The sequence below is a fragment of the Ligilactobacillus sp. LYQ135 genome (genome assembly GCF_053711055.1).
Genome location: NZ_JBSJYT010000001.1, coordinates 1 through 115343 on the forward strand (window position 1 = coordinate 1; position 115343 = coordinate 115343).

Here is a 115343-nt window from a genome sequence, read left to right on the forward strand (position 1 = left end):
TTTAAAAAGTTTTGTGACTCATTTACTAGCGAATTGACTTCGCAAATATGTTTGCATTTCATTTTCATGAATTGCCCTGCACATTTGTTTATCGAAACGTTATTCAGTTTTCAAAGATCTATCAATTATTTACATCCGCATCAGCGGAACATTTATTATAATATCAAAGTGATCAATGTTTGTCAACAATTTTTATTAATTATTTTTTTAATTATTAAAACTGCTTTCCTTTGACGACTTTTCTAGTTTATCATCTTCCACTAAAAATCGTCAAGTCTTTTTTTATTTAAGAACAAAAAAATAGAAGTTGTCATCACAACTTCTATTTCTACTTTATTTTTCAGGTCTTCTTGTTGGGAATAACAAAACATCACGAATTGAAGGAGCATCTGTTAATAACATTACTAAACGGTCAATTCCAACTCCTAAACCACCTGTTGGAGGCATACCATATTCCATTGCTTCTAAATAATCTTCATCAATACTTTCAGCTTCATCATTACCGTTTTCACGTTCTGCAACTTGTTCTTCAAAACGAGCACGTTGATCAATTGGATCATTTAATTCAGTAAAGGCATTTGCATATTCGCCACCTAAAATAAATAATTCAAAACGATCAGTAAAGCGAGGATCTGCTGCATTCTTTTTAGCTAATGGTGATACTTCAACTGGATGACCATAAACAAATGTTGGGTCAACTAATTTATCTTCACAAAATGTTTCAAAGAATTCATTAATAATGTGACCTACTTTCCAATATGGTTCATAGTGAACATTATGTTCATCTGCAAGTTGCCGAGCTTCTTCAATACTCATTTCTTTCCAGAAATCAACACCCGTAACTTCTTTGATTAAATCAACCATGTGGATTCGCTTAAATGGTTTGTCCAAGTTAACTTCTTGACCTTGATAGGTAATAATACCATTATCAGAGACAACTTTTACAGCGGCCTTAAAAATTCCTTCTGTTTCGTTCATTACATCTTTAAAATCCCAGTATGCTGCATAGGTTTCAAGTGTTGTAAATTCTGGATTATGCCGTGTATCAATTCCTTCATTTCTAAATACACGTCCTAATTCATAAACTTTTTCCATACCACCAACCATTAACCGTTTCAATGGTAATTCCAAAGCGATTCGTAAGTACAAATCAATATCTAATGCATTATGGTGAGTTATAAATGGACGTGCGGCTGCTCCACCAGCCATATTACTTAACACTGGTGTTTCAACTTCTAAGAAACCTTCATTATCTAAGTATGAGCGCACAGCCTTAATAATTTTAGTCCGGTTTACAAAGCGTTCATAACTTGTCCGATTAGTAATCAAGTCTAAATATCTTTGCCGATAAATTTGTTCAATATTCTTCAAGCCATGATATTTATCAGGTAATGGACGCAAAGCTTTTGATAAGAAAGTTAACTTAGTAACTTTAATTGTTAATTCACCCATATCAGTTTTGATTACTTCACCAGTAATCCCTAAAAAGTCACCTAAATCAGACTTTTTAAAAATATGGTATTGTTCTTCGCCAACCACATCTTTACGAATGTAAAGTTGCATTTTTCCAGTACGATCTTGTAAATCAGCAAAGCCAACTTTTCCTTTGCCACGTTTTGCAACCATTCGTCCGGCAATTGTTGCTGTAATTCCAGAATCATTCAATTCTTCTTTAGTCATATCACCGTATTTTTCATGCAAGTCTGCATTCATTGCATCTCTTTCGAATCGGTGACCGAATGGATCGATTCCTTCATCACGAAGTTCTTGCATTTTTTGTCTGCGAACTCGTAATTGATCATTCATTGACTGCTCGTTTGCCATTTAAAATCCTCTTTTCTAAAATTTATTCTTCAAATAATTATAGCATACAACGGCTTTTCTTTAACTAATTTCTGCGACGATTTTGCCGCATCTTTGTATCTGCTAAAAATTGATCGAAAATTTCAATCATTTCAGCTTCTGTATCTGCCTCATTCAAAGCTGCTTTTGTTCTTGCTGCACGGGGAATTCCTTTAATGTAGTAAGCTGCTTGCGAACGAAATTCACGTGGTCCAATCTTTTCACCTTTAGCTTCTACTAATCGATGTAAATGTTCCTTAGCAACTTGAATTTTATCATCAGGAGTAGGTTCTCCTAATAACTCACCCGTTTCTAAATAGTGAGTTGTTTGCCGGACAATCCACGGATTACCTAATGCGGCTCTTCCAATCATTACTGCATCTGCACCAACTTCATCCAACATTTTCTTAGCAAGTTGAGGACTAGTTACATCCCCATTACCTACAAAAGGAATTTGAGTTACATGATCAGCGACTTCTTTTAAAAGTTCCCAATCAGCGTGGCCTGAATAAAGTTGTTTTCGGGTTCTCCCATGCATGGCTAACATTGAAGCACCACCTTCTTGAGCAGCCAATGCATTTTCTACAGCTAAAATATGGTCTTCATCCCAGCCTGTACGCATTTTTACAGTTACTGGTTTATCAACTGCTGAAGTTACCGCACTCACCATTTCATAAATTTTATCTGGATCTAGTAACCAATGAGCACCTGCATCTGTTTTAGTAACTTTAGGAACTGGGCATCCCATATTAATGTCAATAATATCAGTATTAGTATTTTCAGCTACAAATTGAGCGGCTTCAACTAGAGAATCTTTGGAACCGCCAAAAATTTGCACACTTACAGGATGTTCAGCCTCATCAACAAAAAGCATACTTAAAGTTTTTTTATTTCGAAAATGAATTCCTTTATCTGAAATCATTTCACAAACTACTAATCCCGCACCAAATTCTTTACAAATCATTCGAAATGCAACGTTGGTTACTCCCGCCATTGGAGCTACTACAACTTGATTGGGAATTACGATATCACCAATTTTCCATTCCATTAAATTATTCCTCTTTCTTATTTGAGTTCTTTTTTTTAATCATTTGCTTTAATTCAGTTTCACTGAAGTGATATTTTTTGCCACAAAAATGACAAACTGCTTCTGCTCCATGATCTTCATTTGCCATTTCTTCTAGTTGATCAACTGGTAAACTTGCAAGTACATCTAAGAAACGTTCTCGTGAACAATCGCATTGATAACGCACCGGCATTTCATCCAGAATTTTAACATTTTCTTTACCTAAAATTTCATAAAGCATGTCTTCAGGTGTTTTACCTGCCTTCATCATTTCAAAAACCATTGGAATTTTAGCAAGTTTTTCTTCAATTTGAGTTAAAACTTCATCAGTGGCTCCTGGCATTACTTGAATTAAAAAGCCACCTGCAGTTTCAATAGTATTATCACTATTTACAAATACAGATAAGCCCACTGAAGAAGGAATTTGCTCTGATTTTGCTAAATAGTAAGTGAAATCTTCACCTAACTCACCTGAAATTAACGGTACTTGACCTGTAAAAGGTTCTTTTAGCCCTAAATCCTTTGTAACTGCCAAAAAACCATCAGTGCCAACTGCTCCCTTTACATCAATTTTATGCTTATCATTTAATGGTAAATGAATGTGGGGATGTTGTACATATCCTTTTACTGTTCCATTGGCATTTCCATCAACAACAATTCCACCAACTGGTCCATTTCCATTAATTTTTACTGTCATTTTTTCATCACCTTGAAGTGAAGCTGATGCCAATAATAAAGTCCCAATTAAGCTTCTTCCAAGCGCTGCTGAAGCTGCACTCCAAGTATCATGTAGTTTTTGTGCTTTTGAAACAGTTTCCGTTGCATCAACTGCATATGCACGAATTTGTCCATCAAAAGCTAAACTCTTTACTAAATAATCACCCATAAAAAATCCCTTCTTTTCTCTTTTTAAATTTTACTATTTATTCAATAAAGTACAACTATCTTGTTTTTGAAATTAAAAAGAGGTTGCAACCTACGTTACAGCCTCCCATATATTATTCAAATAACTTCACTAATCGTTATTGTCATCTTGATGCTTTTCTTGATCCTTTTTTGGAGGATAGAATGTTTGCGTTGGTAAAGCTTCATCATCACGTTTATCGGCTTTTTCTTCTTCCGCAACTTCTTTTTCGTCAATTTTTTGACGTTCAGCATCTTTACGTTCCAAAGCTTGTTTAGCTTCTTCAAATGAACCAGATTTTTCACTTGGAAATTCGTTTTCGTTTTCAGCAGGCATTTTACCTGTCTTGTATAAACTTAAGATTTGTTTTTCATCAAGTGTTTCATACTTCAACAATGCTTCGGCAATAATCTTATGTTGTTCCCGGTGATCTTCAATAATCTTTTTAGCCGTAGCCATTCCTTCATTTGACAACCGCATAACTTCTTCATCAATTAAGTTTGCGATTTGACCAGAATAACTATGTTGACCATTAAATTCACCTGGTTGCATATTTGCTTGTCCTTCATATTGGACTGGACCAAGTTTTTCACTCATTCCATATTCAGTTACCATTGCACGCGCAAGTTGAGTAGCTTGTTGGAAGTCATTTGCAGCTCCGGATGATTGTTGTCCAAAAATAATTTCTTCAGCAGCACGACCACCCATTAAACCTGCAATTTGTTCCTTCAAATCTTTCTTTGAATTTAACATTTGATCTTCTCGTGGAAGCATAATTGCATATCCACCGGCACGACCACGTGGAACAATTGTAACTTTATGAACTACACGTGCATCATTTAAAACTAAACCAACAATGGTATGACCTGCTTCGTGGAATGCCACCGTTCTTCTTTCATGTTCACTAATGACACGATCACGTTTAGCTGGTCCAGCAATGACACGATCTTCTGCTTCATCAATATCTGAGGCATCGATTTCATTTTTGTTTCTACGCGCAGCTAATAAAGCAGCTTCATTTAGCAAGTTAGCTAAATCAGCACCAACAAAGCCAGGAGTTTGCTTAGCAACCATCTTCAAGTCAACATCACTTGCCAATGGTTTACCTTTAGCATGAACCTTCAAAATTGCTTCCCGTCCCTTAACATCAGGACGACCAACTAAAATCTTACGGTCAAAACGGCCTGGACGAAGTAAAGCAGGATCCAATACATCAGAACGGTTCGTCGCAGCCATTACGATTACGTTTTCGTCGCCTTCAAAACCATCCATTTCAACTAACAATTGGTTCAAAGTTTGTTCACGTTCATCATGGCCACCGCCCATTCCGTTTCCACGGCGCCGTCCAACGGCATCAATTTCATCGATAAAAATGATTGATGGCGCATTTTTCTTCGCATTTTCAAACAAATCACGTACACGACTCGCACCAACACCAACAAACATTTCAACGAAATCAGAACCTGAAATTGAGAAGAATGGAACACCTGCTTCACCAGCAACTGCTTTAGCTAATAAAGTTTTACCTGTTCCGGGAGGTCCTTCAAGTAAAACCCCTGATGGAATTCGTGCACCCAATTTTTGAAATTTCTTGGGATCGCGTAAAAATTCAACGACTTCGACTAATTCTTGCTTTTCCTCTTCAGCCCCTGCAACGTCTGAGAAACGAACTTTATTTTCGTTTTTGTTGATTGGCTTGGCTTTAGACTTGCCAAAGTTCATCATGCGACCACTGCCACCTTGGCCACCAGCATTTCCCATCATGAAGTAGAAGAAGAAAATCATAATCACAATTGGAAGCAATGTTAATAACAGTTGCATCCAAATATTGCTTGACTGCTCTTCTTTAGCGCCATTAGTTACATGATTTTTTTGCGCATACTTCATTACTTGGTTAATTGTACCTTCATTAGTAACGATATCAGTGGTAAAGCTTGTTGCTTTTGTACTGTTTGCGCTCATTCCAGCCAAATTATTCTTTTTAGTATTAACCTTGACTGGCTTACGATATTCACCAGTAACTTTATAGACACTGCCCGAAGGTTCTAAAGTGAACTTTTTAACATTGTCTTTCTTCAACTCAGCCATGAATGTGCTGGACTGAATTTGTTGAGTTTGGGAATTACTATTTCCACCACTAAAGTAAAAAACAGCTCCCATAATTCCAAGGAAAATCACAATATAGAAAAGACTATTCCGAAATAGCCCATTTCTTTTGTTGTTATTATTCATTTATTTCCTCCTTAGACCCTATAAATAACTGTTTAAAGTTATCAAAATAATCATATCATACTTGACTAAATTTGACTATTCTTCATTATCAGTATAAACTTCTGGTTTTAATACGCCAACAAAAGGTAAATTCCGATAGTGTCCCCTATAATCTAAGCCATAGCCAACTACAAATTCATTTGGAACTTTAAATCCAACATAATCAGGCACTATGCCTTCAATTCGCCGATCTGGTTTATCTAATAAAGTACAGATTTTAACTGAACTAGCATTTCGATGTTTAAATAAATCAACAATGCATTGTAAAGTTCGTCCAGTATCAATAATATCTTCAACGATCAAAACGTTGCGCCCTTCAACTGAACGATCTAAGTCTTTAATAATTTTGACATTTCCAGAAGAAACGGTTTCGTTTCCATAACTTGAAACATCCATAAAATCTAATTCACAGTAAGTATCAATTTCCCGTACTAAATCTGAGTAAAATACAATTGCTCCTTTGAGAATACATACTACTAAAGGATCTTTACCATCTAAATCCTTAGTAATTTCCTTTCCCAGTTTTTTAGTAACATCTTGAATTTGTTCTCGACTATAAAGAACGTTCAAAATATCATTGTTCATTTCTTTACCTCTTTCTGTGCTTTATGATTATCATGTAACGAACTGTCGCATTTTCATTTGAGTGTACCAAACAATATGAACCTGAAGGCTTTAAGATTGCTAAAATTTGATGTTTTGCAGCAACTAACCATGATTGATCGCGAATTGATTGCGGAATTTTATGATTGATAAAATATCGACGCAGTTTTTGCCGACCATTTTTTTGAACGATAAAATCACCTGCAAGTCGATGCCGAATGGTTAATTTTGATGGTAAATCTTCAAGTTCAAGAATTAACTCACCAGATGAGGGTTGAACTTGATCTTTTTTAAACAACCCGATTTGATAGTGATCAACTTCAATCCACCCGTTCATTTTTAGAAAATACAAGGTTGGGTCAATGACTTTACTTTTTATCTTATCTACCATTTTAAAAGTTTGATATTCTTTTCGCAATTGTTTTTCGTGATTTATTTGATAAATCCCTTGTGGTTTTTTAAAATTATGCAAAAAACGACTAATTTCACCAATTTTTTGAGTATTAATAGGCAAATTTTCGCGTTTAAAAATTTCTTTGAGGGTGAGTTGCTGCATTGTTAAACTTAATTTCTGCCATTTTTTTAAATCATAACCATCATCTGTTGCTAACTTTTTTAAAATTTCACTAGTAACTTGAGTTTGCACTTCAAGTGCATCTTTTAGTTGGCTTTGATAATATGCTACATGTTTTAAAAATTGAGGATTTTCATTTTTTAATTGTGGAATCACCTGATTACGTAATCGATTACGTAAAACTTCATTTTGAGCATTAGTTTCATCTTCATAAAATTGGAGATGGCGCTTTTGCGCATAGCTTCTCAACTCTTCTTTTGAAAAGGGTAATAGTGGACGCGCAATGTATGTGTGTTCACTAAATTTTCTAAGTGGTTCAATTCCCACTAATTGAGTTAATTCACCCCCACGTAATAATTTCATCAAAAACGTTTCAGCCTGATCATCTGCATGGTGAGCAGTTAAAAGATACTTAATCTTGAATTTTTGCATTACCTCATCAAAGAAATGATATCTAAAGGTACGGGCAGCCTCCTCAATTCCTTTTTGAGGGTGTGCTTGCTTATTCCAAATTCCAATTTCTAATCGCAAATGATATTTTTGGCAATATTGCTTAATAAACTTTGTTTCCGTTTGACTTTGAGCACGTAATTGATGATCAACATATGCAACTGTAATTTGAGGTCTTATTTTTAAGGGTAAATGTTGAAGCATATCTAGCAAACACATAGAGTCAACTCCTGTTGAAACTGCTACACAAACTTTTTGTGCTCCAACTCCTAATTTTTGCCATTCTGCATTAAAATTCATATTTTCACCTAATATTAATGATAATAACAAAGAGGCTGTGAATTTATTGCAGCCTCTTTAAAAATCACGCACTTCATTCATGCATGTTTAATATCAAACTTTAACTTCTACGGCCACCACGACCACCACGTTTACCGTCAGTATTACGCTTTAATGACGTTAAGCGTTCATCACTTTCCTTTAAAAATCCAGCTAACAAAGCATCAAAATCTTTTTTCGGATGATTTTGTTTATTTCCGTGGAAACGTTGCTGCTTTCCTTGGTGATTATTGTTTCGCTGATTATTTTGTTCTGAATTTTTAGGTTTAGGCATTGCTTGCTTAATTGACAATGAAATTTTACCATCATCACCAATTTTTAAAACTTTAACTTGAACTTCATCGCCTACTTGTAAAACATCATGAATATCTTTAACATATGTGTTTGAAACTTCACTAATGTGAACTAATCCTGTTTGTTTATCTCCTAAGTCAACAAAAGCTCCAAAGTTTGTAATTCCTGAAACTTTACCTGCAACCTTCGTTCCCACTTCAACTGTCATAAAAAAATTAAATCCTCCCAGAAAATCTATGTTTCTTTAAGTATACCACTGTTTAATCAATTAAATAAATCCTAAATTATTCTTTTTTAATTATCAGTTACCGTTTTAGATTTATCACTTGGCAAACTGTAAATTGTTTCTCCATCTTTTGAGAAATAATATTTTTGTCGAATAATCTTTGCCACATAATCTGAGTCTTTTAACTGCTCTACTTTTAATTTTAAATCTTTATTTTTTTGCTTTACTTTTTTTAGTTCAATTTTTGCTTGGTCAGTTTTTTTATTCAATACGCTTGCACGAATATTATTTTGAATAATATTAAATCCTAATGTCAAAGTAATTATTAACATTACTCCACACAAAATTAGCATTTTAAAGCGATGCCGCCGTGTTAATGCTAAGTGCTCTCGTTGATTTTCATCTTGAATTGCGCGTTTGTTGTAATAGTCCTGATTAAGTACTTTTACTTTTTTTGTTTGCTTCACTTTTTTTGCCATGTCCTGCTCCTTAAATTAAACCCCGACTATTTCCTATCAAAAATTATAACAAACCTCGCTTCAAAAAAGTACTACATTCGATAATCTTCCTTGTATTCCTCTGAAACTACTGTATATAAATTTTGAGCATCATCTTTTTTAGTGGTATCTTTGATTTCGTCAACTTTTACAGTTAAAGTTTTATTTCCAAATTCAATTACAAGTTGATCACCCACTGCCACTTTAGATGATGATTTAGCGGGATTTTGGTTAATTGTAATCCTGCCTTGATCCGCAATTTCTTTTGCTACTGAACGACGTTTAATAATCCGTGAAACTTTTAAAAATTTATCTAGTCTCATTAATCTTTTTCCACCTTTCTGTGATTAATTTTAGAAACGATTGCAACTACTTTTTTTCCACCAGGAATAAGTAGCCATTCACGTGTTGAAAACATTTTTTGTCCAATTACCATAATCATAAATACTGCTACTCCAACAATAATGCCACTAAATGTTATTATTATGGTTGCTTTACGAGTAACAGGTAAAATTGTGGATAAAAATAAACTTGATAACTTAACACCTATTCCCATTGCTAAAAGTGCTAGTAATAATTTTTTGACAAACCCATCTTTGCTAAAAAAAAGTCCTTTTACATTCGATGGAAGTGCCCATAAAACAACGCCTAATGCCACAATTAAACTCAATACGGTTGAAATACTTGCACCAATAATTCCTAATTTCATAATTAAAAATGAATTAGTCAATGCTTTTACAATTACTGCAAGAATTAATCCCACCGCTGTAATCTTAAACTGATTTAAACTTTGTAAAATTGAGTTATAAGTACTAATTAACGTAATCAAAAATACACTTACAACGTATACACTGATTGTATTTGAAAGTTCAGGGGTACCAAAAAGCATTGTATTAATAAATGGCATTAAAATAATCATTCCAACTGTAGCCGCTGCTGCAATGGTAGCACTAAGTCGCATCAACGTTTTAGCAATTCTTCTGAAATTAGCAAACTGTCTTTTTTGCAATGCATCCGTTAATGCTGGCAATAAACTTGACGAAAAGCTAACAGCAATAACCATGCCTAATTGAACAAGTGGTTGAGCACGATCATAAGTCCCTTTAATTACTTTTGCCATATCAGGCATTACCCCAGAAGCAACTAGACTATTATTCACAGTAAAGGAGTCGACTAATTGAAGCAACACCATCATGGCCGCAAATAAACAGATGATTAATCCATCTGAAAATAATCTTTTAGCTAAATAAAAATAGCTTTGCTTACTTGTATGGGGATATTCCCAAAATTGATGACTATAAAATGCTATAAAACTACAACTTGCTCCAATCGCTCCAAAAGTAGATGTTAACATTGCCCAACTTCCCATATGATAAACATTCCAATGACGCTGAACCGCAATAATTGCAACTAAAATAATCATTGCTACCCGAATAAACTGTTCAGTAACTTGTGAAATTGCAGTGGGAGTCATATTAAAAATTCCTTGGTAATATCCACGCCCCACTGCTAAAATGGGCATAAATAAAAACATCCATGCGACGCTGCGAATTAATCCGGCCAATTCAACATCACCCATTAGAAAGGCAATGTTAGATGCAAAGATTCTTAAAAATCCAAAGCAACCAACTCCAAAAAATGTTAAAATTACAAAAATTTGTCTGGAAATTTGAATTTTATTTTCAAATTCTTCTTGTTCTGCAATTAATTTTGAAATAAAAACTGGAAATCCAGTTAATGCAAACGTCATCCCAATTCCATAAATGGGATAAATTTGCTGGTAAACATAAAAGCCTGTATTCCCAACTAAATTTTCAAATGGAATACGGTAGCAGGCACTTAAAACTTTAGCAACTAAAGATGCTAAAGATAAAATCAATGCGCCATGCATTACAGTTTTCATTTGATTATTTTTCATGATGGTTCTCCTGTTTTTCAAGTTTTGAAGCAATTGTTTTAAGTAAATCTTGCATTTGCAATAAAATCTGTGCCATTGACTGTTGGGCTTTTTTTCTTATTATAATCTTCATTTGCGAATTTTCAACATTCATTTGAGTGCTTAATTTAGTTTGAGCAGCTGCTTCAAGAAAATCTTTACCAGTTAATTTTTGAGTTCCTTTGTGTGAAAAAATAATCATAATTGAATCATCTTTTTGATAAATTTTTTCTACTAATGCTAGGTCTGCATACATTTTAAGCAAACTAATTTCTAATAAATTAGACACTTCATCCGGATAATCACCAAAGCGATCAATTAAATCATCTTGAACTTCTTGATACTGTTCAAATGAATTTAGTTGACGTATTCGCTTATAAAGTTCAATTTTTTGTTGTTCATCAGTAATATAGCTATCAGGAATGTATGCTTCAACATCTAAAGTTAATTCTGCATCTGTTTTTTCAACTTGTTTAATTCCGCGTTTACGTGCAACAGCTTCATTTAACATTTGAGTATATAAATCATAACCAACTGAATCAATAAACCCATGTTGTTGCTTTCCAAGTAAATTACCTGCACCCCGAATTGCTAAATCGCGCATTGCAATTTTAAATCCAGAACCTAGTTCAGTAAAATCTTTAATCGCTTCAAGCCTTTTTTCACTGACTTCACTTAAAACCTTATTAGGTTGATACATAAAATATGCATACGCAACTCGACTAGAACGACCTACTCTCCCCCGCAATTGATATAACTGAGCTAAGCCCATTTTATCAGCATTTTCTACAAATAAAGTATTTGCATTAGGAATATCTACTCCTGTTTCAATAATTGTTGTAGTTACTAAAACATCATATTCACCATGAATAAAATCAAGTAAGATTTTTTCCATTTGGGTTTCTGTCATTTGGCCATGAATAAATGTAATTCGCGCTTCTGGAACTAAGTGCTGAAGTTCAACAGTTCTTTCATCAATGTCTTTTACCCGGTTATGCAAATAAAAAACTTGACCCCCACGCTCAATTTCACGTCTAATTCCATTGGCAATAACTTGGTAATCACGTTCCATTACATATGTTTGAATTGGATAACGATTAACTGGAGCCGTTTCAATTACCGATAAGTCACGAACTCCAAGCATTGACATATTCAAAGTTCGCGGAATAGGCGTTGCTGTTAGTGTCAAAACATCAACAGTTGCCTTTAATTGTTTTAATCTTTCTTTATGTTTAACTCCAAAGCGCTGTTCTTCGTCAATAATTAATAGTCCTAAATCTTTAAAGTGAACATCTTTTGATAACAAACGATGAGTCCCAACTACAATATCACATTTACCATTTGCTAAATTTTCTAAGACTTGTTTTGTTTCTTTAGGTGTATTAAACCGTGATAAAATTCCAATTTCAACTGGAAATCCTTCAAAACGTTGTTCCATGGTCTCATAATGTTGTTGTGCTAATACAGTGGTTGGCACTAAAAAAGCAACTTGTTTACCAGCTTCAATTGCTTTAAAAGCAGCTCTTAGTGCTACTTCTGTTTTTCCATAACCAACATCCCCGATTAGTAAGCGATCCATTGGGTGAGGACTTTCCATGTCTTTTTTGATTTCTGTAGTACTTCTTAATTGATCGGGCGTTTCTGAATATGGAAAAGCATCCTCAAATTCTTTTTGATAACTATCATCTTTTGGAAATGCAAATCCTTTTTCAGCCTCACGTTTAGCATATAATTCAACTAATTCATCAGCAATATCTTCAATCTTACTAGCGACTCTTGCCTTAGTTTTATGCCACTCAGTTCCTCCTAATTTATTTAGCCGAGGAACTTTAGCATCAGAAGAAACGTATTTTTGCACCCGATCCAGTTGATTTACTGGAACGTATAATTTGGCTTCTTTTTGATATTCTAAAGTCAAATAATCTTGATGCTTTCCATCAACTTCCATGGTTTTAATCCCTAAGTAACGTCCTACACCATGATTAACATGAACTACATAATCTCCTTCCTTAAGATCGGTATAACTCTTAAGGCGTTCTGCATTATCCATTGTTAATCGTTTAGGTCGCTTTTTAGTGGCTTTAGCAAATAATTCTGTTTCCGTTAAAACTACTAGTTTACAACTAGGAATTTCAAATCCACTTTGTAAACTACCTTGAACTACTTGAAATACTCCCGTTTGAATGGCATTCAACTGCGTTAAAATATTAGGAATTTCAAAATCATCCAAAGTTTGTGAAATTTTTGTGAGACGTTCTTCATCTTGAATTAATACCACAACAGTATCGTTTTGCTTATTCCAGCGACTTGCTTCAGTTTTTAATAGTGGCATTTGACTAAAGAATTGCTGTACTGCTCGAACTTTTAATTCATCAATTGACACAAACTTTAATCGTCCCATTCCTTTTTTAAAAAGAGCAGTAAACAAAGAACGATGCGCAGTATCCCGAATCAATGAGCGCACAGGATTCCCCAAATTAATTTCATCTAGTAGTGGTTTTAAGTCTTCTTTTTCAGATAACCATTGTTGTTCACTTTGAGCAATTTGATCAGCCTTATCTAAAATTTTAGTATATTCATCTAAAACTAATAATCCATCTTCATCAAAATAGTCCAATAATGTTGGATTTTGCGGATACAATAACTGGGTAAAAATCCGCTGTTCCTTTGTAAAAATACCATCTTTCCAATTTTGAATAATTGTATCAATTGCATTACAAAAGGCTGCTTGCTTGTCTTGAGAAACCTTGTTGACAATTGAAGCTTTCATTTTTTCAAGTTTTTGTGCTCCTTGTTGGAGTCTTTTTTTAGAAACTACTAAATCAGTTGCTGGTAAAACTTCAACTTTTTCAATTTCTTTTATACTTCGTTGTGTTCCAATATCAAATAAGCGAATTGAGTCAATTTCAGTATCAAATAAATCAATTCGAATTGGAAGTTCATGATTTAGCGCATAAATATCTAAAATTGATCCCCGAATTGCAAAATCTCCAGGGCGATCAACTAGTTTTTGCCGCATATAGCCCATCTCAACTAGTTTACTTGCAATTTGTTCTAAACTAATTTCATCGCCAATTTTAAATTTTAAAACTAAGTTTTGCCATTCATCAACTGAAGCTAATCGCCGGCGAATACCCGAAGCACTTGTAACAACAATTCCGGGCTTTTGAGTACTTAACGCTGCTAAAGCCTGAACCCGTTGACTTTGAAAATCAGGAGAACTCGTTGCAATTTCGGTTGCAACTAATTCTTCAACTGGAAATAAATTTAACTGCTCTTCTGGAATCACATTTTGTAAATCACTCATTAATTTTTGTGCATCACTTAATGTATCTGTTACTACTAAAAGTGGATGATCTTCTTTTTGTAAAAGATTTTTCAAAATTAAAGTTTGACTTGATCCTAAAATTCCAGTTAACAAATGCCGCCCAGGTTGTTTTAAATTTAATTGGAATTTTTGATATTCAACCGACTGATCAACTAAATCACATAAATCCATTAACTCATCACTTTCTAATTAAATTTATTCATTGCTTCCATGAAATTATCTTCTTTAAGCCAGTATTCAATTGCATTCACAGCTTTTTGACACCCTTCATCAAATTGGCTTTTTTCCGTAGCAGTAAATTTACCTAAAACCCAATCTACTACCGTCATAATTTGAGGGCGTCCAATTCCTACTTTTACTCGCTTAAAATTTTGAGTTCCCACATGTTGAATGATACTTTTGATTCCATTATGTCCTCCAGCAGAACCTTTTTGCCGTAAACGCACTTTTCCTACATCCATGTCTAAATCATCTTGAATAACCAATAAATCATCTGGAGATATTTTATAAAAATCCATTAATGGCTTGATTGCTCGCCCAGATTCATTCATAAATGTACTTGGTTTTACTAATAAAACTTTTTCTCCATCAACAATTCCTTGACCAGTTAAAGAATGAAACTTTTCTTTATCAATTTCAATATTGTTTTGAGCAGCTAACTCATCTATTACCATAAAGCCAGTATTATGTCTGGTTTCATCGTACTTTTTGCCAATATTTCCTAATCCAACAATTATTTTCATCATAACTACTTCCATTCTAAATTTAATTTAACTACGCAAAAAACGAGCCTGTATTTTGACAAGCTCTTTTACTTTTTTATTCGCAACTAGTATACCATATTTTACCTTTGATTCTTTTTCATAAGAATTCCACATTAAATATTACTTAGAAATAACTTAATATGTTATGATAGTAGATGAAACTTTGAAATGGAATTTCTAGGAGATTTGTAATGATTTTAAAAGAAATTGTTAAACCGAAAAGTGAACTTACCACAATTAGTGAAACAGCTACTTTAGAAGAAGCCCTTGATATTTTAGAATCATCTGGATTTCGGTGCGTTCCGATTTTAGATAAGACTGGAAAACTTTTTCGTGGAAATATTTACAAAATGCATATTTATCGGCACAAATCTCGTGGCGGTGATATGCAATTGCCAGTTACCCAATTGTTAAAAAATGCAAGTAAATTTATTTCAATTGATTCTGCTTTTTTCAATATTTTCTTTACAATTAAAGATTTACCTTACATTGCTGTTTTAGATGAAAATAATAATTTTTATGGAATTTTAACCCACAGTAGTTTGCTTAATACCCTTTCTCAATCATGGAATGTTAATAATGGAAGTTATGTATTAACTGTTTTATCTAGTGGTGATCGGGGAGATTTAGCCAAAATTTCTAAAATCATCACACGCTACAGTTCAATTGCAAGTTGCATTTCATTAGATTTACATGAAAGCAATAATATTCAAAGAATTTTATTTACATTACCTTCAAATGTAGATGAACATCGTTTAAAACGAATTGTTGCTAGTTTAAAGCGCAATAAATTCGAAGTAACTGAAATTGAAAATTTACATGCTTAAAAAGGCCTGCACTTATCTAAAGTGCAAGCCTTTTTAATTGATTTAGTATTTAAAAATAATTATAAATAATTGCTAGTTAATATTTGCTAAACCAACACTGATCATTAAAGCGTGGTCCACTTGTTTCATAATTGTGTTATCTAAATGAGTTACTTTTCGTTTGAGACGTTTTTTATCAATTGTACGAATCTGTTCTAGTAAGACCACTGAATCTTTCTCCAATCCATCTTTTTTCTTCACCGCAACATGGGTTTGCATCCGTGGTTTGGAAATTTTAGATGTAATTGCAGCAATAATTACAGTCGGACTAAAACGATTACCAATATTATTTTGAATAATTAATACTGGTCGTAACCCCCCTTGTTCTGACCCTACTACTGGCGATAGATCCGCATAAAAAATGTCACCTCGTTTAATTTTGTCACTCATTTATCTGCCTCAATTCTCTAACTAATTCGTCGAATTAAATTTTGACATTCTTGTTCACAATGTTGAAATTCATTACTAATATCTGCGTTAAGTGAACTCATTTCATTGTATCCTGAAATCATTTGTTCTAAAGATTTTTGATGTTCTAAAATATACACTGCAATTTCTGGTTCATTTTTAATTTGATCAACTGAAATTGAATAATAATCGCAATATGTTTGTAAATTTTCACAATTTAAAATCTTTTCCACAGCAACGTTGGAATTCATTTTAAACAACCTCCATCAACCTTTATTATCAACATAGAAACGCGGAACCCGCTGTGCAATCGAACACACAATTTCATAATGGATTGTTTTTGCATAATCAGCAGCATCTTGTGCTGTCTTTATTTTACCATGATTTTCACCGATCAAAGTAACTTTTTTACCCTTTTCCATTTCATATGGTAAACGAACCATAAATTGATCCATACATATGCGTCCAACAATTTCACACTCTTGTCCATCAATTAAAACCGTTGATCCTTGCATTCTTCTTAACCATCCATCTGCATACCCCATTGGAACTGTTCCAATCCACTCATCATTTTTAGCAGTATATGTTGTTCCATAACTAATTGAATCGCCTGCATGCACTTGTTTTACTGCTACTAATTCACTTGATAAACTAAATGCCGGTTTTAATTGAACATCTGATGGAAGTTTAACTGCTTTGCCCGAAGGATTCAAGCCATACATTCCAATTCCTAAGCGTACAAGGTTACCACCACATTTGCGATGCCAAATTGAAGTTGCTGAATTAGCTACATGCACATATTGCGGTCTTTTTTCAACTACTGTCATCAAATCGTTAAACTTGGATAATTGTTGATTAAAATATTTGTGATCAGCAGAATCAGCAGTAGCAAAGTGAGTAAAGATTCCTTCGAACTCAAATTCATTTGGATATGTTTCAAGTAATGCCAAAGCCTTTTTTAAATCTGCTTTATTGGTAAAACCAATTCTTCCCATTCCAGTATCCAAAGCAAGATGTACCTTAAGTTTCATCTGATTTTTAGCTAGGAGTTTTTGTGCATCTTGTAGAAATTTTAAGTCGCCAACTGCAGTTGATAAATCATACTTAGCCATATAGCATGCTTGGTTGGCAGGAGTCACTCCTAAAATTAAAATTGGCTTAACGATTCCGACTTCCCGTAAAGCTACTCCCTCATCAATTAATGCCACACAAAAACCATCTACACCCGCTTCTTGTGCCGCAACTGAAACTGGAATTAATCCATGACTGTATGCATCTGCCTTAACAACTGCAAATAAAGACTGATCCTTATTTAAATTATTTTTTTCAATTTCAATATTATGTTTAATTGCACCTAAATCAACAGTAGCATAGGTATTGCGATGTTTACCAACAATCATCTTTTTGACCCCTTCTATTTCTCCTCTAAAATTACTTCCGTCATTACAAGATGATCAGTATGAGAAATCGATCCATGCACATTAAACCGATCATCATATGGATGGCTAGTAAATTTAGGTTTTCCATTTTTATCATTCAAAATCTCTAAGTCCATAAAAGCAACTACTTTACCAATTCCTGTTCCTAAAGCTTTACTATATGCTTCTTTAATTGAAAATCTCCCCGCTAAAAACTCTGCTTGCCGTTTAGTAGTTAGCTTTTGATAATAATTAAGTTCAACCTTAGTCAAAACTTTCTTAGCAAAAGATCGATTTTTTTGTTGAATTTTTTGAATTCGTGAAATTTCTGTAATATCTACTCCTAACCCATATATCATCATAATCATCCTTTAGTTTTTTGGCGAATTTTAAATCTTACTTTTTTACTTTTAGAAGTATGTTTGTTTTTATAATTATGGGAACGATATTTTTTGTTTTTAGTTGAATAGCGGTTATTTTTCTTACTGTGTTTATTCCGATTTCGTCGTGGCAAAGGACGTTCAGGAGTTATTTTAACTGGAATTGTACTTGAATCTTCCTTTGAAACATCATTTAATAAGGCTGCAGCAATATCTAATGCACTAAATTCTTCTAACAATTTATTAGCACTTGCAACATATTTATCGATATCAGTATCTTCAACTAACTTACTGATTTCTTTAGTCGCACTTAACATTTGTCCTGCAAAAGCTTCTTCTTCAGTTGGTGGTCTCATTGGAAGCATTCGTTTCTTAGTTAATTTTTCAATTACCCGTAAATAGTCTATCTCATAAGGAACTACAAACGTTACTGAAATTCCATGTTTCCCTGCTCTTCCCGTTCTACCAATCCGGTGAACATAACTTTCTGGATCTTGTGGAATGTCATAATTATATACGTGACTAACTCCTGAGATATCTAGTCCTCGAGCCGCAACATCAGTTGCCACTAAAATATCTAACTGTCCGCTTTTAAATTTTTTTAATACATTACTTCGTTGTTGCTGTGATAAATCTCCATGGATTCCAGCAGCATTATAGCCTCTACTTTCTAATCCATGTGCTAATTCATCAACTCGTCTTTTAGTTCTTCCAAAAACAATTGTTAATTCTGGATCTTGGACATCTAAAATGCGTGTCATTACATCAAATTTTTCATTATCACGAACTTTAACAAAATATTGATCAACTAAATCCGTAGTAAGTTCCTTTGCTTTGATTTTAACTGTTTGCGGGTAAACCATAAATCGCTTTCCAATATTTAAAATGGCTTGAGGCATTGTTGCTGAAAAAAGCAATGTTTGTCGTTTTTTAGGTGTATGGGCAATAATCTTTTCAATATCATCTAAAAAGCCCATATCAAGCATTTCATCTGCTTCATCTAAAATCAACATTTTGACATGAGATAAATCCAGCGTTTTTCGTTGTAAGTGATCTAATAATCTTCCAGGTGTGCCCACTAAAATATGGGGCGAATAATTTTTTAATTGTTTAATTTGCCGAGCTATATTTGCTCCGCCATAAACAGCTTGAACCTTAGCTTTCTTTTCCTTTCCCAGTTTATATATTTCTTCTTGCGTTTGAATTGCTAATTCCCGGGTTGGAGAAATTACAAGCGCTTGAATTTCTCTTTTAGAATAATCCATTTTTTGAAGTAATGGCAAACCAAATGCAGCAGTCTTCCCTGTTCCTGTTTGTGCTTGTCCAATTACATCAATTCCTGCTAAAACTAATGGAATTGTTTTTTCTTGAATCGGAGTTGCTTCTTCAAAGCCTACTCGTTGGGTTGCATTAAGCAAGTCTTGATCCAATCCTAAATCACTAAAGTTCAAAAAAATCTCCTCAATTCTCTTCTATTTTAACGCTTGCAAAACGTTTTCTAAATGCATTCCATGACTCCCCTTGAGTAAAATTACATCTTGAGCTGTCACTTGATTTTTTAAATTATCAGTTAACTGTTCTTGTGTTCCAAGCGAATAATAGTGAATTCTACTTGGATCCATTTTAGTTACCAACTTATCGGCTAAAATTCTAATTTCATTTCCATACAAGTAAACTTCATCAATTTTATCTGAATGGATTGCATTAGCTAATGATGCGTGCAATTCGGCAGATTTTTCACCTAATTCAAGCATGTCACCTAAAACAATAATTCTTTTACCTGTTGTTGGCACATTTTCAAATGATTTTAAAACAGCCTTCACAGCAGTGGGATTAGAATTATAAACGTCACTTAAAATTCTTTCGCCTAAAGCGCCTTTGACCCACTCAGTGCGATTCTTAGTAAGAGCAAAATCTTTAAGTGCAAGTTTCATATTATCAATTGAAATATGCATTAACTTTCCAACTTCAATCGCTGCTAATGCATTTTTGACATTATAATCACCAATCATTGGAATTTCAAAAGAAGCATGTAATTCTGGAACATCAAATGTAGTTTGATTTTCAGTACTATTAATACTTTCAGCCATTAAATCATCATTTGAATTCAATCCAAAAGTTCTGGTTTCTTGAATTAAATCAGTAGTTCTTTCACGTAACAATGGCTCATCACCATTATATACAAGAACACCGTCTTCTTTTAACCCATTGACAATTTCCATTTTGGCATCTGCAATCCGACTACGTGTCCCAAAAAATTCAATATGAGCTTCACCAATCATTGTAATTACTGCAACATCAGGTTCTACTAAGCGACTTAATTGATCTAATTGTCCAAACCGATCCATTCCCATTTCGACAACTAAAACTTCAGTATTCGGCTCCATTGACAAACATGTAATTGGAACTCCAATTTCATTATTAAAATTAGCATATGTCTTTGTGACGTTATATTGTGTTTTTAAAACCGCTGCAATCATATCTTTAGTAGTAGTTTTACCATTGCTACCAGTAACTGCAACTACACGTGGATTAATTTTAGATAAATAGTATTTTCCTAATTTCTGTAAAGCCTCTAAGGTGTTATCTACAATTAACGCTGGGATTGCGGTTGGTACAGCACGATGATCTTTTTGCCATAATGTTGCTGATGCATGTGCATCAATTGCATTTTGAACATATTGATGGCCATCGTGTTCTCCTTTCAAAGGTACAAATAAAGCGCCTGCTTCCATTTTTCGACTATCGAAACTTACGCTTGTGATTGTCACGTCTTGCCACTTCTCAGGAATATCTTCAATTCCTAATACCCGCGCAATTTCAGATAATTGCATCTTCATAAAGTTGCTCTTCCTTTCATAATACACTGCTTATTACGTTAAAAAATTGCGTATAATTCTCTGTAATTGTACCACATTATAATGCTAGCTTCATTTGATAATAGCAATTTTAATGAAAATAAAACACAAGGTTCAACAAAAGTATCCAAAATAAGCGAATATAAAAAAAGCTGCAACTTACGTCACAACTTCCCAAATATTTAATTTATTTCTTACACTTTTTCTAATCGTTCAATTCTTTTTTCAATTGGCGGATGAGTATCAAATAAATGTGTCCATGAATCTTTTTTAAATGGATCTGCAATATATAGTGATGCACTACTTGTATTTGCATTTTTCATTGGTTCACTTTGAGAAATTTCTCTTAATGCATTAATTAACCCTTGAGGATTACGCGTTAGTTCAACTGCAGATGCATCTGCTAAATACTCGCGATTACGCGATAAAGCCATTTGAGCCATCATCGCTGCAAATGGTCCTAAAACTAAAGTTAAAATTGACAAAATCATCATCAAAATAGTAAATCCTTGATTTTCATCACGATCATCGCGAATTCGTCCCCAAAATAAAGAATTAACTCCAAAATTAGCTAAATAAGAAACCGCTGAAGACAAGGCAAGAGCTGTTGATTGTAGCCGAATGTCATAATTGCGAATATGGCTAATTTCATGTGCCATTACACCTTCAAGTTCTTGGCGATCCAACTTGTTAAGTAATCCAGTAGTCGCTGCCACTGCTGCATGCTGCGGATCTGGGCCAGTTGCAAAGGCATTTGGGCTTGGATCATCAATAATATATACTTCTGGCATGGGCACTTTCCCAACCATTGCCATGTCTTGAACTACATGATAAAGTACTGGAGCTTGTTGCTCTGTAACCTTGTGTGCATTATTCATGTTCATTACAATTTGAGTTGACTGGCCTAATGTAATAATCATATAAAATATCCCCACAGCAATTGCAATTACAATTCCCGTTGAAACCTTACCAAAACAAAAGTATCCTAAAGCAGCTCCTATTAAGCCTACTAACAAAATAAAACCAAATATCACTACTAACGTTTTGCGTTTATTTTGAGCAATTTGTTGAAAAAGCATCTAATCGCTCTCCTTAACTAAAATGAAACTTTAGGTACTTCTTTAACAGCCGTTGGAGCTTCAAGATAATTTACTTTAGTCATATGGTGAATTTTAGCAATCAAATTTGATGGAAAAGTCACCAATTTTTGATTATATAAAGCTGCTGAACTGTTAAATAACTGCCGTGAATATGCAATTTTATTTTCAGTATTGGTTAACTCTTCTTGTAATTGTGAAAACTGTTGACTAGCTTTTAAGTCAGGGTAATTTTCAGCTAACGCAAAAATCGACTTTAATGCATCCGTTAATTGATTTGAAAGTTCCATTTTTTCTTCATGTGCATCTATTGGTAATGAAACAATTTTATTTCTTAATGCGACCACTTCTTCAAATGTTTCTTTTTCATGTTTAGCATAACCTTTAACCGTATTAACTAAATTAGGAATCAAATCATTTCTTCTTTGCAATTGAACGTCAATTTGACTCCATGCTTCTTCAGTATTAACTTTTGTAGTTTGAAGACCATTATATAGCACTACATAAGTAATTATGAGCACAACTACAATTACTAGTCCAATTAATAATCCCATTAGCTTTCTCCTTTAACTTATAAATAAAAAGATGGAGGTTGCGCCATTTGTCACAACCTCCATTTGCGGTATCCTAATTGAGAACAATTTGCTTTCATCCACATTAAAAACAAATCACACGCTGCAATCCGGCAGTTAATGTGTGCCGCTTTCGAAAATTGGTCAATGTACCGCAGTACGAACAATAAATTGCCTGACCATCTCTCGACTCATCGCATAGCGATATCATATCATTTTTTATTAAAATTTACAACTCTTTTGCCATTATATGATGCGGAATAGTTGCTTCAGTAAAACCTTCTCCTTCAGCAATATATCCGATTTTTTCATAAAATCCCGCTGCATTATCCTGTGCATGTAAAACAAGTCGTTCAACTTGTTGCTTACGTGCATCCCGTTCAATCTCATTCATAAGTGCTGAACCATAATGTTTGTTTCGTTGAGTTGCTAAAACAGCAACTCGCTGAATGAGCCACTGCTGTTCTCCTTTTACTACTCGTGCAGTCGCTACTGGATCAGTATTTACGTAACCGACATAGTAACAAGGGCCATTTTCACCCGTCATTTCCAATTCAATTGGAACTTTTTGTTCATTAACAAAGACTTGTTCCCTGATCGTAACCGCATCTTTGTACAAATCTTTATCAAGATTAGTCGTTTTTTCTATTTTTAACATAAATACACCTCATGACTCAATTATACATAAAAGTCACAAAAATGAAAGTAAATATTAAAATTTTGTAATTTTTCTGTTACATTTCTTGCTTATCTTAAATCAATTTTCACTTCAATTATTTAACATTTAAAATCCACATAAAAGCAATAAACACAAAGAATAAGATATACATCAGTGGAGGAACTTCTTTAGTTTTTCTTGCTGCTACCATTGTAATTGGATATGCAATAAATCCTAATGCAAGTCCATCTGAAATACTATATGTTAATGGCATTCCAATCAAAATTAAAAATGCTGGTATTGCAACTTCTAATTTTTCCCAATGAATTTTTGACATATTTTGTGCCATCAATACACCTACGATGATCAAAGCGGGAGCAGTTACTTGTGAAGTCGCAACTTCTAAAAATGGTGAGAAAAACATTCCAACAATAAATAAAAGTCCTGTAACCACTGCAGTTAATCCTGAACGGCCACCGACTGCAATTCCAGCAGAAGATTCAACATATGCACCTACTGGCGATGTTCCTAAAATTGATCCTACCATCATTCCAGTTGAATCTGACATTAATGCACGTCCAGCACGAGGCATTTTGTTATCTTTCATAAAGCCGGCTTGTTGTGATAATCCAATTAATGTTCCGGTTGCATCAAAAAATGTTACTAATAAAAATGTGAAAACAACCACCCACATTTGTACCGTATTAATTTCTCCAAGATGGTGCAATGCCACCCCAAATGTTGGCTTTAAACTTGGAACAGCTGATATAAAATGACTTGGCATTGGAATATAACCCGTTAAAATCCCAAAAATAGCTCCCCCAAGCATTCCAATAAAAATTGATCCAGGAACATTCATGATCATTAAAATTGCACAAATCAATAATCCAAATAAAGTCACCCAAACGGTTCCTTTAAAATCTCCCAAAGATACAAGGGTAGATTTATCTGCAACAATAATGCCACCTGATTTTAATCCAACAAATGCAATAAATAAACCAATTCCAGCAGAAATTGCATATTTTAAATCAGTTGGAATTGAATTAATAATCGTTTCACGTAGCTTAAATACAGTTAACAATAAGAAAATTATTGATGCCACAAATACTCCTGCTAATGCTGTTTGCCATGGAATCTTCATTTCAATACAAACTGTATATGTAAAGAATGCATTCACTCCTAAACTAGGAGCTGAAGCAAATGGATATTTTGCATAAATTCCCATTAATAAACACGCAAATGCAGAAGAAAGCGCAGTTGCCGTAAAAACAGCTCCTTTATTCATTCCTGCTGCACCTAAAACACTCGGGTTAACAAAAAGAATATATGCCATAGAAACGAACGTTGTAAATCCCGCTAGCATTTCTCGTTTAACATTAGTATGAAGTTGATCTAATTCAAAATAATTTATGATGCTTTTCACAACAATTAACATCCTTCCATAAAACACGAATATTATCACAATAACATCCATTTAATTTACATTGACTAATATACATTTTTGCAAGTTAATTGTAAATAATAATCACTAAAAAAATCATTTTAAATCATTTTTTTAACAATTAAAAAGCAAAAAGCGAACTTACTATTAAATAAGTTCGCCTTTTACTAAAACTTTTTACTAATCTGCTAAACTTTCTAAATATTGAAAGACTCCTTGACCAGCAATTCCACCATCGCCTACAGCGGTAGTAATTTGTCGCAATTTTTTATCACGAACATCACCAATTGCAAAAATTCCTGGAATTTTTGTTTTCATCTCATCATCAGTGATAATCCATCCTTGATCATTAGTAATTCCTAAATCTTTAAATGGCTCTGTCATTGGAACGTTTCCAATATAAATAAATACACCATCTGTAGAAATTAATTTATCTTCATTTGTTTTCTTATTATGAGTCATTACGCCTGTAACTTTCTTTCCGTCACCAACGATTTCAGTTACCGTCGTATCCCATGTAAAATCAATTTTTTCATTCTTAAACGCACGGTCCTGTAAAATTTTCTGTGCTCGTAATTGATCACGCCGATGAACAATATTTACATTCGCAACTAATTTTGCTAAATATTCGCTTTCTTCAACAGCGGAATCCCCGCCACCAACAACCGTTACTTTTTTATTTCGGTAAAACGCACCATCACAGACTGCACAATAAGAAACACCTTTTCCACTATATTCATCTTCGCCAGGTACTCCTAACTTACGGTATTGTGAGCCAGTTGCAATCACTACTGCAGGTGCTTCAAATTCGCCATCATCCGTTTGAATGTGCTTCATTCCTTGATCATCAACTGTTAGTTTTTCAACACTTCCATAAATGAAATCAGCACCAAATTGAATTGCACTTTGATACATTTCTTCAGCTAAATCTGGACCTAAAATTGATTTAAATCCAGTATAGTTTTCAACTTCTGCGGTATTATTCATTTGGCCACCATATACTCCGCGGTCAAGTAAAGCAACTTTTAAATTTGCTCTTGACGCATATAAAGCTGCAGTCATTCCACCGGGGCCAGCACCAATTACAATTACATCATATTTTTTTGTCATAGTATCCCTCAATTAAATATATTGATTAATAATTTGTTCTAATTGTGCCTTATCGTGATATCCAACAACTGTATCAACAATTTGACCATCTTTTTTGATAATCATTGTTGGAATTGACATAATTCCTAATTCTTGTGGTACTTCAGGATTTTGATCAATATCCATTTTAGAAAATGCCACTTTTCCTTCATATTCATTTGCCAATTGATCAACAACTGGTGCTTGCATGCGACAAGGACCACACCAAGTTGCCCAAAAATCAGTAAATGTAACTCCCTTTGCAGTTTCACTTTCAAAATTTGCATCTGTTAATTCTTTAATTGACATCTTCGATCTTCCTTTCTTTTAAAACATACTTACTTTTTATAAGTATAAAATATCAAATCAATGATTAAATAGCAACATCTTAGCTTAAAATTTTATAACTCTATGCTTACTTTTATTTTATAACAAAAAAGACTGCAGTAAAAATCTGCAGTCTGTAAAAAATTAGTCTGTAAAACCGTATTTTTTGTTGAAACGATCTACAACACCATCTGCTTGAGTAAACTTTTGCTTACCTGTGTAGAATGGATGTGAGTCACTTGAAATTTCAACACGGATCAATGGATATGTGTTACCATCTTCCCATTCAACTGTTTCATCTGATGTTGCTGTTGAACCAGATAAAAACTTGTAACCAGTTGATGAATCCATAAATACAACTTTATGATAATCTGGATGAATTCCTTGTTTCATTTTATATGTCGCTCCTTTGCCCTGGTTCATTTGCTGAGCCAGAGTTATTTTGTTAATCATACAACAGATATCATCTTAACATGAAAATTACACTGTTGCAATATCCTTATTTGGTTATTTAATTGATTTAATTTTACTGATTTGCTCAATAAATTCTTCATTATTTTTAGTTTTACGAAGCATTTCTAGTACTTCCGTAGTATCTTGTGTTAAATCATTTGTCATTAACTTGCGGCGCAGTTTCCAAATAGCATTGCGAATTTCTGCTGGTAAAAGTAAGTCTTCACGACGAGTGACTGATTTATCAAGGTCAATTGCCGGATAAATTCTGCGTTCTGCAAGCATCCGACTTAATTGTAATTCTTGATTACCAGTTCCCTTAAATTCTTCATAAATCACATCATCCATGCGGCTTCCAGTATCAACTAATGCAGTTGCTAAAATTGTTAAACTGCCACCTTCCTCAACATTTCGTGCAGCTCCAAAGAATTTTTTAGGCTTATACAATGCTGCTGGATCAACCCCACCTGACAAAGTCCGTCCACTCGGAGTTTCAACTAAGTTATATGCACGCGCCAATCGCGTTAATGAATCTAATAAAATCACTACATCTTGTTTATCTTCAACCAAACGCATAGCACGTTCTAAAACCAGTTCAGCAACTCGAATATGATTTTCAGGACGTTGATCAAAAGTAGAATAAATTACTTCACCATTAACTGTACGTTCTAAATCAGTAACTTCTTCAGGACGCTCATCAATTAAAAGTAACATTAATTTCGCCTCAGGATAGTTAGCAGACACACCTCCTGCAATCGCCTTTAATAAACTTGTTTTACCGGCATTAGGAGGAGCTACAATTAATCCTCTTTGTCCAAAGCCAATTGGCGCAAACATATCAATTACACGGGTTGATAAATTTTTAGGCTGAGTTTCTAATTTAATTTGTTGATCTGGATAAACTGGCGTTAATGCAGGAAAATGCGGACGATTCTTAGCTTCTTTTGGATCTTTACCATTAACGGAATCAATTCTCATCATTCCATAATTTTGTTCACCATGACGTGGCGGTCTTGCCAAACCTGCAACTTGATCACCATTCCGTAATCCAAATAATGAAATTTGAGAGGCAGAAACATAAATATCTTCTTGAGATGGTCCATAATTAATTGGTCGTAAAAAGCCATAAGAATCACGCCCACCTACAATTTCTAAGACTCCTTTCATATAAAAGAAACCTTGTTTTTCTGCTTGAGCTCGCACAACTGCCATTGCCAATTCTTTTTTATTCATTTGGCTATAATATGGAATCTTATATTTGCGAGCATACTCATACATCTCTTTTAATGTAAGTTTTTCAAGATCTTTAAGCGTAATCTCGTTATTTTTTTCACTTTCTTGATCTGGCACTGATTGTTTTTTATTATTGTTTTCTGATTTTTTATCCATTCATAACACCTTTATTCTGCAAGATCATCTGCTACAGTTAACAAATCAATATCTACAGCCAAATCATGCATTTTTTCAACAATTCGATCATAGCCTCGTAAAATGTTATCTGCATCATTAATAACCGTGGTTCCTTGAGCCATTAATCCTAATCCTAATAATGAAACTCCGGCACGAATCTCACCAGCTTCAACTGTAGCACCTTTAAGTTTTTTAGCTTGTTCAATTGTAAAGACACCATCTTTTGCAGTGATTTTTGCGCCCATTTTTTGCATTTCTGCAATATGTTTAATGCGCCTAGGATAAATAGTTTCAATAATTGTAGAAATCCCTTGTGCACGCATTAATAATGGCGTAATCGGTTGTTGTAAATCAGTTGCAAATCCCGGAAAAGGTGATGTTTTAACTGTAATTGGTTGTAATTTATCATTTCCCGGAACATAAATACTATCTTCATTAATTTCTAAAGTAACGCCCATTTCACGTAATTTAGCAATGAATGGATCTAAGTGTTCAGTAATAACATTTTTTACTAAAACGCCGTCTCCATTAGCAGCTGCAAATGATAAATAAGTCCCTGCTTCAATTCGATCAGGAATAATTGTATGGGTATTAGTTGATTTTAAGGTTTCAACTCCTTCAATGCGAATTTCATCAGTTCCCGCGCCTCGAATGTGAGCTCCCATATTGTTTAAAAATGTTGCTAAATCAATAATTTCTGGTTCCTTAGCCACATTTTCCATAATTGTAGTTCCCTTTGCTTTAACAGCTGCTAATAATACGTTAATAGTAGCTCCTACTGAAACCATATCAAAGAAAACTCGTGATCCATGTAATCCATCTGGACCCGTTGTAATTTTAACTGCATTTTCTTGTTCTTCTACCCGTGCACCAAGTGCTTTAAATCCTTTGATATGTTGATCAATTGGACGAGGTCCAATATTATCTCCACCTGGAAAACCAACTGTTGCTTCACCAAATTTACCTAGTAATGCCCCCATAAAGTAATATGACGCTCTTAAACTTCGAATTGCGCCTCCAGGTAAAGGTCGATTTTCAATTTGAGTTGGATCAATTTCAAGTTTTCCATGATCAAAATGAGATTTTACATTCATTGCTTCTAAAATTAGCATTAAATTATGAACGTCTAAAATTTCAGGAACAGAGTCGAAATGAACTGGTGTATCTGCAAGAATTGCTGCTGGAATCAATGCAACTGTACTATTTTTAGCTCCACCAATTGTCACTTCGCCACGTAGACGTTGTTCCCCTTTAACTATCATTTTTTTCATTGAAAAATTCCTCACTAATAAAAAATAATTTTAATCATTAAATCCCGTTTTACCGTTGAATAATTCAACGTGCCATCTTTTATGATACAAGATCCCCATTTATGTTTCAATCAATTTTAAATAATATTACTACTTAATTTCTAGTTGCATATCCCGTTGCATAATTAATTTTAATATTAGATTGTACATTAGGAACAAATACGTTAAATTGTAATGTTCCATCCGCTGATTTAGCTTCAAGATGTGCTCCTGAAGGGACTAAATTATTGCCATCATATATATTAGTTACACGATAACGCACTTGTTTATTTTGATCCAATGCTTTGCGAACCAATCCTTCATAGTAATTTTGTCCAGTAGAATCTTTACTTCTAGCTTCATTTGCCCATGCGGTTTGCGTTGCAATATTGGCCACATTTGATTCTGAAGCGTTAAATCCACGAATTCCCCCAACTAATGCATATGCTAATAAATGTCCACGATCATATGCATGTTGGTAATCTCCCGGGAGATTCGTCAACTGATGAAATCCCTTCGGTTTCCAATTCGTTCTTCCATTTCCGGTTTCATTACGATCCCGATATTCACGCGATGATTTATTTAGCCATGCATTTCCAATATGCGCTCGTCCTAATTGATCAACTTCATTAACAGCATATGGTGCACTTGCAATATTAGCATTTAAATCATTTTTATTATTATTAATAATAAATGCTCCTGCACCGTTATATTGGATTGAATCACTTCCAAGTTGTTTTTTTACATTATCCGTTAAAACACTTGCAGCTAATTTTTGACTAGGAGTGTCACTTGTTTCTTGAACATTTTCAGTAAATCCTAAATTTAAATTTGGAATTTGTCCTGAAAATTTGCCGCCTGTTACAATAATTAAAATTGCAGCTAAAATTGTAATAATCACTTGTGAAACCGTTACTTTTTGTTTCTTTTTTTTGCGCTTTGACATTAAATCTTCCTTTCCAAAAAAAAAGTTTACATCCCTCCATAATATAATACGAAGTTTTGCAAACTCTTTTAAGTTAAATTTAATTATTAATTATTCAGCATTGTCATTGGTGACTGGGTTTTCATCCGCCAACAGTTCCTGTAATTCTTGATATTCTTCTGGAGTTAATTTAGTTTGACCAGTTTTAATAGCATGAATTTTCTCTACAGAAAAATGGCTTGTTAAGGCCAACTCGGAATCAGTTAAGTGATACTTTTCTTGATATTTAACAACTGCTTCGGCAAGTCGCCCTAATTTTTGTTCTTTCATTAATAATTCGCCTCCATCTTATTATTCTTGCTATTTTTAGAATATCACATTTGGCCATAATAGTATGTTAATACGCCTTAGCGATTTTTATATGCTGCTTTTACAAAGGCTGCAAATAATCCTTCAGGACGTTGTGGCCGTGACAAGAATTCTGGATGATATTGGGCTGCAACGAAAAATTTATTTTCTGGAATTTCAACAATTTCAACCAAGCGATTATCGGGAGAGGTTCCTGAAATTACCATTCCTTTATCTGCAAATGCTTCACGATATTCATTATTAAATTCATAACGATGGCGATGACGTTCTTGAATAACATCTTGATTATCATAGGCGGCAGCAGCAACTGTACCGGGACGTAATTTACATGGATATGCTCCTAGACGTTGTGAATTTCCCATTTCTTCAACATCTTCTTGTGTTTCCATTAAATCAATAATTTTATGTGGTGCATCTGGATTTACTTCACCAGTAGTTGCATCTTCAATTCCTAAAACATCACGGGCGAATTCAATACTTGCCATTTGCATTCCTAAACATACACCTAAAAATGGCACATTATTTTCACGGGCATAGCGAATTGCTTGAATCATTCCTTCTAACCCACGTGAACCATATCCGCCAGGAACAATAATACCATCACAGTCTTTCAATTCATCCGCAACGTTGTCTTTATTAAGAGTTTCTGCATCAAAGTAGCTAATTTCAACTTTAGAATTAACTTGATATCCTGCATGACGTAAAGCTTCATTTACAGAAATATATGCATCTGGTAATTGAGTATATTTTCCAACTAAAGCAATCTTGATTGAATCCTTTAAATTACGCACGCGTTCAACCAATTTCTTCCAGTCTGTCATATTTGCTTCTGGAGTTTCCAAGTGAAGTTTTTGGCATACAATATCATCCATATGTTGTGCTTGTAAATTCAATGGAATTTGATAAAGTGTATCTACATCACGTGATTCAATCACTGATTCTGGATCAACATCACAGAAATTTGCAATTTTATTGCGAATTTCTTGAGAAACTGGCTTTTCTGTTCGTACAACTAATAAGTTTGGTTGAATTCCAACGCTTCTTAATTCCTTAACACTATGTTGAGTTGGCTTTGTTTTCATTTCACCAGCAGCTTTTAAGTATGGTAACAATGTTGTGTGAATATATAATACGTTATCATAACCAACTTCTGCTTTCATTTGACGCAATGCTTCTAAAAATGGCAATGATTCAATATCACCAACAGTACCACCAATTTCAGTAATTACAATATCTGAATCAGTAACTGTTCCTGCTCGCATGATTTTTTCTTTAATCATATTCGTAATGTGAGGAATTACTTGAACTGTTTTTCCTAAATAATCTCCACGCCGTTCCTTTTTCAATACTTCTGAATAAACTTTACCAGTTGTAACGTTTGAATACTTATTAAGATTAATATCAATGAACCGTTCATAATGGCCAAGATCAAGGTCCGTTTCTGTACCATCATCTGTTACAAAAACTTCACCATGTTGATATGGGCTCATTGTTCCAGGATCAACATTAATATAAGGATCAAACTTTTGAATTGTAACTTTTAATCCACGATTTTTGAGCAAGCGTCCAAGTGAAGCTGCTACAATTCCTTTTCCAAGTGAGGAAACTACCCCACCAGTAACAAAAATATACTTGGTCATTATAAAAACTCCTTTAGTTAAATTTGAATTATTTAATTAATGGGGATGAAAAAACAACAAGCTCCCTATTCAAGTGAATAGGGAGCTTTTCCGTACAAGTGGCTCTTTACGAGCGCCCAAATAAGATTTTACTCAATCACTTTCCAAACGTCAAGCTTTTATTCATCATCGTCGTCTGAAAATTCATTTAATTGACCTTCAATCCCATCTGGCAATTCGTCTTCAGGATCATCGCCATCATCCATATTATCTAAATCACTTTGATAATCTTTTAATTCATGACTTTGTTCTTCATTTTCATCAAAATCATCATCTTCGGGATCATCATTGTCATAATCGATTACATCATCGTCATTACTTGAATCCAAGAATGCATTGACCTTTTTACGTTTCTTACGTGGTTGGTCTCCTTCTTCATCAGAATGGACAAGTGCTTCATCGATTGATTCAAATGGATACCATGAACGCAATGCCCACATATTATCTCCAAGTGAGATAAAACTGCCATCAATGTTCAAATCTGTATAAAATTGCGGTAACCGTTCACGAATTTCTTCATCGCTTTTTCCAAGGAAGTTTTGAACAGCATTAGTTAAATCTGCAAACCCCATTGGTTCACCTTTTTCATGCAAAATTTCTCGTGAAACTTCGATCATCGACAATTCGTTTTTATTCATACCTTCGAATTTTTCAAGCCCCAATTGGTACACGTCCTTTCAGCAGTTTACTCTTCATCATACAATATTAAGAGTTAAATTGCAATCTAATTTTATAATCTCCTAATAAATCATGCCCATTGTAAAGTTGATAATTGATTGCTAATTTTCCTGCCTGTTTTTCTTGATCAAATTGAATTTTGAGTAAATTTGTTTCAATTTCAATTGGAATATTTCCATATGGAGTATGATACTGGGTTACTACTTTTTTTTGCAAATCAAAAGTTAAGTGTAACTTATGGCCTTCCATTTTACGAGTTAATTGAACTTCTTTATTAGGAACCACCTTAAACGTTACTAATGCATCTTCAGTTTGTTTTTCTGTATATCGCAAATAAAATACATTCTCCATTTGGATACACTTTCCATTTACTTTTTCAGCGTATTCTTCAGTTTCATTTGCTTGTTGGTGAAATGTTTCAATTTCAATTGTAACTGGAATTTCATTTTTGATCATTTACTCACCTCATCTTTAAATTTTCTCCTAAGTCCATTATATATCATTACTATAGTGAATGCGTTATAATAAAGATATTTAAGTAAACTTATAAAGGAGATGATCATCATTAATTCATATAAAGCTGAACTGTTACCAATGGAAAAAGTTTTGCGTGATCCTATTCACAACTATATTTATATTCAACATCGAGTTATTTTAGATTTAATTAATACCCGTGAATTCCAACGCTTACGTCGAATCAAACAATTGGGAACTACTTGTTTCACTTTTCATGGAGCAGAACATTCACGTTTTTCACACTCTGTTGGTGTGTATGAAATTACACGCAAAATTTGTGACTTATTTCAACGAAATTACCCTTCAAAAAAAGCTAGTGATGGATTATGGGATGATCATGAGCGTCTCGTTGCTTTGTGTGCAGCTTTACTTCATGATGTAGGGCATGGCGCTTACTCACACACTTTCGAGCATATTTTTAAAACTGATCATGAAAAAATGACCCAAGCAATTATTACTTCACCTACTACTGAAGTCAATCAAGTTTTACGGCGAGTGAGTCCTGACTTTCCTGAACAAGTTGCCAGTGTTATCGCTAAAACTTATCCTAATCCTCAAGTTGTGCAAATGATTTCTAGTCAAATTGATGCTGATAGAATGGACTATTTACTGCGTGATTCATACTTTACTGGAACTAATTATGGGAGTTTTGATTTAACTCGGATTCTGCGAGTTATGCGCCCCTATAAAGATGGCATTGCATTTAATTTTAATGGAATGCATGCTGTTGAAGACTACATTGTTAGTCGCTTCCAAATGTATCAACAAGTTTACTTTCACCCTGTTTCACGTTCAATGGAAGTAATTTTAGGCTCCCTTTTTGTGCGGGCAAAAGATTTATATATTGAAGACAAACTGCCACATAATTTTGCATATGAAACTTTTAAACCTTTTTTTGATAATCAATTTAATTTAACTCAATATTTAAAATTAGATGATGGCGTTTTAAATACATGTTTTAGTATTTGGAGTGAGTGCGATGATCCCACTTTAAAAGATTTAAGTTTACGCTTTTTGAACCGTAAACCATTAAAATCTGCTAAAGTCAGTTCAGCAACGCGATTACTTATTCCAAAACTAAGAGAATTAATTACTGAGGCTGGTTTTGATACTAAATATTATTCAGCTACAAATGATAGTTTTGATCTTCCTTATGATTCCTATGATCCAACTTCAAACAAACCGCAAACTCAAATTGAGTTAATGCAAATTGATGGTTCTTTAGTAGAACTATCATCTGTAAGTCCGCTAGTTAAAGCAATTAGCGGCAAAATCTTAGGTGATGAACGTTTCTTTTTCCCAAAAGAAATGCTTGCTAAAGGCAACCAACTTGAAATTTTTAATCCAGTTTATCAAAAATTTGATCAATATATTCGTAACGATCGTTTAGTAAATCCATAATAAAGAGGCTGTAAAAACAGCCTCTTTATTATTTTTTCAATTTTCGTGCAGTTAAGTATGTTGTAATTACAATTACTCCAATAACTGCAATAGCCGAATATAATACTAACATACACTCTGAAACAAAAATCTTCGAATTTAAGTAATAACCAAAACTTTCATGCAATTTAGCCAACAAAATAAATAATGCTAAATCACTGCCAAACATTCCAAAAAATAGAGTATTAAAAGTCATTCCCATAATCTGGGATCCAATATTGCCGCCACTTTTATATAGTTCTTTTTTAGTAATTCCTGGGTTTTGCTCAATAATTTCTTCTAGTCCGCTTGCAACTGCAATTGCCGCTTCAGAAATTGCACCTAATGTACTTAAAATTGCGGTAGAAATTGCCAATTGTTCAAAACTGACTCCAATTAATAAATTAAACGCTTCAATTTCTTCAGATTGTTCCATCGAAAAACCTTTAATTTGAGCAAAATGATCTAACGGAATGATCAATAGTAACATTACTGCTAACACAATTAACGTTGCTACAAATGCAGTGTTAGTAGAATGCTCATCATGATTTCCCATATAAATAGTAATCGCCAAAATACAAATTCCTGCAAAAAGAGACACTGCAAGCGGGGGAAAACCACTTGCAATTAAAATTACTGTCAAAAACAAAATTCCAAAATTCAATATAATACTACAAAAAGCAGAAATCCCCTGTTTGCCACCAACAATTACCATTAATACTCCTAATACAATTCCAAGTGTTACGATTGATGGCATTATTTAGCCTCCTTTCTTCCTAAAAAGCGTGAACAAAGGAAACTCGCTGATGGAATCACCAATGTAATTCCAATCCCACTAATAAGTGCTTGGGTAATTCCTAATGCCATTGACCATTCAAAAGTATAACCATATGTATTTCCAGATCTTAAATATAAAACTGCAATTGCAAAAGTTTCCGCAAAAAAGATCATCAATAATACGTTGATTAATGGTCCCATAATAGCTCTTCCGACATCTTGTCCAGATTTAAATAGTTGCTTAGCTGAGATATTTGGCTGTTTTCGTTTCAACTCAAATAAGGTTGAAACAATGTCCGTTGAAGCATCCATTACTGCTCCTAAAAGTCCGATAACTGTTGCTGATAAAAAAAGCTGTTGTGGCTCTTGAGTAGCAAAATCAAGTGCTTCATAGTGAATTCCTGAATTTCCCGTTAAATTTAAAATTCCAATTCCTAATCCCAGTGCAATGGTAGTTCCAAAAACAATTGATAAAAAAGATACCCAACATTGTTTATTCCACCCAATTACTAGCACAAGCGATAATCCGGTGAAAAGAAGTGCACTAACCGCAAAAATCCAAAAGAAGTTAGTAAAATCATAAGTGACATCCATTTGAACAAAGAATAGAAAAATTACAAAATTCAACGCAACACTTAAAAGTGCTCGCAGACCACTTAAATGCATCGTTAAGTATAATAAAACAACTACTAACCATATAAGCATAATCAAATATGTATCTCGCTTATAATGTGAAATTTGAGCCGTAATTGCCTTCTTTTTACTATGATGCAAATTTAAAAAGATTTGCTGTCCTGCAAAATACTGTTGATCATACGCTCCTGATTTTGAAAATTGATTTTTTACTATAACTTTTTTTCCCTTATATTTACCATTAAGAATTTTAAGCGTTAAAATTTGTTCCGTTGTTTCATCTTTATTTTGAAAAGAATCCTCTGTAGAAATTGCTTTGTCATTTTTTATTTTAATTACCTGTCCAATTTCTTGATGATATAACCAAGCATCGTTAGAAGTAAAAAAGTACAAAAAATAACCGCTTAAAATAATGATGATTGCTCCAAATATCGCTTTTTTATTATGCATATTTATCACCTCAACAATCACTCATAACAATACCATTCATCTAAAAAAATTTAAAGTAATAATACCATCAAGTTGGAACAAAAGTAGTTAAACTGGCAAATAAGAATAAAAAAAAGACTACAATTTATATCGCAGTCTTTAAGTTAATAATCTTTTATTTTAATAAGGAAGCTGCTGCTCCATCAATAATAACCGTTACATTAGCATGATTTTGCAATACACTTGCAGGAACCTCTGGAGTTACAGGACCTTTAATCATAGCTTTAATAGCTTCTGCTTTTTTACTTCCATATGCCTCTAATAAAATATGCTTGGCTTTCATAATTGAGCCAATTCCCATTGAATATGCTTCTTTAGGCACATCATCTTGATGATCAAAAAAACGTGCATTAGCATCAATTGTTGATTGGGTAAGTTTGATTTTACTTGTCAATGAATCAAATGGTGTTCCAGGTTCATTAAAACCAATATGACCATTACGTCCTAATCCTAGTAATTGTAAATCAATTGGATGTTCATCAATAATTTGATTATAACGAGTTGTCTCAGCTTGGGCATCAAGATTAGTTCCATCTGGAATATAAGAATGTTTAAATGGCTTATATTTAAACAAATGTTCATTCATAAAATAATGATAACTTTGAGGATCTGTTGGTTTTAATCCAACATATTCATCTAAATTAATTGAAATACAGTTTGAAAATTCTAAATCACTTGCAACAATTTCTTTATAAGTTGTAATGGGAGTACTTCCAGTTGCTAATCCAAAAACTTTTGCACCATTTTTAATTTCATTTTGATAAACTTTTAAAGCTTCTTTTCCGCCGGCAACTTGGTCTTTAACAGTAATGATTTTCATTTTAAACATCCTTTCGTTCCGCTTTGGTATAGTCCAATTATACAATGGACTATACCATTTTTCAACCTTTAATTATATAAAAATCCCCAAGTTAATAATTTTGTGATCGTTTTCACATATGTTATCATATACATATACTAATCATCATTTTGTCACTAAAGGAGAGATTAAGATGAGTATGAATGAAGATGTATTTTTCAACCCTGGTCAATCAATCGCCAGTGACTATGATTACAACAAAGCTTACATTGCAGCTCAAGTTTATCATCAAAAAGTTGAAAAACCTGTTTTATTAGTTAAAAGAAAAGGTGATCAATCATATTTGGTTTTTGATGAAGAAGCCGCAGTTGCTGAAGAAAAACGTGAAACTAAAAATGTTAAATCTTATAAGGTTGTAAAAAGAATTAAATAAAAAAAAGATTGTGACTAAATTTAGTCACAATCTTTTTTATGAATTAGTCCTTTGGGGTTGCATTCGAACGAAAACGGTTCTTAAACAATGGACTAACTGGTTTATTTTCATGAATACGACGAATTGCATCGCCAATAAGTGGACCTACAGATACTTGAGTCAATTTATCAATTTGTTTTTCCTCTGGAATTTGAATTGAATCTGTTACGATAATTTTTTTAATTGGAGACTTATCTAACCGTTCAATTGCAGGACCTGATAATACGGGGTGAGTTGCACATGCATAAACTTCTTTAGCCCCTGCATCCATTAATGCTTGTGATGCTAAAGTAATTGTCCCCGCTGTATCAATCATATCATCAATAATAATGCACCGTTTATTGTCAACAGAACCAATGATGTTCATAATTTCAGCAACATTGGCCTTAGGACGACGTTTATCAATGATTGCAATTGGGGCCTTTAAAAATTCAGCCAATTTACGGGCACGAGTTACTCCTCCATGATCAGGTGAAACTACTACTGCATCTTTTTCTAAACCATTTTTTAAGAAATAGTCAGCTAAAAGTGGAGCTCCCATTAAATGATCAACAGGAATATCAAAAAATCCTTGAATTTGGGCAGCATGTAAATCAAGTGCAATTACTCGATCTGCTCCTGCTTTTTCAAGCATATCAGCCACTAACTTAGCAGTAATTGGTTCACGTGAACGTGCCTTACGATCTTGACGTGCATAGCCATAATATGGCATTACAACATTAATTGTTGATGCACTTGCTCTTCTTAATGCATCGATCATAATTAACAATTCCATTAAATTGTCATTGACCGGAGCAGAAGTTGATTGGATAATGAAAATTTCATCTCCACGAATACTTTCTTCGATATTGATACGGATTTCACCGTCGCTAAAACGATCGACAGATGTTTCACCGAGAGGAACGCCAACGGCATCTGCAATTTTTTTTGCTAACGGTTTGTTTGAATTCAAAGCAAAAATTTTTACCTTTGAACTATAACTTTGTTCAGCCATGATTGCCTCCAATAATGATTAGTCTACTATTATAGTATTAATTTATCGTCTCAAAAGCAAGTTAAAATCAATTATTTATTCTTTTTTTCTGCTTCTTCTGTTTTTTTTGCTGCTTGAGCAACTGGATATTTGTCATAATATCCTTCTTTATTAACTTGACGTCCACGGCCAATTCCCATTGCACGTGAAGGAACATCATTTGTGATTGTTGAACCTGCAGCAACATATGCATGATCACCAATTTCAAGTGGAGCAACTAAATTAGCACCACTTCCAATGAATGAATAATCACCTACGTTTGTATGATGCTTGTTCATTCCATCATAATTAATGAAAATTGTGCCACAACCAACGTTAATGTCCTTACCTAAAGTTGCATCGCCAACATAAGTTAGATGACCTACTTTAGTATTTTTACCAATTTGAGCTTTCTTGACTTCAACAAAGTTTCCAATATGCACATCTTCACCAATGTCTGCTTGGGGACGTAAGTGACTGTAAGGACCTATATTAGAATTTTTCCGCATAATTGATTGTTCAAGATATGAAACAGTGACTGTCACTTGATCTTCAATTGTGCAATCAATAATTTGAGAATGAGCACCAATTACACAGTCTTCACCAATCACTGTTTTTCCTTTAATTTGAACACCAGGTTCAATCACTGTATCTTTGCCAATTTTGACATCAACATCAATGTATGTGCTGCTTGGATCAACAATAGTTACCCCGTTGCGCATATGTTGTTCATTAATTCGTTTTTGCATTACTTTAGTTGCCTTAGATAAAGCAACTCGATCATTTACTCCCATTGATTCTTCAAAATCAGCCATTTCATATGCACCAATTTTCTTTCCTTCATTTTGCAAAATACCAATCACATCTGGTAAATAGTATTCGCCTTGAGCATTATCATTTTTTACTTGGTGTAATGCCTTAAATAATTCACGATTATCGAAAACATAAACACCCGTATTAATTTCATTAATTTTTGCTTCTTCACTAGTAGCATCTTTTTGTTCAACAATTTTTTCAACTTCATTTGAAGCATTCCGAATTACTCGTCCATATCCAAATGGATTAGTTGCACGTGCAGTTAAAACTGTTGCAACATCGTGGTTTTCTTCATGATATTGAAAAAGTTTATTAAATGTATCAGCCGTAAATAATGGAGTATCGCCACAAGCAATCAATGTCATTCCATCTTTGTTTCCTAGCATTTCCTCAGCTTGCAAAACGGCATGTCCAGTACCTAATTGCTCTGATTGAAGTGCATACTTTGTACGATTGCCTAAAGTTTCTTCAACTTTTTGAGCTCCATGACCGACAATTGTTACAATTTCATCAACATTATCATATTCAATTTGAGTTAATACATGATCAACCATTGCTTTTCCACAAACTGGATGTAATACTTTATATAACTTTGATTTCATACGAGTACCTTGACCCGCAGCTAAAATAATTGCAAATTTTGCTGTCATTTAAATTCCTCATTCTCTTTTAAAATTATCTTCATATAATCAAATTTTAACTTAAAAAAACTTCAACTTCAAATATTGATCATAACTATTAAACTCTTCTTAATCAAAAAGTTTATACTAAATCAACTGTAAATAAAAATGAGGTGTAACTTTACGCTACAACCTCATTTATACAACTATTTTTCAAGGCGTTTACCAAACACTTTTTCAATGTAATTGCCAGCACCTACATGAATTGTCTTGGCTGCTGTATTAACATTGTCAACTTTTAATAATGAAGTATAATCATCAACTAAGCGTTGTTCTTGATCAAGTGAAGCTTCAGCAAACACAGTAATGCCTACTAATTCCGAGTCAAATTCTTCGATCATTGACTTCATTCCATTAACTGTGCCGCCACCTTTCATGAAATCATCCACAACTAACACATGTGAACCGCGTTTTAAGCTTCGTTTTGATAATTCCATTTTTTCAATTCGTTGACTTGAACCTGATACATAATTAACTGAAACAGTGGCACCTTCAGTAATTTTTGAATCACGCCGCACAATTACAAATGGTGCATTTAAATAATATGCTACACTTTGAGCAATTGGCACTCCCTTAGTCGCAACCGTCATAATTGCATCAACTTGTCGCCCCATATATTGGCGTGCAATTAATCTTCCAACACGTCTTAAAACTTCAGGATTTCCTAGTAAATCAGATAAGTATACATATCCACCAGGCAATAAACGTGTTTCTTGTGAAAGTTCAGCTGCCATCTCCCAAATAAATTTTTCAGCATCTTCTTCAGCAATCCCAGGAATAAAACGTGCTCCACCAGCAGCTCCTGGAATTGTTTCTAAAATTCCCGTTCCACGATTTTTAAAAGTTCTTTTAATAATAGCTAAATCTTCGCTAATTGATGACTTGGCTGATTCATAACGCTTAGCAAAGTAAGTTAATGAAACCAACTTGTGCGGATTGTTTAAAAAATAACTAGTCATGTCAATTAAGCGGTCACTTCTACGTACTTTCATAGTTCATATCCTCCATAATTTTATCGGCCTAATTAATAATTATAGACGCTAACGTTCTGTTATTTTTATCGTATCCTTAAAGCCATACTCCTAATATTAATTCGAAAATAAATAATAACTTTCGTTAACATATAAATATTCGTTTTTAAACTTGAATAGAGTAAGACTATCATTAATTTTTAATTTAGTCAATATCTTTTATTCTCCTTTGATCACTTTAATTAATTAAATCAGCCTCTTTTTTAAAGATTTTATAAGATAATTATAGTAGTTATCACTTAATCGCGCAATTATCCACTTAATGGATTTCTTCGCTATTTAAAAGTTATTGAAAAAACATTATAATAATACATAATTATTAATTGTGAAATGAGGGGTTCGATGGAGATTTTACAAAAAGCTCCTGCCAAGTTAAATCTAAGCTTAGATGCTTTGTTTCGCCATCTTGATGGTGATCCAGAATGGCGAATGGTAATGACAGCAATTGACTTAGCTGATTATGTGCATTTAAAAACCTCGGTTGAATCTAACGAAATTAAAGTGATCACAAATACCGGATTTTTACCACAAGATCAACGCAATTTAGCTTATCAAGCTGCGTTAACTTTGCAACAAAAGTTTAATATCAATCAAGGCATTACCATTAGCATTGACAAACATATTCCCGTATCAGCTGGAATGGGTGGAGGTTCCTCTGATGCAGCTGCTGTATTACGCGGATTAAATCAACTATGGAATCTTAACTTATCTTTAGAAGAACTCGCCACGATTGGACTTGAAATTGATTCAGACGTTCCGTTTTGCGTTTATAGTTGTCCTGCACTCGTTGAAGGAAAAGGAGAGAAAATTACACCCTTAAATTCCTTAACTCCCTTTTGGTTTGTAGTTGCTAAACCTAAAGCTAGTGTGTCTACTCCATCAATTTTAAAACAAATTGACTTTAGTGAAATTGAGCATTTAAATGTAGATAAAGTTGTTCAAGCAATTCAAACGCAAAACTGGGATGCACTTACAACTGCTATGGGAAATAGTCTTGAACCCATTACCGTGCAAAAATATCCTGAAATTACACGCATTAAAGAAAAAATGCTTAAGTTTGGAGCTGATGCTGCTCAAATGAGTGGAACTGGTCCAACTGTTTTTGGAATTTCTCAAAAACTATCACGTGCACAACATATTTATAATAGTTTACGGGGTTTTTGCGATGAAGTTTATTTAGTCCGTCCATTTAACTTGACTAACTGTAAAAATTAATTCTAAATCAAAATAAAAGAAGCTATGAATTAAAAATTCATAGCTTCTTTTGTTATCTATTTTTATTATATAACTGATGGGCAACGTAGTCTAAAACACTAACATCTTGGTGCAATCCTGAGTGCCGAATCCCATAAAATATCTTAGTTTCACAAGTTGACCATTTTGAATCTAAGATATTATATAAAAATTCTGACTGAACATTTGGAACTGAAGTATCTGTATTATTTTTATAATCTGCCATCACATTATAAAAGTGGATTTTTCCAATTGGATCCAATTTTTCGTATTCTTTTCTTAACTTTTGATACTGTGCATCAGTTTTATCTTCTTGCTGTGCTTTTTGATATGAAATCTTATTATTAACAGCCTCATTTACAGGAGTTCCCAGTAAAATCACCTTATTAAATTTTACATTGCGCTGAAGCCATTTTGATTGGCCTAAAGCATGCAAAAATTCAGTTCCACCCCAAGAATGTCCTACAATATTTAATTGGTCGACCCCATATTTTTCATGTAAAATTTTGATTACCTTAATTGTCCATTTAGTTTGCGAATTATAGGTTTGACTTAAATTCCAATCAAAGAGCAATTGAATTAAAGCATTCTTCTTATTCTTAATTGATCCAGAAACTTTAACATCTCCATCGGGACGGACATGAATTGTCATCGTTTTTTGCGCGATATTTTCTTTTTGATAATAATTAATCATTTTATTATAAGTATAGTTACTCCCACCATATCCATTAATTAGAAGCGTGGGCATCTTCGTATACTTAATATCATGTCGCAAATGATTCATTCGCAAATCTTTTTGAGGACTTGGAATCAACAAAATAAATTGAATAATCAATGCAACGATTATTATTCCAACTAAAACTTTAAAAATATTTTTAATTGTTTTTTTCAATTTAAGGCCCTCTTAATCAATTACTTAGCCATTTATTTCCTTAATTTTCGAAGGGTTTCATGCAATCATTGCATTTGAATTTAATCGTTTTTTTAAAACTCTTCAACTTCCGTTTCTGATTCAAAATCAGTCGGTTCAATAATTCCTTCATCTACGCCGAAATCATTTTCACCCTCAAATTTTAATTTAATGTTACGTGTTAAAACATCTGTATAACTGTATGAAACACGTTCAACAGCACTTTGACCTTGGTCTAATTCAACGACAAAAATCGCAGGAAAAGTTTCGCTTAGTTTTCCCCGTCGTGTTAAAACTTTCTTTCGACCAACATGTGAAGTTACTGTCAAATTTTCCCCAATATGGATATCTAACATTGATTTAATTTGCATTAAAGTGCTTGGCATATGTTTCATCCTCCCATTTATGTTAAACAGTGTAACATATTAAAGAAAAAAACTCAATTTTACCATAAATCAGCAATTCAATGCAAGATAATCACACATATTCTAACTAAATTCTATTAATGCATTAGATAAATCTATAAATTCATCAATTGTTAGTTGCTCTGGACGTACTTTTTTATCAATTCCAACTTGGGTTAAAACTTGTTCGAGCATTTCTTTAGTATTTGTATTTTTACCATATATACCTTGTAAATTGTTCCATAGGTTTTTCCGCCGATGCGCAAATGCGCCCTTAACTAATTTCAAAAAAGCTTGCTCATTTTGAGGCTTTTTATTAATTTGATGTGAAACTAACTTAACAACTGCAGAATCAATTTTAGGTTGCGGAACAAAAACTGTTTTAGGAACAATAAATGAAATTTGTGCATCTGTATAATATTGAACTGCAATCGAAAGTGAACCATAATCTTTTGTACTTGGCTTTGCCGCCAATCTTTGAGCTACTTCTTTTTGCATCATTACTACAATTGCATCAAATTTAATTTCGCTTTCCAATAAATGCATAATAATTGGTGTAGTAATATAATATGGCAAATTCGCTACTAATTTTAACCGATGCTTACCATCAAAATTTTGCGAAATTAATTCTTTTAAATTTGCTTCTAAAATATCTTGATGTAAAACTGTCACATTTGAATATGGAGCCAAGGTTTCACCTAAAACTGGAATTAACCGCTCATCAATTTCTAATGCCATCACTTGATGAGCTTTTTTTGCTAATTGTTCTGTTAATGCACCAATTCCAGGACCTACTTCAATTACATCATCATCTCCATTAATTTCAGCTGCAGCCACAATTTTATGCAAAACATTAATGTCAGTTAAAAAATTTTGTCCTAAACTTTTTTTGAAATTTAACCCATATGTTTCCATAATTGCACGTGTTCGTGTTGGATTAGCAATTTCAATTTCACTCATCTTTTGATCCTCCTTTCAATTGTTGGTTGACTTTTTTCATTGCATCTTCAAAATCAGCTGGAGTAATTTCAAATAAACGTAATCGTTTATATAATTGCTTACCATTGGTATATCCAATGTTCAAAATCTCACCAAGCAATTCTCTTTTCTTCTTAGCATCGGTTCCATTAATTAAGCCTGCATTCATCAATGTTTCACGTGAAATTAGAGCAGGGGCGTTTGGAACTTCTGTATATAAATTCTTTAAAGCTGCTTGAATCGCTTCAATACTTGCATGTTCAACTCCTAAACTGCCTTGATGTGAAGGAGTAGCTGCTTTGCGATTTAAAAACGCATGCTTGACTCCTGGAACTGCTTCTTGAATAATTTTACGAATTTTTTCACCGGAGTAATCTGGATCAGTAAAAACAATTACTCCCCGCTTATCTTGTAAAATGGCAATTTGATCTAAAGTTTCATCACTAATTGCCGATCCGCGAGTTTCAAGTGTATCAGCATTAACTGCCAAATTAATTCTTTTAGTATCGTCTTTGCCTTCAACTACGATTACTTCTTGTATTTTCATCTTTTCATTCATTGAATTTTTAAAACCCTCTTTGCATTTTGACTTGTTTGACTTGCTAATTGATCAACATTTTCATTACGTAATTTTGCCAAAAATTCAACCGTATATCTGGTCATTCCGGGCTCATTTCTTCTATTGCGATAAGGCATTGGTGTTAAGTAAGGAGCATCAGTTTCTACTAATAAATGTTCTTTAGGAACAAATTTAGCAGCTGCTTGAACTTCTTTGGCATTGTCATAGGTAACTACACCACTAAATGAAATTTCCATTCCTAATTCTAAGAATTGTTGTGCCCATTGAACATCTCCATTAAAACTATGCATGATCCCACCATACTTAGCAGCATTAGTCTCTTCTAAAATGTCATACATATCTTCAAAGGCATCTCGGGTATGAATTACAACTGGTAACTTAAATTCATGTGCTAATTGAATTTGTCTTTTTAAAATTTCTTTTTGCAAATCATGATCCACATCACAATGATAATCCAAACCAATTTCCCCTAAAGCCTTCACTTTAGGTTCAATTAAATAAATCCGCAATTGTTCTTCAAGTTCATCATAATTTAATGCATCTTCAGGATGAACGCCAACTGCTCCATAAATATTTTCATAATTATTGATTAAATCAACCATCTTATCAGCACTTGGTTGATCATATCCCAAAACCAACATTGAATCAACATTGAGTGCTTTTGCACGTTGAATTACATCCGGAATATCTTGATTAAATTCATGTGAATTAATGTGAGTATGGGAATCAAATATTGAAAGCATTTTTCTTCCTCCTTCAAAGTAAGATTGACATAATCAAAAATAAAAGACTGTGACATATGCCGCAGCCTTTTACCCTATATTAATTTCTAGCTATGCTATGTCATTTTATTAGCATTAAATTTTATCCAATTAAAGCACCATTTGGAATATTTTTGGGAACAGTTAATAATTGAACTTGATCTCCAAATTCAGCTGACAATAACATTCCTTGACTAAGTTGCCCCCGCATTTTACGTGGTTGAAGATTAGTGACTGCGACCACTTTTTTACCAATTAACTCTTTTGGTTCTGGATACCAATCGGCAATTCCAGAAATAATTTGTCGATCGCCTTCATCACCTGCATCTAACCGGAATTTTAAAAGTTTATCAGCATTTTCCACTTTCTCTACATCTTTTACTTCACAAACTTTAAGTTCAACTTTTTCAAATTTATCAAAGCGAATCTCCTTCTTTGTTAAATTTAAAGTGGTTTTTTCTGGATCAAATTCGGCTTGAGATTTTGCCATATTTTTACGACCCTTTGCTTTTTCGTCCGCTGTCATCATTGATTTCATATATTCAATTTCTTCATCTTTGTCTAAGCGTGGGAAAATAGGAATTCCCTTTTTCACGACAGTAGCATTTTGGGGCATTTCAAAATATGATAAACCTCTGATTGCCATTTGATCAGTTGCAAAACCAAGTTGCTCAAAAATTTGTTTTGGAGCATGAGGCATTACTGGTTGAAGTAAAATTGCAATTACACGCAAACTAGCTGCCAAGTGAGCAAGGACACTATCTAATTGAACTTGAAATTCATCAGATTCATCTTTAGCTAATTTCCATGGTTCCGTTTCATCAATATATTTATTGGATCTTGAAACTAGTTTCCATAAACTTTCAAGTGCTTTTGCAAAATATGTTTTGTCTAAATCGTCGCAATATTCTTGAATTGCTTTAGCAGCAGTTTCTTCAAGTTCTTGATCAAATGCAGTTACATTTGACTTTAATGCTGGAATTTGACCATTACGATACTTATTAATCATTGCAACTGTTCTGTTTAATAAGTTTCCTAAATCATTTGCAAGATCAAAGTTCATTTTTTCAACAAAATCTTCAGGAGTAAAACGTCCATCATTACCAAATGGAACAGCCTTCATTAAGTAGTAACGTAATGCATCTAAACCATAACGATCCACAATTGTTTCTGGATAAATTACATTTCCTTTTGATTTAGACATCTTACCATCTTTCATTACTAACCAGCCATGACCAATAATATGTTTTGGTAATGGTAAATCAAGCGCCATTAAAATAATTGGCCAGTAAATTGTATGGAAACGTACGATTTCTTTCCCAACCATTTGAATGTTTGCAGGCCAAAACTTTTTAAATAATTCGTCATCTTTAGTGCCATATCCTAAAGCCGTAATATAGTTGCACAATGCATCAATCCACACATAAACGACGTGTTTTGGATCAGATGGAACGTGTACCCCCCAATCAAAACTTGTACGTGTTAATGCTAAATCTTCTAATCCAGGTTTAATAAAATTATTTAACATTTCTTGTTTACGTGATGCTGGCTCAATGAAATCAGGATGATCTTCATAATATTTAACCAAACGATCTGCATATTTACTCATCTTAAAGAAGTAACATTCTTCTTCTACAAGTTGCACCTCATGCCCTGATGGTGCTTTTCCTCCAATTATTTGACCATTTTCATCGCGGTAAACTTCAGCTAATTGTGATTCTGTGAAATATTCTTCATCAGATACCGAGTACCAACCCGTATAAGTTCCCTTATAAATATCACCTTGTTTTAGAAGTTTTTCAAAGATTTTTTGAACAGCTTCTTCATGATAGACATCGGTTGTTCGAATAAATTTGTCATTTGTAATTTCCAGCTTTTTCCATAAAGCTTTAATGTCATCAGCCATTTGATCAACATATTCTTTAGGAGTAATTCCTAATTTTTTAGCTTTTTGCTGAATTTTCAATCCATGTTCATCAGTTCCAGTTAAGAAGAAAACATCATACCCTTGCAATCTTTTATAACGCGCTAATACATCACACGCAATTGTAGTGTACGCATTCCCGATATGCAATCTTCCAGATGGATAATAAATCGGCGTTGTTACATAAAATGTTGGTTTGTTTGCCATTTTTTTTAATCCTTCCCGTTTCAACAAAGTATTAATTTTAGTATATCATAATTAAACTTGAACTTTAGCAAATTCTTTAACTGCATCATTAGTAATCATAATTCCATCAGGTGGAATGTTAATTGGAACATTATTAACCGCAACCAATTTAGCAGTTGCTTGTCGATACTGTAATAATCCAGCAAACGGATAAACAATAAAGGATGTTCCTACAATTACAATTAAGTCAGCATTTTGAATTGCTTCAATTGAATGCTCAAGATTTTGCGGATCAATTTGTTCACCATATAAAACGACTCGACTTCTTAATATTCCGTCACAATTTTGATGATAAATATCATTAATAAATTCATGCCAGTCAACCTTTTGACCGCACTTTTGACAGTATACATCATAAATATTGCCATGAAATTCAATTAATCTGTGAGGATCAATTCCAGCTTTACGATATAAGCCATCGACATTTTGTGTAATTATTTGTGCTCCTTGCTGGTTAGCTAAAGCAGCCATTTTTTGATGAATAATATTCGGCTTAGCATTAGGAAAATACAAATTTTTAACCACAAAATCATGAAAAACTTTCGGTTCATTTACTAAACAATCATGACTTAACAGATACTCCGGACTTTTCCCATTTGCATAAATTCCATGTTTTGAACGATAATCCGGAATTCCTGAAGCAGTTGAGACTCCTGCTCCCGTCAAAAAAACTACTTTATTTGCATTTTGAATTAAAGCATTTAGTTGACTCATTACTTCGCCTTCTTTATGTTTTCATCTTGTAAGATATGAAACTCCGATTGAGTCTAAATATTGTCCAACCGGCGTTTCATAAATTTGTTTAAATGTTTGTGCTTGTTGTTCTTCATTTCCTTTAGGTTGAGGAATTACAAAGGCATTTTGCTGATCTTTTTTCATGCGACCAACATAAGCTGTTTTAAATTGTAAGTTTTCCTTTAAATCTGTGTGAAAAATTTCAAATAACTGTCGCATCTCTAATCTTAATTGCCGTTTACTTAAAACTGGTGTTAGTGAAACAAATGTGTTTAAATTCATTCCATATAAATGATACTTATCAAGCACATTATCAAATTCTTGATAAAGTTTTACAACTGCACGATGAACATTAGCAACAGAATCAAGCGATTTTTGGGTAATTTTTTCAAACAAATATTGGGCTTGTTCGGTAGCCTTAGGATACAATTCTTGAAGTTTTGGCAAAATTTCTTCTTGACTAGCCTTAAAAAACACAAGCGCATCTAAAATATTCACTGTCCTTAAAACCATCCATTCATCTTGATGATCACTTGGTTCAGGCTTTAAAACTGCTAAAATTCCATTCCAGTAAAGTTCTTCAACTTCATTTGTGATCAATCCTAGTTCGCGTTGTTGATCATAAACAAAAAAGTGCATCAAAATGTCATATAATTCCATTCCAGTAGCAATGTATTTTGTATCTAAATTTTTCTTACCACTTTCTAAATTAAAAGAAATTTGCGGTAATTTTTGAAACATCAACATAAAATGTAAAAGTTCATGTGAAACTACATAATTCACATTGGTTTGATCAAGTACATTAATCACTAATTTTCCATTTCGTAAATAGTGTTGAGCTTGATCATGACGCACAAAACCAGCTTGATTTTCTTTATATTGAATTTCAATTCCATTTGGTTGAATTTTTTCTGCTTCTTTAATTAGTTGTTTAACTGCATCGTTTAAAATGGGTTCTGTCATTTTTCTTCCTCACGTAGTTTTTTCAATAATTTCTTTGCACTTTGAGAATCACGAACATGATTCTTTTCAAGCATTTTAACTAATTTACCAATTTCTTTGCCTGTTGCTCCTACAGATGCACTCAAACTTTTTAATTGAAGTTTCATGTGCCCACGCTGAATTCCATCAGTTACAAGAGCATAAAGAGCCGCTAAATTTTGTCCTAAACCCACACTGGCAATCACTTCAGCTAATTCACGCGCATTTTCAACTTTCATTAACTTATGATTAATTTTAACTAAAGGAACAATCTTAATTGAGCCTCCTACAAAGCCAACTGGCATTGGTAAGGTTAATTTTCCTTCTAAAAAGTCACCATTAATTTTCCATATACTTAATCCTTTATATTGACCACTTCTGGCTGCATATGCATGTGCCCCTGCTTCAATTGCGCGCCAATCATTTCCACTTGCAATTGTCACTGCATCAATCCCATTCATAATCCCTTTGTTATTAGTAGTAGCTCGATAGCAATCTAGTTGCGCTAAGCGCGAAGCTTGTTGAATTTTTTGAGCAACTTCTCTGCCACTAAAGTCTTTTTTGGATAATGCTTTAATTGGCACTTTTGTTTTTACAGTTACTAAACTTTCAGTAGCATAGTTAGATAAAATACTCATTAAGATATCTTGTTGATATAACTCCTCAATTTCATCAGCAACAGCTTCTAACATCGTATTTAACATGTTTGCACCCATTGCTTCTTGCACATCTACAGCTAAATCAACTGATAATAAATCATCTGCTAAAATCCGACATCTAATCCAACGTGCTCCTCCTCCCCGGCGAACAATTGAAGGATGCGCTTGATTAGCAACTTCAATTAAATGTGCTTGACATTTTTCAATTTTAGTAACTAAATCATCCATTGTTTTAACATTTTCAATCACAATTTGTCCAAGCATTAAGCGACTTGGAAGAGTGGCATAAAATCCACCCGCCTTCTTTGTCAAGCGTGCTCCATTACTGGCTGCTGCAATTACAGAAGGTTCTTCTGTTACCATAGGCACTAGATAATCTTTATCATTAACTCTGAAATTTAAAGCTAGTCCTTCTGGTATCCGATAATCAGTAATAAAATTTTCAATCATTGTATCGCCAATTTCTGGATTTAGCCTTGCTTCATCTAACGTTGCAATTTCATCATCGTTTAATAAATAAGAATCTCGTAAAATTGCTAACCGCTCATTTCTTGTTTTTCGATAATATTTTTCAAAACCTCGCATATTTTTTCTCCACTAGTTAAATTATTCTTAGATATATTATATAATAAATTTAACAATATTCGCAGAGGTGACGCTGGCTTTGAAAAAATATTTGAAATATCTCTTAGTTGCAACTACATTTTTTATTGCAATTGGATTAATTCCATCTGTTCAAGCCGATACTTTGAAAGTTGGTATCATCAAAAAAGCACCTAATTATATAAAAAAAGATGATCATTTAAGCGGATTTGATGTCGAACTTGCACATAAAATCGGAAAACAATTAAATAAATCCATCAAAATCAAAACATATTCTTCGCAACAGCAACTAATCAATGCAACTAAGCAACATAAAGTTGACCTTGGTTTAAGTATTCCTAAGTCAGCCACGCACTCTCTACATCAAAGTGAACCCGAACTGTACATAAAAAATGTTTTGTTTGGTCAAAAAAACTATTCAGTCAAAACATTAAAAAATCGGCCCGTTGGTATCCTTAAAAATCATTTTCAAGCTTCATTAATTAATTCACTTGGAATGAAAGCCATCACCTTTTCTTCAACTGATTCATTGATTACCGCTTTAAAAAAAGGAAAAATCAAAGCAGCATTATTAAATCAATACCAGTTAAATAATTATTTAACTCATCATGTTAACTATGACCAATTGCAAAACGGAAATAATCATGCTGAATTCAAAAAAATCGCTAACGTAAATATTACCGCAGAGCAGATTGTCGCTATCTCCACCAATGCTAAGACAACTAGTCAAGTTTCAAAAGCGCTTCATGATTTGCGAATTAATGGCGAGTTAACCGCGCTATCAGCTAAATACTATAAACACAACTATGCTTACCAATAAATTCAATAAGCCTAAAAGAAATTAAATTCTTTTAGGCTTATTTTTACTACTTAATATTTTTTGCTTTAAATTTAATCAAAGTAATTTACCCCAATTGCTTGCCGTACTTCTGCAAGTGTTTGATTAGCCACTTCATTAGCTTTTTGACTGCCTTTTTTCAACATTTCGTAAACTGCAGGAATGTCTTGAGCAAACTCTTCACGACGTTTCCGAATTGGTCCTAACTCATTTTCTAAAACTTCATTTAAATAACGTTTAATTTTAACATCACCTAAACCACCATGTTGATATTGAGCTTTTAACTCAGCCACTTTTTCTTTATCAGGATCAAAAATGTCTAGGTACGTAAAGACCATGTTACCTTCAACTTTTCCCGGATCTTCAACGTGAATATGATTTGGATCAGTATACATTGACATTACCTTTTTGCGTAATGTATCTGCATCATCAGCTAAATAAATTGCATTTCCAAGTGATTTACTCATCTTTGCATTACCATCTAATCCAGGAATTCTACCAGATCCTTTTGGTGGAAAAACACCTTTAGGTTCAACTAAAACTTCTCCATAAATTGAATTAAAACTTCGCACGATTTCCCGCGTTTGTTCCAACATTGGCTCTTGATCATCACCAACAGGAACTAAACTAGCCTTAAATGCCGTAATATCTGCAGCTTGACTTACTGGATAAGTAAAGAAACCTGCTGGAATTGAACGTTCAAAATTCTTTTGTTGAATTTCAGCCTTCACTGTTGGATTCCGTTCAAGCCGCGAAACCGTTACTAAATTTAAATAGTATAAATTCAATTCTGCCAATGCTGGAATTTGAGATTGAACAAAAATTGTTGATTTTTCAGGATCAATTCCAACCGCTAGATAATCAAGCGCTACTTCTATGAGGGACTTGCAAATTTTTTCTGGATCGCGAGCATTATCAGTCAATGCTTGTTGATCAGCAATCATAATAAAAGGAGTATACTTTCCTGAGTTTTGCATTTCTACACGATTTTTTAAAGAGCCTACATAATGACCAATGTGTAACTTACCAGTCGGACGATCTCCTGTTAAAATTATTGGTTTATCTGTCATACCAAATCATTCCTTTCTAAACAAAAAAGTCGTCCTAAATAGGACGACTTTCACCGTGGTACCACCTAAATTGCAGTTTTTACTGCCACTTAAAAACAAAATTAATTCAACTAAATACTCTCCCAGACCCACTTCGAAATTTATGATCCTTTGCAGCTTTCCAGACCTCTCTGTAATGTAAAATTTCTACTAAATTCTGTTCATTGAGTAATTAACTTTATTTTAACGAACTTTTTATCTTTAGTCTAGTCTAAATCATTAACCCTAAAGTATAGTGGATAATCATTGTAATAATTCCGACAATTAAATTTCTTCGAATGGCTACTTTAACCATTCCATTTCCTAATTTTGCACTTAAATATCCAGTTAGTGAAACTGAAATACATACCGCTAAAATCGTTACTGGCCACATAATTTTAACTGGACTTAGTGACATCGCTACTAGTGGGAAAATTCCACCTAATGCAGCTGAAAATAATGATGAAAATGCTGCATTCCAGGGATTCATATATTCATTTAAAATCAATCCATGCTTAACATCAACAACCGTTTCAAGCGGTTTTTTATTCAATAAATCCTCTGCAATTTTCTTTGCAGTTTGTTCTGATACGCCTTTTTCCATGTAATATTTTTGAACTGCTTTTAATTCGTCTTCTGGATTAGTTTTTAGTAACCTTTTTTCCTCTTCTACCGTTACTTTTTCTGTATCTCGTTGTGTACTAACTGAAGCATACTCACCCGAAGCCATTGAAAATGCACATGCTAATAAGTCTGATAAACCTGCAATAAAAATTGTAAACCGATTAGGAGTTGCAACCGCCACGCTAAAAAGAACTCCAACAACTGTTAAAATCCCATCATTTGATCCCAATACACCTGCACGTAAAACGTTTAATCGTTCACCCATTGCTGAACGTTGTTGGTCTTTTACTTTTTTCTTTGCCATTTAGCGTCCTTCCTTTCTAGTGTCCAAATAATCTTCCAATGCCATAAGTTACAAGCATTGTAATAATACCTGAAACCACATTTCGAATCGTTCCATGAATTTTATTGGCATGACTTAATTCAGCTGCAATAAATCCAGTTATTGCCAAAGCAAAGATAACCGCAATAAAAGTTCCAATTACTTTAATTGAGGATGGTAAAAATGAAATTGAACATAATGGCAAAATTGAACCTAGTGGAAATGAAATCATTGATGCAATTGCAGCTGCATATGGACTGGTAAACTCACCTAAGTTAAATCCATAGCGTTCTCGAACCATCGTGCGCAATGCATTTTCAGTCATCATTTCATTAACCGCCTTTTCAACTAAGGTTGGTTTGATTCCTTTTTTCAAATACTTTTGCCTAACAAAATCAAATTCATGATCATAATCTTCTTTAAGTGCTTGTTTTTCATTTTCAATTGCCTGTTTTTGGGAATCTTTTTCAGCATTTACCGAAACATATTCCCCCATTGCCATGGAAACTGTTCCCGCAAGCATTCCAGCAATTCCAGAAATAAAAATCGCAAAATTACCAGCACTAGCTCCTGCAACCCCAATAACAATTCCAGCAACTGATAAAATTCCATCATTTGCACCCATTACAATTGCTCGTAACACATTAACTTTTTGAGCAAGGGTTAACTTTTTTCTTTTCATTCAAATTCCTTCTCCACAATTATTTTCAATATTTTATATTGTACTCAACACAAATTTGAGTTGTCAATTCAAATTTACTTTTTAATTATAGAGAAAAAAACCACTAGAATGAATTAATTAAACCAAAATTCATTTAATTAAAAAAAGATTTATCAGGTGCAGTGAATCAAACTACAACTTGATAAATCTCACTAAATTATTTTGTTCCTGGACGTCTTTTCTTTTCGACTTTTCTACCCATTGTCATATTATCATTATATCCCCAGAACCATGTTATCAGGAATGAAACGATAATTGCTACAACGCTTGAAAGCAAGAATGCATAGAAACTTGTCAATTGAGTTGGATTTGCTGGATTGAAGAATGATGAAAAACCAATTAATGATCCGGTAAAACCATACATTGTTCCGTGCATCAACCCAGTAATTAAACCACCTGCTGCTGATCCAATTAAACCTGAAATAAATACTTTTTTATAACGTAAATTAATTCCGTAAATTGCAGGTTCAGTTACACCACAGAAAGCTGAAATTGCAGCTGCAAAACCTAATTCTTTCATGTTATCTTTTTTAGATTTAATTGCAACTGCTAATACAGCAGCCCCTTGTGCAACCATTGTGACTGAAATAATTGCATTTAATGCACTTTGATGAGTTTGTGCAATTTGTTGTGCAACTAAGGGAACAACACCCCAGTGCAAACCAAAAATAACTAATAACTGATAAAGGCCACCAATTACTAAACCACCTAACCAACCAGATGCTTGAACTAACCAGTTGATGAAATCTGCAATTCCATTTGCAGCGCCTTGAATAATTGGACCAGTTACTACTAATGTGATTGTAGAAACAATCAAGATTGTAAATAATGGATTAAAAATCATTTGTAAGTAACTTGGGAGATGATCTTTAAACCAATCACCTATTTTTTTAGCAATCCATGCAGCCACAATCATTGGAAAAATTGAATATGTGTAGTTCAAGAATTCAAATTTGAAGCCACCAACTTCAAACATTGTCTTAAATGATTTTCCCCATTCAATAATTTGTGGGTAAGTTAGTACTCCACCAATTACAGCCGCTACAATTGGATCTGATCCCAATTTTTTAGCTGCGGAATAACCAACTAAAATTGGAAGAAAGAAGAATGCTGAATCAGCCATTGCACTGACTGTTAAGTAAAGCATTCCCTTAGGATCTAACAATGATCCTAATTGAGGTAAGGTAAGTAATGCTAAAATTCCTTTAATAATCCCTGAAGCTGCAATTACACCAATTACTGGACTCATTGAGCCGGTAATAAATCCAATTAAATTTCCAAATGCTTTACTAATTGGATTTTTACCATCATCTTGAGTTGATTCAATGCCTTCATCATCCAATGACCCTAATTTTTTCATAACAGCATCATACACATTTGTTACTTCATTACCAATCACTACTTGATATTGTCCTGATGCTTTCATTACATCAATCACACCAGAGGTTTGCTTTAATTTTTCTGTTTGGGTTTTACTTTCATCTTTTAAATAAAAACGTAACCGTGTAATACAATGAATTAAACTGTTGACGTTTTCTTTGCCACCAACTAATTCAATGATTTGAGTAGCTAATTGGTCATAATCTTTTTTACCATTTTTCTTCTTTTTATTTTCTTTTAATTCTACGGTAGCAGCAACTGCTTTACTTGAAACTTCCTTTGCATTAACTGTTAATTTTTCAACCTTATCAGCAGAGTTAGCCACAATTACCATGATTGTAGTTTCAAGAGCATGTTCTTTAATTGCTGCTAAATCCATTTCAGCAATCACATCACCTGCTTGAATTTCTTCTGCTTGTTTACAGTGCAACGTAAATGCAGTTCCTTTCAAACTGACTGTATCAATCCCCATGTGAACTAATACTTCTAATCCATCCTTAGTAGTAATTCCAATCGCATGCTTAGTATCAGCAACCATTGTAATTTGACCACTTACAGGAGCAACTACCTTAATTTTGCCAGTTTCATTTGGTTCTAATCCAAACCCCTGCCCCATTGTTTCCGCCGAGAAAATTGGATCCTTTGTTTCACTTAATGATAAAACAGTTCCATTTGCAGGAGCTAAAAGTTTTACATTTGATTTTACCATGAGTACTCCTCCTCGATTAAAACGCTTTCTTTAATTTCCAAAAACATTTTACAACCTGTATATACAAGTTGTCAATATGTTTTTTTAATCGTTTTCATTTTTATTTTAAAGGCAATTTATTAATTCACACTATTGCTTGACTATACAATTTATGATTAAATATAAAGTGAAATTTGGTAAAGGAAGTGAAACCGTGAGTAAGCAAGACATGATCGCTCAAGATTTAGCTGAAAAAATTTATCATCAACAGTATTGTCCGGGCGATTTCTTACCAAGCGAAAATCAATTAACTAAGCTTTATGGCACTTCACGTGAAACTATTCGCAATGCCTTAACCCAACTAACTGACTTAGGATTAATTCAAAAAATCAAAGGAAAAGGATCGGTAGTTTTAGATTATCAAAAATTCACTTTTCCAGTTTCCGGAATTACTAGTTTTAAAGAATTAAATCAAAAATTAAAAATGAATGCGGCAACAACGATTTTAAATTATCAAAAAAATGTAACTATTCCATCCTACTTCATTAATCATGGAATTAAGCAACAAAACAATTTTTATGTTGAACGATTACGCAGCATTAATCACGAAGCACTCGTAGTTGATCGAGATTATTTATTAAATCCTCCAATCAAAGAACTGCCTCAATCAGCTGCTCAAAATTCTTTATATGACTATATTGAAAATCAACTTGGACTAGAAATTTCTTATGCAACTAAAGAAATCACAGTTGAAAAAGCTGATAATGCCATTGCTGATTTACTTCACCTCACAGGTGATTGCTTAGTAGTTATTGTACGGAGTATGTCATTTTTAGCTGATACAAGTTTGTTTCAATTAACTGAGTCATATCATCGTCCTGATAAATTTAAATTTAGCGATTTTGCACGCAGACAAAAAATCAAATTTAATTAGAGAGGAATGTTTTTATGGACCTAGGAAAAAAAGTTATTTATCAAATTTACCCTAAATCTTTCTATGATAGCAATAACGATGGAATTGGTGATTTGCGTGGAATTATTGAAAAAATCCCTTATATTGCCAAACTTAACATTGATATGATTTGGTTTAATCCATTTTACATTTCACCTCAAAATGATAATGGTTATGATATTGCTGATTATTATCAAATTGATCCTAAATTTGGAACAATGAAAGATTTTGAGGAACTTGTTACTAAATTAAAAGGAATCAACGTTGATGTAATGCTTGATATGGTTTTTAATCACTGCTCAACTGAACATGAATGGTTTCAAAAAGCACTTGCCGGTGATCAAAAATACATGGACTACTTTTATTTAAGAAAAGCAAAGCCAAATGGTGATTTACCAACTAATTGGCAATCCAAGTTTGGCGGTCCTGCATGGGAAAAATTTGGTAATACCGATTTATACTATCTTCACCTTTATGATAAAACCCAAGCTGATCTTGACTGGCATAATCCTAATGTACGCCAAGAAGCATTTAAAGTAGTTAATTTTTGGCGTCAAAAAGGGGTTAAAGGATTTCGTTTCGATGTTTTAAATGTAATCGGAAAAGATGAGCAATTAGTTGACTCAACTGATCCAATTCAAGAAAAAACGCTTTATACTGATACTCCAATTGTTCAAGATTATATTAAAGAACTTAATCAAAATAGTTTTGGCCAAGATCATGATGCAATTACAGTAGGTGAAATGTCATCAACTACTATCGAAAATTCAATTAAATATACTAAACCTTCGAATCATGAACTTTCAATGGTCTTTTCATTCCATCATTTAAAAGTTGACTATGATAATGGCGAAAAATGGACGAAAAAGCCATTTGATTTTATGAAACTTAAAGAAATTTTCAATGAATGGCAAACTAAAATGGATCAAGGAAATGCCTGGCAAGCTCTCTTTTGGAATAATCATGATCAACCATGGGCATTAAATCGTTTTGGCGATCCCGTTAATTACCGTGAAAAATCAGCTGAAATGCTGGCAAGTGCAATTCATCTTTTACGTGGAACTCCATATATTTACATGGGAGAAGAATTAGGTATGATTGATCCGCACTACTACTCAATTCATAATTATGTAGATGTGGAATGTTTAAACGCATATCAAGAATTGCTTAATGCTGGAAACAATGCGCATGATGCCTTTGAAATTATTAAAACTAAAGCACGTGATAATTCACGTGTCCCAATGCACTGGGATAATACTGTAAATGCTGGTTTTACTAATGCAACCCCATGGCTAAAACCAACGGATCAAGAAATGATTAATGTTGAAAATGAATTAACCGATGGTGAAATTTTTAACTACTATCAAAAATTAATTGCCTTGCGAAAAAATGAAGAGTTAATTTCTAAAGGACATTTTAAAGCTGAACTTAAAGAACACCCTCAAGTATTTGCATATAAACGTTTCTTAGACGATTCAAATGAACAGTTATTAGTTTTAAATAACTTTTATGGTTATGAACCATGGGTAAACTTACCTCACGAATTTCAAAATAAAGAAGCTGAAGTTTTAATTGATAATTATAGTACTTCTGCAAAAATTACTTTAAAAGATGCCCTTCAATTAAAACCTTATCAATCAATTGCTTTTAAAATAAATGAATAATGAATAATAAAAAAACGTTGAATTAAAATTCAACGTTTTTTTATTATTTTTGAGGACCTACCCATCCAGCAATATCACTTGGATCAAAATCATATGTAAGCTTTTTACCATATGCTTTTTCATAAGCTGCTTTCTTTTGTTGGTAGTCTTTGTTCATCATCTCGATGCTATTTTCCTTAACAGATTTATTTGGATCAGGAAAAATTACTGGTAATACATGTAAAGTTGATTTCACACGATGAATTTTTTTATTTGAATTTGGTTCAAAACTTTTTAAATCTTGCATTTCAACAAAACAAGAAATAATTGGTGCATTAATTTTAGCTGCATAATAATAAGTCCCCCGTTTAAATGGGCGTGGTTTACGATAATTAAACCACATTTCTTCTTCAGGATAAATTAAAATATAATTGCCTTCATCAATCACTTTTTGTAAGGCTTTAGGAAACGTATGCCCTAAATAGTTAATGCTTTGACTCATCGGAATTATATCTAAATTATTCATCAAAAAACCAACAAGACCTTTCATACCTAGATTAGTATCTTGACTAATAATGAAGAGGCGCTTATGTGTTTTAGTTTTTTGGACAAAGCGCCGAATAATTGTATTTTCCAAAGGATTGAAGTGATTACTTGTAATAATTGCACCTTGTTGGGGATCTAATACCTTTAAGTTTTCCATCCCCACAACTTCAGTATTTATATTCTCAATCCAAGTTACAGCAGCATAAATAAACCGTGCACAAAAGTTTTTCGCTTTGCCAGTAAATGTCTCTCGTTTTTTAAAATACTCGGTAATCCGTTGCATGCTTTCTTCAGGTGTCATTTGAGGATCACCAATTTCAACTTTACTGTTATATTTTTCTTCTTTTAAATTTTGTTTAATATTATCAATAACAGCATCACGATTTGGGAAAATAATCATAGTTTAACTCTTTCTCCTTGCGCAATTACCTTTTTAAAAGTGCCGCTTGTATTAGGTAATATTGCTGCTTTATCCATTAATTTATCAAGTTTTTCAACTTCACCTTGACGTTGTTGAGCGGTAAAGTTATCTTTTTCAGCATGAAGTTCCTTTGCATATGCAGTTCGATTTGCATATTTCCAAAAATAATCTTCATACATAATATTATCAAAGTGCCATGGTTTATAAAACAAATTATAGTGAACTAATTGTGGATCAGTTAATTGTTCATCATCATATTGATGATCTTTAGGCATTGCATTCCAAGTTTCATCTAAATATAAAATCCGATCACGACAAATCATATTCAAATAATCTTGGTCTGGTGCAATACATGCAAAATGATATTTTTTCATTAAGTTCAAAAAATGATCTGTAAAGCGCTCTTCACGAAAAGCTTTCATGTTAATTAACAATACGCCTGAATTAATATATGATTTATAATTAATGCCCAAAGCCCCTTCAATATACTTGATCATTCCAGGAACGTGCCAAATAGAATGATCTGGAGCAGCTGCAATTAAATTATTTGCTAAATCCATGTGATATAAATCTGCTAAGTTTCCTGGAACAACTCCATCACAATCGATATAAATTGCTTTATCATATTCTGTAAATTGATTTGCTAAAAATAAACGATAAAAAATTGAAAGGGTAAAGAAATCTAGCCGCAAATAATTCTCTTCACGATTAGGAATTCCACTTAAATCTGCATCTAAGTATGCGGTTTGAATTTCAACATTCTCACTTTGCATTTGTGTTAATGCATATACATTTTCATCACTTAATCCACGATGAACAATAATCACCCGGTAATGATCATTTTCACGTGCGTTATCAATAATTGATTGAATTAAGACACTCGCATATTTTGTAAAATAATCATCAATTGTTAAAAACACTGGAATTACTTCATTTTCCATTACAACTCACCTTTTCTAACTTTTACTTAAATTTGGAGCAAGGCGCTGATATTGATTCAAAATGTCATCATAAGCATGAATTTTTAACTTTTGGTGAACACGTTGAACTTGCCATGGCTTTACCGTTAGCAAATGAACCCATGGAAAAAAACGAAAACTCGTTGTAAAATGCTGAAAAACTGTATCTGCATGTAGTTTTCGTTGCTCATTATATTTACGTGGTACAATTCTTTTTTCCTGTGCAAGTTTATTTAAAGCGGATTGATCAGGCATAAACATCCACTTATTGCAACACATTTCACGAGCCTTTTTAAATAAACCTGTTTTCTTAATTTCAGCCATATTTAAAAGTAATACCCCTGAGTTTAAGTAATCCAAATACGTTAAACTATTATGGAAAAACCATCTGCCATAATAATCAAGTACACCAACTAATTCAACATTTGAAATATCTTGGTGGTAAAATTTTGTACAATCTAAATGACAAACTACATCACTATCCAAGTATAAAATTTTATCGGGAATTTCATCAATTAAATCAGCGTATAATCGTAACATTGCATATGGTGTAAAACGTGTTTTTAAATTTGCTTGAGGCAATTGCGCCGCAAATAATTTAGTACAATCATACCTTTTTACAAAGTTACATTGATTATGTTTTTTTAAAAGTGCATCTAAATAATTAATCGTTGCTTTTGAAATTGAATGATAATCCTTTTTTTCAGTATGTAAATCCATCGTCATTACATAAACATGTAAATCTGCTGGCGTTTTTTTTAAAAGCGAAAGTAGTGAAATTAACAATCCATCTTGGATGTTTTCGTCACCGCAATACAAGATATTCATGCGTTTTTACCATCCTTTCGTTGGACATACCTAATATACTCGACATCATTTAACTGCGCACGCTTTTGCATTGTAGTTTTAACTTGTTGCATCAATTGCTCTTGGGCTTGTTTTGCCGGTAAATTTCGCTGAGGATAAAATGGACCATCTAAGTAAGTGACCATTTTAGGTCTTTTAGACCATTTGCAGCGTTGGTATGTATTTGTCATTACAAATGATGGAACATTCACTTTCATTGGAAAATGAAACGCTGCTTTTGAAAATGGTCTAATTCCAGTATAGTATGGCCACACATGTGCTTCAGGATAAATTGTTACAAAATCATTGCGTTCAATATGACACTGAACAGCCTTAATCAATCGGGGTAACTGGTGCAAATCACTTGGAATAGGTAACGCTCCGCCATATGGAAGTAATGGCCCAATAATTGGCATTCCTAAATTAGATTGTGCACATACCACATAATAACGCCGTGCGGTCCCTGCAAGCATTGGCAAAAAAACATCACCAACCGGCTGGGTATGATTAGCATATAAAAAATATCCTTTATGCTTATATGGTTCCAGTATTGCTTTATTTGCAAATGATTGCTTTAAAATTAATTTATTAAAACCATATCCAAATCCCTTGGCTAGCACAGAAATTATATTTGACAAAAATTTAAATTTCAAATCATTCCGAATCCATTGAAAATTTGTTGGCAGTTGATAATTTTGATTCGCATTTTCCACTAAATCTTCATCAAATTTAGTAAAATATTGAATTTTCCTTTCTGTCAAAATATCCATCCCATCCTAATTTGAAAGTCTTTTCTCCTTTTACTAATGATACCAAAAACGCTATACATGTCAAACTAGCATCTCTTGTTATGGTATAATTTATACGAATTTAGACTATAAGAAATCGAGGAGTAAAATTGAAAAAACAACAGCATATCAAACTATTTTCACATAATGATCTTGATGGATTTGGTGCTCCTTTACTTTTAGAAGCACTTCAGCCTTATTTATTTAATGGAATTGATTTTGATTTAACAACATGCTCTGCCGGCAATTTAGACAAAGAACTTGAACATTTCTTCTGTCAGCCAAACATTCAAAGTTTTACTGATGTTTACATCATGGATATGACTCCTGATAGCGATTATTCTTTTCAACAATTAGAAAAAAATTTTGCTAATCATTGGCTAATTTTTGATCATCATGAAAGCGAAGAAAGTTTACGGCAAAAATATTCAGCAAATTGTATTCAACCAACTAATCCTAATATCAATCCAAGCGCTACTAGTTTAGTATGGGAATGGGTTCAAAAAATGGTTAATTTTGTTAACGTTCCTTCAACTCGCCAACATGAATTAAGTGAAATTGTTGAATTGATTCGTGCATATGATACTTGGGATTGGCAAAATGATCCCAATATGCCTTCAGCTGAAAGAAAAAACGCTGACGAATTAAATCAACTTTTTTGGTTTTATCCACTAAGTAAGTCCCGCAAATTCGTTGAAAATGTGTATGCTGCTGGTTGGGAACAATATCGTGCGCAAAATGCTTTATTAATCAATACACTTAATGGCAGACGACAACGCTATTTAGACAAACATCTAAAAAATGTAGTTGAGTTTACTGCAGAAGATCATTCTTTTGGGGTAGTTTATGCAAGTGATTTTAAATCTGAGATTGCACATGCACTTCTTCAGCGTCATCAAGTTGATGCCGCTTTAGTGATTGATGGTCACAGTATTTCTTTACGAAGTAATGGCAAAATCGATGTAGCTGCTTTTGCAGAAAAATACTTTAATGGGGGTGGCCATGCTGATTCTGCCGGTGGAATTTTACCATTAAATCCAATTAAAGAAGCCGAAAATGCAATTGTTGATTATATCAAGCAACAAGCTCAATTTAATGCACAAACTTCCCAAGATGATCAGGAAAATACTAATTCACTACAAGATTCAATTGATCCCAAAACGGCTGCAAAATTAGCTTCACTTTTTGGAAAGGAGTAATTTTATGATTCAACCAATTGTTCATGATGAATTATTTTTACAACAAAAAGCAAAACCATTTACAAATAAAGATAAAAATATTATTGCAGATTTAAAAGACACTTTAATTGCTAATCAAACAAAAGCAGCTGGCATTGCTGCTAATATGATTGGAAAAAACAAAAATGCCATTGTTTTTTCGATTGCTCAAATCCCTATTGTGATGCTTAATCCTAAAATAATTGCTAATTTTGAACCCTATGACGTGCAAGAAGGTTGTCTTTCATTAAAAGGACTGCGTCAAACTAAACGTTTCAAAACAATTAAAGTTAAGTATCAAGATGAGTACTTTAAGCGGCACACTGATACCTTTACTGATTTTACTGCTCAAATTATTCAGCATGAAATAGATCACTGTAACGGAATTTTAATTTAAAATGTACGTAAAAAGGCTGTGACATTAACTGTCACAGCCTTTTTATTAGAATGCTTGAATGATTTTGATAATTCCAATAAAGAAAAGATAAAATGCTACTAAACCTACTAGTGTATATACTGAAAGCATTGGATTAAATAATAAAATTATTCCTAAAATTAAAGTGATGATATTTAACACAATTAATAAATCAAAATATTTTCGATCCATTGCCTTGAAAAAATGATCTGCAAATAATTGAATAATTGAGTCAAAAATAAACCAGAATGCAAATAAATATGCCAATACTCCAATGCCAAATTTAATTTTCAATAAAAAGATAATCCCAATTACAATATCAACAATTGATGATATTAATAGAAATGTTAAGTTCATTCCAGTCATATCTTGCATTGATTTCCGAAACCAAATTGTATATAATCCTTTTGCCAGCGCACCGACACCTACAAAAATAGCAATTAAACTTAAAGTTTTTCCTGGAGCATTCAGTGCCGCTGTTCCTAAAACTACAAGTAAAATTCCTATAATCAAACTGAACCAGTCAAATTTACGCCGTTTATTAATCATAACCATGTTCCTCTCTATTTATCTACTTTTATTCTAGCATCTCTTTACTTAAAAAGTCTTTCTAAAGCATTCACATAAAAAACAAGGCATAACTAAAACATCACAAAAAAGGACTGTAACGCACACCGTTACAGTCCTTTAACTACTTTAAAAATTAAAGAGCTTTTTTATCAACAATGTTTAAGTTTTCATCCATATCGTAAACGATTGGTTGACCTGTTGGGATTTCTAAGTTAATGATATCTTCATCAGAAATTCCTTCAATGTATTTTGTCAATGCACGTAATGAGTTACCGTGTGCAGCAACAATTACGTTCTTACCTTCAATTAAATCTGGAGCAATGTGATCTTCCCAGAATGGCATTACACGTTCAAGTGTAACTTTCAAGTTTTCACCGCTTGGAATTACGTGTGGATCTAAGTCAGCATAACGACGGTCCTTAGCAGCTGAACGAGGATCATCTGCACTCAATAATGGAGGTAAAACGTCGTATGAACGACGCCAAATGTGAACTTTTTCTTCACCAAATTCTTCAGCAGCTTCTGCTTTGTTTTGGCCTTGTAAAGCACCATAGTGACGTTCGTTTAAACGCCATGACTTCATTTCAGGAATCCATAATTGGTCTGATTCTTCTAAAGCGAAGTGTAAAGTCTTGATGGCACGCTTCAATACTGAAGTGTAAGCTTGGTCTAATTCAATTCCAGCTTCTTTAAGCTTACGACCAGCTTCTTTTGCTTCTGCAACACCATTTTCACTTAAGTTAACGTCTGCCCAACCAGTGAAAAGGTTCTTTAAGTTCCATTCACTTTGTCCGTGACGAATGAATACTAATTTTGTCATAATTTGTGTAAACCTCTTTCTTAAATTAAGATATTACAAAAAACATTTTACACTTAATTTCAAAAAAATCATAGTATATTATTAAAATTCTTCGCGATAATTATTAATTGCAGTAATTAAACTTTGAACTGCTTGCTTTACATTTTCCGATGGAGTTGCTAAATTCATTCTAATATGACCTTTACCACTTGCACCAAACCAATCGCCAAAATCAACTGCTAACTTCGCATTTTCAATAATTACATCATGCAAATCAGCATTTGCTACTAGTTTTGATAAGTCAATCCACGCTAAATAAGTTCCTTCAAGCGGAGAAATAATTATTTCTGGTAAATTAGATTTCAATTCACGCTCTAAGTAATGATAATTTGAAGAAACGACATTTTGTAACCCTTCAAGCCAATCTGCTCCTTGGCGATAAGCTGCCATCGCAGCCACTTGTCCCATCACGCTACCTTTAGGAATCATTAATTTTTCTTGATACCGATCATATTGCAACATTAATTGTGGGTTAGGAATAATCACATGACTATTTAACAATGCTGCCATATTAAATGTTTTTGAAGGTGAATCTAGTACAATTAAATTATCACGATAAAGACCATCTTTAATATTTAAAACGGATGTAAATTGACTGCCATCAATCATTAAATCATGATGAATTTCATCTGAAATAACTATCACTTGTTCTTGCCGACAAAGTTCTAAAACTTGTTCAAGTTCTTCACTTGACCACACTCTTCCCACTGGATTATGGGGACTACAAAAAATTAAAACTCGTACTTGATTTGCTTCCATTTTTTGCCGCATATCATCTAAGTCCAAACTATAGTGGCCATGGTTGTTCTTTAAATTCGAAACAACTAACTTACGTTGATTTTTTTCAATAATACGCATAAATGGATAGTAAACTGGTTGTAAGACCATTACCGCATCGTCTTTTTTAGTCAATAATTGGATTAACGTATTCAAAGATTGAACTACGCCTACTCCAAAGCGCATCCATTCTTCATGTAATTCAATTCCATAACGTTCCTTTTGCCATGTAAAATATGCATCATAATAACTCTCAGGAGTAAAGGAATATCCAAACGCTCCATGATCAACTCTTTGTTGCATTGCTTTTTGCGCTGCTTGTGGAATTTTAAATTCAGTATCAGCAACCCACATTGGAAGTAAATCAGTTTCTCCAAAGTGTTTTTTTAGTCCATCCCATTTTTCTGAGTTAGTATTTTCTCGATTAACTGCATAAGTTTCAACAAATTTTTCTCTATCCATTTTTTTCACCTTTCTTCCGACGTTGCTGTGCTTTTTGATGAAGACGTTGATGGCGTCCAGGAACCGGCTTTACTCCTAAAACATCTAAGAAGAAAGTAAAAATTGGAATTCCCACAATCAATCCCCACGCACCAAAAAGTCTCTCAGCAACAAATAATACTACGAATGTATAAAAAATTGGTAGTTCCGTTCGACTTGACATGAATTTCGGATTCAAAATGTATGCTTCAATCGCATGAATTACTAAAAGCATGATTAAAACGTACATTACATCTCTAAATCCCCCATCTGTATATGCTACAAATGACATTGGAATTGCTGAAATAATTACTCCAGCAACTGGAATCAAACTTAAAATAAAAATCATTACACCTAAACTAGTAATTTGTGGCACTCCAATAATTGCTAATCCAATACAAGTTAAAATTGTATTGACAATTGCAATTAAAAATTGAGCTTCTAAAACTACTCCAAATGTATTTGTAAAAATCTTAGCAAAATAGTAAATATCACTAAAAAACCATGAGTATGGTCCACTTAAAAAACTTCTTGAAAATTTAAATGTCGTTTCTTTTTCGATTGTAAAGAAAAACGTTAATAAAAGCGAAATCAAAAAGGTAAATCCCATTGAGCCTGCTTTAGTAATATAACCAAAAATAACGGTCATACTTCCTTGGATTTGATGTAAAAAATTGCTTTCTTTAATATATGTTGTAATGTAACTTGCAACTTTACCAGTACCTTGTGGTAGATTATTGTAGAAATGAATTAATGAGCGCACTAAACTTTCTGATTGAACAATTAATTTAGGAACATAAATTGTCACCGCTGCAATTATTAACACAATCAATAATAAAAATACTGTAACTACAATTACAGGTGATGGGACATTAATTCTTTTTTGAATCCAATTAATTAAGCGAATAATCAAAAAAGAAAAAATAAATGTTAATAATATGATACTAATCATACTGCGAAATACAAATAACGTACCAATAATAATCATTAAAACAACGAAACGACGTAAACGTGTATTTTCTAAAAATTTATTCCATAAATGCATGTAAACTTCCCTTCCATTTATTCCCTTACATCTTTTTATTATACAAAAACCGTATTAAAGATTCAGTAAATTTTAAAAGTATTTTCAAAATATATTATCAACAAAAAGGCTGTGGCATGCGCCACAGCCAATCAATTATTTACAAATTAAGTAATTCTTCTGGTTTATCAATTAAATAATTGGGATGACGTTTTTCAAGAGCTACTTTATCAAATGCATCCCATAAGCAACCACATGTTTTCACGCCAGCTGCTTGTCCCATTTCAATGTCATATTTAGCGTCACCAATCATCACAGAATCATTTTTATTTAAATTATTATGCGCTAATACCATTAGCACTCCATCAGGTGCAGGTTTATAATTTTTTACTTGATCAGAACCAACAATTTCAGCAAATAAATCAATAATACCTAATTGCCTTAAATTCCTTTTTAATGAAGTCGTATGCTTACTTGAAACAATATATAAATTCTTATTTTCTTTACTTAATTGCTCTAAGGTTGCTTTCATTCCTGGAAATAATTTTGTAGTTTTGGTTTCAACTTCGCCATAGTATTTCCGAAAACTATCATACATTTCTTCATACTGTGCATCTGTATAGTTTTTTTCTTGCTTTTCAACCATTTCAGGAATAAAAGTTTCAATTGGAACTCCCATATAATAACGAACTTGTTCATCTGTTGGAACTTTTAAATCAAAGTCTTTAAAACATTCTTGAGTTGCTAGGATGGCAGCATCTCCTGAGTCTGCAATCGTTCCGTCAAAATCAAATAAGTAGTTTTTCAATTCTCTTTTATCCTTTCACTAATACTTAAGTGCTTGGTTATAAGTAAATGAACAACGATATGTCCGTTTACTATATCTTGGTAAAACAGTATCGCCAAAATTATCATGGTGAATTGCATCCGGTAACATTTGCGCTTCTAAAGCAATTCCTTCATTTTTTTGTGCAGGTAATCCATGATCTCGACTAAATGAAATTTTTTCACTAGCGATATTTTCAGGAGTATAAACTACTAAACCATTTCGATCTGAATTAACCGTAATTTGGCGGTTACTTTTTGTATCTTTTAAAATTGCAATTGGTTTAGTAGCTTGCCCTGGTTCGTTAACAACATATGCCGTATCTAAACCATGAAGTTCTCCAACTGTTAATGCCACATTTTTAAATTTGCGAAAATCATACGGGGTATCAGTTACATCGATAATTTTTCCTGTAGGAATTAACTTTTCATTTGTATCTAAAATATTACTACTATTTATTTGCAATTCATGAGTAGTTAAATCACGGCGATCACTTAAATTAAAGTATACGTGACAAGTTGGGTTAAATAACGTATCAATTTTCCCATTCATTGCGCTATAAGCAATTGTGACTTTATTATTATTGTTTAACGTATAAATAATAGTTGCTAAAATATTGCCTGGAAAACCATCCATTTTTTCATTAATTTTCTTTTGGAAAATTACACTGACACTATTTTTGCCAGTTGAAGTTGAATAATTCCAATTCCAAGTAGAAAATCCATGTTCCCCACCATGTAAAGTATTTCCATGATCATTTTGCGGTAAGCTGTAATTTTCGCCACTAAGCATATATGATCCATTTTTAATTCGACCAGCAACTCTGCCAATTGATTTACAAATATTTTGATTGTTGGCGTAATAGTCATCAATCCCATCAAAACTCAAAAGTAAATTTTGGAAAGTTCCATCTTCATTTGGCACAAGAAATTGATGCCAAATTGCTCCCATTGTTAAACAAGAAATTGCAACGCCATTATCATTAATCAATTTAATTTCAGTAACTTTTTCATTATTATAACGGCCGAATGTTTTTTGTAAAATATCCATTTTCAAAATCCTCCCGTCAGCACTCCAATAAAAACATTTCCTCTTAAATTTAATTCTATCATACCGTTAGAACGTGTAAAACTGCTCAAAAAAATTATTTCACATTAACGCTTAATTTAAGCTTTATTGTTCGTATTTAATTGTTAGAATTTTTCAAAAACAATTAATTTAAATTTTTATAAAAAAAGACTATGACATCAATCATAGTCTTTGTTATTATCGATCTTCAAATCCATGTGGATGTTTAGAATGCCATGCCCATGCGGTTTCAATAATACTGTGAACATCGTCATACTTAGGATCCCATCCCAAAATTTCACGTGCTTTGCTTGAAGCAGCTACCAATGAATCTGGATCACCGCCACGACGACCTGCAATTTCCGCAGGAATTTCTTTACCAGTTACTTCACGTGCTGCTTTTAACATTTCTAAGTTTGAAAAGCCAGTTGATGAACCTAAGTTAAATGCATCTGATGGATTACCATCACGTAAATAATTCATCGCTAAAATATGAGCATCTGCTAAGTCATAGGGATGAACATAATCCCGAATGTTAGTTCCATCCGGAGTATTATAGTCATCTCCATAAATTTGAAGTTTATCACGTTCTCCTAATGCAACTTGTAAGATAATTGGTACAAGATGAGTTTCAGGACCATGATCTTCACCGATTGATCCATCTGGCTTTGCACCAGCAACATTAAAGTAGCGCAAAGCAACATATTTAATCCCATATGCTTCATCTGCCCACTTCATCATTTTTTCCATCATTAACTTACTTTCACCATATGGATTAATTGGATTTTGAGGATCAGATTCCTTAATTGGAGTATGATCTGGAATTCCATATGTTGCAGCTGAAGATGAAAATACAAGGTTTTTAACACCGACTTCTTTCATTACTTCAAGTAACTTAACTAATCCAGCTACATTGTTATCAAAATATTTTAATGGTTTGTGCATTGATTCTCCCACAAGAGAATAAGCTGCAAAGTGAATTACTGTATCAATATCTGGATTTTCTTTAAATACTTTGCGCATAAAATCTTTATCTGCAACATCACCTTCATAAAATTTAGCTTTGTCACTTACGGCTGCACGATGACCTGTTGCTAAATTGTCAACTACAACAGTATTTTCACCATTTTCAATTAACCGATCAACCATATGTGAACCAATATATCCGGCTCCGCCGACAACTAATACTGATGCCATAATATCCTCCTATACTAGAGTTGAACTCTTTTCAATTCTTTTATGTAAATTAACTTATTTAAAGATAAGTAAGCTACCTACTAAAGATTATATACTTTTTACATTTACTTTGCATCATTTAACGATTTAAAGCCCTTACTTGTCAATTGTTTTTTCTTGTGATTAACTTGTATAAGGAAAGATTTTTGTAAACTGCCTATTACAATCTAAGGAGTTAAACATATGGCTGAGTTAATATATCAACAAATTATTGCTGATTTAAAAAAGAAAATTTTTGCTGGAGAATTTTCAAATATGAAATTGCCTGATGAACGCAGCTTAGCAGAGCATTATGATGTTAGTCGCAGTTCAATTAAGCGGGCATTAAGTCGCATGGCAAATGATGGCATTATTTTTAAAAAACGTGGATCTGGAACTTTTATTAATCCACTTTACTTAAAAAATGAATCAGTTTTTAACTACGGATCTGGTAAAAATCTTGGTGTTTCAGATAACTTTCAGTTGAATGGAGAAAAACCTACTGTTAAAGTATTAAACTTTAACGTCACTCGTCCAACTGAAGAATTGCAACGCGATTTATTTTTAGATCCTGAAGATTTTGTTTATAAAATTGAACGGTTGCGCTTTTTTGATGAACAACCATTTATGATTGAAACTGGATATATCCCAATTAAATTACTTCCTAAATTAAGTACCGATATTCTGAAAAAATCAATTTTTGATTATGCTCAAGCTGAAACGAAACAATCTGTTTCAAAATCATTTATGTCTGTTTTTGCTGAACCTTCAACCCAACAAGATCAAGAACTTTTAAAATTAACTCCAGTTGAACCAGTCGGCGTTATGGAAGGCATTTTCTTTTTAGATAATGGTACTCCTTTTGAATTTTCACATATGCGCCTTCATTATAAATACATGAAATTCAATTCATTTGTTAGTATTAAATAAAAAAAGTGTGACAAAATTGCTAATGCAAGTTTTTGCCACACTCTTTTTATTTTAGTCACCTAAATGATCGCCATTCATAATTGTATTTTTTACAATGACATAATCGACTTCTTTAAGTGCATTTAAATCAATTCCACCAGCATATGAAATTGATGATTGTAAATCTTCTTTCATTGCTTTTAATGTTTCAGCAATTTTTCCTCTATATGGTACTAATAACTGTTTTCCTTCAACGTTATGTTCATGATTTTTTTGAACGGCTGAGGCTGAACCCCAGTATTTTTTATATTTCTTACCTTCAATTGTTACAACTTCACCGGGAGATTCAAGATGACCGGCAAACATCGAACCGATCATCACCATTGATGCTCCAAAACGAATTGATTTTGCAATATCACCATTATAACGAATTCCGCCATCCGCAACTAAAGGTTTTTGTGCTACTTGACCACATTGTTCTAATGCTGCTAGTTGCCAACCGCCCGTTCCAAAACCAGTTTTTAATTTTGTAATACATGCTTTCCCCGGTCCAATCCCTACTTTAGTAGCATCTGCTCCTGCACTTTCTAAATCGATTACTGCTTGAGGGGTTGCAATATTTCCTGCAATTACAAAAGTATTAGGTAGCTGCTTTTTTACATATTCAATCATTTTCATAACATAAATTGAATGTCCATGTGCAACATCAATAGTAATATAATCTGGATTTAATCCATTTGACTTAAGTTCATCTACAAAATCATATTCTGAATCCTTTATCCCCATTGAAATTGAAGAAATCTGATTGGCATTAGTCATTTCTTTCACAAAAGCTAATCTTTTTTGAGGTTCAAAGCGATGCATTACATAAAAATACCCATTGTCCGCAAGCCACTTAGCAAGATTTTCATCAACTACACTTGCCATATTAGCTGGAACAACAGGAATTTTAAAGCGATGATTACCAAATACGATACTAGGATCAGCATCTTTACGTGTTTTCAAAACACATTTATTCGGAATCAACTGAACATCTTCATAATCAAAGGTTTTCATTATTTATTATCTCCTACAAACATTAATAATAATCACTGATATTAGTATACCTAATCAAAAGAATTATTTCAAATAAATATCGAACATATCCACCATAATATATAATAATAATTCAATATAGAATTGACATTTATCAGAAATTAAACTACAATCATCAAATAAACCATGCTTATATAATCGCTATGATATGGTTAGCAAGTTTCTACCCGATACCGTAAACATTCGGACTATAAGCTGTTTTTTTTATATAATAGAATTTTGCTATTTTATCATCGATCATTGCGACTTTAAGCAAATTTTTTTACAAAGGAAGTTTACTCATGCAAACACTTAAACGTCGTATTCTCCAAGATGGTCAAGTCATCTCAAATGATATTTTAAAGGTTAATTCATTTCTTAATCATCAAATTGATCCCCTTTTAATGCAGCAAATTGGCCAAGAATTTAAAAAAATTTTTGCTGACCTGGCAATCACTAAAATTTTGACTATAGAATCTTCAGGTATTGCACCAGCTTTAATGACTGGTTTAGAATTCCAAGTTCCGGTTGTATTTGCTCGCAAAACTAAAAGTACCACTATGAGTTCTAATAACTATGCTGCAGATGTCTTTTCATATACTAAGCAAACTACAAATCACATCCTTGTTGATAAAAATTTTTTATCTTCAACTGATCATGTTTTAATTATTGATGACTTTCTTGCTAATGGCGAAGCCGTCCATGGATTAATTCAAATTTGTCAACAAGCGCAATGTCAAGTAAGCGGAATTGGAATTGTGATTGAAAAAGCCTTTCAACAAGGCGGAGAAAGGCTTTTAAAAGAAGGCTTTAATTTACATTCACTTGTCAAAATTAAATCACTTCAAAATCACACTGTTCAATTCGTGGAGGACTAACATGAAAAACAAAAAACAACTTAGTCATAAAAAAACACTTATCTTAGGCATTCAACATTTACTTGCAATGTATTCAGGAGCAATTGCAGTTCCATTACTAATCGGAACTGCCTTAAATTTTAACAGTTCTCAAATGACCTATCTAGTTTCAATTGATATTTTTATGTGTGGTTTAGCCACATTTTTACAACTTGCACGTAACCGGTATTTTGGGATTGGACTTCCCGTAATTTTAGGATGTGCAATTCAAGCTGTTGAGCCTTTAAAAATGATTGGTAAAGAATATTCAATTGGTACAATGTATGGTTCAATTATTGTTGCTGGAATCTTTGTGTTTTTAATTGCAGGTCAATTTTCCAAAATTCGCAAATTGTTTCCACCCGTTGTGACTGGCAGTTTAATCACCGTGATTGGGTTAACTTTAATTCCGATTGCCATTCAAAATTTAGGTGGCGGAGATGCAACGGCTAAAAATTTTGGTGCGATTCCTAACTTATTAGTTGGAGGAATTACGATTTTAGTAATTTTAGGTATTCAATTTTGGACGCATGGTTTCTTACGTTCAATTGCTGTTTTAATCGGCTTAATCATTGGTACAATTGTTGCTTCATTTTTAGGAATGGTTTCACTAAAGCCCATCATGCAAGCTGCATGGTTTCATATTCCCCAACCATTTTATTTTGGAATTCCTCACTTCCAACTTTCTGCTTCATTAACAATGATTATTATTGCATTGGTTTCAATGATTGAATCAACGGGAGTTTTTTTTGCTCTTGGAAACTTACTTAATAAAGAAATCACTGCAACTGATTTAAAAAAAGGATACCGTGCAGAAGGTCTGGCTGTAATTTTAGGTGGGTTATTTAACACCTTCCCTTACACTACTTTTTCTCAAAACGTTGGTTTATTAGAATTATCTGGAATTAAATCAAAGAAGCCGATTTATTGGGCTGCATGCTTACTAATGTTAATGGGACTTCTTCCTAAAATTGGTGCTTTAGCCACAATCATTCCTACTCCTGTTTTAGGCGGTGCAATGCTAGTAATGTTTTCGATGATTAGTATTCAAGGAATCAGAATGCTCTTTAATGTTGATTTTACCGATGAACGCAATTCGTTAATTGTTGCCCTTTCAATAGGAAGTGGCTTAGGCGTTTCGGTTTATCCACAAATTTTCCAATCTTTACCACAAGCATTGCAATTATTTTTAGGAAATGGCATTGTAATTGCAAGTATTTGCGCAGTCGGATTGAATTTAATTTTAAAACATCCACAAATTGATTCTAAAATCACACCTACAGATGAAAAAGAGATTGCTAAAGAATTTAATCAAATTGAGAAATAAAAAAGGAAGGTCGCAAAAAAGTGACCTTCCTTTTTTATTTAAAGTGTTGGTGACAATAATCTTGAGAAATATTGTTTAAATTTACGCCAACGTGATTGTTGTTCAAAATATTCTGGTGTCAATAACGTGCATTTTTCTAAATCTTTTTCATAGATTGCCTTTAACTGTTTTGTTAAATTTGAATCATAACAAAATGCATTGCATTCAAAATTTAGTTTAAAACTGCGAAAATCTAAGTTAGCTGAACCTACTGAGGAAATCGTATCATCAGTAATCATGGTTTTAGCATGTAAAAAGCCATTGTCATACCGATAAACTTTTACTCCATTATTTACAAGATACTTCGCATAATATTCTGTAGCCCGATAAACAAATGGATGATCAGGTTTGCATGGGATCATAATGCGAACATCTACTCCCGAAAGTGCTGCAATCACTAAGGATTCAATTACAGAATCATCTGGAATTAAATATGGAGTTTGAATATACAAGTAATGTTGTGCTGTTGAAATAATTTTTTGATATCCTCTTTTAATTGGTTGGCGTTCACTATCAGGACCAGAAGACACAATTTGCATCTTAGTATGTCCGTTGCCTTCAAATACCGGAAAATACTTTTTTTCAAATTCAAATCGAGGAGTGGTCGTCCGCCGACAAGTTGTATTCCAATCCATCATAAACCGCGCTTGCATTTGAATAACAGCCATTCCATAAACACGCATATGAGTATCTCGCCAATATCCATATTTTTCTAATCGACCTAAATATTGATCTCCAATGTTAAATCCGCCAATATATCCAATTTTACCATCAATAATAACAAGTTTACGGTGATCATGATAGTTTAATCGCGGAGTAGTAATAACTTGCTTGGAAGAACTTGAAATAAATCCTTGAGCTTCACCACCAAGTTTTTCCAATTTTTTGAAAAATTTATAGTTGGTTCCTTTTGAACCCCACATATCATATAAGACCCGTACTTCTACGCCACGAGCAGCAGCATCTTCCAATGCATGTAAAACTTCATGACCAATGTCATCAGCATAAAATGTATAAAATTCAACGTGAATACTTTCTTGTGCATCTTTAATGTCAGCTAATAAAGAATCAAAAAACGCCCGTCCATCATCAAACAGCTTGGTTTGATTATTTGTAGTTAAAAAAGCTCCTTCTGATTCTAAAAACAAATGCTCTAGTTCACGTTCTTGCTGAGTGCTTCCTTTGTCTAGATCACGTTTCTGCCACATTTCTTTTTGGCGTTTTGTTAATGAGTTAATAACTTTTTCTTGTTCTTTTTGAATCGTAAAAATTTTATCATGTGAAATTTTTCGTCCAACAAATAAATATAAAATAAACCCAAAAACAGGAATAAATACAAGCACTAAAAGCCATGCCCATGTTGTTGAGATATCTCTTTTTTCATGAAAAACCGTAACAATTGCCGCAAACAAGTTGATAAACCAAATTATTCCAACAATAATTCCAAACGTCTCCAAAAAACGCCTCTCCTTTAATGTAAAAGTGTTATATTTTTATTTTACCAAAAGCCTTAATCTTTGGGGAGTTTGATTTAGAATTTTTATAATTTATTTCTTTTCACTTTGACTATTTCCTACTGGACTATTATTTGTTCCTGGATTACTTAAAATATATTTTTGAATCAAATCTACAATTTGATGATTTTGAGGCAAATCTGAATGTTGCGCATCGACCCCAGTAACCGTGATCTCCGTATAATGCGCTACTTGTCCCTGATACACATATTTTTCAGCTTCCACACTTTGCAAAGGAACAAGCCCATCTGAATCATAATTTTTAGTTCCAGCAACTGAAAAGACCGTTAAATCATGCGGAATGTTCTTTTTATCTTTTATAAAATCTGCTAACATTTGCGTTTTATATTTTAGATTTGACTCACCAAAGTTAAAAGGTGAACCAATTGTCATTAAACTGGTCATTTTAACATCATAATCTTGATAATATTTTTCCAAAAAAGCCGTATATACTAATCCGCCATTTGAATGCCCAATTGCTTTATAGTTATTAAAATAATATCGTTTTTGCAGCGATTTAAATGCCCTATTAAACATTTTAGCTTGTTTTAAAATGTTACTGTAACCATCATGATTATTTTCAAATCCAACTACAATGATTGGTTCATTATCACCTGTGCGAATTTTACCATAATACTTAATTTTCCCATTATTAAATACTTTAACTTTCAGTAAGCTATGTTTCTGATGATCAGTTTCATTCAGCAACTTAACCATACCATCAAAGCGGTTAATTGAAGCTGAACTTCCAGGAATCATAATTACTGGTGATAACCGTGAATTTTGCCATTTTCCTAATTCATTAATATTTTTTTTAGTCCATAAATATGAAGGAATTGCTAATAAAATCATGATGCCAATCGCAATTAGCAATACCATTTTACTTTTTTGTTTTCTAACTGTCATCTTGACACCTCTAAATTATTTGCAAGCGTGGTGATTGTTCAATAATCCGTACTTCAATTTGTTCTGAGAGTTTTACAAACGGAATATAAAGTAAAACATCAATTACTAATGCTAGTATTCCAATTAATAATGCTGCAAAATTTCCGCCAGTTCCAATAAATGCACTTAATACTCCTGGTGTATCAAGTGGTGTAGGATAAGTAACTGGTGGCATTATATGCAAATGAATTGCCAACGCTGCAATTAACATATTCAAAACTGGAGTTGCAATAAATGGAACTATATAAAGTGGATTAAGTAAAACTGGAATTCCTAATAAGATTGGCTGACTAGCATTAAATAAAACTGGAAAGATTGACCACCGTGCAACACGGTGATAACGCGTAGTTTTAGCAACTAAAATAATTGCAATTACTAATGCTAAAGTTATTCCCACTCCACCAAAAGTGCCAAAACTATGATATAAAGTTGTTTGGGTGTATTTATATGGAACATTCCACGGACTATGGTGTTTTAATGCATATGTTAAATCCGCAACTGCAGCTGGATCATCATTAAAACTATTCGTACTATAAGGTCCAATAAAACCAAACCAAGCAAAAAAACTTGTCCAGCCACCTAAAATCACTGTCATTAACAACCCATGTTTTTTAGATGATAATGATTGATAGTAAGCTGAAATTGCTTGCGGAACTTGATAACGATAAATTTCAATAAAAATTTGGTTTACAATAATTGCTAATGTCAGTGAAACTAATATTGGAAAAATCATTTGATAGTTTTTTTCAAAGGAATCAGTATGAATTGAACTTTGTTTATGCATTAATCTAAAAATTTGCCCTACAATAAAGCCAACTACTACTCCCATAAAAATTCCTTGCATACCAATCAGCCGATTATTGACGTTAAATTGAAGAAAAGTTTGTGCATTATAGCTTTGCTGGATTGGACGCAATGCAATGATTAAAAATGCTAACATTCCAGTAATTCCAGCCATTTGGTTATTTTTATGATATAGTTTTGTGGTATATCGAGCCGCTTGATATGCTGCTAGTACGGCTAATATTTTTACAGTTAACATACTAAAGGTCGCAAACATTGATCTAATACGAGCAACATGTGGAAGCCATTTGGTAATGTAAAAAACATTACCAATAAATCCTGCACTAGATAAAATTGAAACATTAATTACTGATGCAATACTTCCTAATGCGGCAAAAGGAAATAGTGCAATCATAGTTTTGCGCATCACTTTAACAAAAGAAAAACGATACAATCTAAGTGCTAAATTAACTAATCGTTGTGAAAATTCCATTTATATCCCTGGTTTCTTGTAAGCTATTTTTAATTATACAATTAAAAATACCTTGAACCCACAATATGCTATTAATTTTCAGTAAGTTCAAGGTATTTTCATATTTTAATTAATTAACTTAAAATGATAACGCTTAGAAGTATAATCTGAATGATATAGTGGATCAAAAAATCCAATGTTCATTAATTCATCCCCACCAAAAATTTCTTTGGTGTCAACGTTTTGATACATTGCATCTGCATTTATTGCTATTAATTTAGTAATCGTTGAGATTGGTTGTGCATTTCCAAAAGTTTTAAAAGTGGTTACTATAAATTCATCTTTATTAGGTGAAACTACCATCCATGCACACTCATTAGTATTAAATGGATTTTTCAAACGATAAAAATCACCAAATTGAATTAATTTTCGATTTTGTTTATACCACTCAACTTGTTTTTGAACTTCTGCTTGTTCAGTAGCCGTCATTTGAGTCAAATCTAATTCATATCCAAAAACTGCACTCATTGCACAATTTGCACGCGTTTCTAAACTAACAATTCGATTAGTTTGTTGATTAGGCACTACCGAAATATGTGCCGTCATTACAGAAGGTGGATATACTAATGAAGTTGCATATTGAATTTCTTGCCGTGCAACTGCATCAGTATTATCACTAGTCCATGTTTGAGGCATATAATATGTAATTCCCATATCAAAACGACCGCCACCACCAGAACAACCTTCAAATAAAATATTTGGAAAATCAGCTGTTAATTCAGCGAGCATTTCATAGACACCCAGAACATAGCGATGAAATACTTCACCTTGTTGATCTGCTGGCAGTTCACTAGAATAAACATCAGATAAATGCCGGTTCATATCCCACTTCACATAATCAACATCATTTTCACGTAAAACCTTTTTGATTTGAGTAACAATATTTCGCCGCACATCTTTGCGTGTTAAATCAAGCAAATATTCATTTCTTGAAGGAGCTGGTTTTCTTCCAGGAACTTGCATTAAATAATCGGGATGTTCACGATATAAATCCGAATCATATGAAATCATTTCTGGTTCAAACCATAATCCAAATTGCAGTCCTTTTGAGTGCACATAATCAACAAAATGTTTCAAGCCATGTGGAAATTTTCGTTGATCAACCTTCCAATCTCCCAATGATGTATTGTCATCATCACGATGACCAAACCAGCCATCATCAAGCACAAACATTTCAATCCCAAGTTTTTTAGCATCATCTACAATTGATCTTAATTTATTTTCATCAAAATCCATAAAGGTTGCTTCCCAATTATTTACAAGAATTGGACGTTCTTTATGTCGGAATCTTTTTGGCACAAGTCGTTCTGCAATGAGATGGTGGAAAGTTTGACTCATTTGATTAAGTCCTTTTGGAGAATATACCATTACTGCTTCTGGAGATTGAAAACTTTCATGCTGTTCTAATTTCCAACTAAAATTATAATCATTAATTCCAGTAATTACACGCGTTTGTTCAATTTGATCACGTTCAATTTGCAATTGATAATTACCAGAATAAACTAGTGTAAATCCAAACGCATCGCCTTGATTTTCCGTAGTCGTTGGATCAACTAAAGCAATAAAATTATTCATTTGATGACTTGTTGAGCCACGTTTACTTTCAAAACTGCGAATCCCTCGATTTAATCTTTCACGTTCCATTTGTCTTTCAGCAGCATGAGCTCCTGGAAGACTGATTACATCAAAATCACGTGCAGGAAAATCCAGTTGCATCGAAGCAATTTTTTCTAAGTAAACTGGATTTTCACTTTGATTTTGAACTTGAATAGAGCGCGTAATAACAGCTCGCTTTGCATAAATCGTATATAATAAATCTAACTTAATATTGCTAACATGATCAGTCAATGTCACAATTAATGTTTGCGCTTCATCATCAGAATCTGTATACGTACTTGGCAATCCTTTTAATTTAGGCTTACCATTTTCAATTCTAAAGGATTCAAATTGAAAGCGACTACTATATGACCCATTTGCCTGATGGACAATGATTGCAGGAGTACGATAATCATCAATTCCATTTGTACTATATTCCTGTCGTAATGTATCAGGAGAAAATGTACGATCTAATGATCCAGGCAAATTTCCTGAAAATCCACGATCAACATGCGGATATTTCATTTCATCATGATATTGACGAACTGCTTTGCCAAAGTACAGGTGGCTTAATAAGCCACCTTCTTCAATTTGAAAAAGATAAGAAATCAAGTCATTGTGTAAGTGAAATGTCTTGGTTTCTTCATTAAAATCAATTAATTTTTGCATTGCGATCTCACCTTTCATCAAAAAAGTAAGCGCTTCCTAAAACACAATTACATTATAATTGATTTCACTTTAAAAGTAAAAGGAAATTAAAAAGTGTGATTTCAATTCAAGAAAGTTCAATCTTTGCTTAAATCTTTTTGAAACCACACTTTTTTGAATTAATTTTGTTGTTCATTTCTAATTTGACGCTTAATTGCACCTTTAAGCATGAATGGTGCTGCTAAAGTCGTTAAAATAATGACAAAAATAACTGCAGAATAGTAATCTGGCGATAGTAATTTTGATTGATATCCAATTTGAGCAATAATCAACGCCATTTCGCCCCGTGAAACCATTCCTGAACCAATGATATTCATAGAATCAAAATCCATACCAACCATTTTTACTCCAACGCCACATCCAAGCCATTTAGTTAGCAAGGCTAAAATTGTCAAGGCAATAATAAAGAAGAGGTCTTTAATAAAACCATCAAATGTCATATTTAATCCAATGCTGACAAAAAACATTGGAATAAACACTGCATATCCAATTGGCTCAATGTTGGAATCAACTTCTTGTTTATACGGAGTTTGAGCAATTGCAACTCCCGCAAAAAATGAACCTACAACGTCACTTAACCCAACTAATTCTGCAAGCCATGCCATCCCTAAGCATAGTACAAGTGACATTAAAATTACTGATGCAGAGATCGTTAACCTTTCTCCTAAACGCATCATCTTTGGTGCAATCCACTTAAATAACAGGTAAATTACCACAAAGTAAGCTGCATCTAAAATTAAACTCATCCCAATGCTATTGCTATGATGCTCCCCCTGTGAACTTGATACATTACTAAACATACTGATTAAGACACTTAAAATCATTACTGAAATGATATCATCAATTACAGCTGCCCCTAGTATGGTTGTTCCTTCTTTAGAGTTTAATCGCTTTAACTCTTTTAAAACTTCAACTGAAATTGAAACCGAAGTTGCTGCAAAAGTTACTCCCAGAAAAATGGCTTGTTCATTATTAAAATGAAATAGTCTTCCAAAAAGATAAACTAATCCAATTGGAAAGATAACTCCACTAATTGCCACCACAACTGAAGGTTTAAAATATTTCTTCAACATTCCTAAATCGCTTTCTAATCCAGCGATAAACATTAAAATAATCACTCCGATTTCAGAGAAAAAATGCATAAATTCATTGTCATGAATCCAGCCAAGCATTGCAGGTCCTAATAAAATTCCTACTAACAGTTGTCCAATTACTGCTGGAATCCCAATTCTTCTACTAAAGTGTCCTGCAAATGCAGTTGAAATTAAAACTAAACTTAACGTACCTAAAAATTCCAAAATGGAACATCCTTTCACTCAAAATTACAAAAAAAGAGAGTTCGCCTCTATATGACAAACTCCACTTCGAACAAATATTTTTATTCTATTTTATCATTGATGAATTTATTTGTCATCTCCTAAGAAAAAATCTGATTATGATATACTTATATTAAATTAGATGGGAGGAATCAATATGAAAATCAATCAATTCGCACATCTTGAGGTTCCATATGATACTAAAATCAAAGAATTAAAACGCATTAATTTTTTAGATGACCGCATGTTAACAATGTCATTAAATTCTCTTTTCCTTTCACTATTAAGAAAAGCAATGCTTGAAGTCCAAAGTGAAACCATCTTTAATCAAAAACTTCATGCTCTACTTGCAACTAGTGAACTTGATTTAGCAGAATATTTAAGAGACAATCAAATCGATGCCACTGTTTTTTATAGTATTGCAATGCAATTACTTGAATTTGAGGTTGATGATGATTTTGATATCACAAAACCATTTGAAAAAATGGATGAGTATCAACTATTTCACCACGTAACAATCAATAACCAAAAAGAGCTTGTTTCCGCTTGGTATGATCTTTTATGTACACATACTAAAAATGGCAGAACTTATCTTGATACCTTAGCAGCTAAAGGATATTTCAAACAATTTTGGGAACTTCCGGTTGATCAAAAACCAATTTTCTTTAATGGTAAAAGTCAACCAGTATTTAACACATCTAAATTAATTCGGGATGTTGTTTATGTTGAATCCTCATTAGATACAGATCATGATGGCAAACGTGATTTACTAAAGGCTGAAATCATTCGCCCTGCAGATACATTATTAGGATTAAAAGTACCAGCATTATATACTGCAAGTCCATATAATCAAGGAACTAATGACCAAACTGCCGAAAAGATTACTCATAATGTAGATGTCCCATTAAAACGTAAAGAACCTAATCAAATTAAATATGAAGATATTGAATATCATAATGAACATATTGAATTGCCACCTCAAAGAACTGCCGCTGGCAAATCTCAAGCCGCAGAAGAAACATTTGACCATGCTAAAGCTGTTCCATTAAATGACTATTTTCTTGCACGGGGGTTTGCTGTAGTTTATGCTGCTGGAATTGGAACCATGGATTCTGATGGCGAACGAACTTGTGGTTCAAAAGAAGAAACTCTTTCTACAACTGCAATCATTGAGTGGCTAGCAGGAGATCGCAAAGCTTTTACTAATAAAACTGATAACATTGAAATTAAAGCATGGTGGTGCAACGGATCAATTGCAATGACTGGTAAATCATACTTAGGAACACTTGCAACTGCTGCTGCAACTACTGGAGTTAAGGGATTAAAAACAATTATTTCAGAAGCAGCCATTTCAAGTTGGTATGATTACTATCGCGATGGTGGATTAGTAATTGCTCCTGGTGGATTTCCTGGTGAAGATGCTGATGTACTTGCTGAAGAGTGTTTCAGTCGGCAAAAACAAGCGGGGGACTACTTAAAAATTAAGGACCAATTTAATGATGATCTTGCACAAATTACTAAAGATCAAGATCGAAATACTGGTGATTACAATCGTTTTTGGGATGCACGTAACTACTTAAAAGACGTGCAAAATATCAAATGTGATGTTGTAATGGTTCATGGATTAAATGACTGGAATGTAAAACCACGCAATGTATTTAATTTATATAATGCACTTGAAAATCTTCCGATCCAAAAGAAACTATTTCTTCATCAAGGTCAACATATTTACATCGATAACTTCCAGTCAATTGACTTTACTGACATGATGAATTTATGGTTGTCCAATAAATTATATGGCATCAAAAACCATGCAAATGAATTATTGCCAGATGTATGTGTCCAAGATAACAGTACTGAAGAAACCTGGCATACATTTAGTGGATGGCACACTGATAATCCTCAAAAGCATGAATATCAATTTGCCCCAAATCATTTAACAGATGTGTCTGCAAATGAAACTTTAACATTTAACGACCACTTAAGTGAAGCTGATTTCAATCTTTATAAGCAAGATTGGAATAAATGGCAATTTGACTTACTTAGTGATCAATCGAATGCATTAAGCCATAATCGGTTAATTTTTAAAACTGATAAGTTTCTCAATGATGTTTATCTCCAAGGAGCCCCACACATTAAATTAAAGGTTTCATCTGATCATGATAAAGGCATGTTAAGTTTCATGCTCGTTGATTTTGGAAAAGCGAAACGTTTAGGCGAAAACCCAAGTCTTTTAGGCACAAAAATCCTTGATGCTGGATATCAATGGCGTGAAAATGATTTGATGGAATTCAAATTAACTAAAGAAACTCCATGGAAAATGATTACTAAAGGACACATTAATCTTCAAAACCGGCAATTTGCTTGGAAAACAGATGACCTTAAACCAAATCAATTCTATGAATTAGAAGTGGAATTACAACCAACATTTTATCATCTGCTTAATGGTCATCAACTAGGATTAGTAGTATATTCTACTGATATGGAAATGACTATACGAGGAAATGAAGACATCAATTACTCGCTTGACCTTAATGACTGTCACCTATCTGTTGATTTTGAGGAATTAATTTAACAAGGTGTGACAAAAGCTTTTAAATAAGCATAGCATAAGTTAGAAATGCACATAGCAAAAAGACTGTGAGAAATCACAGTCTTTTTTTTGTATTTTTAATTAAATTACTTCAATGTCTTTATACACATCAAGATGTCCTGCTGTTGTTAAAAAAGTTGCTCCCTTTGTACCATCCTTATGACTTGGCAATCCCTTAACAATAGCTGAATTTTCTAAATCATTTCCACGCACGGCTGCAATCGTAATCGTTGGTGCTTTAATGGCACGTAAACTTAAATCGCCTACATCGGTAGTTAGTTTAAAATCACCCGTAGCGGTAAATTCTCGTACAGAAACATCCCCAGCTCCTAATGTAATCTTGCCATCATTAAATTCATCTTTGCGTAATTTTAAGTTTCCTTCGTCAATTGAAGCAATCAATCGATCTTCAATGTTAATTTGATCAAACAAAACATCGCCGGTACCATCATCTAAAATAAATTGCTCAATATCCATCATTTTCATCACTAAATTGCTTTCTTGAGTACTTATATTTAGTTTTTTAAATCGTGAATATGCAAGTGTGACTGCACCTGAATTAGTTTTTAAAAAAATTTGCGGAATTATTATATTACTAATTGCAACATCTCCACTATCAACTGTCGCTTTGATGTCGATTTGTTCTTTTGGTGGTAAGGTAATTTCTAAGCGACTTTTACCAATTGCAAATTTGAAAGCTAATGAATGTGTTAAATTTTCTAAGCCTCTTTTTTCATGAATGTTTAAAACTGTCCCCTCTTGCTTAACAATCAATCTATCATGATCATTTTTTTCATCATAGTAAATTACACTTAATGCATCACCTTGATGAATAACTAAGTCCGTACTAGTTAAGTCAATTCTTAACTTCTTAAATGAATTAACATCAAATACATGTGCAAATTGTTTTTTGTTAAACACTGTCTTCACCTCTCAAACTTCTTTCCTCTTTAATCATACTATGAACTTTGTTTGTGCTAAAGCACTAGTTTTTTGAAAATAACTCCGCCCATTAACGTCACATTTCATCTTTTTCCATACACTTATTATATATCAAAAATAAATAACTATTTAGATTAACCATCTTTTTATTAAATTTGGGTAAAAGCTTAGAATAGTGCTACAATGAAATTAATTTATGAAGAAATAGGGTGAGAAAATGCGTGAAGGCACTAAAATTATTACATTAGACAATGGCTATCATCTTTGGACACATACAAGCGGACAAGGAGATATTAAACTACTTTGTTTACACGGCGGACCTGGAGGAAATCATGAATATTGGGAAAACTTTGGTGAAGAACTTGCAGATCTTGGTGTCCAAGTTACTATGTATGATCAACTTGGTTCCTGGTATTCTGACCAACCTGATTACTCTAATCCACAAATTGCAAATAAGTATCTTACATACGAATACTATCTTGAAGAAGTTGAAGAAGTGCGTCAAAAATTAGGCTTAGATAATTTTTACTTAATTGGACAATCTTGGGGCGGTGCATTAGCAATGATGTATGCACTCAAATACGGTCAACATCTTAAAGGATTAATTATCTCATCAATGGTCGACAACATCAATGAATATTTGGAACATATTAATTATCTGCGCGAAAAAACACTTACTCCAACAGAAATTGCTTACATGAAAGAATGTGAAGCAACTAATAATCTTGATAATCCACGTTATCAAAAATATGTTGACATTTTAAACCGTGAATATGTTGATCGTAAGCAACCTGAACAAATTCGCCATTTAGTTACAACAATGGCTACTCCAGTATATAATGCCTTTCAAGGAAATAATGAATTTGTGGTTACTGGTAAATTAAAAGAATGGGATATTCGTGATCGCATTAAAGATATCGTTGTTCCTACACTTTTAACATTTGGTGAACACGAAACTATGCCATTATCTTCTGCTCGGCGAATGGCACAAGATATTCCACACGCTCGCTTAGAAACTACTCCTGGTGGCGGCCATCATCATATGATAGATAATGCTCCAGTTTACTTTGCTCACTTAAGAAAATTTTTAAGTGATGTTGAACAAAACGAATTTGAATAATGTGTTGGTGAAAAAGTGAAGGTGTGACAAGCTTCTTTTAAAAGTTTAGTCACATCTTTTTTATTGAATCGTTTTCTTACTTAAATACTATATTAAAATTCACTTTTTCTTCTTCAATTTATTTCTAAACGTGGTAAACTATTTATGTTTATATAGTATTGGAGAGTATTTACATGAAGAAAAAATTATTGTCTGGAAGTTTTTGGATGATGATGGGCAGTATTCTTTCACGGGTACTTGGAATCATCTACTTAATTCCATGGTTAATGATGATGGGTAGTTTAAGTCAACGTAATGCTGCTCAAGCAATCTTTAACTCTGCATATACACCATATGCACTTTTTCTTGTACTGAGTCAATCAGGATTTCCGTCATCAATTGCGCGTCAAATCGCTGAATATAATAGTGAAAATAAATTCCGCAATAGTTTACGGGTATTCAAGTATGGGATGTTAGTAATGCTTGGAATGGGAATTGTTTCTGGAATTTTATTTTGGTTTGCAGCTCCTTGGATCGCTTCAACTAGTCCAGTTGTTTCAGTTGCAGCTACCACTACAACAATTCGTTTCTGTGTACCTGCATTAGTAATTTTGCCACCAATGAGTTTGATTCGAGGCTTTTTCCAAGGAAATTCTGATATGCAACCATATGGAATTTCACAACTATGGGAACAATTAACCCGGGTTATTTTTATTATTGCAACTACTTTCGTTATTATGGAAGTAATGCATGGAAGTTACTTAAAAGCAGTTAATTATAGCACGCTTGCTGCATTTATTGGAGCAATTTTTAGTTTAATTTATCTTGCATATCATGCACTAAAAAAAAGGGCTGAATATGAAGAAATGTATGATGTTAGTTTACCTGCAGATAATGATCATATCCCTACAATTTTTAAAAACATCATTCAGGATGCGATTCCTTTTGTTGTAATTGGTTCTGCAATCACTATCTTCCAATTTATTGATCAATTGACTTTTAAAACAACTGCAAGTGATTTAATGGGCATGCCACTTACAACCGCACGTGATTTATTTACTTATTTCTCAGCTAACCCTAATAAAATTACGGCTGTAGTAATTTCACTAACAACTGCGATTTCAGAAACATCCTTACCGCTTCTTGCTCAAAAACAAAGTCGAAGTAAAACAGGTAATATATTGTCACAAAATATTGAGTTAAACTTAACTTGTTTAATCCCCGCTTCTCTTTTACTTTCAATTTTGTCATGGGAAGTTAATGGAATTTTCTTTGATTTTCAAGAACTAGGTGCTGAATTGATGTCCTTTGCTTTAGTTAATAGTATTATACTTGCCTTATTCATTAATTTCTTTACGGCAGTTCAATCAATGGGATATCAACGTTATGCAGTTAAGCAATTTTTCGTTGGAATGGTTTTAAAATTAGCTTTACAAACTCCAGCAATCTACTTCTTCGGTGCATTTGGTCCAACTCTTGCAAGTTCAATTGCATTTGGACTAGTAACCTTAAATGTTTACTTAATGCTTCGGCGTGAATATATTCAACCAGGACAATTACGATATGCATCTAAGATTTTAAAAATTAATCTAATTTTACTTGCAATCACATTTGTCATTAATCGCATTATAAAATTATTCTTTGTACCTCAATCTAAAATCACTGCGTTTATCTACTGTATAGTAATTGGAGTTGCTTTTGCAGCCGCATACTTCTTCTTATTGAAGAAAACTGGATTGCTTACAATTATTTTGGGAACAAATGATGAAAACGAAGAAGATCATGTTGAACATGAAGAGATCATTTTAGAGCCGGCAACTGATTTTGAACTTCAAACTGAAGAACGCATTCACGGTGCTCATTTTGATCCCGCTGACTTAAAAGCGTTTCATGACAATGATGCTAATCATCATGACGACCAGCAACCCATCGGAAAACATTTTAAATCATAATTATTAAATAAAGACTGTGTTCTAAAACACAGCCTTTATTTTTTCATATCTAAAATCGTATATGAATGTTCCCCATTATAAGGATGACGATTAATTGAGTATTCTAATGGAATACCATTTTCTAAGTAAACAATTTGAGCAACTTGTAAAATTGGATCATCTTCATTTGCTTTTAAATATTTACAATCATCTTCAGTGGTTTTTTCAGCAGAAATTTTTCGAAAAGCACTTCCTATTTTTAATCCCAAATTCTTTTTTATGTAACGATATAATGATCCATTTAATATTTTCTGATTTAAATTTGGAACTAATTTTTCTGGAATAAAAGTATGTTCAAAAACATATGGCTCATCATCAACAATTCTTAGTCTTTTAATTTCATACACTGGATTGGTATCCTTTATATGTAATTTTTCACATAAAAATCGGCTAGGAAAATGAATATCAAATAAAGTTACTTGACTTTTAATATGATCTCCTAATTCTTCTGTCAATCCTTCGTATTCATTTAATGGTAGTGCATCCCGTTGTTGATCTGCATCTTGACGCACATAAGTCCCTGATCCTCGTTGTGAATAAATGTATCCTTCATAAGATAGCATATCAAGCGCCTTTTTGACGGTCATTCGGCTAGTTTTAAATTCACGTGAAAGTGCATTTTGATCTGGAATTGCCTCTCCAGCCGGATATTGCCCACTCTTAATTCGATTTTTGATTTCATTAAAAATTGCTAAATATTTTGCTTTTGGCATTTCGTCACTTCCTTTTATTAAAAGAGGCTGTGATAAAAATCATAGCCTCAAATTAATTCACCTCAAAAAGATGCTTTATTTATTATTTTTTTGTGCCTCTTCTTTAGCAAGTAATAAGCAGCCAGTAATTCCAGCATCATCACCTAAAGCACAATGCACAATATATTCACCCAAAGCAGGAGTTTTAACGTAACCGTTCATTAACTTTTCAAATTCTTTACGAATTAATGGGAAAAGTTGTTCTTGTTTAGAAACACCACCACCAAAAATAATCCGTTCTGGTGATAAAATCAATGTATAATCCATGCAGGCTTGTGCAAGATAGTAAGCAACGATTTCCCAATCTTTATCATCTTTTGGAATTTCATATGCCTTAACTCCATGATGACGTGCTTCAATTGCAGGACCAGCGGTCATTCCTTCTAAGCAATCATGGTGATATGGACACAATCCTTCAAATGTGTCTTCTGGATGACGGCGTAACATAATGTGTCCCATTTCTGGATGACCATATCCTTCAAGTAACTTCCCATTAACAACACCACCGCCACCAACGCCGGTACCAACGGTTAAATAAACACAACTTTCATCACCTTTAGCTGCACCTTTTTTCAATTCACCATATGCAGCTACATTTACGTCAGTTGTCCATACATAAGGTACGTCAAAACGTTTCTTCATTTCACCTAAAAAATCATAGTTAGCCCAACCTTTTTTAGGAGTAGTTGTAATATAACCATATGTACCAGATTTTTTGTTTACATCAATTGGTCCAAATGAGCCAATTCCAATTGCTTCAACTGGATTTTCTTCAAAAAATTTAAAAACTTCTACCATCGTTTCTTCAGGGACTGTTGTTGGAATTTTAACTCGTTTTACAATATTTAAATCTTCATCACTTACAGCGCAAACAAATTTTGTTCCGCCAGCTTCAATTGCTCCATACATTTTTTTCATTTTTATAACTCCAATTCTATATAAAAGTAATCGCTTTCTCTATTTTACAGCAAATTATTTTCAAATAAAAGATTTATTCAAAATATTTCATTGTTCTTCAAAAATAAGTATAATTAATAATGATTTAAATTGAAGGAAGGGTAATCTTGATGCGGGTAAAACGATTAGATCATATTGTATTAACTGTCAGTGACATTGCTAAAGCCACTCGTTTTTATCATGAAACTTTTGATATGCCAATCATCAGTGAACAAACTACAAGTGAAGTAACTACTTTACGTTGTGGTCATCAATTAATTCGATTGCAAAAGGTTGATCGCTCAACGAACTTAAAAGCTAAAAATCCAACTGCTGGTTCAGCTGATTTATGCATTGTTGTTGGTGATAAAATTAGTGACGTTGAAAATCATTTAAAAAGTTACTTTGTCAGCATTGTTGCTGGACCAATTAAAAAACTAGGATCTGAAGGTGAAATGACTTCGCTTTACGTTACTGATAATGATCAAAATTTAATTGAGATTGCTTCATATAAATAGCTTTTATAAAAAATGAGACCGTGAATAATCACAGCCTCATTTTTTATTTTTCAATCCATCCGCCATCAATTGGAACTGCTGCTCCATGAATATAATCAGCACGAGGACTAGCTAGAAACAATGTTAAATCGGCAACTTCTTCAGGTTTAGCCCATCTTTTGGCAGGAGTTTGTTCTGCAACCCATTTCGCCATTTGTGCATCACCTTCAAAATCAGATTTATTCATCGGAGTTTCAATTGCGCCAGGTGCAATGCAATTTGCTCGGATGCCGAAGGCTGCATAATCATAGTCTAATTGCTTTGTATAACCAATAATTCCACTTTTGGCTGCTGTATAAGCAGCCCCGCCACCACCTGCTACCATTCCGGCAATTGATGCCATATTAATGATCGTGCCTGCCTTTTTTTCTATCATTTGTGGCAAAATCAAATTGGTAATACGAAAAATACTTTTTAAATTAGTATTAAAAATGTCGTCCCAAAGTTGTTCACTTGTTTCAAGCGTTGGAGCAAAACCATCTAAAATACCAGCAGTATTGATTAAGATATCAATTTTTCGGTCTATTAAAAGTGGTCTTAACCATTTTTCAATCTGATTTTTATCACGCACATCGCACTGATTAAAGTGGAATTTTGAATTGGTTTTCAACGCATTAATCTGTTCATTTTGCTGAATATCAGCACCAAAAACATGTGCTTTAGCTGCTAAAAATTTTTGTGCTTGTGCCAATCCAATTCCTGAAGCCACACCAGTAATAATGACATTTTGATTTTCAAATTCTGGATATAAATTCATTAATCTACTAACTTCCAATCATTTGCAAGGACATCACACGAAGTAGGCATGAATTGTGATAAGGAAGGTTCTTCTTTAGTTTTAATCATCAAGTATGGATTGATTTTTTCACCATTTAAAGTGTCATCCTTAACCACAAAAATGTATTCTTCAGAACCACCCCAATTTGTTCGTACTGCTTTTTTGCCTTTTTTTAATTCAGGTAAAATTTCTTCAAAAGTCATTTAAAATACTCCTTACTTTGTTAAATCAATTCGTTTACTTAAAATTCCAATAATAATTGCTCCAACTGTCATTGAAATCAATTCACCAATTGCCACCGTTAAGTAAGTTGGCCAAAATGGTAAGTGATTTACATATTTTAATTCTAAAGCAACTGTCCATGTCATTAATGTACAAACTACCACTGCAATGATTAGTTTCCCAGTAGTAGATTTAACATGTTTACTTAATAAATAACTTAGTCCTGTCATTAAAAATGTTCCTAAAGAACCAAAAATTACATCAATGATCCCTAATGGAGAAAAACAATTTGCAATTGCACATCCGATTGTAAGTGCCCAAATATAACGCTTATTAAATATGGCAAGATTATTAAAAATTTCAGATAATCTCATCTGAATACTGCCATAACTAATTGGCGCACAAACTAGAGTAACTGCCACATACAATGCAGCAACAATTGCTGTTTTAGTTAAATTCATTAAGATAAATTTACTTTGAGATTTTGTTTTCACAAATATCGACCTCTTTCTAGTTTTTTTTAGTGGGATTTTCGCGAACCACTCTGCTGTTTAGTATACCATGAACATGGATAAGTTAATCATTTTTATTAGAAAATAAAAATAAGACCGCAAATTGCAGTCTTTAATTCCAACTAATCACAATACTTTCTTTTCCAATTTGACCAATCATCGATAAAGGCATATCGTGTAATTGAATTTTAGCAACCGGAAAAACGCGTTGCAATCCAGATAATAACCTTCCAATGAAACGATCATTTTGTACAGTTCGAACTACTGTAATTTCGATTCTTAATTCTCCCGTCATCTCTTGATAAGCAGGTGCAATTTGCCATCGAATTGCTCGAAATAACCGATTTAATTGTGCATATGTGTTGATTACTTGAAGTCTTCCATTATCGCCAAAATTCATTAATGTTTTCGGTTTAAAAAGTGCTTTTCCCATCATTGAAAGTCCATTTTTTACATACCCTAAAGTCGCTAAATGATTCAAATTTTTCATAATAATCAATGTTTGGGATTGACTTCGTACACTTTGTACTTCTAATTTAATTTGATTTAAACTAACGCCACTATCCACTAATTGAGCTGCTAGTACTGCTAAGTTTCCTTCAGCTGTTCCAAATGAGTATGAGTCAATAATATGCATTCTAATTTGATTTTGTTTTTGTGCAAATGAGCGTAAATTATCTCCTAATCCACTAATGCTATTTGCTACATGAATGCAAATCACATCCGTATAATTATTTTTAACTAGTCGGTTGATCATTTCTTGAATCGTACTAGTTGAAACTTGACCAGTAGTTAAAAACGATTTCGGTTGTTTTAACATTTCATATAAATTTTTCCGATCATAATAATATTTTTCATAGTATGCTTTTCCATTAGCTAATAATGGCAATGGTAAAATTTTTATTTTTAGCTTATCCTTTAGTTGTAAATCAATAATCGCTGCACTGTCCGTGAGAACCGCTACTTTCATAAAAAACCATCCAATTTATCAAATTCCTTTTATGTTTATCACTATCTTAACACACTATGACGTAAAATACGTTCCTAGTGCAAAACCTATAAATGCAAATGTAATTCCAATTAAATAACTGATAATTCCATACAACAATGATCCTGATAAATTTTTATCATGAATCATTGCAAATAACTCTGTGTTAAAGGTTGAAAAAGTGGTATATCCACCTAGAAAGCCTGTTCCAATAATAGAATAAATATTATTATTAATTTTCATTCCAACTAATGTCCCTAGTACAAATGCCCCTGATAAATTCAAAAATAGGGTCGCTAGCGGAAAGTTAATTCGTGTTTTCCTTTTAATTAAATTTGTTAAAAAGTACCGGACACATGCTCCTGCACTCGCACCAATACCAATCATCCAAATCATTATAGTTCACCTTTTCTATTTATCATCGTAACTATTTTATAAGCTCCTAATACACATAAAAAACCACCAAACATACTAATCGTTAAGTATATAAATGCATGTATCATTTGATGTGCATTGATTAATTTTATGAAATCAACTGTAAATGAAGAAAAGGTAGTAAAAGAGCCAATAAATCCAGTTCCTAATCCAACATTTAACCATTCAGGTAATGAATTGCGTTCAATCACATAGTAAGTCAAAAATGATAATAAAAAGCATCCTACTAAATTTGCAATAATAGTACCATTACTGCCCCACAGTTTTCCTAACCCACAGCGACAAAGTCCGCCAAAAAATGCAAAAAAAGCAACACTGATGTAATTTTTAATCTTACTATTCATTTGTATTTTCCTCTTTATATTCTACAATTTTTTGACTTAAATATCCTTCAAATTGTTTTTTAGGCTTATAACCAGTAACCTTTTCTTTTGCTTGACCGTTAACAAATAAAATTTGAGCAGGAATATTTTGAATATGAAATTTTTCAGCCAACTCCATATTTTTTTCGATATCAACCTTGGCAAACTTTATTTGAGTGCCAAATTGATCTTCAAGATCAGCTAATATTGGATCCAACATTTTGCATGGCTGACACCAATTTGCCCAAAAATCAACTAACACCAATTGGGATTGAGTTTCTTTTTCAAAATTTTGGTTATTCAAAGTAATTGCCACATAATCACTTCCTACTAAATAATTACATACTTCCTTATTTTACTCTTTAAATTCACCGCAAGCAAAATTAATTTGCAAAGGATCTTAATAAATTATTTGTCTATGGATATATATTTTTAGTTATAGATATGATACATTAAATGTGTAAATCATTATATTAATTTCAAGGAGGATTTTCATATAGATTGAAAACGAAATTTTATCAGATGACTGACCAAGAAGTCTTAAAGAAGTTAAACACTTCTACTAATGGGCTTTCTGACCAAGAAGTGCAAAAACGCCAAGAAGAATACGGCAAAAATGTACTTCAAGCCAAAAAACATACAACTTTACTTCAAAAGTTCATCGCTCAATTTAAAGATTTGATGATCGTCATTTTGATGGTAGCTGCAATAGTTGCAATGTTTGCTGGTGAAGTTTCCGATGCGTTAATTATTTTCGTCGTAGTTTTATTAAACGCTGTATTTGGTGTTTTCCAAGAAGCGAAGGCTGAAAATGCAATTGACGCCCTTCAAGAAATGACGACGCCTATTTCTAAAGTACGGCGCAACGGAACTGTTGTTCAAATTAAAAGTGAAGATCTAGTTCCAGGAGATATCGTTTTACTTGAAGCCGGAGATATTGTTCCTGCCGATGTACGGCTGATTTCAAGTCACAACTTGAAAATTGAAGAAGCTGCTTTAACTGGTGAATCTGTTCCGGTTGAAAAAAATACAGCAGTAATCACCGAAGATAACCAACCACTTGGTGAACAGCATAATCTTGGTTTCATGAATACTAATGTAACTTATGGAACTGCCGAAGCAGTTGTGACTTCAATTGGAATGAATACTCAAGTTGGACATATTGCTTCAATGCTTGATGATGTTGATAAAGCAATGACACCACTGCAAAAAAATATTACTCACTTGAGTAAGGTTTTGAGTGTTTTAATTTTAGCAATTGCTGTGGTCATCTTTATCTTTGGGGTAGTTACTGGACGTGAATCATTCTTAGATATGTTACTAACAGCAATTTCCTTAGCTGTAGCTGCAATCCCAGAAGGTTTACCAGCAATTGTAACCATCACTTTAGCTTTAGGAACACAAACTATGGCTAAACGACAAGCGCTTGTCCGTAAACTTCCTGCGGTTGAAACATTAGGAACAACTGAAATTATCGCTTCAGATAAAACTGGAACTTTAACACAAAATAAAATGACTGTGGAAAAATTCTATGAAAATGGTCAATTAATTGATGCTAAAGATTTCCATGCTGATATGACTGCTAAATTACCTGAAATTATGATTTTAGCTAATGATAGTCAAAAAACGCCAGATGGTTTAGTTGGTGATCCAACTGAAACTGCCTTAATTCAATATTACTATGATCATAACGATGATGTAGCAAAAGTTGAAAACAGCTTTAGTCGTGTAGGATCAATTCCATTTGATTCTGAACGAAAGTTAATGTCTGCAATCGTAAAAGACCAACAAGATAACTTATTCGTGATGACTAAAGGTGCGGTTGATGAATTACTTAGAAGAGTTACTAAAATTTTAGATCATGGTAAGGTTCGTGACTTTACAAATGATGATAAGGAAATGATCCTTGCTGTTAATAAGCAACTTGCACAAGATGCGTTACGTGTTTTAGGATATGCATATCGTCCGTTATCAGATGCAGGTGCTCCATTTACATCTGAAAACTATGAAGAAGATCTCATTTTTGTTGGATTAACCGGAATGATTGATCCACAACGTCCAGAAGTTAAGGATGCAGTTCGTGAAGCTAAAGAAGCTGGAATTCGTCCATTAATGATTACTGGTGACCATAAAGATACTGCCCGTGCAATTGCAATTCGGTTAGGAATTATTTCACCAGATGACACTGAAGGAGTTATTACTGGACACCAATTAGATCAAATGTCTGATGAAGAATTACGTAAAAACATTACTAAGTATTCTGTTTTTGCACGTGTTGCCCCAGAACACAAAGTACGTATTGTTAAAGCATGGCAATCTCATGGTAAGATCGTTGCAATGACTGGTGACGGTGTTAATGATGCCCCTGCTTTGAAGACTGCTGATATTGGCGTTGGTATGGGAATTACTGGTACAGAAGTATCTAAAAACGCTTCTGACATCGTTTTAGCTGATGATAACTTTGCAACTATTATTGTTGCTGTTAAAGAAGGTCGCAAAGTCTTTGCTAATATTCAAAAAGCAATTCAATACTTGCTTTCTGCTAACCTTGGTGAAGTCTTAACTCTTTCAATGATGACATTCTTAGGTTGGACAATTTTTGCTCCAGTGCAAATTTTATGGATCAACCTTGTTACTGACACATTCCCTGCAATTGCTTTAGGACTTGAACATAGCGAAAAGGGAATTATGAAACGAAAACCTCGAGGACAAAAATCAACTTTCCTTTCAAATGGGGTTGGTTTAAGTATTATTTATCAAGGATTACTTGAAGGTTTATTAACTCTTGGAGTTTACTGGTATGCAATTAACTTCCCATTCCATCATACTTCAAGTGCAATCCATGCAGATGCATTAACAATGGCATATGCAACCTTAGGATTACTTCAGTTATTCCATGCGTTTAACTGTAAATCATTACATGGATCAATCTTCAGTAAGAACAGTTTTAATAATAAATTCTTTAACTGGTCAATTTTAGTTTCAACAATTTTACTTGGAGTAACTATCTTTGTTCCTGGTTTCAACCAAACATTCCACGTTACTCAATTAGCTGCTCCTCAATGGATGGTAGTAATCTTCGCTGGGATCTTATTAGTAGCAATTGTTGAAATAGTTAAATTGATCCAACGAAAAACTAAAAAGGCTTAAATGTATAAATTAAAAGAACTTCAAAATTTGAAGTTCTTTTTTGTATGATAATAAATCATAAATAAGCAAATATCAGCTGGAAATGCATATGAAAATAACTCTTATTGTTTGTGAAACTCAATTTATAGAAGATATGACAAAAAAACTGTAACGTGTAGTTACAGTTTTTTTAATTCGGATTTTATAAAATATTAGTTAACCCCATCCATTAAGCGATGAATCTTCTTTACAAAGAAGAAAAGAATAATTCCAAACACAATACTGATAAGACCAATTGTTAAGAAATATGGAACTTCAGTTGAAGATGAGTAGTATTTAACTACTTGAGAATTAATCGCTTGACCAGCAGCATTTGCTAAAAACCACATACTCATCATTTGAGATTTAAATGCTTTTGGCGCAAGTTTAGTAGTTACTGATAAACCAATTGGAGAAATTAACATTTCACCAATTTCAACGATGAACCATGACATTACAAGCCAAAACGGACTTACTCTTCCAGTAGTTCCTTCTAAAATTCCAGGTAATGCCATCCAAGCATATGATAATCCAGCAAAAATCAATCCAGCTGCAAATTTGCCAGGTGCACTTGGTTGATTCTTCCAATGACTCCATAACCATACAAAAACAGGTGTTAAAATCATAATAAATAATGGATTTAAAGTTTGGAAATTTGATGCTGCAAAGTGCCATGAACCAATATGTAAAACTGTTCGATTCTCAGCAAACAAAGCTAATACAACCGAGCCAGATTCTTCAATTGCCCAGAAAATTGCTGCTGCAATAAATAATGGAATATAAGCACGTACACGTGAACGTTCCACTTTAGTAACCTTTGAACTTCGTAACATAATTACAAAGTAAATGATCGGTAAGGCTACAGCAATTAATGTAATTAAAGTAATGACATTATCAATATTAAGAGTACCAGTTGTACCCATGATTCCTAATACAACTACTAATGCAACAATTCCAATAACAACATCCTTAATAATTGGTTTTAAATCTTCCTTACTAATTGGATCTTTAGGATGTAATGTATCTTCTGGAAGATATTTTTTGCCATCAAAATAATATTGAATTAAACCAGCAAACATCCCAATTGCTGCTAATGCAAAACCTGCATGGAAGTTCATATTACCATTATGACCAAACTTTTCAGCTACGAATGGAACTGCCCATGGAGCAATTGCAGCACCTAAGTTGATCCCAAATACAAAAATATTAAAACCAGCATCTCTTCTTCTGTCTGTTTCAGAATAAAGATCACCAACCATGTCAGAAACATTTGGTTTTAACAAACCTGTTCCTACTACAATAAAGGCAATTGAAGTGTATAAAGCGGCTGCTCCAAATGGTAATGACAATACGATATGTCCCAACATAATAAACACACCACCAAGGAAAACTGTCTTTCGACTTCCCCAAACACGGTCACTTAGCCATCCGCCAACTACACCAGCCATATAAACTAAAGAGCCATAAATTGACATAATTGAGGCTGCAGTGCCTTCACTAAAACCTAATCCGCCTTTGCTAATTGCAAAATACATATAGAACAGCAAAATGGCACGCATTCCATAGTAACTAAAACGTTCCCACATTTCAGTTGAGAATAAGGTTGCTAAGCCCCGCGGTTGACCGAAAAATGCTCGGTCTTGTTTCTGCTGTGTATCCAATATATTTCCTCCTAATCCGGGTTAAAAACATTTAATTTTTAACCTTATAGCAAAACCTATGCTATAAACGTTTTTAAACTTTATGCTTTATATTTTATCAATCAGATTAAAAAAACGCAATGGTAAAATTAAAAAAAAATGAGATTGTCATTTAACTTAAATCAGGTTACCTTTATAATACTAATCAATTTTGCAATAAAAAAGCTTAATTTCTGCTTCATAGTAGAAATTAAGCAATTATTAAAAACGATTTAATCATTTAATTTTATGATTCTATTTAAAAGATAGGCATTATAAATTTAAAGTATTTCTAATTTAATTACTTCCGTTTTCTTCTTAGATTAATTCCGATAACCATACTAGCCATTGCTAGCAAAGAAGTTCCCAATAAAATTGAACGGACAGAAACTTTTTCACCCATTTGAGGTAGGTTACTATTATCTTTATTATAAGCAACACTATCATTTGAAGAAACTGATGTTGTGTTTATTTTTTCACTATCTTGCGTATTTGCAACGTTTGAGTTTTTCTTTGATTCATCATTTGATTTATTACTTGATTCTAGTAAAACATTTGCACTTGAACTTGTTTCACCGCTTGTACTTGATGAAGTGTTTGAGCTAGAACTTGCTTCACTACTTGTGCTCGATGAAACATCTGCACTTGAACTTGTTTCACTACTTGTACTTGATGAAGTATTTAAGCTAGAACTTGTTTCACCACTTGTACTTGATGAAGTATTTGAACTAGAGTTTGCTTCACTACTTGTACTTGATGAAGTATTTGAACTAGAGTTTGCTTCACTACTTGTACTTGATGAAACATTTGCACTTGAACTTGTTTCACCGCTTGTACTTGATGAAGTATTTGAGCTAGAACTTGCTTCATTACTTGTGCTCGATGAAACATCTGCACTTGAACTTACTTCACTACTTGTACTTGATGAAGTATTTGAACTCGATTGTTGTGCATCTTGCAATGCCTGAACAGCTTGATCATATGCGTTTTGTGCATCATTAACTTTTTGTTGAGCCTCTGTTTGGATTTTTTTAGCATTACTGAGAGCTTCTTGAGCTGCATTTTTTTCATCCATAGCATTAGCAAGATTTTGCTGAACATCGCTAATACTTACCTGTAAATTAACAATTTGCATATACATCGCCTTGCCAGCATCACTTTCTTTTTCTGCTGTTGATAATGCATAGTATTTATCTTCAATCACAAGCAATTCACTTTCTAATTTTCCCCATTCATCATCAAGCGAACTTACTTTTTGTTTACTTGCAGTTAAATTTTGTTGAGCTGTACTTACAGCAGAATTAGCTTGTTGTAGGTTTTGTTGTGCATCTTGTAATTCTGCTTGTGCATGGGAAACTTGTTGTTCCAAGTCTGAAATTGTATCTGCTTTTACCACAATCCCATCTTCTGAAAACAAGTTAACTGACCCATTTCCAATAACACTCGCAGCCAAAACTCCGCTTAATGTTAATGTACTTATTAAAACCTTAGCTTTTTTCAATATAATATCCTCCAAATTATATTTCTTAACATTTTAATTCGATATAAAACGAATGTTAACTCCCAAAATCATCTTACATTATCAACCAAAAACGCACAATATCACAAATATCTTTTTAATAATTAACTAACAATTATTTATGAATTTCTTTAAAAAGAACTACGATTTGTGCATAAATTAAGAGGTTGTAAAAATTACAACCTCTTAATTTAATTAGTTATTAAAAACTTCAAGTGTTTTTTTAGTTGCATCCTGAGTTTGTTCAAGTTCTCCACGCACAATAATTCTTGTTTTAACGCCTGGTTCACCGGATGAACAGGTTACTAAGGTAATTAACTTTTTGCCTGCAACATTATCAATCCATTGAACTTGATCTTCATTTACCACTTTTTTATCAGTTACTTTATACGTATATACTTTTTTACCATCAGTTACGTAAATACTTGCACCTGTTTTAATATTTTCAAGTGGGCCAAATAAAATACTGTTATCTTCCATATGGTGCCCAGCAAGTGCATAGTTACCTTCTTCACCCATCTTTTCATTTGGCTTCATTGTACCTGCACCACGCATCAAATTATTTTGTGCAAGTCCATAAAAAATTGGTAACTTAATTCCTACTTGAGGAATTGCAATTTTCCCAATTGAGCCTTCTGCATCAGATGTAGCTGCCTTGGCAACATCTTTAGTATCAATCGGCTTAACTTTATCATAATCAAAGTTGCCTTTTTTCGGTTTTTGTTTCTCAATTGGTTTTTCAAGTGCGGTAGTTGAAATATGATTAACAATAAACGTTTTGATTTGCTCATTAAAAACTAGAGCTAATCCTACTATTGTTAATAAAACCACTAAGATACTAACTAAAACCTTTTTTATTCGCCCTTTTTTCTTTGGCTCCTTCATGTTCTATTACTCCCATCACTTTTCCAACAATTACTTACTTGAACTTTTCTTTGAATCTTTTTTATTTTTCTTATCCATTTTAATTAAAACAATTAGGATTACAATACTTGCAACTGAAATCAATGTTCCCAAAATAAAGAATGGTGGTTGATAAGTAAATGTTACTGTGTGTTTACCAGCACTTAAAGGTACTGCTAAAAATTCACCTAAAACTGTCTTAGATTTAACTGATTTGCCGTCTACTTTTACACGCCATCCCTTTTGTGCTGGAATAGTTGTCATTAATACTTGATTTTTCTTTGTCGTAATTGTTCCACTAATCTTAGTATCACTAAAGTGAGTAAGTTTTAATTCGTTTTGTTTTAATTGTTTCATCAATTTATCATACTTACTCATATCAAGATAATACAATCCAAAACTATCAAGTTGTAAGTTCTCATTATTAAGCGTCATCGTCAATGTTTGCTTTTGTCCCTTTTGATTTCCAGGAGTTAAATTCAAGACCATTGGCGAATTAAAATCGCTTGTTTGAGTTAATGTTTGTCCATCCATTGAAAATGTTGCTGCATTATTACTAAATGCAGGCCCAATTGTTAAATAGTATGGATCATTAGTAGTTGGTGTAAATGGCATTTGAATTGTTGCTTCTTGATTACTATCAAGTTTAGTATAAACATTATTTCCTTCATTTTTTAAATTACTATAAACGACGCTTAAATTTTTGTAAGATTTAAATAATTTCAAGTTTTTATCGCCAGCTAAAGCTGCAGCAATTCGATTTTGATTTTGAATTGGTTCAGCAACTTTCAACTTAGTATCCAAGATATCATCACTTGCAGCAAAACCTAATGCCAATACATTTTTATTTTGATAAATATTAGCTGCATTGGTTCCTTTTACGGTTGCATCATTAGCTAAATCAAGTCGAGTTGAATATGGTGTTAATGATGGTTCTTGTCCAGTTTGATTCATCATATACTTAATTCCTAAGAACGAATCAGTAAATAATGTTCCATTACTGTATGCTGTATAGTTATCACCTGATGAATTTCCAATCTTATTCATAAAGTTAGAAGTATTTGGATCTAACATTGAGTTAAACTCATCAGTTCCATAGTAATTAGCTTGCATTGGATCATCTTTTGAGCGCTCAAACGTCTTTCCAATTCGGTAAAATTGATTTTTACCTGGTCGAATATCTTTTAAAGCTTCATTTAAAGAAGTAATGTAACTTGTAAAACTACTTTGTCCTACATAATCAATTGGATTTAGACTCAAAGCAACATTAGCAGCCATTTCAAAAGTTGTTAATACTAATAATGATAGTTTTAGCCACTTCTTCATTGGAACTGATAGTAAAATTAAAAAACCAACAATAATAATACTGCTTATAACAATATTACTGCTCTTTAAGAAATTAAATGTCTTAATGTTATAGAAGCTATATTCTACAATTCCTCCTAAAACAATTACACTTAAAATTAACTGTAAGCGACTCAATCGCTCAACATTTAGTAATCCACGTGCAGCTAGTAAAATTAACCAAAAACATACAAGGTATGAGAACCGGTATGGGTACCATACTGGGAATTGCATTGCATGCCAGAATAAATCAAGTGGCTGATAGCAAAGTGAAATTACAAAAAATACACTCACTGCTACACTTGCAACTTTTTCCTTTGCTTTAATATTTTTACTTGTAAAGTAACAAATAATTCCAATTAAAACTAAAGTACCAACAAAAATATTTGGCGTTCCCTTTGGCATTTGATCAAAGTTAAATCCACCAACTAAAAACTTAGGTAGCATTTTCCACGGAGAGTAATCAAACTTCCATTCAAATGTTTTCGTATTATGTTGTGCTTTTGTTCCCAAAATTTCATAAAATGTTGGTAAAAGAACAATGGCAGCTAAACCAGCACTTAATAGCGAACGGCCAATGTAGCTGCGAATAACCTTCCATTTATTTTGAATTTTGTCGCTATGCCGCACAAAAGCCCAAATGAAATACATAATAGAGAAAATGCAAACCATATATCCCATATAGTAATTCGTAATTAAAATAACTGCTAAAAATACAGGATATACCCATTTACTCTTATTATTAAATAGATTTTCAATTCCAAGAATCATTAATGGCAAGAAGACGATTGCATCTAACCACATGACATTTAACATGTTAGCAACTACAAATCCGTTTAATGCATATGCAATTGACATTGCAGGCACAAGATAACCTTTTTGCCATTTTTCTTCTAATAATAATTTACTAAACGTCCAACCACTACATCCAACCTTTAGTAATGTAATGAGCATTACACCAAATGTTAACCATTTTCCAGGTGTAAACAAAAGAACTAAATTAAATGGACTAAATAAATAGTATGCCCACGTTCCCCACATACTTCCCCCTAAAGTATTTTGGAACGAATAGAAAAATTGGCTGAAATTATGCAACAATGTATTTCTGAAAAATGAATAGAAGTCAACATATTGTTGTCCTAAATCAACCGTTAAAATTGATGAATCCCCAAAAGGAAACATCTTACGATACATAAAATATCCTAATAAAATTACAACTGGAATTCCAAATGACATCAGTTGTAATAATTTGGAATTATTTCCTTTAATTTTAATTTCACGCGAGTTTTGATGATCTTTTCTCACGTTATTACTCACCCCAATGACATTAATTTTATAAGTTGTTAAAACTCAATACTTACATTGTCTTATTGTACCATAGAATAATTTGATGCATGTAATTTGCTAACACAAAAAAAAGAAAAAATAAAGATTAATTTAATGAAAATACCTTAATTAAATTATTGAAAATAAAAAAAGGATTACAACTTAAAGTTGCAATCCTAAATCAATTATTATCGTAATGAATCCCATGCAGGTAAATCTGTTTTAGCTTGAGCATTAATTTTTTGAGCTTCGCTTGAAATGTATTTTTGGTTGACAATAACTTCATAAACGTATTTATCAAACCATTCATCACTCATGATAAAATAACCTTTATCGCCAACTTTATCTCCCCATGAATTTTCAACTTTCCACTTAGTTGGTTTGCCATCAACCAAATCAACACCTGTAAAGGTCATTGCATGTGAAACTTCTCCATTTCGAGATGCAAGTCGTTCTTTTTTACTTAAATTCAAATCAATATTAAAAAGATCTCCTTGCTTGAAAAATTCAGGTGCAAGATAACCCTTTTGGCGATCTAAATCTTGTAAAACATCACAACCAAACCAAACTGTTTCACTCGCTTTTAATGATTCAATTACTGCTTGTTTTAAGGAAGACGTTCCTACATTTAAAAATTCAATGTGCTTTCCATCATAAATATAATCTTGGCTTGGAAGACCATATTTTTTGCCCATTTCGTGATCAGGAGCATCTAATAAACAAACATAATCATCAAAATCACGAGCAACATATTTATCATAAAATTCTTTAGGAGTTAAATCTTTATCAAGATGATATTTTTTATCATCATCGCGATATTCAAAATCAAATTTTTCAACTGGTTTTCCAAATGCATATACTAACATTCGATAAACTTCGCTTAAAGCTTCTTTTTTATATGCTCGTAAATCATCATCCGATTTACCATTAGCTTTCATTTCTCTTAATGCCATTGCATCTTTGCTTAATTTCAAATTCAAAGAAGAATTTAAGTCGGCTGTTTGATCACTTGTAAATGTTTCTGGCATCACACTTTGAGGAACTACTCCATATTTATTAATTAATGCCGCAGCGTTTGCCCATTGACCACCATCATTATCATTCCAATTTAATACTTCCAATAATTCACGATCATCAGCTGGACGATCTGCTAAACGAATAATTTCTTCTAAATAGTGATTAGCTTTTTCTAAACGATCAAAAAAGGAATTATAATTTTGAGAGAATTGAAAATCTTTCATTTTATATTTTTTAGCAAATTCATGTCGCAAAGTATTTAAAGTTGCAAACAACCAGCAACGCCCACTTTTCTTTTGGGCAGTCACCGTTCCTGTTTCGACTTCCAGTGAAAATACTCGGTTTAAACTCCGTTTAGCATCATAATTCATACTTGCTTTAACTACTCCATTTTCTTGAACAGAGCGAGCCAGTGCAGTTGAAGCAGGTGTATTAATTAAATCTTGATCAAATTTTGATAAATCAGCATATGTAATGTCTTTGATATCTTTAGTCATTCAAATTCCTTCTTTCATCAAAAACTAATTTTTGTTTAATTAAATTTTAACATAAGTGGAATGAATTTGCAGTAAAAAATTATTTATTAAAACAAGGTGTGACAAAAACTCCTAAACAGGTATGGCATAAGCTTCCAGATACAAAAAAAGACTGCAACCTCCGTCACAGTCTTTTAACTTTCTCAATTAATTATTAACAATTACAACTTTAGTTCCTGTTTTCAGATTCTCCATCATCCATTTAGCATCTGGCACTGATAAGCGAATACAGCCATGAGAAGCGGGTTCTTTTCCAAGTTTTTCCGCTTCATTAACTTCATATTGTCCATTTGAATCGATTGGAACCGAGTGGAATAAATATAACCCATGATCTTTCCACGAAAGCCAATAACGTGCACCTTCTCCTAATTCACCGTTATAAAACTCGTAACCACGTTCGCTTTCAATGTGAAAGGTGCCGGTGGGAGTACTACTAACTTCTTTTCCTTTTTTATTTCGGTGATAGGTTCCTCCACTTGAGTACATCGTGTAAATTACCTTTTTACCTGACATCAAATACGTACGATTCTTCTTTAAACTGACCTTTACCCAAAAATTCTTTACCTTACTTATATCTGGATATGGTAAATTTTCAGAAGGCTCTTGCCAATTAATTGGTACTCGCATTACAGTTGGCTTTTTTTGAATTGATGAACTGACTGCACTGGAACTTGAAGATTGTATTGCTAACGGTGCAGCTTTAGCACTTGAAACCGCTTGTTTTTTTTCATTTTCAATTTTTTCTTGTGCTTTTTTTTCAGAAGCAAAACTTTCGAGATGATGACAACCTAATAAACTTATGAAGACAAGCGGAATTAATAATAAATCAAAAATTCGGCGATGCCTTCTTTGCTTTCTTTCTCTTTTCTGGCGCTTATATCGTTCACTTCGAGTTTCCATATCTCACCTTTAGTTTTCTATTTTGACAAGCTTCTAAATATTATCATTCTTGTTAAAAAGCGAATCAACAGATTGATTATGATAGATCAATGAAATTGCCTTTGCAAAGATAGAAGCTACTGATACAATTCGTAATTGATCAAACTGTTTTTCACTTGGAATTTGAATTGTGTCAGTCACAATAACTTCTTTTAATTCTGAGTTGCTTAATTCTTCAACTGCCTTACCAGAAAATACGGGATGAGTTGCAACACCATAGACTTCTGTAGCGCCTGCCTTCTTTAAAACAGCGGCTGCATCAACCATCTTAGCACCTGTATCGATCATATCATCAAAAATGATACACCGGTGTCCAGCAACATCCCCAATTACATCTGTATTTTCTGGATTAACGCGATTAGCATCGCGTTTATCAACAATTGCAATTGGCGCTTTTAATAATTCAGCTAAGTTACGAACATTCTTTACACTACTATGATCTGGAGCAACTACGATTGCATCCTCATCTAAACCTTTTTGTTTAAGATAATCAGCTTGATCATAAATTGCTAATAAATGATCTACAGGAATATCAAAAAAGCCTTGAAGTTGGCCTGCATGTAAATCAAGTGTAATCACACGATTTGCTCCTGCCATTGTCAAAAAGTTAGCAATTAATTTTGCTGTAATTGGTTCACGCGGACGGGTTTTTCGGTCAGAACGAGCATAACCATAATATGGAATAATACAATTGATTGTGCCTGCACTTGCCCGCCGTAAAGCATCAATCATTACCATTAATTCCATGAAATTTTCATTAACTGGATCTGAAATTGATTGTAAGACAAAAACATCACATCCACGTACACTTTGATCAATATTAATTTGAATTTCACCATCACTGAAATGTTGGACAGTTGTATTCCCTAATTTTACACCTAATTTCGTTGCGATTTTTTGCGATAATTCGGGGTTAGAATTCAGTGCAAATAGTTTAATTCCTGCATTATCTTGCATAGTATATATGTTCCTCCAGCAAAATTACTAATTATATATTATTCTTTAATTCTATGAGAATTTACTAGTTTGTCAAGTTAGGACTAATTATAAAATTTTCAAACAAAAAGACTGCAACCTGTGCTACAGTCTTTAGTGTAATTAACTTTTCTGATTAAAAAATAAATTTCTTGATTTTTAATTCAATTAGTATTTTTCAACTTGTTCAATTAAATGTTTATTTTGTTGCAATGTTGCACGTGATTCTTTTTGAGCAGTTCCATTTTCAAAGATTAAATATGCTGATGCCAAATTTTTAACTTCTTGATAATAGTGAGTAATTAAAATAATTGTTTTTCCAATTTGATTCAACTGCCGAAAAACTTCAAGCATTTTTTGACGATTAGCCTTTGTCAATCCGATTAACGGTTCATCTAATAAAATTACGCGTGGATTTAATGCTAACACACTTGCTAATGCAACCATTCTTTTTTCTCCACCAGATAAATGATATGGTACATTATTTTTTAATTTTTCTAAGTCAAAAATGTGCAAACAATCTTCTACACGTTGCTTTACCTCATCTTCTGGCAAATCCATTTGCTTAGGTCCAAATGCAATTTCATCGTAAACAGTTGAATTAAATAATTGAATATCAACATTTTGGAACAATATTCCCACCTGTTGATGATATTGCTTTTTAGTAAACGACTTGCTCATCCATTCCTGGATCGTTCTATCTTCATATTTTATTTGTCCTTCTTTAGGCATTAAAAAGCCTTCAAACATTTGTAAAAGAGTTGTCTTACCACTTCCGTTTGGACCCATTAAGCATAAAAATTCACCCTCATCGACACTAAAGGAAATATCTTCAAAAACTTGTTTTTTGCCATACTTAAAACCTAAATTGCTAACTTCAAACATTACTTTACTCCTCACATTATGATCGCAATTACTAAAGCGACTATTTGACATCCAATTAAACTATAATCAACTGCATTTAGCTTATGAATCATGTATTCATACTTTCCTGTAAAGGCACGTGCTTCCAAGGCATTATATAATTCTTTGCCAAATTTAACCATTTCTAAGTATAAGTTACCAAAGATTACTCCAAACATTTTATGCTGATCTTTATCTGAACCCACCGAGCGTGCTTCAATTGCTTGAAGCATTTGAAGTAAGAAATTTCCTAAAACATGTAGATGTTTTACAAAAATATCAACTTGAAAAATAATAAAATTTGGCACATGTAATTGCTTTAATGCAGTTAAAAAATCATATACTGAAGTAGTTGTAGCATATGTAATCAACGCAATAAAGACAAAAAACATTTTAACTAAAAAAAGCCAGTTTCCATTTCCCATAATCAATGCTGGACTATATAAAATCACATTTAATGCTAATAGCCCTAAGCAACGTTTCAAAATTTTAACAATGGTATGGTTATTTTGACGAATTAATAAGATTCCTTCATATAATCCTGTTAGCCAAATTACAAGTGGATTGTAGCTTGAACATAAAATAAATGAAATCATAATCACATTCGTTAAATATACGATCGGATGAAATTTATGTTCTTTTGATACTTTGCTTTCAACTTGAAGTTTAGCTAGTAAATTTGAAATAATCTTTTTATTTTTTAATAACCCACTTTTTTTAATTTCTGGTTGATACTCGTCTTTGACTGTCATCCAATCTGATAGTTGCATTTTTTATCACTTCATTCTTCTGCATCTTTATTAATAAATGCCTGTACGATTTTAGCAACCAGTAAAAAGATCACAATAGCTGTTAAGGCACATAGAATATATCCTATGGCTAAGCTTAATCCATGTGACATCCCTGGAATTGCATAGCCATCAAAGAGCGCATGGTAATTGTTACCCCGTTTAAATCCTTCAGGCATGATTGCCGGCAAGTTATATTTTTTCAATTGAGCTAAAATATCTGCACCATCCCATTCTCCCCATGCAGGAGCAGATGCAATTAAACCTAAAGGACATAGGATTAATGCAGTAATTATAATTGGCAATAATGCCTTACTCCATTTTCGTTCATCTTTTGGAGTATCTTGATTGTAATCAGCGGAATTATAAATTGTTTGCGGTGCAACTTTTTTAATGTATGCATATACCGCAAGGGTGATTCCGCCTTCAATTAATCCCACAATTAAATGTACCCCACCCATTGCTGGAATTGTTACATTTAAAGGATATGGACAGTAAAGCGGGTGTCCTGCCGCATTTTTAAATAAGACTGGTTGTAATCCTAATTCAACTGCACAAGTTAACGCTGCTGCAAGAATTCCAAAATAACCAGCGGCAAATGCCCCAATCTGATCTCCTTTTTTACCAAAGATTTTTTTACAAAGTAAGAAAATCCCATAACCTACAAAAGGCATTACGAAAGCCATGTTAAATGCATTTGCTCCAATACATAAAATTCCACCATCACCAAATAAAAAGGCTTGTAAAATTAACGCCAGTGTAACTGACAAACATGCACTCCACGGTCCAAGTAATATTGCAAGTAAAGCTGAACCAACAGCATGTGCAGTTGTTCCTCCAGGAATTGGCACATTAAACATCATAATTAAAAACGAAAGCGAGGCTCCAATTCCAAGTTGAACCAAATTTTCCTTTTTAGTTTCAATTTGAGCTTTAACCTTTTTGGCTGAAACATACCATACTGGTGCCATTGCTGCAAACATTGTTGCACAAGTTGCAGGACTTAAATAGTTTTCAGGAATATGCATGCCATTCTCCTTTCTTTACTATGCCCGTAAAGTTGCATCTTTACGTAATTGTAATTCAGGTGAATTAAATAATTTTTGACGTAAATAATTTGCTACTTCAAATTCTTTTTGACGGTTAGCATTAATGTTTTCTCCTAAAATTCGAACCACTAAACCCGGACCTTCTAACTTAGAAATTCCTAAATTACAATGTGCACCTTTAGTAATTTCTTTTTGCATTTGATGAACAAATTTTTCATCAATTTGTTCGTCAACTGAAATTAAACTACTGTAATTACGATATTGGTCATATAATCCAAGTTCATTTAAATCAAATTCTTGTGGATTTAAAATCAAATTATCGGTATACATTAACTGATCATCATAATAAACTTGGGTATCCATATGCACATAATCATACCGAAAATCAGCACCATCTGGGGCCCATCCTGCAGTAATTCCGTCTGAATAAATTAAACTCGCTCCCTTAGCAATTTTAACTACACTAACTTGATCATAATTAGAATGTTCATAAGGAATTACATTATCTGGTAAATATTCCAACACACTATTTTTTTCTAAGTTAATTTCAAAAAATTGTTTGCTAATTTTTCCATCTTCACATTTGAAAATATAGGTAGGAGCTTGAGTAGATAAGATTGCCCGACTATTTTCACCTAAGTGAATTTTAGTCAAATATTCTTCTCCTTGAGTTATTCCACCACCCATAGTGATTAAAAAGTAACATAAAGTATTTTCATTATTTAAATTCATCCGTGCTGAAATTTTTGACTGGCCACTAAAAATGTATTTATCAACAATCGAACGATTATTCAAATTTTTTACAGAAAATTCTGTATAGCCATCATACTCATCAATTGATTTTTTCATCTAAATCACCTATTTTACATCAACTAATAAACAATTCCGTTCGATCCAATCTTCAACTTTTTTAACATTTTCACCTTTACGTAAATCCGTAAAAATAAAACTATCATCTGATCTAAACTTTTCAGTATCTTTTTTCATGCGGTCTAAATCTGCACCTACATATGGTGCTAAGTCAGTTTTATTAATAATAAACAAATCGCTTTTGATCATTCCTTGACCGGCTTTTCGCGGAATTTTTTCACCTTCAGGAACTCCAATAATATAAATTGAAAAGTCCACCAAATCAGGACTAAATGTGGCTGCCAAGTTATCACCACCACTTTCAACAAAAATTAAATCTAAATTAGGGTTACGTTTTTCTAATTCTTCAATTGCTGCAAGGTTCATTGAAGCATCTTCACGAATTGCAGTATGTGGACACCCACCAGTTTCAATTCCCATGATCATATCATCAGGTAAAACTGAATGTTCCTTCATATATTCCTCATCGACTTTGGTATAAATATCATTTGTAATTACTGCAATTTGATATTTTTTAGCCATATCCTTAGTAATATCTTCAAGTAAAGTGGTTTTCCCTGAACCTACGGGACCGCCAACGCCAATAATCACTGGTTTTGTCATTTGTTATTTTCCTTTCTTTTAAGACATAAATAATCTAAATACAGTTGTTTCATGATTAATTTGTGCTAATTCAATTCCAGGAACATTTGCTCCTAGTAAACTTTCGTCCATTTCAAAGATTTCTTGACATACAGTTAAAACATCATCAAATAGATCATGCATAATTTTTTGCCCGGCTTTTTGACCAAGTGGAATTGCTCGGACTGCATTTTGAATCATTGTAGTTACAATACTGTAGCCATAGTAACTAACACTTTCAATTGCATCCATGTGTTCATAAACCATGAACATTGCAAATACAATTGCAGGGTTGCCAAATGCTTGACCCCTTTTAATTTTTTGTTGATACTGACGAATCATCTTAATTTCATCCGCCTCGTCATCCCCATATATTTTTAGGATCAAAATAATCATTTGTTCTGCAATTAACCGTGCACCTTTACGTGTTTCAATCGCAGCACTTGAACGAGTAATTCGTTGATCATATTCCCAAACTTTATCAATTTGGCCTTTTTTTAAAGCTTCCATTGTTAATCTAACAAGTAAGCCTTCTCCCCACTTAAACTGGGTTTTCAAAAAAGTTTGCATCCACTTTTCAAAGCTATCATTATCTGTGACTTGGTTATCGCGTAAATATGTTTCCATTCCATATGAGTGATTAAAAGTCCCAATTGGAAAAGTTGAATCACAGATTTGAAATACTTCAAGCATCTTTTTAATATGTTTATATTCTTCTTTATTCTTCATAACTTAAATCCGCATAACTCAATGGTTCATTGAGTGTCATTTCCTTTATTTCATAGTTAATATGATTATGAACCAAAATCTTTTCAACCACTGGATCACGTTCTAAAATAATTTGGCCATTTTCAATTTTGACGGGTTTATGAGTATTCCCTAGTAAGTGAGCAATTCTTCCCATTTGATCGATTCCATTTGGAGTGATTACGATCATTTCTTCTGCCATTGTGTGAATCATTACAATATTATGGCCATTATTTTTTAAAATATCTCCATCATGCAATGGAAGTGCATTACGATCAATGCGAATTCCATATTCATTTCCATGATCTGATTTAACCCGTTGAATAGCTTTTTTTAAAGCTTCTGGTTTCAAAATAATTGTTTCAATGTGATAATTCTCAATATTATTAAGGTCATTAATATTGCCTTGAATTTTTTCAAAAACTTCCATAGATTTTTCTCCTAAATTTAAACTATCTTTTAAGACAAAGCTATGCCAACACCTACGGGTTGACATAGCTTTTACCATTAATTAATACAAATAATAACGTTGTGCCAATGCAATATTATCGATTGGTCCACAAGTAATTTCCTTACCATCAATTGCTACTGTAAATTTTTGTGGATCAATTGCAATTGTTGATGGTGTATAGGTATTAAGTTTCATATCACGTTTCGTTAATTCGCGCGTATTTTTAACAGGCAATATGATACGATTAAGACCTAATTTGTCTTTAATATTGTGGTTATATGCATAAGATGATACAAATGTCATATGTGTTGAACTTAATGATCTTCCCACAGAACCATATAATCTTGTCATTTTTTGAGGTTCTGGCGTTGGAAGACTTGAGCCACCATCTCCCATGTTACCGTAGCTTACAACACCTGCTTTGAAAATTGCTTCTGGTTTTGTACCAAATTTTTGCGGATCCCATAACACAATATCAGCATACTTACCAACTTCAAGTGATCCAATATAGTCAGCTACTCCGTTTGTAATAGCTGGATTGATTGTATATTTAGCAACATAACGTTTAATACGATTATTATCATCATATTTAGAATCGCCTTCAAGTGGTCCACGTTGACGTTTCATCTTATCAGCTAATTGCCATGAACGCATTGCAACTTCTCCAACGCGTCCCATAGCCATTGCATCTGCAGACATCATGCTAATAGCTCCCATATCTTGTAAA

110 protein-coding genes and 2 riboswitches (1 of these 112 running past the window's edge) are annotated in these 115343 nt (G+C 33.1%); of the genes, 17 read left to right on the forward strand and 93 right to left on the reverse strand.

Going from position 1 to position 115343, the window contains the following annotated elements; translation table 11 throughout:
- Positions 1-333: 333 nt before the first annotated feature.
- The 12 genes from lysS to pth form a co-directional block, all read right to left on the reverse strand.
- On the reverse strand, positions 334-1824 hold the full coding sequence (gene lysS / locus ACWCL1_RS00005) for a lysine--tRNA ligase (protein ID WP_454544874.1): 1491 nt from the start codon (positions 1822-1824) through the stop codon (positions 334-336).
- Positions 1825-1888: 64 nt separating this feature from the next.
- Entirely contained in the window at positions 1889-2890 is a 1002-nt protein-coding gene (gene dusB, locus ACWCL1_RS00010) for a tRNA dihydrouridine synthase DusB (protein ID WP_454544875.1), read from the reverse strand.
- A gap of 4 nt (positions 2891-2894) precedes the next feature.
- Positions 2895-3794, reverse strand: coding sequence for an Hsp33 family molecular chaperone HslO (gene hslO, locus ACWCL1_RS00015; protein ID WP_454544876.1), 900 nt, complete (start codon positions 3792-3794; stop codon positions 2895-2897).
- Between the two features lie 129 nt (positions 3795-3923).
- Positions 3924-6044 carry an ATP-dependent zinc metalloprotease FtsH gene (gene ftsH, locus ACWCL1_RS00020; protein WP_454544877.1) on the reverse strand — a complete coding sequence of 707 codons (2121 nt, stop codon included), beginning with the start codon at positions 6042-6044 and terminating at the stop codon, positions 3924-3926.
- 75 nt (positions 6045-6119) lie between these two features.
- Entirely contained in the window at positions 6120-6668 is a 549-nt protein-coding gene (hpt, locus tag ACWCL1_RS00025; protein ID WP_454544878.1) for a hypoxanthine phosphoribosyltransferase, read from the reverse strand.
- A 4-nt stretch (positions 6669-6672) separates the two neighbouring features.
- Positions 6673-8010, reverse strand: coding sequence for a tRNA lysidine(34) synthetase TilS (tilS, locus tag ACWCL1_RS00030; protein WP_454544879.1), 1338 nt, complete (start codon positions 8008-8010; stop codon positions 6673-6675).
- A gap of 100 nt (positions 8011-8110) precedes the next feature.
- The gene (locus tag ACWCL1_RS00035) at positions 8111-8551 is read right to left on the reverse strand and encodes a S1 domain-containing RNA-binding protein (protein WP_454544880.1); all 441 of its coding nucleotides are present in this window, start codon (positions 8549-8551) and stop codon (positions 8111-8113) included.
- An 86-nt stretch (positions 8552-8637) separates the two neighbouring features.
- The gene (locus ACWCL1_RS00040; RefSeq protein WP_454544881.1) at positions 8638-9048 is read right to left on the reverse strand and encodes an FtsB family cell division protein; all 411 of its coding nucleotides are present in this window, start codon (positions 9046-9048) and stop codon (positions 8638-8640) included.
- Positions 9049-9119: 71 nt separating this feature from the next.
- On the reverse strand, positions 9120-9389 hold the full coding sequence (locus tag ACWCL1_RS00045) for an RNA-binding S4 domain-containing protein (RefSeq protein ID WP_454544882.1): 270 nt from the start codon (positions 9387-9389) through the stop codon (positions 9120-9122).
- Positions 9389-10984, reverse strand: a complete 1596-nt coding sequence (locus tag ACWCL1_RS00050) for a putative polysaccharide biosynthesis protein (protein ID WP_454544883.1) — start codon at positions 10982-10984, stop codon at positions 9389-9391. The genes ACWCL1_RS00045 and ACWCL1_RS00050 overlap by 1 nt, the downstream gene beginning before the upstream one ends.
- Entirely contained in the window at positions 10974-14501 is a 3528-nt protein-coding gene (mfd, locus tag ACWCL1_RS00055) for a transcription-repair coupling factor (protein WP_454544884.1), read from the reverse strand. The genes ACWCL1_RS00050 and mfd overlap by 11 nt, the downstream gene beginning before the upstream one ends.
- Positions 14502-14515: 14 nt before the next feature.
- A complete protein-coding gene (pth, locus tag ACWCL1_RS00060) occupies positions 14516-15073 on the reverse strand; it encodes an aminoacyl-tRNA hydrolase (RefSeq protein ID WP_454544885.1) in 558 nt (185 codons plus the stop codon).
- 212 nt (positions 15074-15285) lie between these two features.
- Here pth and cbpA point away from each other — a divergent pair, with 212 nt between their 5' ends.
- Positions 15286-15921, forward strand: a complete 636-nt coding sequence (gene cbpA, locus ACWCL1_RS00065) for a cyclic di-AMP binding protein CbpA (protein WP_454544886.1) — start codon at positions 15286-15288, stop codon at positions 15919-15921.
- 72 nt (positions 15922-15993) lie between these two features.
- On the opposite strand, the gene ACWCL1_RS00070 is transcribed toward cbpA, so the two are convergent.
- From ACWCL1_RS00070 to ACWCL1_RS00165, 20 genes are all read right to left on the reverse strand, one after another.
- Entirely contained in the window at positions 15994-16350 is a 357-nt protein-coding gene (locus ACWCL1_RS00070; RefSeq protein ID WP_454544887.1) for a type II toxin-antitoxin system PemK/MazF family toxin, read from the reverse strand.
- Positions 16351-16367: 17 nt separating this feature from the next.
- Entirely contained in the window at positions 16368-16619 is a 252-nt protein-coding gene (locus ACWCL1_RS00075) for a hypothetical protein (RefSeq protein WP_454544888.1), read from the reverse strand.
- Positions 16620-16634: 15 nt separating this feature from the next.
- Entirely contained in the window at positions 16635-17768 is a 1134-nt protein-coding gene (gene alr / locus ACWCL1_RS00080; RefSeq protein ID WP_454544889.1) for an alanine racemase, read from the reverse strand.
- A gap of 14 nt (positions 17769-17782) precedes the next feature.
- The gene (acpS, locus tag ACWCL1_RS00085; RefSeq protein WP_454544890.1) at positions 17783-18145 is read right to left on the reverse strand and encodes a holo-ACP synthase; all 363 of its coding nucleotides are present in this window, start codon (positions 18143-18145) and stop codon (positions 17783-17785) included.
- A 5-nt stretch (positions 18146-18150) separates the two neighbouring features.
- On the reverse strand, positions 18151-19617 hold the full coding sequence (locus ACWCL1_RS00090) for a DEAD/DEAH box helicase (RefSeq protein WP_454544891.1): 1467 nt from the start codon (positions 19615-19617) through the stop codon (positions 18151-18153).
- Between the two features lie 21 nt (positions 19618-19638).
- Entirely contained in the window at positions 19639-21006 is a 1368-nt protein-coding gene (locus ACWCL1_RS00095) for a UDP-N-acetylmuramoyl-tripeptide--D-alanyl-D-alanine ligase (RefSeq protein ID WP_454544892.1), read from the reverse strand.
- Positions 21007-21218: 212 nt separating this feature from the next.
- A complete protein-coding gene (gene htpX / locus ACWCL1_RS00100; RefSeq protein WP_454544893.1) occupies positions 21219-22103 on the reverse strand; it encodes a zinc metalloprotease HtpX in 885 nt (294 codons plus the stop codon).
- Positions 22104-22120: 17 nt separating this feature from the next.
- Positions 22121-22675, reverse strand: coding sequence for a LemA family protein (locus ACWCL1_RS00105; RefSeq protein ID WP_454544894.1), 555 nt, complete (start codon positions 22673-22675; stop codon positions 22121-22123).
- A 247-nt stretch (positions 22676-22922) separates the two neighbouring features.
- Positions 22923-23351 carry a GNAT family N-acetyltransferase gene (locus tag ACWCL1_RS00110; RefSeq protein WP_454544895.1) on the reverse strand — a complete coding sequence of 143 codons (429 nt, stop codon included), beginning with the start codon at positions 23349-23351 and terminating at the stop codon, positions 22923-22925.
- Positions 23352-23466: 115 nt separating this feature from the next.
- Positions 23467-24714: an NCS2 family permease gene (locus tag ACWCL1_RS00115; RefSeq protein ID WP_454545233.1), complete on the reverse strand. Its 1248-nt coding sequence runs from the start codon at positions 24712-24714 to the stop codon at positions 23467-23469.
- A gap of 258 nt (positions 24715-24972) precedes the next feature.
- Complete coding sequence (trxB, locus tag ACWCL1_RS00120; protein WP_454544896.1) at positions 24973-25902, reverse strand: thioredoxin-disulfide reductase; 930 nt, start codon at positions 25900-25902, stop codon at positions 24973-24975.
- A gap of 12 nt (positions 25903-25914) precedes the next feature.
- The gene (trxA, locus tag ACWCL1_RS00125) at positions 25915-26229 is read right to left on the reverse strand and encodes a thioredoxin (RefSeq protein WP_454544897.1); all 315 of its coding nucleotides are present in this window, start codon (positions 26227-26229) and stop codon (positions 25915-25917) included.
- Positions 26230-26391: 162 nt separating this feature from the next.
- Positions 26392-26640 carry a type B 50S ribosomal protein L31 gene (locus ACWCL1_RS00130; protein WP_454544898.1) on the reverse strand — a complete coding sequence of 83 codons (249 nt, stop codon included), beginning with the start codon at positions 26638-26640 and terminating at the stop codon, positions 26392-26394.
- Between the two features lie 114 nt (positions 26641-26754).
- Positions 26755-27978 (reverse strand): transcription termination factor Rho, encoded by a 1224-nt coding sequence (rho, locus tag ACWCL1_RS00135; RefSeq protein ID WP_454545234.1) that lies wholly within the window; start codon positions 27976-27978, stop codon positions 26755-26757.
- A gap of 122 nt (positions 27979-28100) precedes the next feature.
- On the reverse strand, positions 28101-29381 hold the full coding sequence (locus ACWCL1_RS00140) for a UDP-N-acetylglucosamine 1-carboxyvinyltransferase (RefSeq protein WP_454544899.1): 1281 nt from the start codon (positions 29379-29381) through the stop codon (positions 28101-28103).
- Between the two features lie 133 nt (positions 29382-29514).
- Positions 29515-30345: a DNA/RNA non-specific endonuclease gene (locus ACWCL1_RS00145; RefSeq protein ID WP_454544900.1), complete on the reverse strand. Its 831-nt coding sequence runs from the start codon at positions 30343-30345 to the stop codon at positions 29515-29517.
- Between the two features lie 90 nt (positions 30346-30435).
- The gene (locus ACWCL1_RS00150; protein ID WP_454544901.1) at positions 30436-30654 is read right to left on the reverse strand and encodes an LBP_cg2779 family protein; all 219 of its coding nucleotides are present in this window, start codon (positions 30652-30654) and stop codon (positions 30436-30438) included.
- A 77-nt stretch (positions 30655-30731) separates the two neighbouring features.
- Entirely contained in the window at positions 30732-32333 is a 1602-nt protein-coding gene (locus ACWCL1_RS00155) for a CTP synthase (protein WP_454544902.1), read from the reverse strand.
- Positions 32334-32491: 158 nt separating this feature from the next.
- Entirely contained in the window at positions 32492-33034 is a 543-nt protein-coding gene (rpoE, locus tag ACWCL1_RS00160; protein WP_454544903.1) for a DNA-directed RNA polymerase subunit delta, read from the reverse strand.
- Between the two features lie 43 nt (positions 33035-33077).
- Entirely contained in the window at positions 33078-33506 is a 429-nt protein-coding gene (locus tag ACWCL1_RS00165) for a DUF1934 domain-containing protein (RefSeq protein ID WP_454544904.1), read from the reverse strand.
- Positions 33507-33605: 99 nt separating this feature from the next.
- On the opposite strand from ACWCL1_RS00165, the gene ACWCL1_RS00170 reads away from it, so the two are divergent.
- On the forward strand, positions 33606-34967 hold the full coding sequence (locus tag ACWCL1_RS00170) for an HD domain-containing protein (protein ID WP_454544905.1): 1362 nt from the start codon (positions 33606-33608) through the stop codon (positions 34965-34967).
- Positions 34968-34995: 28 nt separating this feature from the next.
- Here ACWCL1_RS00170 and ACWCL1_RS00175 read toward each other — a convergent pair whose 3' ends face one another.
- From ACWCL1_RS00175 to ACWCL1_RS00185, 3 genes are all read right to left on the reverse strand, one after another.
- Positions 34996-35742: a YibE/F family protein gene (locus ACWCL1_RS00175; RefSeq protein WP_454544906.1), complete on the reverse strand. Its 747-nt coding sequence runs from the start codon at positions 35740-35742 to the stop codon at positions 34996-34998.
- Positions 35742-36845 carry a YibE/F family protein gene (locus ACWCL1_RS00180; protein WP_454544907.1) on the reverse strand — a complete coding sequence of 368 codons (1104 nt, stop codon included), beginning with the start codon at positions 36843-36845 and terminating at the stop codon, positions 35742-35744. The genes ACWCL1_RS00175 and ACWCL1_RS00180 overlap by 1 nt, the downstream gene beginning before the upstream one ends.
- A 154-nt stretch (positions 36846-36999) precedes the next feature.
- Entirely contained in the window at positions 37000-37704 is a 705-nt protein-coding gene (locus ACWCL1_RS00185; protein WP_454544908.1) for a glucosamine-6-phosphate deaminase, read from the reverse strand.
- A gap of 172 nt (positions 37705-37876) precedes the next feature.
- Here ACWCL1_RS00185 and ACWCL1_RS00190 point away from each other — a divergent pair, with 172 nt between their 5' ends.
- Positions 37877-38116: a hypothetical protein gene (locus ACWCL1_RS00190; RefSeq protein WP_454544909.1), complete on the forward strand. Its 240-nt coding sequence runs from the start codon at positions 37877-37879 to the stop codon at positions 38114-38116.
- 43 nt (positions 38117-38159) lie between these two features.
- Here the strand turns inward: ACWCL1_RS00190 and ACWCL1_RS00195 are convergent, their stop codons facing one another.
- The 3 genes from ACWCL1_RS00195 to purR all read right to left on the reverse strand — a co-directional run bounded on the left by ACWCL1_RS00195 (position 38160) and on the right by purR (position 41655).
- Complete coding sequence (locus tag ACWCL1_RS00195; protein ID WP_454544910.1) at positions 38160-39149, reverse strand: ribose-phosphate diphosphokinase; 990 nt, start codon at positions 39147-39149, stop codon at positions 38160-38162.
- A gap of 71 nt (positions 39150-39220) precedes the next feature.
- Positions 39221-40633 (reverse strand): bifunctional UDP-N-acetylglucosamine diphosphorylase/glucosamine-1-phosphate N-acetyltransferase GlmU, encoded by a 1413-nt coding sequence (gene glmU, locus ACWCL1_RS00200; RefSeq protein ID WP_454544911.1) that lies wholly within the window; start codon positions 40631-40633, stop codon positions 39221-39223.
- 176 nt (positions 40634-40809) lie between these two features.
- On the reverse strand, positions 40810-41655 hold the full coding sequence (purR, locus tag ACWCL1_RS00205) for a pur operon repressor (RefSeq protein ID WP_454544912.1): 846 nt from the start codon (positions 41653-41655) through the stop codon (positions 40810-40812).
- Positions 41656-42036: 381 nt separating this feature from the next.
- Between purR and ispE the strand changes: the two genes are divergently transcribed.
- On the forward strand, positions 42037-42909 hold the full coding sequence (ispE, locus tag ACWCL1_RS00210; RefSeq protein WP_454544913.1) for a 4-(cytidine 5'-diphospho)-2-C-methyl-D-erythritol kinase: 873 nt from the start codon (positions 42037-42039) through the stop codon (positions 42907-42909).
- Between the two features lie 52 nt (positions 42910-42961).
- On the opposite strand, the gene ACWCL1_RS00215 is transcribed toward ispE, so the two are convergent.
- The 9 genes from ACWCL1_RS00215 to ACWCL1_RS00255 form a co-directional block, all read right to left on the reverse strand.
- Entirely contained in the window at positions 42962-43819 is an 858-nt protein-coding gene (locus tag ACWCL1_RS00215) for an alpha/beta fold hydrolase (RefSeq protein ID WP_454544914.1), read from the reverse strand.
- A 92-nt stretch (positions 43820-43911) separates the two neighbouring features.
- Entirely contained in the window at positions 43912-44223 is a 312-nt protein-coding gene (locus ACWCL1_RS00220) for a Veg family protein (protein ID WP_454544915.1), read from the reverse strand.
- Positions 44224-44325: 102 nt separating this feature from the next.
- On the reverse strand, positions 44326-45201 hold the full coding sequence (rsmA, locus tag ACWCL1_RS00225) for a 16S rRNA (adenine(1518)-N(6)/adenine(1519)-N(6))-dimethyltransferase RsmA (protein ID WP_454544916.1): 876 nt from the start codon (positions 45199-45201) through the stop codon (positions 44326-44328).
- The gene (gene rnmV, locus ACWCL1_RS00230; RefSeq protein WP_454545235.1) at positions 45194-45766 is read right to left on the reverse strand and encodes a ribonuclease M5; all 573 of its coding nucleotides are present in this window, start codon (positions 45764-45766) and stop codon (positions 45194-45196) included. The genes rsmA and rnmV overlap by 8 nt, the downstream gene beginning before the upstream one ends.
- Before the next feature lie 8 nt (positions 45767-45774).
- Entirely contained in the window at positions 45775-46542 is a 768-nt protein-coding gene (locus ACWCL1_RS00235) for a TatD family hydrolase (RefSeq protein WP_454544917.1), read from the reverse strand.
- 121 nt (positions 46543-46663) lie between these two features.
- The gene (metG, locus tag ACWCL1_RS00240) at positions 46664-48691 is read right to left on the reverse strand and encodes a methionine--tRNA ligase (protein WP_454544918.1); all 2028 of its coding nucleotides are present in this window, start codon (positions 48689-48691) and stop codon (positions 46664-46666) included.
- A 51-nt stretch (positions 48692-48742) separates the two neighbouring features.
- Positions 48743-49444, reverse strand: coding sequence for an NAD-dependent protein deacylase (locus ACWCL1_RS00245; protein ID WP_454544919.1), 702 nt, complete (start codon positions 49442-49444; stop codon positions 48743-48745).
- Positions 49445-49465: 21 nt separating this feature from the next.
- The gene (locus ACWCL1_RS00250) at positions 49466-50428 is read right to left on the reverse strand and encodes an IpaB/EvcA family protein (RefSeq protein ID WP_454544920.1); all 963 of its coding nucleotides are present in this window, start codon (positions 50426-50428) and stop codon (positions 49466-49468) included.
- The gene (locus ACWCL1_RS00255) at positions 50425-51690 is read right to left on the reverse strand and encodes a hydroxymethylglutaryl-CoA reductase, degradative (protein ID WP_454544921.1); all 1266 of its coding nucleotides are present in this window, start codon (positions 51688-51690) and stop codon (positions 50425-50427) included. Before ACWCL1_RS00255 ends, ACWCL1_RS00250 begins: the two co-directional genes overlap by 4 nt.
- A gap of 79 nt (positions 51691-51769) precedes the next feature.
- Here ACWCL1_RS00255 and ACWCL1_RS00260 point away from each other — a divergent pair, with 79 nt between their 5' ends.
- Complete coding sequence (locus ACWCL1_RS00260; RefSeq protein ID WP_454544922.1) at positions 51770-52528, forward strand: substrate-binding periplasmic protein; 759 nt, start codon at positions 51770-51772, stop codon at positions 52526-52528.
- Positions 52529-52599: 71 nt separating this feature from the next.
- Here the strand turns inward: ACWCL1_RS00260 and trpS are convergent, their stop codons facing one another.
- The 4 genes from trpS to ACWCL1_RS00280 all read right to left on the reverse strand — a co-directional run bounded on the left by trpS (position 52600) and on the right by ACWCL1_RS00280 (position 57390).
- Positions 52600-53616 (reverse strand): tryptophan--tRNA ligase, encoded by a 1017-nt coding sequence (trpS, locus tag ACWCL1_RS00265; protein ID WP_454544923.1) that lies wholly within the window; start codon positions 53614-53616, stop codon positions 52600-52602.
- 250 nt (positions 53617-53866) lie between these two features.
- Complete coding sequence (locus tag ACWCL1_RS00270) at positions 53867-54562, reverse strand: VIT1/CCC1 transporter family protein (RefSeq protein WP_454544924.1); 696 nt, start codon at positions 54560-54562, stop codon at positions 53867-53869.
- A gap of 16 nt (positions 54563-54578) precedes the next feature.
- Positions 54579-55262 (reverse strand): VIT1/CCC1 transporter family protein, encoded by a 684-nt coding sequence (locus ACWCL1_RS00275; protein WP_454544925.1) that lies wholly within the window; start codon positions 55260-55262, stop codon positions 54579-54581.
- 196 nt (positions 55263-55458) lie between these two features.
- Positions 55459-57390 carry a glucose PTS transporter subunit IIA gene (locus tag ACWCL1_RS00280; RefSeq protein ID WP_454544926.1) on the reverse strand — a complete coding sequence of 644 codons (1932 nt, stop codon included), beginning with the start codon at positions 57388-57390 and terminating at the stop codon, positions 55459-55461.
- A gap of 151 nt (positions 57391-57541) precedes the next feature.
- On the opposite strand from ACWCL1_RS00280, the gene treR reads away from it, so the two are divergent.
- Together treR and treC are read left to right on the forward strand one after the other, a co-directional pair.
- Positions 57542-58303, forward strand: a complete 762-nt coding sequence (gene treR, locus ACWCL1_RS00285) for a trehalose operon repressor (RefSeq protein WP_454544927.1) — start codon at positions 57542-57544, stop codon at positions 58301-58303.
- Positions 58304-58317: 14 nt separating this feature from the next.
- Positions 58318-59985: an alpha,alpha-phosphotrehalase gene (treC, locus tag ACWCL1_RS00290; protein WP_454544928.1), complete on the forward strand. Its 1668-nt coding sequence runs from the start codon at positions 58318-58320 to the stop codon at positions 59983-59985.
- Positions 59986-60028: 43 nt separating this feature from the next.
- Here treC and ACWCL1_RS00295 read toward each other — a convergent pair whose 3' ends face one another.
- Genes ACWCL1_RS00295 through ACWCL1_RS00310 form a run of 4 tightly spaced genes read right to left on the reverse strand, consistent with a single transcriptional unit; the run spans position 60029 to position 63497 of the window.
- Positions 60029-60910 carry a lysophospholipid acyltransferase family protein gene (locus ACWCL1_RS00295; protein WP_454544929.1) on the reverse strand — a complete coding sequence of 294 codons (882 nt, stop codon included), beginning with the start codon at positions 60908-60910 and terminating at the stop codon, positions 60029-60031.
- Positions 60907-61872, reverse strand: a complete 966-nt coding sequence (locus tag ACWCL1_RS00300) for a glycosyltransferase family 8 protein (protein ID WP_454544930.1) — start codon at positions 61870-61872, stop codon at positions 60907-60909. Before ACWCL1_RS00300 ends, ACWCL1_RS00295 begins: the two co-directional genes overlap by 4 nt.
- A 15-nt stretch (positions 61873-61887) precedes the next feature.
- On the reverse strand, positions 61888-62718 hold the full coding sequence (locus ACWCL1_RS00305; protein ID WP_454544931.1) for a glycosyltransferase: 831 nt from the start codon (positions 62716-62718) through the stop codon (positions 61888-61890).
- Positions 62715-63497: a hypothetical protein gene (locus tag ACWCL1_RS00310; protein ID WP_454544932.1), complete on the reverse strand. Its 783-nt coding sequence runs from the start codon at positions 63495-63497 to the stop codon at positions 62715-62717. Before ACWCL1_RS00310 ends, ACWCL1_RS00305 begins: the two co-directional genes overlap by 4 nt.
- A 137-nt stretch (positions 63498-63634) precedes the next feature.
- Here ACWCL1_RS00310 and ACWCL1_RS00315 point away from each other — a divergent pair, with 137 nt between their 5' ends.
- Together ACWCL1_RS00315 and ACWCL1_RS00320 are read left to right on the forward strand one after the other, a co-directional pair.
- Positions 63635-64723, forward strand: coding sequence for a DHHA1 domain-containing protein (locus ACWCL1_RS00315; RefSeq protein WP_454544933.1), 1089 nt, complete (start codon positions 63635-63637; stop codon positions 64721-64723).
- Between the two features lie 4 nt (positions 64724-64727).
- Positions 64728-65138: a peptide deformylase gene (locus ACWCL1_RS00320; protein WP_454544934.1), complete on the forward strand. Its 411-nt coding sequence runs from the start codon at positions 64728-64730 to the stop codon at positions 65136-65138.
- 45 nt (positions 65139-65183) lie between these two features.
- Here the strand turns inward: ACWCL1_RS00320 and ACWCL1_RS00325 are convergent, their stop codons facing one another.
- The 7 genes from ACWCL1_RS00325 to galE all read right to left on the reverse strand — a co-directional run bounded on the left by ACWCL1_RS00325 (position 65184) and on the right by galE (position 71957).
- Positions 65184-65705, reverse strand: coding sequence for an HdeD family acid-resistance protein (locus ACWCL1_RS00325; protein ID WP_454544935.1), 522 nt, complete (start codon positions 65703-65705; stop codon positions 65184-65186).
- 154 nt (positions 65706-65859) lie between these two features.
- Positions 65860-66546, reverse strand: a complete 687-nt coding sequence (locus ACWCL1_RS00330) for a 2,3-diphosphoglycerate-dependent phosphoglycerate mutase (RefSeq protein WP_454544936.1) — start codon at positions 66544-66546, stop codon at positions 65860-65862.
- A gap of 81 nt (positions 66547-66627) precedes the next feature.
- Positions 66628-67824 carry a MalY/PatB family protein gene (locus ACWCL1_RS00335; RefSeq protein WP_454544937.1) on the reverse strand — a complete coding sequence of 399 codons (1197 nt, stop codon included), beginning with the start codon at positions 67822-67824 and terminating at the stop codon, positions 66628-66630.
- A complete protein-coding gene (locus ACWCL1_RS00340) occupies positions 67817-68887 on the reverse strand; it encodes an AI-2E family transporter (protein WP_454544938.1) in 1071 nt (356 codons plus the stop codon). Before ACWCL1_RS00340 ends, ACWCL1_RS00335 begins: the two co-directional genes overlap by 8 nt.
- Before the next feature lie 139 nt (positions 68888-69026).
- Complete coding sequence (locus ACWCL1_RS00345) at positions 69027-69674, reverse strand: HAD family hydrolase (RefSeq protein ID WP_454544939.1); 648 nt, start codon at positions 69672-69674, stop codon at positions 69027-69029.
- An 18-nt stretch (positions 69675-69692) separates the two neighbouring features.
- Positions 69693-70742 (reverse strand): aldose epimerase family protein, encoded by a 1050-nt coding sequence (locus tag ACWCL1_RS00350; protein ID WP_454544940.1) that lies wholly within the window; start codon positions 70740-70742, stop codon positions 69693-69695.
- Between the two features lie 216 nt (positions 70743-70958).
- Complete coding sequence (galE, locus tag ACWCL1_RS00355; RefSeq protein ID WP_454544941.1) at positions 70959-71957, reverse strand: UDP-glucose 4-epimerase GalE; 999 nt, start codon at positions 71955-71957, stop codon at positions 70959-70961.
- A 222-nt stretch (positions 71958-72179) separates the two neighbouring features.
- Here galE and ACWCL1_RS00360 point away from each other — a divergent pair, with 222 nt between their 5' ends.
- Positions 72180-72905 carry a GntR family transcriptional regulator gene (locus ACWCL1_RS00360; protein ID WP_454544942.1) on the forward strand — a complete coding sequence of 242 codons (726 nt, stop codon included), beginning with the start codon at positions 72180-72182 and terminating at the stop codon, positions 72903-72905.
- Between the two features lie 51 nt (positions 72906-72956).
- Here ACWCL1_RS00360 and ACWCL1_RS00365 read toward each other — a convergent pair whose 3' ends face one another.
- Positions 72957-73940: a GMP reductase gene (locus tag ACWCL1_RS00365; protein ID WP_454544943.1), complete on the reverse strand. Its 984-nt coding sequence runs from the start codon at positions 73938-73940 to the stop codon at positions 72957-72959.
- Positions 73941-74089: 149 nt separating this feature from the next.
- A riboswitch (purine riboswitch) is annotated at positions 74090-74190 on the forward strand.
- 70 nt (positions 74191-74260) lie between these two features.
- On the opposite strand from ACWCL1_RS00365, the gene ACWCL1_RS00370 reads away from it, so the two are divergent.
- Positions 74261-74836 carry a xanthine phosphoribosyltransferase gene (locus tag ACWCL1_RS00370; protein WP_454544944.1) on the forward strand — a complete coding sequence of 192 codons (576 nt, stop codon included), beginning with the start codon at positions 74261-74263 and terminating at the stop codon, positions 74834-74836.
- A gap of 1 nt (position 74837) precedes the next feature.
- Positions 74838-76181, forward strand: coding sequence for a nucleobase:cation symporter-2 family protein (locus ACWCL1_RS00375; RefSeq protein ID WP_454544945.1), 1344 nt, complete (start codon positions 74838-74840; stop codon positions 76179-76181).
- Positions 76182-76219: 38 nt separating this feature from the next.
- Here ACWCL1_RS00375 and cls read toward each other — a convergent pair whose 3' ends face one another.
- The 5 genes from cls to ACWCL1_RS00400 form a co-directional block, all read right to left on the reverse strand.
- Complete coding sequence (gene cls / locus ACWCL1_RS00380) at positions 76220-77677, reverse strand: cardiolipin synthase (protein ID WP_454544946.1); 1458 nt, start codon at positions 77675-77677, stop codon at positions 76220-76222.
- Positions 77678-77767: 90 nt separating this feature from the next.
- Positions 77768-78640, reverse strand: a complete 873-nt coding sequence (locus ACWCL1_RS00385) for an alpha/beta hydrolase (RefSeq protein WP_454544947.1) — start codon at positions 78638-78640, stop codon at positions 77768-77770.
- 10 nt (positions 78641-78650) lie between these two features.
- Positions 78651-79955, reverse strand: a complete 1305-nt coding sequence (locus ACWCL1_RS00390) for a PTS transporter subunit EIIC (RefSeq protein ID WP_454544948.1) — start codon at positions 79953-79955, stop codon at positions 78651-78653.
- A gap of 105 nt (positions 79956-80060) precedes the next feature.
- Positions 80061-82259, reverse strand: a complete 2199-nt coding sequence (locus tag ACWCL1_RS00395; RefSeq protein ID WP_454545236.1) for an alpha-galactosidase — start codon at positions 82257-82259, stop codon at positions 80061-80063.
- A 158-nt stretch (positions 82260-82417) separates the two neighbouring features.
- A complete protein-coding gene (locus tag ACWCL1_RS00400) occupies positions 82418-83596 on the reverse strand; it encodes a cation:proton antiporter (protein ID WP_454544949.1) in 1179 nt (392 codons plus the stop codon).
- Between the two features lie 175 nt (positions 83597-83771).
- On the opposite strand from ACWCL1_RS00400, the gene ACWCL1_RS00405 reads away from it, so the two are divergent.
- Positions 83772-86189 carry a Xaa-Pro dipeptidyl-peptidase gene (locus ACWCL1_RS00405; RefSeq protein WP_454544950.1) on the forward strand — a complete coding sequence of 806 codons (2418 nt, stop codon included), beginning with the start codon at positions 83772-83774 and terminating at the stop codon, positions 86187-86189.
- Between the two features lie 99 nt (positions 86190-86288).
- Here the strand turns inward: ACWCL1_RS00405 and ACWCL1_RS00410 are convergent, their stop codons facing one another.
- Positions 86289-87128, reverse strand: coding sequence for a DUF4097 family beta strand repeat-containing protein (locus ACWCL1_RS00410; protein ID WP_454544951.1), 840 nt, complete (start codon positions 87126-87128; stop codon positions 86289-86291).
- Between the two features lie 238 nt (positions 87129-87366).
- Between ACWCL1_RS00410 and ACWCL1_RS00415 the strand changes: the two genes are divergently transcribed.
- Both ACWCL1_RS00415 and ACWCL1_RS00420 read left to right on the forward strand, forming a co-directional pair.
- Positions 87367-88269, forward strand: coding sequence for a proline-specific peptidase family protein (locus ACWCL1_RS00415; RefSeq protein WP_454544952.1), 903 nt, complete (start codon positions 87367-87369; stop codon positions 88267-88269).
- A gap of 173 nt (positions 88270-88442) precedes the next feature.
- A complete protein-coding gene (locus ACWCL1_RS00420) occupies positions 88443-90200 on the forward strand; it encodes a putative polysaccharide biosynthesis protein (protein ID WP_454544953.1) in 1758 nt (585 codons plus the stop codon).
- 35 nt (positions 90201-90235) lie between these two features.
- On the opposite strand, the gene ACWCL1_RS00425 is transcribed toward ACWCL1_RS00420, so the two are convergent.
- Positions 90236-90952, reverse strand: coding sequence for a GntR family transcriptional regulator (locus ACWCL1_RS00425; RefSeq protein WP_454544954.1), 717 nt, complete (start codon positions 90950-90952; stop codon positions 90236-90238).
- Positions 90953-91027: 75 nt separating this feature from the next.
- A complete protein-coding gene (locus tag ACWCL1_RS00430; RefSeq protein ID WP_454544955.1) occupies positions 91028-91909 on the reverse strand; it encodes an ROK family protein in 882 nt (293 codons plus the stop codon).
- Positions 91910-92058: 149 nt separating this feature from the next.
- Here ACWCL1_RS00430 and ACWCL1_RS00435 point away from each other — a divergent pair, with 149 nt between their 5' ends.
- Entirely contained in the window at positions 92059-92445 is a 387-nt protein-coding gene (locus ACWCL1_RS00435; protein ID WP_454544956.1) for a VOC family protein, read from the forward strand.
- Between the two features lie 43 nt (positions 92446-92488).
- Here the strand turns inward: ACWCL1_RS00435 and ACWCL1_RS00440 are convergent, their stop codons facing one another.
- From ACWCL1_RS00440 to trxA (ACWCL1_RS00470), 7 genes are all read right to left on the reverse strand, one after another.
- On the reverse strand, positions 92489-93241 hold the full coding sequence (locus ACWCL1_RS00440; protein ID WP_454544957.1) for a 3-oxoacyl-ACP reductase: 753 nt from the start codon (positions 93239-93241) through the stop codon (positions 92489-92491).
- Complete coding sequence (locus ACWCL1_RS00445) at positions 93241-93465, reverse strand: DUF2829 domain-containing protein (RefSeq protein WP_454544958.1); 225 nt, start codon at positions 93463-93465, stop codon at positions 93241-93243. Before ACWCL1_RS00445 ends, ACWCL1_RS00440 begins: the two co-directional genes overlap by 1 nt.
- Positions 93466-93477: 12 nt before the next feature.
- Positions 93478-93945, reverse strand: a complete 468-nt coding sequence (locus ACWCL1_RS00450; RefSeq protein ID WP_454545237.1) for a QueT transporter family protein — start codon at positions 93943-93945, stop codon at positions 93478-93480.
- A gap of 43 nt (positions 93946-93988) precedes the next feature.
- Positions 93989-94033, reverse strand: a riboswitch (PreQ1 riboswitch).
- 75 nt (positions 94034-94108) lie between these two features.
- The gene (locus ACWCL1_RS00455; RefSeq protein ID WP_454544959.1) at positions 94109-94966 is read right to left on the reverse strand and encodes a DegV family protein; all 858 of its coding nucleotides are present in this window, start codon (positions 94964-94966) and stop codon (positions 94109-94111) included.
- A gap of 54 nt (positions 94967-95020) precedes the next feature.
- Positions 95021-95380 carry a fluoride efflux transporter CrcB gene (gene crcB / locus ACWCL1_RS00460; RefSeq protein WP_454544960.1) on the reverse strand — a complete coding sequence of 120 codons (360 nt, stop codon included), beginning with the start codon at positions 95378-95380 and terminating at the stop codon, positions 95021-95023.
- Positions 95380-95763, reverse strand: a complete 384-nt coding sequence (locus tag ACWCL1_RS00465; RefSeq protein WP_454544961.1) for a fluoride efflux transporter FluC — start codon at positions 95761-95763, stop codon at positions 95380-95382. Before ACWCL1_RS00465 ends, crcB begins: the two co-directional genes overlap by 1 nt.
- Positions 95756-96097: a thioredoxin gene (trxA, locus tag ACWCL1_RS00470; protein WP_454544962.1), complete on the reverse strand. Its 342-nt coding sequence runs from the start codon at positions 96095-96097 to the stop codon at positions 95756-95758. Before trxA (ACWCL1_RS00470) ends, ACWCL1_RS00465 begins: the two co-directional genes overlap by 8 nt.
- Before the next feature lie 185 nt (positions 96098-96282).
- On the opposite strand from trxA (ACWCL1_RS00470), the gene ACWCL1_RS00475 reads away from it, so the two are divergent.
- Positions 96283-98931, forward strand: a complete 2649-nt coding sequence (locus tag ACWCL1_RS00475; protein WP_454544963.1) for a calcium-translocating P-type ATPase, PMCA-type — start codon at positions 96283-96285, stop codon at positions 98929-98931.
- A 191-nt stretch (positions 98932-99122) separates the two neighbouring features.
- On the opposite strand, the gene ACWCL1_RS00480 is transcribed toward ACWCL1_RS00475, so the two are convergent.
- The 15 genes from ACWCL1_RS00480 to ureC form a co-directional block, all read right to left on the reverse strand.
- Positions 99123-100610, reverse strand: a complete 1488-nt coding sequence (locus tag ACWCL1_RS00480) for a peptide MFS transporter (RefSeq protein ID WP_454544964.1) — start codon at positions 100608-100610, stop codon at positions 99123-99125.
- 319 nt (positions 100611-100929) lie between these two features.
- Entirely contained in the window at positions 100930-102129 is a 1200-nt protein-coding gene (locus ACWCL1_RS00485) for a hypothetical protein (protein WP_454544965.1), read from the reverse strand.
- A gap of 213 nt (positions 102130-102342) precedes the next feature.
- Positions 102343-103032 (reverse strand): class A sortase, encoded by a 690-nt coding sequence (locus ACWCL1_RS00490; protein WP_454544966.1) that lies wholly within the window; start codon positions 103030-103032, stop codon positions 102343-102345.
- Positions 103033-103062: 30 nt separating this feature from the next.
- Entirely contained in the window at positions 103063-105699 is a 2637-nt protein-coding gene (locus ACWCL1_RS00495) for a YfhO family protein (RefSeq protein WP_454544967.1), read from the reverse strand.
- A 209-nt stretch (positions 105700-105908) separates the two neighbouring features.
- Complete coding sequence (locus ACWCL1_RS00500) at positions 105909-107234, reverse strand: aminopeptidase C (protein WP_454544968.1); 1326 nt, start codon at positions 107232-107234, stop codon at positions 105909-105911.
- A gap of 186 nt (positions 107235-107420) precedes the next feature.
- A complete protein-coding gene (locus ACWCL1_RS00505; RefSeq protein ID WP_454544969.1) occupies positions 107421-108173 on the reverse strand; it encodes a L,D-transpeptidase in 753 nt (250 codons plus the stop codon).
- Between the two features lie 33 nt (positions 108174-108206).
- Positions 108207-109169: a ribose-phosphate diphosphokinase gene (locus ACWCL1_RS00510; protein WP_454544970.1), complete on the reverse strand. Its 963-nt coding sequence runs from the start codon at positions 109167-109169 to the stop codon at positions 108207-108209.
- Positions 109170-109355: 186 nt separating this feature from the next.
- Positions 109356-110072 (reverse strand): energy-coupling factor ABC transporter ATP-binding protein, encoded by a 717-nt coding sequence (locus ACWCL1_RS00515; RefSeq protein WP_454544971.1) that lies wholly within the window; start codon positions 110070-110072, stop codon positions 109356-109358.
- A gap of 11 nt (positions 110073-110083) precedes the next feature.
- Positions 110084-110860, reverse strand: coding sequence for an energy-coupling factor transporter transmembrane component T family protein (locus tag ACWCL1_RS00520; RefSeq protein ID WP_454544972.1), 777 nt, complete (start codon positions 110858-110860; stop codon positions 110084-110086).
- 11 nt (positions 110861-110871) lie between these two features.
- A complete protein-coding gene (gene cbiM / locus ACWCL1_RS00525) occupies positions 110872-111906 on the reverse strand; it encodes a cobalt transporter CbiM (protein ID WP_454544973.1) in 1035 nt (344 codons plus the stop codon).
- Between the two features lie 18 nt (positions 111907-111924).
- Positions 111925-112776, reverse strand: coding sequence for an urease accessory protein UreD (locus tag ACWCL1_RS00530; protein WP_454544974.1), 852 nt, complete (start codon positions 112774-112776; stop codon positions 111925-111927).
- A 9-nt stretch (positions 112777-112785) separates the two neighbouring features.
- Positions 112786-113400: an urease accessory protein UreG gene (gene ureG, locus ACWCL1_RS00535; RefSeq protein WP_454544975.1), complete on the reverse strand. Its 615-nt coding sequence runs from the start codon at positions 113398-113400 to the stop codon at positions 112786-112788.
- A gap of 18 nt (positions 113401-113418) precedes the next feature.
- Positions 113419-114147, reverse strand: a complete 729-nt coding sequence (locus ACWCL1_RS00540; RefSeq protein ID WP_454544976.1) for an urease accessory protein UreF — start codon at positions 114145-114147, stop codon at positions 113419-113421.
- Positions 114137-114595 (reverse strand): urease accessory protein UreE, encoded by a 459-nt coding sequence (locus tag ACWCL1_RS00545; RefSeq protein ID WP_454544977.1) that lies wholly within the window; start codon positions 114593-114595, stop codon positions 114137-114139. Before ACWCL1_RS00545 ends, ACWCL1_RS00540 begins: the two co-directional genes overlap by 11 nt.
- Positions 114596-114676: 81 nt before the next feature.
- Positions 114677-115343 carry the 3' portion of an urease subunit alpha gene (gene ureC / locus ACWCL1_RS00550; RefSeq protein ID WP_454544978.1) on the reverse strand. 1055 nt of this gene lie beyond the right edge of the window, so 667 of the gene's 1722 nt are visible here — the last part of the coding sequence; its start codon lies off the right edge, out of view; it ends in the stop codon at positions 114677-114679.

What these genes read in the sequence shown, in the direction of transcription:
- trxA (WP_454544897.1), bottom strand. Translation starts at nt 26,229, where the DNA reads ATGTCAATTAAAGAATTAACAGATGCAAATTTTGAAAGTGAAACTGCA.
- hpt (WP_454544878.1), bottom strand. Translation starts at nt 6,668, where the DNA reads ATGAACAATGATATTTTGAACGTTCTTTATAGTCGAGAACAAATTCAA.
- ACWCL1_RS00540 (WP_454544976.1), bottom strand. Translation starts at nt 114,147, where the DNA reads ATGAAGAATAAAGAAGAATATAAACATATTAAAAAGATGCTTGAAGTA.
- ACWCL1_RS00270 (WP_454544924.1), bottom strand. Translation starts at nt 54,562, where the DNA reads ATGGCAAAGAAAAAAGTAAAAGACCAACAACGTTCAGCAATGGGTGAA.
- ACWCL1_RS00115 (WP_454545233.1), bottom strand. Translation starts at nt 24,714, where the DNA reads ATGCTAGCGGGATTTACAACGTTCGTTTCTATGGCATATATTCTTTTT.
- ACWCL1_RS00280 (WP_454544926.1), bottom strand. Translation starts at nt 57,390, where the DNA reads ATGGTAAAATCAAATGTAAAACTTTTAGCTCCTGCAAATGGAACTGTT.
- ACWCL1_RS00305 (WP_454544931.1), bottom strand. Translation starts at nt 62,718, where the DNA reads ATGAATATCTTGTATTGCGGTGACGAAAACATCCAAGATGGATTGTTA.
- mfd (WP_454544884.1), bottom strand. Translation starts at nt 14,501, where the DNA reads ATGGATTTATGTGATTTAGTTGATCAGTCGGTTGAATATCAAAAATTC.
- purR (WP_454544912.1), bottom strand. Translation starts at nt 41,655, where the DNA reads ATGAAAGTACGTAGAAGTGACCGCTTAATTGACATGACTAGTTATTTT.
- ACWCL1_RS00220 (WP_454544915.1), bottom strand. Translation starts at nt 44,223, where the DNA reads ATGCCAAGCACTTTAATGCAAATTAAATCAATGTTAGATATCCATATT.
- crcB (WP_454544960.1), bottom strand. Translation starts at nt 95,380, where the DNA reads ATGATTTGGATGATTGGTATTGGTGCGAGTGCAGGAGCATGTGTCCGG.
- trpS (WP_454544923.1), bottom strand. Translation starts at nt 53,616, where the DNA reads ATGACAGATAAACCAATAATTTTAACAGGAGATCGTCCGACTGGTAAG.
- ACWCL1_RS00450 (WP_454545237.1), bottom strand. Translation starts at nt 93,945, where the DNA reads ATGAATTTAACTAAAACAGCAATTGTTGCTGCATTGTATGTGGCAGTT.
- ACWCL1_RS00095 (WP_454544892.1), bottom strand. Translation starts at nt 21,006, where the DNA reads ATGAAGATGCAATTATCTGAAATTGCGCGGGTATTAGGAATTGAAGAT.
- ACWCL1_RS00140 (WP_454544899.1), bottom strand. Translation starts at nt 29,381, where the DNA reads ATGAAAAAAATGATAGTTAAAGGGGAACAACGTCTACGTGGCGAAGTG.
- ACWCL1_RS00515 (WP_454544971.1), bottom strand. Translation starts at nt 110,072, where the DNA reads ATGTTTGAAGTTAGCAATTTAGGTTTTAAGTATGGCAAAAAACAAGTT.
- ACWCL1_RS00415 (WP_454544952.1), top strand. Translation starts at nt 87,367, where the DNA reads ATGCGTGAAGGCACTAAAATTATTACATTAGACAATGGCTATCATCTT.
- ACWCL1_RS00375 (WP_454544945.1), top strand. Translation starts at nt 74,838, where the DNA reads ATGAAAAACAAAAAACAACTTAGTCATAAAAAAACACTTATCTTAGGC.
- ACWCL1_RS00505 (WP_454544969.1), bottom strand. Translation starts at nt 108,173, where the DNA reads ATGGAAACTCGAAGTGAACGATATAAGCGCCAGAAAAGAGAAAGAAAG.
- ACWCL1_RS00110 (WP_454544895.1), bottom strand. Translation starts at nt 23,351, where the DNA reads ATGTTAAAAATAGAAAAAACGACTAATCTTGATAAAGATTTGTACAAA.
- ACWCL1_RS00510 (WP_454544970.1), bottom strand. Translation starts at nt 109,169, where the DNA reads ATGCAAGATAATGCAGGAATTAAACTATTTGCACTGAATTCTAACCCC.
- alr (WP_454544889.1), bottom strand. Translation starts at nt 17,768, where the DNA reads ATGATTGTTGGTAAACATCGCAATACCTATGCTACTGTTGATTTAGGT.
- metG (WP_454544918.1), bottom strand. Translation starts at nt 48,691, where the DNA reads ATGGCAAACAAACCAACATTTTATGTAACAACGCCGATTTATTATCCA.
- ACWCL1_RS00035 (WP_454544880.1), bottom strand. Translation starts at nt 8,551, where the DNA reads ATGACAGTTGAAGTGGGAACGAAGGTTGCAGGTAAAGTTTCAGGAATT.
- ACWCL1_RS00465 (WP_454544961.1), bottom strand. Translation starts at nt 95,763, where the DNA reads ATGAATAGTAAGATTAAAAATTACATCAGTGTTGCTTTTTTTGCATTT.
- ACWCL1_RS00190 (WP_454544909.1), top strand. Translation starts at nt 37,877, where the DNA reads ATGAGTATGAATGAAGATGTATTTTTCAACCCTGGTCAATCAATCGCC.
- treR (WP_454544927.1), top strand. Translation starts at nt 57,542, where the DNA reads ATGATTAAATATAAAGTGAAATTTGGTAAAGGAAGTGAAACCGTGAGT.
- pth (WP_454544885.1), bottom strand. Translation starts at nt 15,073, where the DNA reads ATGAAAATAATTGTTGGATTAGGAAATATTGGCAAAAAGTACGATGAA.
- ACWCL1_RS00360 (WP_454544942.1), top strand. Translation starts at nt 72,180, where the DNA reads ATGGCTGAGTTAATATATCAACAAATTATTGCTGATTTAAAAAAGAAA.
- ACWCL1_RS00405 (WP_454544950.1), top strand. Translation starts at nt 83,772, where the DNA reads ATGAAAATCAATCAATTCGCACATCTTGAGGTTCCATATGATACTAAA.
- rsmA (WP_454544916.1), bottom strand. Translation starts at nt 45,201, where the DNA reads ATGAGTGAAATTGAAATTGCTAATCCAACACGAACACGTGCAATTATG.
- ACWCL1_RS00245 (WP_454544919.1), bottom strand. Translation starts at nt 49,444, where the DNA reads ATGAGTCAACTAAATGCTTTAATTCAAAATGCAAATAAAGTAGTTTTT.
- ACWCL1_RS00530 (WP_454544974.1), bottom strand. Translation starts at nt 112,776, where the DNA reads ATGAAAAAATCAATTGATGAGTATGATGGCTATACAGAATTTTCTGTA.
- ACWCL1_RS00145 (WP_454544900.1), bottom strand. Translation starts at nt 30,345, where the DNA reads ATGTCAAAGCGCAAAAAAAAGAAACAAAAAGTAACGGTTTCACAAGTG.
- ureG (WP_454544975.1), bottom strand. Translation starts at nt 113,400, where the DNA reads ATGACAAAACCAGTGATTATTGGCGTTGGCGGTCCCGTAGGTTCAGGG.
- ACWCL1_RS00185 (WP_454544908.1), bottom strand. Translation starts at nt 37,704, where the DNA reads ATGAAAATCATTACTGTTAAAGACCAAGTTGCCGGCGGAAAAGAAGCT.
- ACWCL1_RS00545 (WP_454544977.1), bottom strand. Translation starts at nt 114,595, where the DNA reads ATGGAAGTTTTTGAAAAAATTCAAGGCAATATTAATGACCTTAATAAT.
- ACWCL1_RS00370 (WP_454544944.1), top strand. Translation starts at nt 74,261, where the DNA reads ATGCAAACACTTAAACGTCGTATTCTCCAAGATGGTCAAGTCATCTCA.
- ACWCL1_RS00165 (WP_454544904.1), bottom strand. Translation starts at nt 33,506, where the DNA reads ATGATCAAAAATGAAATTCCAGTTACAATTGAAATTGAAACATTTCAC.
- ACWCL1_RS00050 (WP_454544883.1), bottom strand. Translation starts at nt 10,984, where the DNA reads ATGAAAAATAATCAAATGAAAACTGTAATGCATGGCGCATTGATTTTA.
- ACWCL1_RS00250 (WP_454544920.1), bottom strand. Translation starts at nt 50,428, where the DNA reads ATGACAGAACCCATTTTAAACGATGCAGTTAAACAACTAATTAAAGAA.
- lysS (WP_454544874.1), bottom strand. Translation starts at nt 1,824, where the DNA reads ATGGCAAACGAGCAGTCAATGAATGATCAATTACGAGTTCGCAGACAA.
- ACWCL1_RS00430 (WP_454544955.1), bottom strand. Translation starts at nt 91,909, where the DNA reads ATGAAAAAAATGTATGGAGCAATTGAAGCTGGCGGAACAAAATTTGTT.
- galE (WP_454544941.1), bottom strand. Translation starts at nt 71,957, where the DNA reads ATGGCATCAGTATTAGTTGTCGGCGGAGCCGGATATATTGGTTCACAT.
- ACWCL1_RS00365 (WP_454544943.1), bottom strand. Translation starts at nt 73,940, where the DNA reads ATGAAAACCTTTGATTATGAAGATGTTCAGTTGATTCCGAATAAATGT.
- ACWCL1_RS00195 (WP_454544910.1), bottom strand. Translation starts at nt 39,149, where the DNA reads ATGGCTGAACAAAGTTATAGTTCAAAGGTAAAAATTTTTGCTTTGAAT.
- ACWCL1_RS00040 (WP_454544881.1), bottom strand. Translation starts at nt 9,048, where the DNA reads ATGGCAAAAAAAGTGAAGCAAACAAAAAAAGTAAAAGTACTTAATCAG.
- ACWCL1_RS00440 (WP_454544957.1), bottom strand. Translation starts at nt 93,241, where the DNA reads ATGAATTTATATCCAGAATTTGAAAATCAAAATGTCATTATTACTGGT.
- ACWCL1_RS00445 (WP_454544958.1), bottom strand. Translation starts at nt 93,465, where the DNA reads ATGACTTTTGAAGAAATTTTACCTGAATTAAAAAAAGGCAAAAAAGCA.
- ftsH (WP_454544877.1), bottom strand. Translation starts at nt 6,044, where the DNA reads ATGAATAATAACAACAAAAGAAATGGGCTATTTCGGAATAGTCTTTTC.
- ACWCL1_RS00045 (WP_454544882.1), bottom strand. Translation starts at nt 9,389, where the DNA reads ATGAGACTAGATAAATTTTTAAAAGTTTCACGGATTATTAAACGTCGT.
- ACWCL1_RS00130 (WP_454544898.1), bottom strand. Translation starts at nt 26,640, where the DNA reads ATGAAACAAGGAATTCATCCAGATTATCATAAAGTTGTATTTATGGAT.
- ACWCL1_RS00500 (WP_454544968.1), bottom strand. Translation starts at nt 107,234, where the DNA reads ATGACTAAAGATATCAAAGACATTACATATGCTGATTTATCAAAATTT.
- dusB (WP_454544875.1), bottom strand. Translation starts at nt 2,890, where the DNA reads ATGGAATGGAAAATTGGTGATATCGTAATTCCCAATCAAGTTGTAGTA.
- ACWCL1_RS00350 (WP_454544940.1), bottom strand. Translation starts at nt 70,742, where the DNA reads ATGGATATTTTACAAAAAACATTCGGCCGTTATAATAATGAAAAAGTT.
- ACWCL1_RS00275 (WP_454544925.1), bottom strand. Translation starts at nt 55,262, where the DNA reads ATGAAAAGAAAAAAGTTAACCCTTGCTCAAAAAGTTAATGTGTTACGA.
- ACWCL1_RS00105 (WP_454544894.1), bottom strand. Translation starts at nt 22,675, where the DNA reads ATGGGATTATTAATTGGACTAGTAATTGTAGTTGTGCTCATAATTACT.
- hslO (WP_454544876.1), bottom strand. Translation starts at nt 3,794, where the DNA reads ATGGGTGATTATTTAGTAAAGAGTTTAGCTTTTGATGGACAAATTCGT.
- ACWCL1_RS00150 (WP_454544901.1), bottom strand. Translation starts at nt 30,654, where the DNA reads ATGAAAGAACAAAAATTAGGGCGACTTGCCGAAGCAGTTGTTAAATAT.
- ACWCL1_RS00330 (WP_454544936.1), bottom strand. Translation starts at nt 66,546, where the DNA reads ATGACAAAATTAGTATTCATTCGTCACGGACAAAGTGAATGGAACTTA.
- ACWCL1_RS00175 (WP_454544906.1), bottom strand. Translation starts at nt 35,742, where the DNA reads ATGCCATCAATCGTAACACTTGGAATTGTATTAGGAGTATTAATGGTA.
- ACWCL1_RS00295 (WP_454544929.1), bottom strand. Translation starts at nt 60,910, where the DNA reads ATGATTATTTTCCCAAATCGTGATGCTGTTATTGATAATATTAAACAA.
- treC (WP_454544928.1), top strand. Translation starts at nt 58,318, where the DNA reads ATGGACCTAGGAAAAAAAGTTATTTATCAAATTTACCCTAAATCTTTC.
- ACWCL1_RS00075 (WP_454544888.1), bottom strand. Translation starts at nt 16,619, where the DNA reads ATGAATTCCAACGTTGCTGTGGAAAAGATTTTAAATTGTGAAAATTTA.
- ACWCL1_RS00235 (WP_454544917.1), bottom strand. Translation starts at nt 46,542, where the DNA reads ATGCTTTCAATATTTGATTCCCATACTCACATTAATTCACATGAATTT.
- ACWCL1_RS00390 (WP_454544948.1), bottom strand. Translation starts at nt 79,955, where the DNA reads ATGGAATTTTCACAACGATTAGTTAATTTAGCACTTAGATTGTATCGT.
- ACWCL1_RS00300 (WP_454544930.1), bottom strand. Translation starts at nt 61,872, where the DNA reads ATGGAAAATGAAGTAATTCCAGTGTTTTTAACAATTGATGATTATTTT.
- cbiM (WP_454544973.1), bottom strand. Translation starts at nt 111,906, where the DNA reads ATGCATATTCCTGAAAACTATTTAAGTCCTGCAACTTGTGCAACAATG.
- ACWCL1_RS00320 (WP_454544934.1), top strand. Translation starts at nt 64,728, where the DNA reads ATGATTCAACCAATTGTTCATGATGAATTATTTTTACAACAAAAAGCA.
- rho (WP_454545234.1), bottom strand. Translation starts at nt 27,978, where the DNA reads ATGTATGAGTATGCTCGCAAATATAAGATTCCATATTATAGCCAAATG.
- ACWCL1_RS00155 (WP_454544902.1), bottom strand. Translation starts at nt 32,333, where the DNA reads ATGACCAAGTATATTTTTGTTACTGGTGGGGTAGTTTCCTCACTTGGA.
- ACWCL1_RS00180 (WP_454544907.1), bottom strand. Translation starts at nt 36,845, where the DNA reads ATGCATAATAAAAAAGCGATATTTGGAGCAATCATCATTATTTTAAGC.
- ACWCL1_RS00425 (WP_454544954.1), bottom strand. Translation starts at nt 90,952, where the DNA reads ATGCCAAAAGCAAAATATTTAGCAATTTTTAATGAAATCAAAAATCGA.
- trxB (WP_454544896.1), bottom strand. Translation starts at nt 25,902, where the DNA reads ATGACAAAAAAATATGATGTAATTGTAATTGGTGCTGGCCCCGGTGGA.
- ACWCL1_RS00520 (WP_454544972.1), bottom strand. Translation starts at nt 110,860, where the DNA reads ATGCAACTATCAGATTGGATGACAGTCAAAGACGAGTATCAACCAGAA.
- ACWCL1_RS00170 (WP_454544905.1), top strand. Translation starts at nt 33,606, where the DNA reads ATGATCATCATTAATTCATATAAAGCTGAACTGTTACCAATGGAAAAA.
- cbpA (WP_454544886.1), top strand. Translation starts at nt 15,286, where the DNA reads ATGATTTTAAAAGAAATTGTTAAACCGAAAAGTGAACTTACCACAATT.
- tilS (WP_454544879.1), bottom strand. Translation starts at nt 8,010, where the DNA reads ATGAATTTTAATGCAGAATGGCAAAAATTAGGAGTTGGAGCACAAAAA.
- ACWCL1_RS00490 (WP_454544966.1), bottom strand. Translation starts at nt 103,032, where the DNA reads ATGAAGGAGCCAAAGAAAAAAGGGCGAATAAAAAAGGTTTTAGTTAGT.
- ACWCL1_RS00420 (WP_454544953.1), top strand. Translation starts at nt 88,443, where the DNA reads ATGAAGAAAAAATTATTGTCTGGAAGTTTTTGGATGATGATGGGCAGT.
- htpX (WP_454544893.1), bottom strand. Translation starts at nt 22,103, where the DNA reads ATGCTTTTTCAACAAATTGCTCAAAATAAACGCAAAACGTTAGTAGTG.
- ACWCL1_RS00435 (WP_454544956.1), top strand. Translation starts at nt 92,059, where the DNA reads ATGCGGGTAAAACGATTAGATCATATTGTATTAACTGTCAGTGACATT.
- ispE (WP_454544913.1), top strand. Translation starts at nt 42,037, where the DNA reads ATGGAGATTTTACAAAAAGCTCCTGCCAAGTTAAATCTAAGCTTAGAT.
- ACWCL1_RS00385 (WP_454544947.1), bottom strand. Translation starts at nt 78,640, where the DNA reads ATGACAGTTAGAAAACAAAAAAGTAAAATGGTATTGCTAATTGCGATT.
- glmU (WP_454544911.1), bottom strand. Translation starts at nt 40,633, where the DNA reads ATGACAGCAAAATTTGCAATTATTTTAGCTGCGGGTCAAGGTACTCGT.
- ACWCL1_RS00070 (WP_454544887.1), bottom strand. Translation starts at nt 16,350, where the DNA reads ATGAGTGACAAAATTAAACGAGGTGACATTTTTTATGCGGATCTATCG.
- rnmV (WP_454545235.1), bottom strand. Translation starts at nt 45,766, where the DNA reads ATGAAAATACAAGAAGTAATCGTAGTTGAAGGCAAAGACGATACTAAA.
- acpS (WP_454544890.1), bottom strand. Translation starts at nt 18,145, where the DNA reads ATGATATATGGGTTAGGAGTAGATATTACAGAAATTTCACGAATTCAA.
- ACWCL1_RS00395 (WP_454545236.1), bottom strand. Translation starts at nt 82,259, where the DNA reads ATGCAAAAATTAATTGATTTTAATGAAGAAACCAAGACATTTCACTTA.
- ACWCL1_RS00255 (WP_454544921.1), bottom strand. Translation starts at nt 51,690, where the DNA reads ATGCGAGGTTTTGAAAAATATTATCGAAAAACAAGAAATGAGCGGTTA.
- ACWCL1_RS00335 (WP_454544937.1), bottom strand. Translation starts at nt 67,824, where the DNA reads ATGGATAGAGAAAAATTTGTTGAAACTTATGCAGTTAATCGAGAAAAT.
- ACWCL1_RS00325 (WP_454544935.1), bottom strand. Translation starts at nt 65,705, where the DNA reads ATGATTAATAAACGGCGTAAATTTGACTGGTTCAGTTTGATTATAGGA.
- ACWCL1_RS00455 (WP_454544959.1), bottom strand. Translation starts at nt 94,966, where the DNA reads ATGAAAGTAGCGGTTCTCACGGACAGTGCAGCGATTATTGATTTACAA.
- ACWCL1_RS00340 (WP_454544938.1), bottom strand. Translation starts at nt 68,887, where the DNA reads ATGCATTTATGGAATAAATTTTTAGAAAATACACGTTTACGTCGTTTC.